At 54.4% G+C, this 111,754-nt stretch carries 123 protein-coding genes, 1 tRNA gene and 1 riboswitch (2 of these 125 only partly in view); of the genes, 59 read left to right on the forward strand and 65 right to left on the reverse strand.

Annotated elements, in window-relative coordinates; genetic code table 11:
• The 3 genes in view from sufB to iscR are tightly spaced (at most 60 nt apart) and all read right to left on the reverse strand, a layout consistent with a single transcriptional unit that may run on beyond the window.
• Positions 1-72, reverse strand: the 5' portion of a protein-coding gene (sufB, locus tag ACHUEV_RS00605) for a Fe-S cluster assembly protein SufB (protein ID WP_106354083.1). 1,452 nt of this gene lie to the left of the window's left edge; 72 of the gene's 1,524 nt are visible here — the first part of the coding sequence; it begins with the start codon at positions 70-72; the stop codon falls past the left edge of the window.
• Between the two features lie 12 nt (positions 73-84).
• The gene (locus ACHUEV_RS00610; RefSeq protein WP_394177142.1) at positions 85-1,116 is read right to left on the reverse strand and encodes a cysteine desulfurase family protein; all 1,032 of its coding nucleotides are present in this window, start codon (positions 1,114-1,116) and stop codon (positions 85-87) included.
• Positions 1,117-1,176: 60 nt separating this feature from the next.
• Positions 1,177-1,638: a Fe-S cluster assembly transcriptional regulator IscR gene (gene iscR, locus ACHUEV_RS00615; protein WP_394177143.1), complete on the reverse strand. Its 462-nt coding sequence runs from the start codon at positions 1,636-1,638 to the stop codon at positions 1,177-1,179.
• 163 nt (positions 1,639-1,801) lie between these two features.
• On the opposite strand from iscR, the gene ACHUEV_RS00620 reads away from it, so the two are divergent.
• From ACHUEV_RS00620 to ACHUEV_RS00645, 6 genes are all read left to right on the forward strand, one after another.
• Complete coding sequence (locus ACHUEV_RS00620) at positions 1,802-2,455, forward strand: alpha/beta hydrolase (RefSeq protein WP_394177144.1); 654 nt, start codon at positions 1,802-1,804, stop codon at positions 2,453-2,455.
• Between the two features lie 5 nt (positions 2,456-2,460).
• The gene (locus ACHUEV_RS00625; RefSeq protein ID WP_394177145.1) at positions 2,461-2,889 is read left to right on the forward strand and encodes a hypothetical protein; all 429 of its coding nucleotides are present in this window, start codon (positions 2,461-2,463) and stop codon (positions 2,887-2,889) included.
• Entirely contained in the window at positions 2,889-3,470 is a 582-nt protein-coding gene (locus tag ACHUEV_RS00630) for an HD domain-containing protein (RefSeq protein WP_394177146.1), read from the forward strand. Before ACHUEV_RS00625 ends, ACHUEV_RS00630 begins: the two co-directional genes overlap by 1 nt.
• Positions 3,471-3,567: 97 nt before the next feature.
• A complete protein-coding gene (locus ACHUEV_RS00635; RefSeq protein ID WP_394177147.1) occupies positions 3,568-5,703 on the forward strand; it encodes a DEAD/DEAH box helicase in 2,136 nt (711 codons plus the stop codon).
• A 239-nt stretch (positions 5,704-5,942) separates the two neighbouring features.
• Positions 5,943-6,275, forward strand: a complete 333-nt coding sequence (locus ACHUEV_RS00640; RefSeq protein ID WP_394177148.1) for a TfoX/Sxy family protein — start codon at positions 5,943-5,945, stop codon at positions 6,273-6,275.
• A 41-nt stretch (positions 6,276-6,316) separates the two neighbouring features.
• Positions 6,317-6,739, forward strand: coding sequence for a DUF4112 domain-containing protein (locus ACHUEV_RS00645; RefSeq protein WP_394177149.1), 423 nt, complete (start codon positions 6,317-6,319; stop codon positions 6,737-6,739).
• Here the strand turns inward: ACHUEV_RS00645 and ndk are convergent.
• Positions 6,736-7,158, reverse strand: coding sequence for a nucleoside-diphosphate kinase (gene ndk, locus ACHUEV_RS00650; protein ID WP_394177150.1), 423 nt, complete (start codon positions 7,156-7,158; stop codon positions 6,736-6,738). The genes ACHUEV_RS00645 and ndk overlap by 4 nt on opposite strands.
• A 165-nt stretch (positions 7,159-7,323) precedes the next feature.
• Positions 7,324-9,483, reverse strand: coding sequence for an esterase-like activity of phytase family protein (locus ACHUEV_RS00655; RefSeq protein WP_394177151.1), 2,160 nt, complete (start codon positions 9,481-9,483; stop codon positions 7,324-7,326).
• Between the two features lie 77 nt (positions 9,484-9,560).
• Between ACHUEV_RS00655 and ACHUEV_RS00660 the strand changes: the two genes are divergently transcribed.
• From ACHUEV_RS00660 to ACHUEV_RS00675, 4 genes are all read left to right on the forward strand, one after another.
• Positions 9,561-10,304, forward strand: a complete 744-nt coding sequence (locus tag ACHUEV_RS00660; protein WP_394177152.1) for a DUF4336 domain-containing protein — start codon at positions 9,561-9,563, stop codon at positions 10,302-10,304.
• 50 nt (positions 10,305-10,354) lie between these two features.
• Positions 10,355-12,208, forward strand: coding sequence for an ABC-F family ATP-binding cassette domain-containing protein (locus tag ACHUEV_RS00665; RefSeq protein WP_394177153.1), 1,854 nt, complete (start codon positions 10,355-10,357; stop codon positions 12,206-12,208).
• 129 nt (positions 12,209-12,337) lie between these two features.
• Complete coding sequence (locus tag ACHUEV_RS00670; protein WP_394177154.1) at positions 12,338-12,967, forward strand: MarC family protein; 630 nt, start codon at positions 12,338-12,340, stop codon at positions 12,965-12,967.
• Between the two features lie 9 nt (positions 12,968-12,976).
• Positions 12,977-13,555, forward strand: coding sequence for a retropepsin-like aspartic protease family protein (locus ACHUEV_RS00675; protein ID WP_394177155.1), 579 nt, complete (start codon positions 12,977-12,979; stop codon positions 13,553-13,555).
• A 100-nt stretch (positions 13,556-13,655) separates the two neighbouring features.
• Here the strand turns inward: ACHUEV_RS00675 and ACHUEV_RS00680 are convergent, their stop codons facing one another.
• Together ACHUEV_RS00680 and ACHUEV_RS00685 are read right to left on the reverse strand one after the other, a co-directional pair.
• Positions 13,656-14,111, reverse strand: a complete 456-nt coding sequence (locus ACHUEV_RS00680; protein ID WP_394177156.1) for a DNA polymerase III subunit chi — start codon at positions 14,109-14,111, stop codon at positions 13,656-13,658.
• Position 14,112: 1 nt separating this feature from the next.
• Positions 14,113-15,579: a leucyl aminopeptidase gene (locus tag ACHUEV_RS00685; RefSeq protein ID WP_394177157.1), complete on the reverse strand. Its 1,467-nt coding sequence runs from the start codon at positions 15,577-15,579 to the stop codon at positions 14,113-14,115.
• 139 nt (positions 15,580-15,718) lie between these two features.
• Between ACHUEV_RS00685 and lptF the strand changes: the two genes are divergently transcribed.
• Genes lptF through rsmA form a run of 6 tightly spaced genes read left to right on the forward strand, consistent with a single transcriptional unit; the run spans position 15,719 to position 23,141 of the window.
• A complete protein-coding gene (gene lptF, locus ACHUEV_RS00690) occupies positions 15,719-16,849 on the forward strand; it encodes an LPS export ABC transporter permease LptF (protein WP_394177158.1) in 1,131 nt (376 codons plus the stop codon).
• Positions 16,846-17,940 carry an LPS export ABC transporter permease LptG gene (gene lptG, locus ACHUEV_RS00695; protein WP_394177159.1) on the forward strand — a complete coding sequence of 365 codons (1,095 nt, stop codon included), beginning with the start codon at positions 16,846-16,848 and terminating at the stop codon, positions 17,938-17,940. The genes lptF and lptG overlap by 4 nt, the downstream gene beginning before the upstream one ends.
• The gene (locus ACHUEV_RS00700) at positions 17,940-20,039 is read left to right on the forward strand and encodes an LPS-assembly protein LptD (protein ID WP_394177160.1); all 2,100 of its coding nucleotides are present in this window, start codon (positions 17,940-17,942) and stop codon (positions 20,037-20,039) included. The genes lptG and ACHUEV_RS00700 overlap by 1 nt, the downstream gene beginning before the upstream one ends.
• A 20-nt stretch (positions 20,040-20,059) precedes the next feature.
• Entirely contained in the window at positions 20,060-21,277 is a 1,218-nt protein-coding gene (locus tag ACHUEV_RS00705; RefSeq protein WP_394177161.1) for a peptidylprolyl isomerase, read from the forward strand.
• Entirely contained in the window at positions 21,274-22,245 is a 972-nt protein-coding gene (pdxA, locus tag ACHUEV_RS00710) for a 4-hydroxythreonine-4-phosphate dehydrogenase PdxA (RefSeq protein WP_394177162.1), read from the forward strand. The genes ACHUEV_RS00705 and pdxA overlap by 4 nt, the downstream gene beginning before the upstream one ends.
• A gap of 47 nt (positions 22,246-22,292) precedes the next feature.
• On the forward strand, positions 22,293-23,141 hold the full coding sequence (gene rsmA, locus ACHUEV_RS00715; RefSeq protein ID WP_394177163.1) for a 16S rRNA (adenine(1518)-N(6)/adenine(1519)-N(6))-dimethyltransferase RsmA: 849 nt from the start codon (positions 22,293-22,295) through the stop codon (positions 23,139-23,141).
• A gap of 34 nt (positions 23,142-23,175) precedes the next feature.
• Here rsmA and ACHUEV_RS00720 read toward each other — a convergent pair whose 3' ends face one another.
• The 6 genes from ACHUEV_RS00720 to ACHUEV_RS00745 form a co-directional block, all read right to left on the reverse strand.
• The gene (locus ACHUEV_RS00720; RefSeq protein ID WP_394177164.1) at positions 23,176-23,736 is read right to left on the reverse strand and encodes a DUF4167 domain-containing protein; all 561 of its coding nucleotides are present in this window, start codon (positions 23,734-23,736) and stop codon (positions 23,176-23,178) included.
• Between the two features lie 223 nt (positions 23,737-23,959).
• On the reverse strand, positions 23,960-24,781 hold the full coding sequence (gene prmC / locus ACHUEV_RS00725; protein WP_394177165.1) for a peptide chain release factor N(5)-glutamine methyltransferase: 822 nt from the start codon (positions 24,779-24,781) through the stop codon (positions 23,960-23,962).
• The gene (gene prfA, locus ACHUEV_RS00730) at positions 24,778-25,833 is read right to left on the reverse strand and encodes a peptide chain release factor 1 (RefSeq protein ID WP_394177166.1); all 1,056 of its coding nucleotides are present in this window, start codon (positions 25,831-25,833) and stop codon (positions 24,778-24,780) included. Before prfA ends, prmC begins: the two co-directional genes overlap by 4 nt.
• A gap of 18 nt (positions 25,834-25,851) precedes the next feature.
• Entirely contained in the window at positions 25,852-26,289 is a 438-nt protein-coding gene (locus ACHUEV_RS00735; protein WP_394177167.1) for a DUF1499 domain-containing protein, read from the reverse strand.
• 15 nt (positions 26,290-26,304) lie between these two features.
• Positions 26,305-27,288 carry an agmatinase gene (gene speB, locus ACHUEV_RS00740; RefSeq protein WP_394177168.1) on the reverse strand — a complete coding sequence of 328 codons (984 nt, stop codon included), beginning with the start codon at positions 27,286-27,288 and terminating at the stop codon, positions 26,305-26,307.
• 29 nt (positions 27,289-27,317) lie between these two features.
• Positions 27,318-28,475 (reverse strand): M20 aminoacylase family protein, encoded by a 1,158-nt coding sequence (locus ACHUEV_RS00745; protein WP_394177169.1) that lies wholly within the window; start codon positions 28,473-28,475, stop codon positions 27,318-27,320.
• Between the two features lie 185 nt (positions 28,476-28,660).
• On the opposite strand from ACHUEV_RS00745, the gene mazG reads away from it, so the two are divergent.
• From mazG to ACHUEV_RS00760, 3 genes are all read left to right on the forward strand, one after another.
• Complete coding sequence (gene mazG, locus ACHUEV_RS00750) at positions 28,661-29,482, forward strand: nucleoside triphosphate pyrophosphohydrolase (protein WP_394177170.1); 822 nt, start codon at positions 28,661-28,663, stop codon at positions 29,480-29,482.
• A 67-nt stretch (positions 29,483-29,549) separates the two neighbouring features.
• Positions 29,550-30,554, forward strand: a complete 1,005-nt coding sequence (locus ACHUEV_RS00755; RefSeq protein ID WP_106354022.1) for a Fe(3+) ABC transporter substrate-binding protein — start codon at positions 29,550-29,552, stop codon at positions 30,552-30,554.
• 226 nt (positions 30,555-30,780) lie between these two features.
• Complete coding sequence (locus tag ACHUEV_RS00760; protein WP_394177171.1) at positions 30,781-31,506, forward strand: sterol desaturase family protein; 726 nt, start codon at positions 30,781-30,783, stop codon at positions 31,504-31,506.
• Between the two features lie 10 nt (positions 31,507-31,516).
• Here the strand turns inward: ACHUEV_RS00760 and ACHUEV_RS00765 are convergent, their stop codons facing one another.
• The gene (locus tag ACHUEV_RS00765) at positions 31,517-33,325 is read right to left on the reverse strand and encodes an ABC-F family ATP-binding cassette domain-containing protein (RefSeq protein ID WP_394177172.1); all 1,809 of its coding nucleotides are present in this window, start codon (positions 33,323-33,325) and stop codon (positions 31,517-31,519) included.
• A gap of 30 nt (positions 33,326-33,355) precedes the next feature.
• Entirely contained in the window at positions 33,356-34,069 is a 714-nt protein-coding gene (locus ACHUEV_RS00770) for a GNAT family N-acyltransferase (RefSeq protein WP_394177173.1), read from the reverse strand.
• Positions 34,070-34,142: 73 nt separating this feature from the next.
• Here ACHUEV_RS00770 and msrB point away from each other — a divergent pair, with 73 nt between their 5' ends.
• Positions 34,143-34,535, forward strand: a complete 393-nt coding sequence (gene msrB, locus ACHUEV_RS00775) for a peptide-methionine (R)-S-oxide reductase MsrB (protein ID WP_394177174.1) — start codon at positions 34,143-34,145, stop codon at positions 34,533-34,535.
• Positions 34,536-34,550: 15 nt separating this feature from the next.
• On the opposite strand, the gene ACHUEV_RS00780 is transcribed toward msrB, so the two are convergent.
• From ACHUEV_RS00780 to ACHUEV_RS00790, 3 genes are all read right to left on the reverse strand, one after another.
• Positions 34,551-35,423 (reverse strand): hypothetical protein, encoded by an 873-nt coding sequence (locus tag ACHUEV_RS00780; protein WP_394177175.1) that lies wholly within the window; start codon positions 35,421-35,423, stop codon positions 34,551-34,553.
• A gap of 62 nt (positions 35,424-35,485) precedes the next feature.
• The gene (locus ACHUEV_RS00785; protein ID WP_394177176.1) at positions 35,486-36,349 is read right to left on the reverse strand and encodes a DMT family transporter; all 864 of its coding nucleotides are present in this window, start codon (positions 36,347-36,349) and stop codon (positions 35,486-35,488) included.
• Positions 36,350-36,424: 75 nt separating this feature from the next.
• A riboswitch (FMN riboswitch) is annotated at positions 36,425-36,568 on the reverse strand.
• 71 nt (positions 36,569-36,639) lie between these two features.
• Positions 36,640-37,113 (reverse strand): outer membrane protein assembly factor BamE, encoded by a 474-nt coding sequence (locus ACHUEV_RS00790; RefSeq protein WP_394177177.1) that lies wholly within the window; start codon positions 37,111-37,113, stop codon positions 36,640-36,642.
• An 81-nt stretch (positions 37,114-37,194) separates the two neighbouring features.
• Between ACHUEV_RS00790 and ACHUEV_RS00795 the strand changes: the two genes are divergently transcribed.
• The 8 genes from ACHUEV_RS00795 to ACHUEV_RS00830 all read left to right on the forward strand — a co-directional run bounded on the left by ACHUEV_RS00795 (position 37,195) and on the right by ACHUEV_RS00830 (position 42,496).
• Positions 37,195-37,740: a YceD family protein gene (locus ACHUEV_RS00795; protein WP_394177178.1), complete on the forward strand. Its 546-nt coding sequence runs from the start codon at positions 37,195-37,197 to the stop codon at positions 37,738-37,740.
• A 161-nt stretch (positions 37,741-37,901) separates the two neighbouring features.
• Positions 37,902-38,108: a 50S ribosomal protein L32 gene (rpmF, locus tag ACHUEV_RS00800; protein ID WP_090198591.1), complete on the forward strand. Its 207-nt coding sequence runs from the start codon at positions 37,902-37,904 to the stop codon at positions 38,106-38,108.
• Positions 38,109-38,130: 22 nt separating this feature from the next.
• Positions 38,131-39,252, forward strand: a complete 1,122-nt coding sequence (plsX, locus tag ACHUEV_RS00805; protein WP_394177179.1) for a phosphate acyltransferase PlsX — start codon at positions 38,131-38,133, stop codon at positions 39,250-39,252.
• 6 nt (positions 39,253-39,258) lie between these two features.
• Positions 39,259-40,230, forward strand: coding sequence for a beta-ketoacyl-ACP synthase III (locus ACHUEV_RS00810; RefSeq protein WP_394177180.1), 972 nt, complete (start codon positions 39,259-39,261; stop codon positions 40,228-40,230).
• Positions 40,231-40,326: 96 nt separating this feature from the next.
• Positions 40,327-40,629 (forward strand): integration host factor subunit alpha, encoded by a 303-nt coding sequence (gene ihfA / locus ACHUEV_RS00815; RefSeq protein WP_106353995.1) that lies wholly within the window; start codon positions 40,327-40,329, stop codon positions 40,627-40,629.
• 4 nt (positions 40,630-40,633) lie between these two features.
• Entirely contained in the window at positions 40,634-41,212 is a 579-nt protein-coding gene (locus tag ACHUEV_RS00820) for a MerR family transcriptional regulator (protein ID WP_394177181.1), read from the forward strand.
• 59 nt (positions 41,213-41,271) lie between these two features.
• Positions 41,272-41,348 (forward strand) — tRNA-Pro (locus ACHUEV_RS00825).
• A 62-nt stretch (positions 41,349-41,410) separates the two neighbouring features.
• On the forward strand, positions 41,411-42,496 hold the full coding sequence (locus ACHUEV_RS00830; protein WP_394177182.1) for a 2'-deoxycytidine 5'-triphosphate deaminase: 1,086 nt from the start codon (positions 41,411-41,413) through the stop codon (positions 42,494-42,496).
• Here ACHUEV_RS00830 and ACHUEV_RS00835 read toward each other — a convergent pair.
• The 9 genes from ACHUEV_RS00835 to ACHUEV_RS00875 all read right to left on the reverse strand — a co-directional run bounded on the left by ACHUEV_RS00835 (position 42,486) and on the right by ACHUEV_RS00875 (position 51,561).
• The gene (locus ACHUEV_RS00835; RefSeq protein WP_394177183.1) at positions 42,486-42,686 is read right to left on the reverse strand and encodes a hypothetical protein; all 201 of its coding nucleotides are present in this window, start codon (positions 42,684-42,686) and stop codon (positions 42,486-42,488) included. The genes ACHUEV_RS00830 and ACHUEV_RS00835 overlap by 11 nt on opposite strands.
• 46 nt (positions 42,687-42,732) lie before the next feature.
• Positions 42,733-43,374 carry an SMC-Scp complex subunit ScpB gene (gene scpB, locus ACHUEV_RS00840; protein ID WP_394177184.1) on the reverse strand — a complete coding sequence of 214 codons (642 nt, stop codon included), beginning with the start codon at positions 43,372-43,374 and terminating at the stop codon, positions 42,733-42,735.
• Complete coding sequence (locus tag ACHUEV_RS00845; protein ID WP_106353983.1) at positions 43,367-44,164, reverse strand: segregation and condensation protein A; 798 nt, start codon at positions 44,162-44,164, stop codon at positions 43,367-43,369. Before ACHUEV_RS00845 ends, scpB begins: the two co-directional genes overlap by 8 nt.
• A gap of 6 nt (positions 44,165-44,170) precedes the next feature.
• The gene (locus ACHUEV_RS00850; protein WP_394177185.1) at positions 44,171-45,154 is read right to left on the reverse strand and encodes a glycoside hydrolase family 3 N-terminal domain-containing protein; all 984 of its coding nucleotides are present in this window, start codon (positions 45,152-45,154) and stop codon (positions 44,171-44,173) included.
• A gap of 6 nt (positions 45,155-45,160) precedes the next feature.
• Positions 45,161-46,084: an SPOR domain-containing protein gene (locus ACHUEV_RS00855; protein ID WP_394177186.1), complete on the reverse strand. Its 924-nt coding sequence runs from the start codon at positions 46,082-46,084 to the stop codon at positions 45,161-45,163.
• 70 nt (positions 46,085-46,154) lie between these two features.
• Positions 46,155-47,894: an arginine--tRNA ligase gene (argS, locus tag ACHUEV_RS00860; protein WP_394177187.1), complete on the reverse strand. Its 1,740-nt coding sequence runs from the start codon at positions 47,892-47,894 to the stop codon at positions 46,155-46,157.
• Between the two features lie 118 nt (positions 47,895-48,012).
• Positions 48,013-48,567, reverse strand: coding sequence for an MOSC domain-containing protein (locus tag ACHUEV_RS00865; protein ID WP_394177188.1), 555 nt, complete (start codon positions 48,565-48,567; stop codon positions 48,013-48,015).
• Complete coding sequence (locus ACHUEV_RS00870; RefSeq protein ID WP_394177189.1) at positions 48,564-50,399, reverse strand: cation:proton antiporter; 1,836 nt, start codon at positions 50,397-50,399, stop codon at positions 48,564-48,566. The genes ACHUEV_RS00865 and ACHUEV_RS00870 overlap by 4 nt, the downstream gene beginning before the upstream one ends.
• Complete coding sequence (locus tag ACHUEV_RS00875) at positions 50,389-51,561, reverse strand: deoxyguanosinetriphosphate triphosphohydrolase (protein ID WP_106353974.1); 1,173 nt, start codon at positions 51,559-51,561, stop codon at positions 50,389-50,391. Before ACHUEV_RS00875 ends, ACHUEV_RS00870 begins: the two co-directional genes overlap by 11 nt.
• A 73-nt stretch (positions 51,562-51,634) precedes the next feature.
• On the opposite strand from ACHUEV_RS00875, the gene ACHUEV_RS00880 reads away from it, so the two are divergent.
• The 5 genes from ACHUEV_RS00880 (at position 51,635) to ACHUEV_RS00900 (ending at position 53,951) form a co-directional block, all read left to right on the forward strand.
• Positions 51,635-51,961, forward strand: a complete 327-nt coding sequence (locus tag ACHUEV_RS00880; RefSeq protein WP_204353897.1) for a HesB/IscA family protein — start codon at positions 51,635-51,637, stop codon at positions 51,959-51,961.
• Positions 51,961-52,473, forward strand: a complete 513-nt coding sequence (locus tag ACHUEV_RS00885) for a hypothetical protein (protein WP_106353971.1) — start codon at positions 51,961-51,963, stop codon at positions 52,471-52,473. Before ACHUEV_RS00880 ends, ACHUEV_RS00885 begins: the two co-directional genes overlap by 1 nt.
• A 34-nt stretch (positions 52,474-52,507) precedes the next feature.
• Complete coding sequence (locus ACHUEV_RS00890; protein WP_394177190.1) at positions 52,508-52,705, forward strand: hypothetical protein; 198 nt, start codon at positions 52,508-52,510, stop codon at positions 52,703-52,705.
• A 54-nt stretch (positions 52,706-52,759) separates the two neighbouring features.
• Positions 52,760-53,560: an exodeoxyribonuclease III gene (gene xth / locus ACHUEV_RS00895; RefSeq protein ID WP_394177191.1), complete on the forward strand. Its 801-nt coding sequence runs from the start codon at positions 52,760-52,762 to the stop codon at positions 53,558-53,560.
• A gap of 64 nt (positions 53,561-53,624) precedes the next feature.
• Positions 53,625-53,951 carry a hypothetical protein gene (locus ACHUEV_RS00900; protein WP_394177192.1) on the forward strand — a complete coding sequence of 109 codons (327 nt, stop codon included), beginning with the start codon at positions 53,625-53,627 and terminating at the stop codon, positions 53,949-53,951.
• Here ACHUEV_RS00900 and ACHUEV_RS00905 read toward each other — a convergent pair.
• Together ACHUEV_RS00905 and dksA are read right to left on the reverse strand one after the other, a co-directional pair.
• Complete coding sequence (locus tag ACHUEV_RS00905) at positions 53,948-55,096, reverse strand: FAD-dependent monooxygenase (RefSeq protein ID WP_394177193.1); 1,149 nt, start codon at positions 55,094-55,096, stop codon at positions 53,948-53,950. The two genes, ACHUEV_RS00900 and ACHUEV_RS00905, sit on opposite strands and share 4 nt — an antisense overlap.
• A gap of 1 nt (position 55,097) precedes the next feature.
• Complete coding sequence (gene dksA / locus ACHUEV_RS00910) at positions 55,098-55,520, reverse strand: RNA polymerase-binding protein DksA (RefSeq protein ID WP_106353957.1); 423 nt, start codon at positions 55,518-55,520, stop codon at positions 55,098-55,100.
• Positions 55,521-55,709: 189 nt separating this feature from the next.
• Between dksA and ACHUEV_RS00915 the strand changes: the two genes are divergently transcribed.
• The 6 genes from ACHUEV_RS00915 (at position 55,710) to ACHUEV_RS00940 (ending at position 60,513) form a co-directional block, all read left to right on the forward strand.
• On the forward strand, positions 55,710-56,549 hold the full coding sequence (locus ACHUEV_RS00915; RefSeq protein WP_394177194.1) for an AAA family ATPase: 840 nt from the start codon (positions 55,710-55,712) through the stop codon (positions 56,547-56,549).
• A gap of 73 nt (positions 56,550-56,622) precedes the next feature.
• The gene (locus ACHUEV_RS00920; RefSeq protein WP_394177195.1) at positions 56,623-57,072 is read left to right on the forward strand and encodes a GNAT family N-acetyltransferase; all 450 of its coding nucleotides are present in this window, start codon (positions 56,623-56,625) and stop codon (positions 57,070-57,072) included.
• Positions 57,069-58,415 carry a DUF2927 domain-containing protein gene (locus ACHUEV_RS00925; protein ID WP_394177196.1) on the forward strand — a complete coding sequence of 449 codons (1,347 nt, stop codon included), beginning with the start codon at positions 57,069-57,071 and terminating at the stop codon, positions 58,413-58,415. The genes ACHUEV_RS00920 and ACHUEV_RS00925 overlap by 4 nt, the downstream gene beginning before the upstream one ends.
• Positions 58,416-58,429: 14 nt before the next feature.
• Complete coding sequence (locus ACHUEV_RS00930; RefSeq protein ID WP_165793286.1) at positions 58,430-58,600, forward strand: hypothetical protein; 171 nt, start codon at positions 58,430-58,432, stop codon at positions 58,598-58,600.
• 3 nt (positions 58,601-58,603) lie between these two features.
• Positions 58,604-59,791 (forward strand): vWA domain-containing protein, encoded by a 1,188-nt coding sequence (locus ACHUEV_RS00935; RefSeq protein WP_106744103.1) that lies wholly within the window; start codon positions 58,604-58,606, stop codon positions 59,789-59,791.
• Between the two features lie 41 nt (positions 59,792-59,832).
• Positions 59,833-60,513 (forward strand): M48 family metallopeptidase, encoded by a 681-nt coding sequence (locus ACHUEV_RS00940; RefSeq protein ID WP_394177197.1) that lies wholly within the window; start codon positions 59,833-59,835, stop codon positions 60,511-60,513.
• Here the strand turns inward: ACHUEV_RS00940 and ACHUEV_RS00945 are convergent.
• Genes ACHUEV_RS00945 through ACHUEV_RS00955 form a run of 3 tightly spaced genes read right to left on the reverse strand, consistent with a single transcriptional unit; the run spans position 60,510 to position 62,853 of the window.
• Positions 60,510-61,052 (reverse strand): RSP_2648 family PIN domain-containing protein, encoded by a 543-nt coding sequence (locus ACHUEV_RS00945; protein ID WP_394177198.1) that lies wholly within the window; start codon positions 61,050-61,052, stop codon positions 60,510-60,512. The two genes, ACHUEV_RS00940 and ACHUEV_RS00945, sit on opposite strands and share 4 nt — an antisense overlap.
• A complete protein-coding gene (locus ACHUEV_RS00950; RefSeq protein WP_394177199.1) occupies positions 61,049-62,257 on the reverse strand; it encodes an RSP_2647 family RNA methyltransferase in 1,209 nt (402 codons plus the stop codon). The genes ACHUEV_RS00945 and ACHUEV_RS00950 overlap by 4 nt, the downstream gene beginning before the upstream one ends.
• Before the next feature lie 44 nt (positions 62,258-62,301).
• Positions 62,302-62,853: a DUF6778 family protein gene (locus ACHUEV_RS00955; protein WP_394177200.1), complete on the reverse strand. Its 552-nt coding sequence runs from the start codon at positions 62,851-62,853 to the stop codon at positions 62,302-62,304.
• Positions 62,854-63,032: 179 nt separating this feature from the next.
• Here ACHUEV_RS00955 and edd point away from each other — a divergent pair, with 179 nt between their 5' ends.
• Both edd and eda read left to right on the forward strand, forming a co-directional pair.
• Positions 63,033-64,838 (forward strand): phosphogluconate dehydratase, encoded by a 1,806-nt coding sequence (edd, locus tag ACHUEV_RS00960; protein WP_394177201.1) that lies wholly within the window; start codon positions 63,033-63,035, stop codon positions 64,836-64,838.
• Positions 64,839-64,919: 81 nt separating this feature from the next.
• Positions 64,920-65,564: a bifunctional 4-hydroxy-2-oxoglutarate aldolase/2-dehydro-3-deoxy-phosphogluconate aldolase gene (gene eda, locus ACHUEV_RS00965; RefSeq protein WP_394177202.1), complete on the forward strand. Its 645-nt coding sequence runs from the start codon at positions 64,920-64,922 to the stop codon at positions 65,562-65,564.
• Here the strand turns inward: eda and ACHUEV_RS00970 are convergent, their stop codons facing one another.
• Entirely contained in the window at positions 65,565-65,834 is a 270-nt protein-coding gene (locus ACHUEV_RS00970) for a hypothetical protein (RefSeq protein ID WP_394177203.1), read from the reverse strand.
• Positions 65,824-68,592, reverse strand: a complete 2,769-nt coding sequence (locus ACHUEV_RS00975) for a [protein-PII] uridylyltransferase family protein (protein WP_394177204.1) — start codon at positions 68,590-68,592, stop codon at positions 65,824-65,826. The genes ACHUEV_RS00970 and ACHUEV_RS00975 overlap by 11 nt, the downstream gene beginning before the upstream one ends.
• 78 nt (positions 68,593-68,670) lie before the next feature.
• Here ACHUEV_RS00975 and ACHUEV_RS00980 point away from each other — a divergent pair, with 78 nt between their 5' ends.
• The 4 genes from ACHUEV_RS00980 (at position 68,671) to ACHUEV_RS00995 (ending at position 71,104) form a co-directional block, all read left to right on the forward strand.
• Positions 68,671-69,141, forward strand: coding sequence for a YbaK/EbsC family protein (locus ACHUEV_RS00980; RefSeq protein WP_394177205.1), 471 nt, complete (start codon positions 68,671-68,673; stop codon positions 69,139-69,141).
• Between the two features lie 116 nt (positions 69,142-69,257).
• Entirely contained in the window at positions 69,258-69,680 is a 423-nt protein-coding gene (locus ACHUEV_RS00985) for a DUF2852 domain-containing protein (RefSeq protein ID WP_394177206.1), read from the forward strand.
• Positions 69,681-69,749: 69 nt separating this feature from the next.
• A complete protein-coding gene (locus ACHUEV_RS00990) occupies positions 69,750-70,178 on the forward strand; it encodes an RDD family protein (RefSeq protein WP_394177207.1) in 429 nt (142 codons plus the stop codon).
• A gap of 119 nt (positions 70,179-70,297) precedes the next feature.
• On the forward strand, positions 70,298-71,104 hold the full coding sequence (locus tag ACHUEV_RS00995; RefSeq protein ID WP_394177208.1) for an arginyltransferase: 807 nt from the start codon (positions 70,298-70,300) through the stop codon (positions 71,102-71,104).
• 68 nt (positions 71,105-71,172) lie between these two features.
• On the opposite strand, the gene ACHUEV_RS01000 is transcribed toward ACHUEV_RS00995, so the two are convergent.
• The 3 genes from ACHUEV_RS01000 to ACHUEV_RS01010 all read right to left on the reverse strand — a co-directional run bounded on the left by ACHUEV_RS01000 (position 71,173) and on the right by ACHUEV_RS01010 (position 75,696).
• Positions 71,173-73,527 carry a TRAP transporter large permease gene (locus tag ACHUEV_RS01000; RefSeq protein ID WP_394177209.1) on the reverse strand — a complete coding sequence of 785 codons (2,355 nt, stop codon included), beginning with the start codon at positions 73,525-73,527 and terminating at the stop codon, positions 71,173-71,175.
• Positions 73,528-73,542: 15 nt separating this feature from the next.
• Positions 73,543-74,490, reverse strand: a complete 948-nt coding sequence (locus ACHUEV_RS01005; RefSeq protein ID WP_394177210.1) for a TRAP transporter small permease subunit — start codon at positions 74,488-74,490, stop codon at positions 73,543-73,545.
• A gap of 123 nt (positions 74,491-74,613) precedes the next feature.
• A complete protein-coding gene (locus ACHUEV_RS01010; RefSeq protein ID WP_394177211.1) occupies positions 74,614-75,696 on the reverse strand; it encodes a TRAP transporter substrate-binding protein in 1,083 nt (360 codons plus the stop codon).
• 282 nt (positions 75,697-75,978) lie between these two features.
• Here ACHUEV_RS01010 and ACHUEV_RS01015 point away from each other — a divergent pair, with 282 nt between their 5' ends.
• Both ACHUEV_RS01015 and ACHUEV_RS01020 read left to right on the forward strand, forming a co-directional pair.
• Complete coding sequence (locus tag ACHUEV_RS01015; protein WP_394177212.1) at positions 75,979-77,367, forward strand: cache domain-containing protein; 1,389 nt, start codon at positions 75,979-75,981, stop codon at positions 77,365-77,367.
• Positions 77,364-77,996, forward strand: coding sequence for a response regulator (locus ACHUEV_RS01020; RefSeq protein WP_394177213.1), 633 nt, complete (start codon positions 77,364-77,366; stop codon positions 77,994-77,996). Before ACHUEV_RS01015 ends, ACHUEV_RS01020 begins: the two co-directional genes overlap by 4 nt.
• Here ACHUEV_RS01020 and ACHUEV_RS01025 read toward each other — a convergent pair whose 3' ends face one another.
• Both ACHUEV_RS01025 and ACHUEV_RS01030 read right to left on the reverse strand, forming a co-directional pair.
• A complete protein-coding gene (locus ACHUEV_RS01025) occupies positions 77,997-78,311 on the reverse strand; it encodes a DUF1272 domain-containing protein (RefSeq protein WP_394177214.1) in 315 nt (104 codons plus the stop codon).
• Positions 78,312-78,389: 78 nt separating this feature from the next.
• On the reverse strand, positions 78,390-79,517 hold the full coding sequence (locus ACHUEV_RS01030; protein ID WP_394177215.1) for a LysM peptidoglycan-binding domain-containing protein: 1,128 nt from the start codon (positions 79,515-79,517) through the stop codon (positions 78,390-78,392).
• A gap of 229 nt (positions 79,518-79,746) precedes the next feature.
• Here ACHUEV_RS01030 and yghU point away from each other — a divergent pair, with 229 nt between their 5' ends.
• The 3 genes from yghU to ilvN all read left to right on the forward strand — a co-directional run bounded on the left by yghU (position 79,747) and on the right by ilvN (position 83,373).
• Positions 79,747-80,613, forward strand: coding sequence for a glutathione-dependent disulfide-bond oxidoreductase (gene yghU / locus ACHUEV_RS01035; protein WP_394177216.1), 867 nt, complete (start codon positions 79,747-79,749; stop codon positions 80,611-80,613).
• A 317-nt stretch (positions 80,614-80,930) separates the two neighbouring features.
• Positions 80,931-82,682, forward strand: a complete 1,752-nt coding sequence (locus tag ACHUEV_RS01040; RefSeq protein ID WP_394177217.1) for an acetolactate synthase 3 large subunit — start codon at positions 80,931-80,933, stop codon at positions 82,680-82,682.
• 127 nt (positions 82,683-82,809) lie between these two features.
• A complete protein-coding gene (ilvN, locus tag ACHUEV_RS01045; protein ID WP_106353902.1) occupies positions 82,810-83,373 on the forward strand; it encodes an acetolactate synthase small subunit in 564 nt (187 codons plus the stop codon).
• A 43-nt stretch (positions 83,374-83,416) separates the two neighbouring features.
• On the opposite strand, the gene ACHUEV_RS01050 is transcribed toward ilvN, so the two are convergent.
• The gene (locus ACHUEV_RS01050; protein ID WP_394177218.1) at positions 83,417-83,659 is read right to left on the reverse strand and encodes an EF-hand domain-containing protein; all 243 of its coding nucleotides are present in this window, start codon (positions 83,657-83,659) and stop codon (positions 83,417-83,419) included.
• Between the two features lie 342 nt (positions 83,660-84,001).
• On the opposite strand from ACHUEV_RS01050, the gene ACHUEV_RS01055 reads away from it, so the two are divergent.
• Positions 84,002-84,943 (forward strand): nucleoside hydrolase, encoded by a 942-nt coding sequence (locus ACHUEV_RS01055; RefSeq protein WP_394177219.1) that lies wholly within the window; start codon positions 84,002-84,004, stop codon positions 84,941-84,943.
• Positions 84,940-86,340: a protein adenylyltransferase SelO gene (locus tag ACHUEV_RS01060; protein WP_394177220.1), complete on the forward strand. Its 1,401-nt coding sequence runs from the start codon at positions 84,940-84,942 to the stop codon at positions 86,338-86,340. The genes ACHUEV_RS01055 and ACHUEV_RS01060 overlap by 4 nt, the downstream gene beginning before the upstream one ends.
• On the opposite strand, the gene ACHUEV_RS01065 is transcribed toward ACHUEV_RS01060, so the two are convergent.
• From ACHUEV_RS01065 to ACHUEV_RS01085, 5 genes are all read right to left on the reverse strand, one after another.
• On the reverse strand, positions 86,297-86,638 hold the full coding sequence (locus ACHUEV_RS01065; protein WP_394177221.1) for an EamA family transporter: 342 nt from the start codon (positions 86,636-86,638) through the stop codon (positions 86,297-86,299). The genes ACHUEV_RS01060 and ACHUEV_RS01065 overlap by 44 nt on opposite strands.
• A gap of 6 nt (positions 86,639-86,644) precedes the next feature.
• A complete protein-coding gene (locus tag ACHUEV_RS01070; protein WP_394177222.1) occupies positions 86,645-87,214 on the reverse strand; it encodes a DMT family transporter in 570 nt (189 codons plus the stop codon).
• 39 nt (positions 87,215-87,253) lie between these two features.
• Positions 87,254-88,222: a DUF3179 domain-containing protein gene (locus tag ACHUEV_RS01075; protein WP_394177223.1), complete on the reverse strand. Its 969-nt coding sequence runs from the start codon at positions 88,220-88,222 to the stop codon at positions 87,254-87,256.
• Between the two features lie 84 nt (positions 88,223-88,306).
• Positions 88,307-88,852, reverse strand: coding sequence for a peptidylprolyl isomerase (locus ACHUEV_RS01080; RefSeq protein WP_394177224.1), 546 nt, complete (start codon positions 88,850-88,852; stop codon positions 88,307-88,309).
• Complete coding sequence (locus ACHUEV_RS01085) at positions 88,845-89,351, reverse strand: peptidylprolyl isomerase (RefSeq protein ID WP_394177225.1); 507 nt, start codon at positions 89,349-89,351, stop codon at positions 88,845-88,847. Before ACHUEV_RS01085 ends, ACHUEV_RS01080 begins: the two co-directional genes overlap by 8 nt.
• Before the next feature lie 129 nt (positions 89,352-89,480).
• On the opposite strand from ACHUEV_RS01085, the gene ACHUEV_RS01090 reads away from it, so the two are divergent.
• The 4 genes from ACHUEV_RS01090 (at position 89,481) to ACHUEV_RS01105 (ending at position 93,034) form a co-directional block, all read left to right on the forward strand.
• Positions 89,481-90,656, forward strand: a complete 1,176-nt coding sequence (locus ACHUEV_RS01090) for a phosphoglycerate kinase (protein WP_394177226.1) — start codon at positions 89,481-89,483, stop codon at positions 90,654-90,656.
• A 60-nt stretch (positions 90,657-90,716) separates the two neighbouring features.
• Complete coding sequence (locus ACHUEV_RS01095; RefSeq protein ID WP_394177227.1) at positions 90,717-91,448, forward strand: alpha/beta fold hydrolase domain-containing protein; 732 nt, start codon at positions 90,717-90,719, stop codon at positions 91,446-91,448.
• A 239-nt stretch (positions 91,449-91,687) separates the two neighbouring features.
• Entirely contained in the window at positions 91,688-92,617 is a 930-nt protein-coding gene (locus ACHUEV_RS01100; RefSeq protein WP_394177228.1) for a class I fructose-bisphosphate aldolase, read from the forward strand.
• 117 nt (positions 92,618-92,734) lie between these two features.
• Positions 92,735-93,034: an FtsB family cell division protein gene (locus ACHUEV_RS01105; RefSeq protein WP_106353878.1), complete on the forward strand. Its 300-nt coding sequence runs from the start codon at positions 92,735-92,737 to the stop codon at positions 93,032-93,034.
• Between the two features lie 75 nt (positions 93,035-93,109).
• Here the strand turns inward: ACHUEV_RS01105 and ACHUEV_RS01110 are convergent, their stop codons facing one another.
• Positions 93,110-93,910, reverse strand: a complete 801-nt coding sequence (locus ACHUEV_RS01110) for an endonuclease/exonuclease/phosphatase family protein (RefSeq protein WP_394177229.1) — start codon at positions 93,908-93,910, stop codon at positions 93,110-93,112.
• 253 nt (positions 93,911-94,163) lie between these two features.
• On the opposite strand from ACHUEV_RS01110, the gene pdhA reads away from it, so the two are divergent.
• Genes pdhA through ACHUEV_RS01125 form a run of 3 tightly spaced genes read left to right on the forward strand, consistent with a single transcriptional unit; the run spans position 94,164 to position 97,847 of the window.
• Positions 94,164-95,165: a pyruvate dehydrogenase (acetyl-transferring) E1 component subunit alpha gene (pdhA, locus tag ACHUEV_RS01115; RefSeq protein ID WP_106353874.1), complete on the forward strand. Its 1,002-nt coding sequence runs from the start codon at positions 94,164-94,166 to the stop codon at positions 95,163-95,165.
• Between the two features lie 3 nt (positions 95,166-95,168).
• Positions 95,169-96,533 carry a pyruvate dehydrogenase complex E1 component subunit beta gene (locus ACHUEV_RS01120; RefSeq protein WP_394177230.1) on the forward strand — a complete coding sequence of 455 codons (1,365 nt, stop codon included), beginning with the start codon at positions 95,169-95,171 and terminating at the stop codon, positions 96,531-96,533.
• 12 nt (positions 96,534-96,545) lie between these two features.
• On the forward strand, positions 96,546-97,847 hold the full coding sequence (locus ACHUEV_RS01125) for a pyruvate dehydrogenase complex dihydrolipoamide acetyltransferase (protein WP_394177231.1): 1,302 nt from the start codon (positions 96,546-96,548) through the stop codon (positions 97,845-97,847).
• 62 nt (positions 97,848-97,909) lie between these two features.
• Here ACHUEV_RS01125 and ACHUEV_RS01130 read toward each other — a convergent pair whose 3' ends face one another.
• From ACHUEV_RS01130 to ACHUEV_RS01220, 19 genes are all read right to left on the reverse strand, one after another.
• Positions 97,910-98,794 (reverse strand): NAD(P)/FAD-dependent oxidoreductase, encoded by an 885-nt coding sequence (locus ACHUEV_RS01130; protein ID WP_394177232.1) that lies wholly within the window; start codon positions 98,792-98,794, stop codon positions 97,910-97,912.
• Between the two features lie 3 nt (positions 98,795-98,797).
• Complete coding sequence (locus tag ACHUEV_RS01135) at positions 98,798-99,241, reverse strand: Rrf2 family transcriptional regulator (RefSeq protein ID WP_394177233.1); 444 nt, start codon at positions 99,239-99,241, stop codon at positions 98,798-98,800.
• A gap of 105 nt (positions 99,242-99,346) precedes the next feature.
• The gene (gene cysE / locus ACHUEV_RS01140; protein WP_394177234.1) at positions 99,347-100,156 is read right to left on the reverse strand and encodes a serine O-acetyltransferase; all 810 of its coding nucleotides are present in this window, start codon (positions 100,154-100,156) and stop codon (positions 99,347-99,349) included.
• 81 nt (positions 100,157-100,237) lie between these two features.
• Positions 100,238-100,522 (reverse strand): DUF7742 family protein, encoded by a 285-nt coding sequence (locus ACHUEV_RS01145; RefSeq protein WP_394177235.1) that lies wholly within the window; start codon positions 100,520-100,522, stop codon positions 100,238-100,240.
• A 2-nt stretch (positions 100,523-100,524) separates the two neighbouring features.
• A complete protein-coding gene (locus ACHUEV_RS01150) occupies positions 100,525-104,415 on the reverse strand; it encodes a baseplate multidomain protein megatron (RefSeq protein WP_394177236.1) in 3,891 nt (1,296 codons plus the stop codon).
• A gap of 6 nt (positions 104,416-104,421) precedes the next feature.
• Positions 104,422-104,853 (reverse strand): C40 family peptidase, encoded by a 432-nt coding sequence (locus ACHUEV_RS01155; protein WP_394177237.1) that lies wholly within the window; start codon positions 104,851-104,853, stop codon positions 104,422-104,424.
• Positions 104,850-105,734, reverse strand: a complete 885-nt coding sequence (locus tag ACHUEV_RS01160) for a DUF2163 domain-containing protein (RefSeq protein ID WP_394177238.1) — start codon at positions 105,732-105,734, stop codon at positions 104,850-104,852. Before ACHUEV_RS01160 ends, ACHUEV_RS01155 begins: the two co-directional genes overlap by 4 nt.
• Positions 105,731-106,363, reverse strand: a complete 633-nt coding sequence (locus ACHUEV_RS01165) for a phage distal tail protein, Rcc01695 family (RefSeq protein ID WP_394177239.1) — start codon at positions 106,361-106,363, stop codon at positions 105,731-105,733. Before ACHUEV_RS01165 ends, ACHUEV_RS01160 begins: the two co-directional genes overlap by 4 nt.
• Before the next feature lie 11 nt (positions 106,364-106,374).
• Positions 106,375-107,034, reverse strand: coding sequence for a phage tail tape measure protein (locus ACHUEV_RS01170; protein WP_394177240.1), 660 nt, complete (start codon positions 107,032-107,034; stop codon positions 106,375-106,377).
• Positions 107,027-107,230 (reverse strand): rcc01693 family protein, encoded by a 204-nt coding sequence (locus tag ACHUEV_RS01175; protein WP_394177241.1) that lies wholly within the window; start codon positions 107,228-107,230, stop codon positions 107,027-107,029. Before ACHUEV_RS01175 ends, ACHUEV_RS01170 begins: the two co-directional genes overlap by 8 nt.
• Positions 107,227-107,541, reverse strand: a complete 315-nt coding sequence (locus ACHUEV_RS01180; RefSeq protein WP_394177242.1) for a gene transfer agent family protein — start codon at positions 107,539-107,541, stop codon at positions 107,227-107,229. Before ACHUEV_RS01180 ends, ACHUEV_RS01175 begins: the two co-directional genes overlap by 4 nt.
• The gene (locus ACHUEV_RS01185; protein WP_106353839.1) at positions 107,541-107,957 is read right to left on the reverse strand and encodes a phage major tail protein, TP901-1 family; all 417 of its coding nucleotides are present in this window, start codon (positions 107,955-107,957) and stop codon (positions 107,541-107,543) included. The genes ACHUEV_RS01180 and ACHUEV_RS01185 overlap by 1 nt, the downstream gene beginning before the upstream one ends.
• A gap of 21 nt (positions 107,958-107,978) precedes the next feature.
• Positions 107,979-108,392, reverse strand: coding sequence for a DUF3168 domain-containing protein (locus ACHUEV_RS01190; RefSeq protein WP_394177243.1), 414 nt, complete (start codon positions 108,390-108,392; stop codon positions 107,979-107,981).
• On the reverse strand, positions 108,389-108,727 hold the full coding sequence (locus ACHUEV_RS01195) for a head-tail adaptor protein (protein ID WP_394177244.1): 339 nt from the start codon (positions 108,725-108,727) through the stop codon (positions 108,389-108,391). Before ACHUEV_RS01195 ends, ACHUEV_RS01190 begins: the two co-directional genes overlap by 4 nt.
• The gene (locus tag ACHUEV_RS01200; protein ID WP_394177245.1) at positions 108,724-109,323 is read right to left on the reverse strand and encodes a head-tail connector protein; all 600 of its coding nucleotides are present in this window, start codon (positions 109,321-109,323) and stop codon (positions 108,724-108,726) included. Before ACHUEV_RS01200 ends, ACHUEV_RS01195 begins: the two co-directional genes overlap by 4 nt.
• Before the next feature lie 166 nt (positions 109,324-109,489).
• Entirely contained in the window at positions 109,490-110,671 is a 1,182-nt protein-coding gene (locus ACHUEV_RS01205) for a phage major capsid protein (RefSeq protein WP_394177246.1), read from the reverse strand.
• 31 nt (positions 110,672-110,702) lie between these two features.
• On the reverse strand, positions 110,703-111,233 hold the full coding sequence (locus tag ACHUEV_RS01210; RefSeq protein WP_394177247.1) for an HK97 family phage prohead protease: 531 nt from the start codon (positions 111,231-111,233) through the stop codon (positions 110,703-110,705).
• Positions 111,230-111,442, reverse strand: coding sequence for a hypothetical protein (locus ACHUEV_RS01215; RefSeq protein WP_394177248.1), 213 nt, complete (start codon positions 111,440-111,442; stop codon positions 111,230-111,232). Before ACHUEV_RS01215 ends, ACHUEV_RS01210 begins: the two co-directional genes overlap by 4 nt.
• Positions 111,432-111,754: the 3' end of a phage portal protein gene (locus tag ACHUEV_RS01220; protein WP_394177249.1), read on the reverse strand. 859 nt of this gene lie beyond the right edge of the window; 323 of the gene's 1,182 nt are visible here — the last part of the coding sequence; the start codon falls outside the window, past its right edge; the stop codon is at positions 111,432-111,434. Before ACHUEV_RS01220 ends, ACHUEV_RS01215 begins: the two co-directional genes overlap by 11 nt.

Raw genomic sequence — 111,754 nt, forward strand, 5'->3', positions numbered from 1 at the left:
CAGCTTCGAGACAGCATCGACAGTTTCCTGATCAACGCCTTCTTTGACCTCTACGTCTTTGATAGCAGACATATTACTTTCCTCTCATGCGGCCCGCAGCCGCGCCCGTTTCTTCGTCCAGGCCTGCACAAAGCGCATGACCTCGTCTTCTGTTGTTTCAACCCCAAGCGATACGCGTAGCGCACTTGCTGCGGCATCATCGTCAAGGCCAATCGCGCGCAACACGCGGCTCACTTTGACCTTGCCGGACGAACAAGCAGAGCCCGCCGACACGGCAAAGCCAGCTAAATCCATCGCCATAACTTGGGTCTCACCCTTCCAACCCGGCGTCGCAAAACAACTGGTGTTGGGTAATCTGTTCGCATCTTTCCCGACAAAAATAGTGTTCTTTTCGTCAGCCTCAATGGCCTTTTCTAGAATATTTCTAAGTTCCGCAACCCGTTCCCACTTTCCGGCCGCAAGGTCAGCCTGCGCGGCGGTCACTGCTGCGCCCATTCCAGCAATTGCAATGACGTTCTCAGTACCCGAACGACGGCCCATTTCTTGGCCGCCACCTTTTATTTGGGCAACCACATCGGTGCCCGCCGGAAAAATCAATGCGCCGACGCCGGTCGGGCCGCCGAACTTATGCGCCGATAGAAAAACCATCTGCACACCAGACCACGAAAAGGCAAATGGGACCTTGCCAAACCCTTGTGTAATGTCACTCACAGCAAGGCCCGAAGGAAGCGCCTGCACAATACCGGTTTCCGAATTCGCAAGCTGCAACACCGAATGGGCGGGATCATCCACCTGAACGATACCATCCTTAACTGACAACACCGGATCAATCCAAGCATGCACCGCATCATGCTCAATCGGCGCCGCCTTCAATCCACGCCCCGCCAACGCAAGTGCCGCCGCCTCTGTCGCGCCAGAGGTAAAGACAACATCAGCACCCGAAGCCCCAACAGCCTCGGCCACCTGCAGACGCGCTTTCTCGATCACAGCCTTGGCAGCACGCCCTTCAGCATGCACCGAAGACGGATTGCCGACGACATCCATCGCAGCAATCATCGCCGCGCGCGCTTCGGCCCGCAAAGGCGTTGTCGCGTTATGATCAAGATAGGTTCTCATCACATCATCTTGCCAAAACTACTCCGGGGGAGGCCGCAGGCCGGGGGCAGCGCCCCTTCTTCAATCTTCATCAACAACTTCGAATAGCGCAGGAACCGCCGGGCATGGAGCCAAGGCGTTACCAATAACGTCTGAAAGCCGCGCCTGATGCAAAAACACATAGACATGTGCGCTCAGCCCTTCCCACAAACGATTAGTCAGCGACTGCGCACGAGACCCCGAAGCACCGCCCGAAGCGCCCGCACCTTTGTGCATCGCCGAAACGGTTTCGTCGACAGCACCCAGAATATCTGACACGCGAATTTCTGATGACGGCTTCGCAAGCCGATAACCACCGCCAGGACCGCGCACTGATTCCACCAAACCGGCGCGACGCAACTTCACAAACAACTGCTCAAGATAGGGCAAAGAGATGTCTTGACGCTTTGAAATCTCGGTCAGGTTGATCAGCGTATCTGCTGGTTGTAGCGCCAGATCAGCCAGCGCAACCATCGCATAACGCCCTTTAGTACTTAATTTCATCACTCTCCCCCATACAAACGCGCAATTTTATTGACGGCACGGCGCTGCGTCATTACTTCACCGAGACCAGTCAATTTGGGACTTCACCCAGATTAGAATCTTTCTAAGGTGCCCGAGCATTTTCGTCAACAATGCTCATGCGCCGCAGCAGCGACGGATCAATATGCCCGAAGTCATCTTTCCCGGACCCGAAGGACGCCTAGAAGGGCGTTACCACCCGCAAAAAGACCGCGATGCACCGATTGCAATCGTTTTGCATCCGCATCCGCAATTTGGCGGCACAATGAACAACCGGGTTGTCTATAATCTGCACTATGCATTTTATAACATGGGTTTCACTGTTCTTCGGTTTAACTTCCGTGGCGTTGGCCGCTCTCAGGGTGAATATGACCAAGGTGTTGGTGAACTCTCTGATGCAGCATCTGCACTCGATTACCTCCAGTCGATGAACAACAACTCAAAGCACTGTTGGGTTGCTGGTTTCTCGTTCGGGGCATGGATCGGAATGCAGCTATTGATGCGTCGTCCTGAAATCACTGGGTTCATCTCAGTCAGCCCACCTGCGAACATGTATGACTTTAGCTTCCTTGCGCCCTGCCCGTCTTCGGGTTTGATCATCAACGGATCAAATGACCGTGTTGCGCCACCTGCCGATACCGTGAACCTCGTGAACAAACTGCACGAACAAAAGGGTATCACAGTCACGCACACGGAAATGGAAGGCGCGGGTCACTTCTTTGAAGATCCATACATGGACCCGATGATCGACAACGTAAAAACATACGTACGTCGTCGCCTCACTGAAAACACACGGTAAATCCAATGGCAGAATCCTACGTTCAACGCGTCGCTGACGAACTCGCTGATCTGGCACTGGCCGATCAAAAGGCATCTGGTGATATCGCAATCGTAGATGCCATTGGTGACATTCTTGGAGCGTCCTCGCAGACGCTTCAGGAAACTTATCTGACTTCGGTGCGGGTACGTCGCGCCGAGGAACGGGCACGTGCGATGTTGGATTCGCGTAAGGCCAACGGGTTTAAAGATGCCCCGAAGCCCAAAGCAGCACCTCTTCAAGGCTTGTCTGAAGAAGACAAAGAACGTGAAGAAGCCAAAATCGCAGAAGAGGCTGCCGCAAAGCAGGCAGAGCCTGCAGCAGCACCAGAACCCACAGCCGAAACCAAGGCTGAAGCCCCTGCCCCTGCAGCGCCAGAACCAAACGTGAGCATGCCACGCCGGATTAAACGCTAGTGACCGAACGCATCGACGCGCAGCTCGCGTTCTTGATCGAGGCCGATAAGCTGAAATCGACCCTGCGCGCGACCACACTTTGCTGTGGAACACGGCGTGAAAATTCCGGCGAACATAGCTGGCACATCGCGCTTTATGCGATGGTCATGGCCGAACACGCGACGCGCCCCGTCAATATCGACCGCGTTATCAAAATGCTGTTGATCCATGACATTGTTGAGATCGACGCAGGTGACAATCCTATTCACGGCGACCATGACCCCGCTGAAATGGAAGCTATCGAACAAGCCGCCGCTGAGCGCATCTTTGGTCTGCTGCCCAGCGATCAGGCTGCGGCGTTTCGCGCCCTTTGGGATGAATTCGAAGCGGCGCAAACAGACGATGCCATCTTTGCGAAATCCATTGACCGCGTACAGCCTGTCATTTCGAACCTCGAAACGGATGGCGGCACTTGGCCCGAGTATAATGTGACCCAAGCACAGCTGCATTCACGAGTTGGCATTAAGGTCCAGCGTGGTGCACCTGCAATCTGGAACGCCCTAAAGTCACGTATTGACGCGTGGTTTCTACAAAACCCCTGACGTAGGCTAAGAAAAGCAGCGTTTAATAGCGTCTTTCCCCTATACAAACGGCTTTCATCGGCGTAGTGCGCACGCTTACCCGCCAGAAAGCCCCCCGATGACCACGATGATCCAGACCCTTGCCGATGCACTAGCCAAACAGGGCTACACCGACCTGACCCCCGTTCAGGAGGCTGTGACCAACCCAGAACTTGAAAGCAAAGACCTGCTTGTCTCTGCACAGACAGGTTCTGGTAAAACAGTTGGCTTTGGTTTGGCGATTGGACCGACAATCCTTGCAGAGGACGGCACATTCGGTCCTGCCGGACGTCCGCACGCGTTGGTCATCGCACCGACACGCGAACTGGCGCTACAGGTGAAGCGCGAATTGCAGTGGCTTTATGCAGGGGCTGGCGCAACGCTGGCGTCATGTGTTGGCGGGATGGATTTCCGTGACGAACGCCGCAGCCTAGAACGCGGTGCACATATCGTCGTGGCAACGCCCGGCCGTCTGCGCGACCACATCATGCGCGGCACGATTGACCTTAGCGACATCAAGGCTGTCGTTTTGGACGAAGCCGACGAAATGCTTGATTTGGGTTTCCGCGAAGATCTGGAATTCATTCTCGAACAAGCGCCCGAAACACGCCGCACCCTGCTCTTCTCGGCAACAGTGCCCCCAATGATCGCAAAACTTGCGCAATCATATCAGCGTGACGCCGTTCGCGTTGCGACTGTTTCCAAAGAAAAGCAGCACAGCGACATCGAATACCGTGCGCTTCGCGTCGCAAACCACGACATCGACGCTGCGATCATCAACTGCCTTCGCTACTATGATGCGCCAAACGCAATCGTATTTGCGAACACACGTGCAATGGTAACGCGCCTAACGACACGTCTGTCGAACCGTGGCTTTGCGACTGTTGCCCTTTCCGGTGAGCTTTCTCAGAATGAACGTTCGCACGCGCTTCAGGCGATGCGCGATGGCCGCGCAAAGGTTTGTGTTGCGACAGACGTTGCTGCCCGCGGCATTGACCTGCCAAACCTAGAATTAGTCATCCACGCAGAGCTACCAACAAACGCAGAAACCCTGCTGCACCGTTCGGGCCGTACAGGTCGTGCCGGTCGCAAGGGTATTTCAGCACTTATCGTGCCTGCAAAGATGAAGCGTCGCGCGGAAAACCTGCTTAAGTGGGGTAAACTGACAGCTGAATGGGCAGAACCGCCCACCGCAGAAGAAGTAAACGCCAAAGACGAAGAACGACTGCTGACCGATCCGGTTTGGTCTGAAGAATTCACTGCAAGCGAACAAGACTTTGCCAAACGTCTGCTTGCCGAACACGACGCCGAAAAGATCGCGGCTGCTTATCTGCGGCTATACGCCGGTAAAAACTCAGCGCCAGAGGTCCTATCTGAATACAAAGACGGCCCGCAGCGTGGCGAACGTCCGGAACGCGCACCGCGCGAGCACAAATCATTTGGTCCGTCCAAGTGGTTTAGCGTCGATGTAGGCCGCGAAGGCAAAGCCGAAGCACGTTGGCTGCTGCCAATGATCTGCAAAGCCGGTGATATCACGAAAAACGAAATCGGCGCGATCCGGATTCAGCCGAATGAAACTTTCGTAGAGATTTCGGAACCCGCGGTCGCTGGCTTCCTTAAGGCTGTCGGCAGCGACATGAAACTAGAAAACCAAGCAACGCTTAAGGCACTTGATGGTGCACCGCAGCTTGGCGAACGCGGCCCACGCAAAACAAAACGTGACTACGACGATCGCCCAAAGCGTGATCGCGACACTAAACCTAAGCGCGAGTATGGTGACAAGCCAAAACGCACAGCGCCACGCGACCGCCCTGCTCCGCCACCGTCGTCACAGCATGACGTACCAGCGATCCAGCCGGTCCCGGGTGCCGCTGATGATTACAGTGCAAAGCGTAAACCACGCCATAAACCTGAACGCCGCGACCATGGCGAAGCGCTGGTCGAAAAGCGCGGCAAGCCTGCTTACAAGGGCAAGTCTGACGGCGGGAAATCTGGCTACAAAGGCAAGTCTGACGGCGGAAAGACCGGCTATAAGGGCAAATCCGACGGTGGAAAGCCCGGATACAAGGGTAAATCGGACGGCGGACCACGTGGCGGCAAACCAGCGGGCAAGCCCAAGGGCAACGCAAAAGACACGTCAAAGCGGTTCGTACCACCTGGTGGCAAAAGTAAAGCACGCAAAGGGGGTAATACCCCTCCCCGAAAGGATAGGTAATTGAACAGCTGTGACGGATATTAGAACTTTTTCCCCGGTACCGTAGCCGCAACGCGCTGCTAAGATACCACCATAAGGAGAAAGGATACCTATCATGGCTAATTCAGACCCTAAGAAAACAAAGGCGGAGCCCGCCAAAATTCCGGCTCCGCAACCTCAGGCACCACAGCGTCAGATCTTTTTCGATTTCGCCAGCATCTAGGCTAGGCATGTGCACAAGGCGCGCGTAAAATCGCGCCATGAGCGCATTGACCACGATTAAGAACATCGGCCCAGCGTTTGAAAAATCGCTGACAGCCGCAGGAATAACAACCGCAGAAGAGTTGCGCGCCCTTGGCGCCGATGCCGCCTATCAACGGCTGCTTGAAAACGGAGCCCGCCCCCATTTCATCGGTTACTATGTCCTGCACATGGCGCTTCAAGGGCGGCCATGGAACGACTGTAAGGGCGAAGAAAAGAAGACGCTTCGCAAGCAATTCGACAAGCTAAAATCCCAAAACTTTGACGAAGACCGGTCCGAATTGGAGCGGTTCTTGAACCAAATCGGTGTGGTTCCAGCGGACTCGAAGTAAACACCCTTCACATTTGATGCGGATTCGTTTATGTTAACAGCATGAACATAGAACAGGATATTGACCACGAACTTTCCCGCCTGCGTAAATTGGCTTGGCGGATGGACGCATTATTTTACATCCCGGGCACCAATATTTCGGTCGGGCTGGATAACATTTTAGGCTTAGTACCGGTTGTCGGTGACATTGCGGCGCTTGTACCGTCTACTTGGATGATTAAGCAGGCGCACCGACTTGGGGCCACCCCGGGCGCCTTGGTGTATATGGGTATGAATACACTGCTTGATTTCCTAATCGGCAGCATCCCATTGGTCGGCGACATCTTTGATGCGCTGTATAATGCGAACATCCGCAACTACCGCGCGCTTGAACGGAACCTAAATGAAAAGGCCGCCCGCGCCAAAACGGTGCGGACGGCCCAAAAAGATCTTGGCTGGGCGAACCCTAACCTACTGTCGGATTAACCAACCAGTTCAAGACCTGAGAAGAAGAATGCGATTTCTTCAGCAGCTGTTTCAGGTGCGTCAGAACCGTGAACAGAGTTTTCACCGATAGACAGTGCGAACTCTTTACGGATTGTGCCTTCTGCAGCGTCTGCTGGGTTAGTTGCGCCCATGACTTCGCGGTTTTTCGCGATTGCGTCTTCGCCTTCAAGAACTTGAACAACGATTGGCTCAGAGATCATGAATTCGCACAGTTCGCCAAAGAAAGGACGCTCAGAGTGCACACCGTAGAATGTCTGTGCTTGCGCCAGTGTCAGCTGAATACGCTTGGATGCGACGATGCGCAGGCCAGCTTCTTCGAACTTAGCGGCGATTTTACCAGTTAGGTTACGCTTTGTTGCGTCTGGTTTGATGATCGAGAATGTACGCTGAATAGCCATGTTTACAGGTCTTTCATGTCATAGGGTTTACTTTGTGGCGTCCCCTACCATGCGTCGGCCAGCGTGAAAAGAGGTAGGATCGCCTTGGCTCGTTTTCAGATAAATAAACGGCAACAGCCGCCCAACATTCTGGGCGGCTGTATCGCATTTTGGGAATGGGATTGTTTACCGATCTAGACCTTCCAGCGCAAAGAACATCGTCTCGCCGGAATGATCATCGACACCGTCATTATCTGTAACAACATAGGCAGTGCCATTTGGGGTAAATGTCAGCCCCTCAACCTTATCCAGCACATAACCACCAGTGGCCGTCAGATCAGGGATCAGGTCACGCACGACCTCTTTTGTGACCACGTGCAGATCCCCACCCAGTGCCGCTGGAACCATCTCGTCAAGCGACACGCGCGTAATCTGTTTCACCACCGCGTTGCCACCGATCTGATTGTCACGTTCGATCAGGTAGACATAGTCACCCTGCGCCACGATTTCGGACAGCCCGACCCAGCCTGTTTCCGGCGCTTCCAAAGGATAGTGAACAGCGCCCCATTCTTCTGTTTCCAGATTATAGGAAACTAGCTTTACCAGCCCCGCAGGATCATCTTCCCATTCACGCTGCACGGCCATCCAAAGCGTATCGCCCACAACGGTGATCCCCTCAAATCCAAATCGCTTTTGCACGCCCAACAGTTCGTTTGGCAGGCCGATCTCTGCGTCGATCACTCCATCGGCATCAATGTGATAGATCGCGTGGGGCACCATACGGTCAATACGGCCTTCTGAGGCGACCCAGAAACCATCGTCGCCGTCCGAAGCGATCCCTTCCATATCCAGATTTTGCGCAGGATAAACACCCCGTGTCACCGGCGTGGCCGATGTAATCTGCGCGGGTGTCACGCTCACGTCGATGGTAAAGATCGTTGGTTGATAGCTATAGAAGCTGTCATTCACAGCAACCAAAGTCGTGTCATCAACAGCCGCCAAGCCAGACAGCGCGCCCCAGCCGATCAAGCTGTCTGCACCGGCAGATGTGATCATTGGGTATGACGCCGCGGCATCAGAGTATTCATAGATCATCACATGACTGCGTACGCCGCCATCTTCGATCAAATCCACTTCGTTGGCTGAAACCAATAGGTTACGCGATGGAATTGAAACATAGCCTTCAGGCCCGATCCCTGATGGCAGCAGCTGGGTTAGCACCGGGTTTGCAAGGTCTGTCGCATCGTAGACTCCAACCATCGATGCGCGCTCCGCACCAACGAATACCATGGGTGTCCCGTTGAACGTTGCGGTTTCAATCGACTCTGGCTCTACGCCTTTGCTATCAGAGCGTTTATCGGGGTAATGTCCCGCCTGCACGACTGCATGTTCAAAGCTCGTACCACTGTCGTAAACCACGGTTCCGTCTCGGTGAAAGATGGTCCAGCCACGTGTTCCGCCATCCATGTCACCTTCGTTCGCCGTGGCAAAGTGGTCTTCGTCCACCCACTTCACAGCATCGGGTTCACGCGGCAAATCAGATTGGCTTTCAGTGAATAATAATGCCGCGCGTTCATCCGTCGCATCGATCCCGCTCAGATCAACGGTACCGGCGCTAAAGTGGCTTTTGATGGCACCATCGCGACCGACAACAACGATGTGGTTATTTTCTTGCATTGTAACAACAACATCACCTGCGTTATTGATGTCTACAAACTCTGGTTCCGGGTCTTCTGGGCTGATTTCGGCAAGGCCCGTCATGTCCACGTTGATCAGCGTATCGCAATCAGCAACCCCATCAGCGATCTGCACCAAGCTCAGCGCACCTGCTGGCAATTGCCCTGTACGGCCATCGCCCAAATCTTCGTCGCGTTCGTTTTCAATTGCCACAGCGACAAAGCTTCCGTCTTTGGCAATCGCAATGCTGTCTGGCTGTCCGGGGAGTTCGCAGCGCGCAAGCTCCTCGCCAGAGGCTATATCGATGACTGCTAAATTGCCCGACGGATCAGTATAGCTAACGGACGTATTCACACCCACGAACGCGGCATTCCCTAAGATACCAACCGATGTAGGCTCCCCGCCAACATTAACATTACCAAGCGGCGCAGGATTCGCGGGGTCAGTAATATCGATACGACCAATCACACCCAATGGGCTGTCGGTATAAACCAACGTCATACCATCGGCAGTTGCCGCGATGATCTCGGCCGAGGTTTCGACGGCTTGGTCGCCCTCGCCGATATTCAAATGGGTTGGAAAAGAAGAAATGCGATTAAAAGCATCGGCATGCGCCATGCCAGCGGTCAAAGCCAGAGCAGAAGTCAGGCAGCAAAGACGGTAAGTCATGATTGTCCTCAGGTTAGTTATTCAAAACCCCATGAACCTGATCCACGACGTTCAGGTAACGCGCCGATGACGTTTTCATGACAGGTGCTGTTGCGTTTGACCGATCAGACAAATTGGATCAACTTTGCTGTATGATCACGCCATTCGCCGATAACATCTGGATTACTAACGGCCCCACCGTTCATGTCGCGGGCTTTCATTATCCAACGCGGATGGCAGTTATTCGGTTAGCGACCGGAGGGCTGTTCATTTGGTCACCAGTCGCGCTGACAGACACATTAAGGGCCGAAATTGACGCGCGAGGCACCGTTGCGCACATCGTCGCCCCAAATACATTACATCACGTGTTTCTGTCAGATTGGTGCCGCGCATATCCACAAGCCAAGTGCCACGGCCCCGCAAAATTGCATAAAAAGCGTCGAGACATCTCCTTTGATACCGATCTAACCGAAGCCACTGAAGCCGAATGGCACGACGACATCGCGCAAATACCCCTGACCGGGAACCTCATCACAACAGAGGTGGTGTTTTTTCACCGCACAAGCGGAACCGTTCTATTCACTGATTTCTTACAGCAAATACCTTCCGAACTGCTGGCCGGCTGGCGCGCATACGTGGCGCGGATAGATAAGATGACCGGCGCGGAACCTCAGGTGCCGTTGAAATTCCGTCTTGCATGGTACAACAGACGTGCAGCACGCAACGCAGTTTCGACGATTTTAGATTGGCCCGTCGAACGGGTATTAATGGCGCATGGCACGCCCGTGACACAAGACGCCCCCGCGTTTATCCGCCGCGCGTTTCGCTGGCTGATCGCCTAAGCTGCATTACAGCAATTGACCCTGCCTCTTGGATCAAGCATAGCCGCTTTATGCTTAAAATATCTGATCTCACATACTCTGTCGAAGGCCGCACGCTGGTCGAACATGCCACTGTCACGATCCCCACGGGCCACAAGGTTGGCCTTGTCGGGCGCAACGGTTCTGGCAAAACGACGCTGTTCAAAATCATCCGCGGCGAAATGGTGCTGGACACGGGCAATGTGAACATCCCGCGCGGCTGGAAAATCGGCGGCGTGAGCCAAGAAGTCCCCGGCAACGAAGTGTCGCTAATCGACACCGTTCTGCGTGCCGATACTGAACGCGAAGCCCTCATGGCCGAAGCTGAAACAGCGACAGATCCAGAGCGCATTGCAGAGGTCCAAACCCGTCTGGCCGATATCGACGCCTGGTCCGCAGAGGCGCGCGCAGCAACAATTCTCAAAGGTCTGGGGTTTACCCATGACGAACAGCAAATGCCCTGCTCTGCCTTTTCAGGCGGCTGGCGCATGCGCGTCGCTTTGGCGGCAGTCCTGTTCTCTGAACCAGACCTGCTGCTTCTTGACGAACCTACCAACTATCTTGATCTCGAAGGCGCGCTCTGGCTCGAGGCCTATCTGGTCAAATACCCGCACACTGTCCTGATCGTCAGCCACGACCGCGAACTGTTGAACCGATCTGTTGGCGGCATTCTTCACCTCGAGGACAAGGGCCTGACCTATTACACTGGTACGTACGACATGTTTGCCAAACAGCGGGCGGCAAACCGTGCGGTTCAGGCAGCTGCGGCCAAAAAGCAGGACGCACAGCGTGCCCACCTGCAGGCCTTTGTTGATCGTTTCAAAGCGAAAGCCTCCAAAGCTAAACAAGCGCAGTCACGCGTGAAGGCACTGGAAAAGATGGAGACCATCCGCGCGCCCGAAGATGCTGCACGGACAGTGTTTACCTTCCCAGAACCCGAAGAGCTTTCGCCGCCAATCATCGCGACCGAAGGTGCGGCTGTCGGCTATGGCGAAACCATCATCTTACGCGATCTTGACCTCCGCATTGACCAAGACGACCGCATCGCGCTGCTTGGACGAAACGGCGAAGGAAAATCCACTCTTTCCAAAATGTTATCGGGCAGGCTTGAAGTCGCTAAAGGCAAGATGGTGACGTCAAACAAGCTGCGCATCGGCTTCTTCGCACAGCACCAAGTAGACGAGCTGCGGGTAGAAGAAACCCCGCTCGATCACCTGTTCCGCGAACGCGCCCACGAAGGGCAAGCTAAGCTGCGCGCGCGGCTTGCGGGCTTTGGCCTTGGCGCTGATCAAGCAGACACAGAGGTTGGGCGCCTATCCGGTGGCCAAAAGGCACGTCTATCGCTGCTACTTGCCACTCTGCCGGCACCACATCTGCTGATTCTCGATGAGCCGACGAACCACCTTGATATCGAAAGCCGCGAAGCACTTGTTGAAGCGCTGACCGCATACTCTGGCGCGGTCATCCTCGTCAGCCACGATATGCACCTTCTTTCGATGGTCGCTGACCGGCTTTGGCTGGTCAAAGACGGACACGTCAAACCATACGAGGAAGACCTCCAAGCCTATCGCAAACTGCTGCTCACACCTGAAAAGCAAATCGAAAAAGACAAACCCAAGCCAGTCAAAGCTGCCAAGCCATCGCGTGAAGCGATGCAAGCACTGCGCTCTGACGTCCGTAAAAACGAAGAACGCGTCAAGAAAATCAACGAGATGCGCGACAAACTTGCCAAGAAACTGGCCGATCCAGTGCTTTACGAAGAAGGCAAAGCAGGCGAACTGGCAACATGGAACAAGAAATACGCCGAAGTCATGGACGGATTAGAACGCGCCGAAGCCATGTGGATGGCGGCACTTGAAAAGCTTGAGAAGGCTGAAAAAGCTTAAGCGACAATAAGGAAGCGCTGCAAAACATTTATGATTAATGCAGCGCGCCATCATCATCTTGCCAACAATACTCCCGCCGGAGGCATCAAATTTCTAGAAATTTGATCACCCCTCGGCCATAAGGATCACATGACAGAACTTCACGCGTTGATCGCCGCTTTTACAACGATGTTTATCATCATCGACCCACCGGGCTTAGCGCCTGTGTTTATTGCTATGACCCAAGGTATGTCCTCGGTGCAGCGCCGTGCGATTGCTATACGTGCTTGCGTTGTCTCTGCCTGTTTAATGATGGTCTTTTTGCTCCTGGGCGAAGCTGTACTGGGCTTCATCGGTATCTCGATGGATGCTTTCCGGATCGCTGGTGGTATTCTGCTGTTCCTAACCGCGCTTGAGATGCTGTTTCAAAAACGCCAAGCGCGCCGCGAAGATAACGCAGCTGAAGGGCTTGATGAGCACCACGACGACCCTTCCGTGTTTCCGCTCGCATTACCACTGATCGTTGGTCCCGGCGCCATCACGACTGTCATCTTGCTTGCTGGCCAAGCGCAGGGTGCCACTGATTTTGCTGCGATTGCTGGCGTGATCCTTGCAGTTTTGTTGATCGTGTTCATGGCGTTTCTTGCATCAAACGCAATCGAACGCGCACTGGGCAAAACGGGGCTAAACATTCTGACACGTGTCTTGGGCATGCTACTTGCCGCGCTTGCAGTCCAGTTCATCCTCGACGGTTTACGTGGTTTCGGAATCGGCGGCTAAGGAGTTTTCATGACGACAGACCAGACAATGCGCGCCATTTACTTGGGCATTCTGGGCCTCGCCATTGCTGGGTCATTCATTGTTTCTGGTCGTGAAAACCTCAACAAAACCCTACAACAGGCGGCGATCTGGCTGTTTATCTTTCTAGGTGTGATCGGTGCATATGGCCTGTGGGAGGACATTAGCCGCGACACGACTGGTCGTCAGGGGTATCTTTCCGACGGGCGGATAGAAGTCCCGCTTAGTCGGGATGGTCACTACTATATCACGCTTGAAGTCAACAACGTGCCGCTTCGGTTTGTCGTTGATACGGGCGCAAGCCAGATTGTCCTGACCCAACAAGACGCACAGCGCATTGGCATTGACCCAAGCACGCTGAACTATTGGGGCCACGCCATGACCGCGAATGGTGAAGTCCGTACCGCACCTGTTGTGCTCGGCAGCATTACACTTGGTCAAGTCGAAGACACACATGTCGACGCCGTGGTAAATGGTGGCGAGATTGACATGTCATTGCTAGGCATGACCTATCTTAACCGCTTTGATCACATTGAAATTAGCAATAACCAATTGGTCCTAAGCCGATGAAATATGCCATCTTATTTGCGCTCGCACTCACGGCATGCACACCAGCGCCAACTGAGTTGCCCGAAGATTTCGATCCAAGCTTTGAATTCTAAGGGTTAGACTACGTCTTCTCGGCCTTTTTGGTCCAGCGACCGTCTTCTTGGGCCCAGTATTGTGCTTGGCAGCCAGCGTCAGTCAGTGACTTCCACTGACCGCGTGCATGTTGCAATGCGGCTTCGTCCCAGCCATCGAACAGAATGCAGGTACGTTCAGCCGTGTTGATTTCTGCGGCGGTGACCTCCGCGCCAGCGACGCTCATCAAGCAGCCAAATCCATTTGCCGGTGCTTCGCCTAAAAGAACTGGCTGGTCCTCATCGTGCGGGCCGCCCGCAATCCCGTGTGGCATAAAACCATCATCGGGCCCCTGCCAAAGCACTTCGTCCAACCGCCTGCACAGGCCATCGTTATTCGTTCGTACAAGCACCCGCCAACCCGCTTCACGCGCTTTGCCGATCAACATCGGCAAAGTCGCTTCAAGCGGGCTATCGGTTAAGTGATAGAAATAGGCAGCGCCCACATCAGCCCTCGAATTTATCTGCAATCAATCGGTTTAGCGCCATGACGCCCCATCCGGTCGCGCCCGCAGGGGCAAGCGCTGTTTCGGATTTCACGCTTGCCACCCCCGCGATATCGAGGTGACACCACGGTACGTCATCTTTGACGAACCGTTGTAGGAATTGCGCGGCAGTAATTGACCCGGCGACGCGACCGCCAATGTTCTTCATGTCCGCAATGCGGGATTTCAAAAGATCATCATAGGCTTTGCCCATCGGCATCCGCCATGCGCCCTCGCCCTCAAGGCTCGCCGCTTTGATGAAGGAGTCTGATAGCTCGTCCGAATTAGAGAACATCCCAGCATTTTCATGCCCAAGCGCAACAAGGATCGCACCTGTCAGCGTTGCAAGGTTGATCATGCCAACGGGTTTAAACCGTTCTTGCGCGTACCACATCACATCGGCGAGAACCAACCGGCCTTCGGCGTCCGTGTTAATGACTTCGATCGTGTCACCTTTCATAGATTTCACAACATCACCGGGACGTACTGCATTACCGGATGGCATGTTTTCAACCAGCCCAACAAGGCCCACAACGTTGGCTTTGGCCTTCCGCAGCGCCAGCGTACGCATGACGCCTGCGACAACGCCCGCGCCGCCCATGTCCATGGTCATATCTTCCATGCCAGCGGCGGTTTTCAGGCTGATCCCACCGGTATCAAATACAACGCCCTTCCCGACCAAGGCAAAGGGGGCTTCATCTCCACCACCGTTCCATGACATCACAACGATCTTGGACGGGCTATCAGACCCCTGCCCGACGCATAGCAAACTGCCCATGCCAAGCCGCTCAAGATCGTCTTCTTCCAGGATTTCGACCTCAAGCCCCAGTTCATGCATCGCAGCAAGGCGTGCTGCAAAATCATCTGTGGTCAGAACATTCGCAGGTTCGTTCGTCAGATCACGGGTAAAAAACACACCTTCGGCAATTGCTGCCATCGGGGCGGCGGATTTAGCGACTTCTTCAGGATTGGAAACCATGAATGTGACCGCTCCAGCAGGCGTTTTGTCACCCGTTTTATGCGTGTCGAATTTATAACCACGCAGCGCAAGGCCCAACGCGATCTCATCTGCGCGTGCGATATTACCGGCGAGTACCGTTAAGTCTTCGTCACCTTGTGCTTTGGCCAGTTTGGCACCCGCTTTGCGCGCCTTTTCGGTCGAAGGGCGGCGAGAAAGCTTTGCGACCAACACTGTTTCCGCGGCCAGTCCGACCGGAAAGTTGATAGCTGCCACATCGCCGGTGGACATTTTTTCAAACTTTTCGCTCTCTACAAATCGTGCCAGAGCTTTGCGTGTCAGCGTGTTTACCTTTCGCGCACCAGCGTCCAGTTTACCATTATCGCCAACAAAAACTGCGAGCTTGCCTGTGATGGTGGCAACCGCATCAAGATCGACGTCTTTGAACTGAATTTCCGCTGGCGTGGTCATGGTGACTCCTTGAGGTGATATTCATCTATGCAATAGGTAGCTGGTGCATAGCACAATGACCAGATAGCTGTTCAATCCTCCGCGCTGATAGGCTAGCGTGCCGGCAATTAAGCACATCGCCTGATAAAAGGATCCTCATTTGGCAAAGTTCGACAGATACCTACTGTCACAATTGATGGTTCTGTTTGGCTTTTTTAGCCTTGTGTTGGTGCTCATCTATTGGATTAACCGGGCTGTTGTGCTGTTTGATCAACTGATCGCAGACGGCCAATCAGCTGGTGTTTTTCTTGAATTTACAGCCTTGTCGCTGCCATCCGTGATACGGTTGGCGCTGCCCTTGGCTGCATTTGCTGCCTCGGTCTATGTCACGAACCGCATGACAACAGAATCCGAACTGATTGTTGTCCAAGCGACTGGGTATTCCGCATTTCGTCTGGCGCGCCCGGTTTTATACTTTGGCATCGTTGTCGCCCTTTTGATGTCCATCTTAATGCATTTTCTTGTGCCGCTCAGCTCTGCGCGGCTTGCCGAGCGTCAGGTTGAGATTTCTCAGAACCTCACTGCGCGGCTTTTGACCGAAGGAAAATTCATCGAACCCGTTAACGGTGTGACCTTCTATATTCGAAACATCACGCCAGTTGGCGAATTACAGGATATCTTTTTGTCGGACACAAGAAGCCCGGTGAGGCATGTCACTTACACTGCTACACGCGCTTTTTTGGTGAATGATGCTGACGATACGCAGTTGGTAATGATGGATGGCTTGGTACAAACGCTGCAAATCGACAGCCAACGCCTTTCGACTACTTCATTTGACGACTTTGCCTATAATATCGGAAGCCTGATCGGGACTGCGAAAGAACGCGGAAGACGCGATTCACATTTGTCGACTTGGGAACTACTGAATCCAACTCCGGCCATAATGGCTGAAACACGTCGCTCAGAGGCGCAACTGATCTCGCGCGGGCATGACCGGTTTAGCCAGTCATTACTGGGAACTGTAGCAGCCCTGCTCGGGTTTTCGACATTGTTGGTCGGCGGGTTTAGTCGTTTCGGCGTGTGGCGGCAGATCATCGCAGCAATATTCTTGATCGTTGCGGTGAAAGCCGTAGAAACAGCAGGACTAAACATGGCCCGCAGTGACGAAAACCTTTGGTTTGCGACATACCTTCCGTCGTTGTTCGGTTTCGCAATCATCTGGTTCTTACTGTTTTGGGCGACCAAGCCATACTTGTTCAAACGTCGCCCACGTGACGAGGCGGCGACATGATCCTTCACCGATACTTTGCACGCCGTTTCTTAACGACCTTCCTGGGCGTTCTTGCAGTGTTTTTCATCATAATGATGTTTCTCGATATTGTAGAACAACTGCGCCGTTATGCATCAGCTGACGCCGGGTTTGGCGCGATCTTCACGCTGACGCTGCTCAACATCCCGCAAGGTGTTTACAGAATCCTTCCTCTGATCATGATCCTCTCTGCGATTGCGCTGTTTTTGAACCTATCACGATCGTCCGAGATGGTCGTGACCCGTGCCGCTGGCCGATCCGCGTTAAGGGCGCTTAATGCGCCCCTTCTTGTGGCGCTTATGATCGGCCTCTTGGCGGTCGGAATTATCAATCCAATCGTCGCGAGCACTTCGAAAGAATACGAGGCCCGCTCTGGCGCACTACGTGGAAATGATTCCGTATTGGCGATCGGTTCGTCCGGACTATGGTTGCGGCAAGGTGGTGATACCGGGCAGACTGTGATCCAAGCCCAAAGTGCAAATTTGGATGGTACGGCACTCAGTGAGGTTACCTTTATCAGCTTTGACACCGACGGCAGGCCAACACGCCGTATCAATGCTGTCACCGCAAAGCTGCGACCTGGTTTTTGGGCGTTGAGTGATGCGAAGATCTGGTTGTTTGAAGATGAAGCAACACCCGAGGCCGCAGCGCAGCTCTTAGCGGCAGTTGATATCCCCTCGACGCTTACACCAGATCAAATCCGCGACAGCTTTGGTACGCCCTCTTCGATCCCTATTTGGGAGCTACCAGCATTTATCGAACGCCTACGCAAAGCAGGATTTTCGGCACAACGCCATCTTGTATGGTTTCATTCTGAAATCGCCCTGCCATTCTTTCTGGTGGCAATGGTTATGATTGGCGCGGCCTTTACCTTGCGCCATCAGCGTGGCGGACGGACTGGCCTGATGGTCATGTTCGCGATCTTGCTCGCGTTTGTAATCTACTTTATCCGCAATTTTGCGCAGCTACTTGGTGAAAACGGGCAGCTGCCTGCTGTACTTGCTGCTTGGGCGCCCCCGCTCGCTGCAATTGGACTAAGCTGGGGCATATTGCTCCACAATGAGGACGGCTGATGCGCCTGTTTGCGATTATATTGTTCCTATTGTTGCCACAGCTCGCGCGTGCCCAAGGTGCCGCAACTTTGGTCGCGGATAACGTGCGCGTGACCGACGATGAGCAGCTCATCGCGAGCGGGAATATCGAGGTTTTATATCAAGACACCCGACTGACGGCGGCGCAAATAATCTATGATCGTTCAACAGATCAGCTGAGCGTCACTGGCCCCATTGTAATCCACTTGGACGACGGGACAATTATCACAGCAAGTTCCGGCGCAATGGATCCTAAGCTGGAAAATGCAATCTTGCAGGGTGCACGCATTGTATTAAACCAACAACTGCAATTAGCGGCCAACCAGATAGATCGGCGTGATGGTCGCTATTCGCAGCTTTATAAAACGGTCGCGACCTCATGTCAGGTCTGCGGTGACAAGCCCCCGCTTTGGTCCATCCGGGCGGAACGAGTTGTGCATGACAGCGTTGAACAGCAGCTTTATTTTGAGAACGCGACATTGCGTATCCTTGATACACCGGTGCTTTGGCTTCCGCGTATGCGCCTGCCCGATCCGAACTTGGATCGTGCAACAGGCTTTCTGGTGCCAGAACAGCGGAATACAACGCAGCTTGGAACCGGTATTAAGATCCCGTACTTTGTCACACTGGGTAATCACCGCGATGTCACACTTACCCCCTATCTGTCGCCAGAAACACGCACGCTAGAACTGGTCTTGCGGCAGGCATTCCATAACGGAGACCTACGGATTGTCGGGGCAGCCAGCGATGATACTCTCGAGGACGAAGATCGGTCCTATGTCTTCGCCAATGGTGACTTTGATCTGGCCGACGACTACAAGCTGTCGTTTGATATCGAGGCTGTCAGCGATCCGGCCTATCTGTTGGATTACGGATATTCGGACAAAGACCGTTTGGATAGCGCGATATCTCTTGTCCGCGTCACTGACACGACCCTGACCCAGGGCAGATTGACCTACTATCAAACACTGCGCGACGATGAATCAAATGCATCCTTGCCACCGATCATCGCAGATGCCGGTTTTGAAAGCCGTCATTACCCCCGTCTTGGCGGCACCTTAACCTTAGGCAGCAGTGTCGATACCGCACATCGGTATAGCAACACCGATGGCGACGCCGGCCGCGATGTCACCCGCATCGGAGGATTTGGAACATGGGAGAATAGCTGGCAATTGAACGGTGGCATGCTCGTCACTGCAAGCAGTGGGCTGCGTGCCGACCTGTATCATGTGACCGACGATAGCAGCTACCCGAATGAAGACTCACGAGTCGTACCATCTGTCCAGACAAGCCTAAGTTGGCCGTTAGTGGCCTATTCTGCAACTGGCGCCTCCCATTTGTTAGAACCAACCCTAAGCTTGTCGTGGTCCGACACCTATGGCGCGACGGCCCCCAATGAAGACAGCACGCGCAATGAACTGGACCAAGGAAACCTATTCGATGTTTCGCGCTTCGTCGGGGATGACGCAGTGGAAACCGGTGGGCAAGCCGCCGCTGGCTTAAATTATACGCGCCTTGGTCAATCGGGTATTGAGACGACCTTGGCATTTGGGCGGGTCATCCGCGATACAGCACAGACCGATTTCACAAAATCATCTGGCTTGGACGGTCTGCAATCTGACTGGCTGGTCGGTGCTCAAATCAGTACGCCCGGCGGCTTCTTACTCGATGCACGCGGGTTGTTTGACGACAATGCCGGGATCACCGTCACCGATAGCCGGATCGCATGGCAAAACGATGAGGTTTCATTGGCTGCTGCATATATCTGGCAGGCGAAAGACACTGTCGAAAACCGCACTGGAACAGTTTCAGAATGGACTTTGGACGCAGGGTTTGTGCTTAGCGAGGCGTGGACGCTTGATCTTGATGGGCGCTACGATGTCGCTGCAGACCGACCGGTGCGGGCTGGGATCGGGCTTGGCTGGAAGAACGAATGTGTGAACATTAACGTTTCGGCCTCGCGTCGTTATACTTCTTCCAGTACGGTTGCTCCGACAACGACTTATGGGATAAGCGGCTCTTTGACAGGTTTTTCTGCCGGGCGATCGGCGGCGGGCCCTGCGGCAGGTTGCCGTAACTGAATTTGATAACGAGGAACCCAATGCGCGCACTTACCTATTTGGCCGCTATTCTTGCTTGGGCGCTGACATCCAGCACTGCTGCATTCGCACAAGGGCAACTGGCCCCAGTGATTACGGTGAATGATCAAGTCATCACACGTTACGAGCTGAACCAGCGTATGCGGTTGCTTGAATTGTTCCGGACACCCGGCGATCTAAACAAAGTCGCACGCAACGGCTTGATCGAAGACCGGCTGAAACAACAAGAGATGGCACGCGTAGGCCTAACGTTGAACGACGCCACACTGCAAACGGCAATGGAAGAGTTCGCCGGTCGCGCGAATATGTCTCTGCCGCAGTTCACTAACCTTTTGGCTCAGAACAATGTGGACCTTGTGACACTGCGCGATTTCGTAAAAGTCGGCGTCGCATGGCGTGATTACATCCGTGCACGATACAGCCGTGAAGTCACCGTGACTGATGCAGACGTTGAGCGCGCGCAGCAACGCCAAGGCAACCGCCCAACGCAAATCGAAGTCCTGCTGTCCGAGATCATCATCGCCCCACCACCAGAGCGGCGCGCGCAAGCGGCCCAAGCCGCTCTTGAGATTTCGCGGATGCGGTCCTATGCGGACTTTGAAGCAGCCGCCCGTCAAGTTTCGGCACTGCCCTCACGTGAAAATGGTGGTCGTTTGGGGTGGCTTCCGATCAGCAACTACCCGCCCCAACTTCAGCAAATCTTGCTTGATCTTGAACCCGGCCAAGTCACTGAACCTATCGAAATCCCTAACGCTATCGCGTTGTTCCAAAAACGTGGCACCCGCGAAGCCGCGCGCCCTGTTCAGGCACCGGCAAGCATCGACTACGCCGCCTACTATATCCCGGGCGGCAAATCTGATGACGCGCTGCGCACTGCAATTGGCGTCAAGAATAGCATCGATACCTGTGATGACCTTTATGGTGTAGCGCGCAACCAACCTGCTGAACGGCTTGATCGCTTTGACGTGGCGCCTTCGGAAATATCCAGTGATGTCGCGCTTGAATTGGCGCGGCTTGATCCGGGTGAGGTTTCTTACAATTTGACACGTGATAACGGCCAAACGCTCGTGCTCTTGATGATGTGCGCTCGGAACCAAGCCGAAAACGGCGACGCAAACCCCGATGCAATTCGCAACCAGATCACTAGCCAGCGCTTGGCTGGGCTGGCGGATGCGTTGCTTGAAGACCTACGCGCATCGGCAGTGATCATCTCGCGATGAAACCAATCGCAATCAGTTGCGGGGAACCGGCGGGGATCGGTCCGGAAATTGCTGTCGCCGCTTGGCAGGCATTACGCGGTGACATTCCCGTGGTCTGGATCGGTGATCCGCGCCACCTACCCGAAAACACGCCATTCCAGACGGTAACTGACGCCACTGATACGGCAGGTATCTGCAAAGACGCCCTGCCTGTCTTAGCTCGCGACTTTGGTCCAGCAGTTCAGCCGGGTGTCGCTAATCCCGCCCATGCACAAGGGGTCATCGATGCGATTGCGGATGGCGTGCAGTTGGTACGCAATGGCGCAGCGCGTGCGCTATGTACCGCCCCGATCCACAAGGCTGCGCTCATCGACGGGGCTTCATTTCCTTACCCGGGGCATACCGAATATCTTGCCGCGCTTGCGGACACCGATCGCGTTGTAATGATGCTGGCATGCGACGCGCTTCGCGTTGTGCCCACAACCATTCATATTCCACTGGCTGAGGTTCGGACCCAACTAACAGCATCCTTACTGACCGATACGCTGTTAATCACACATGCTGCACTACGCCGCGACTTTGGTATCGCTGCACCCCGAATCGCGGTGGCTGGGCTGAACCCGCACGCAGGTGAGAACGGCAAGATGGGTCTTGAAGAAATTGACATGATTTCACCCGTCCTGACCGCGTTGCGTGCACAGGGCATGGATGTGACAGGGCCATGGCCCGCCGATACGATGTTCCATGCGGGTGCGCGGGCAAAATACGACGTTGCCGTCTGTATGTACCACGATCAGGCTCTGATCCCGATCAAAACGATTGATTTCTCTGGCGGTGTGAATGTGACGCTTGGCTTGCCATTCATCCGCACGTCGCCCGATCATGGCACAGCATTTGATATCGCTGGCAAAGGCGTTGCTGATCCGTCCTCGATGATCGCCGCGATCAAAATGGCAGCAACAATGGCGGACAGCCGCGATCAAATTTAGCTAAATTTGATCTACCCCATCGTATAACGCAACGGTAAGAACAGAACATGAGCACGATTGATAACCTTCCCCCGTTGCGAGACGTCATTGCGACCCACGAGCTGGCAGCAAAAAAGTCGCTTGGTCAGAACTTTCTGTTGGACCTCAATCTTACCGCAAAGATTGCGCGTCTCGCTGGTGACTTGACTGGCGCTGATGTGCTCGAAATCGGACCGGGACCGGGAGGTTTGACACGTGGCCTATTGGCCGAGGGTGCGCGCCGTGTCCTCGCCATTGAAAAGGATCCGCGTTGTATGCCTGCCTTGGCTGAGATCGCCGATGCCTATCCGGGCCGATTGAAGACCATCAATGGCGACGCACTGGATGTGAACCCACTTGAGCACCTGACAGCACCGATCAAGATTGCAGCGAACCTGCCCTATAATGTTGGTACGGAATTGCTGGTACGCTGGCTGACCCCGCCTGAATGGCCACCATTTTGGGAAAGCCTGACGCTGATGTTTCAACGCGAGGTCGCGCAGCGCATTGTCGCGGAACCGGGCAGCAAGGCCTACGGACGGCTCGCGCTACTCGCCCAGTGGCGTACCGATCCACGTATCGTGCTTGAATTACCACCAGAGGCATTCAGCCCGCCGCCCAAAGTCAACTCTGCCGTTGTCCACCTTACCGCCCTGCCCACGCCGAGGTTCCCAGCAGACCCCGGCGTTCTAAACAAGGTCGTTGCAGCGGCGTTTAATCAGCGGCGTAAAATGCTGCGCTCTGCGCTCAAATCCGTCAGCCCTGATATTGAAGACCACTTAAACGCCGTCGGTATCAAACCAACCGAACGGGCCGAACAAGTGGGACTAGAGGCGTTCTGCGCACTGGCACGCAGTTTGGAAAACAACCCGGCGTAAACAAAAAGCCCCCCGAAATCGGAGGGCTTTTTAATTATTCGGCGGCCTCTGGCGCGCTATCACCATTTGGCGTCTCGGTCGGTGTTTCGACCTTGGGCTTGCGCGGTGCGCGCGGTTTGCGGGCACGTGGTTTTGGCTTTTCTTCTGGCGTTTCGACCAACCCGTTATCTTGGCTGTCGTCATCGTCCATTACCGGCTGATCAAATCCACTAGTTTGTGGCTGTTCCGCCTTTGCAGGATCATTTGATGCCGCTTCTTGGGCTTTCACCCGCTCTTGGCGTTCACGATCACGTTCAGCTTGACGTTCGCGGTTCTGGGCTTCTTGCTCCTCACGGCGCTGATCAACTTCGCGCTGCGCTTCGGCAAGCATACGTGTGTAGTGCTCTGCGTGTTGCGCAAAGTTTTCCGCGTTTACACGGTCACCTGACAACTGCGCGTCACGATGCAATTGGTTGTATTTCTCGATGATCTGTTGCGGGGTGCCGCGCACCTTGCCATCAGGACCAGAGCTGTCAAAAACTCGGTTAATGATGTTCCCGCCCGAGGGCCGGTTATTACGGTTCTTGTTCCGTGACCGTGACTTCGATGATCTCATTGATTTGCTTTCAAGCCCTTGGCTGTCGTTGCGCTAGACCTATGTCGCGCCTTTTGCGCGTTTCAATTTTTTGGCCTTGCGATGTTTTGGCGACTGATCGGGGGGAGATCCAAACTGGCCCTCTTACCGTCCGATGCATTTGAATAAACATGTGGGGGGCATCAAGACAAGTATAAATTATCGATCACGCGCAATTTTACGCCATAATACTGGTTTTCTATCGTTACTTGGGCATTTCACTGGCCACAACCCGGTCGCGGCCGTCAAGATCCGGCACGACGCGAATGTTGACTAGCCCCGCATCTGACATCAGCTTTGACACGGCCGCTGCTTGGGTTGGACCGATTTCAACGATCAAACGCCCGCCCGGCGTCAAATACGCTGGCGCATCGCGGCAAATGATCCGATAGGCGGTCAGCCCGTCTGCCTCGTCAGTCAGCGCCATACGAGGTTCGTGCAGGCGTACTTCGGGCTGCAAGTCATCCATTTCGTCAAGCGCGATATAGGGCGGATTACTAACGATCAGATCAAATTGCCCTGTGATTTCATCAAACCAATCGGACTGAATGAATGACGCACGTGTTTCCAACTCCAGATTTACACAATTTTTCTGAGCGACGGAGAGAGCCTCGACGGACACATCGGCACCGATGCCTTTTGCGCCCGGACGTGCCACGATAAGTGATAGCAAAATACATCCCGAACCTGTCCCAAGGTCGAGCACATTGCTGAACTGATCTTCCAACGCCGTAACAATAAGAGTTTCGGTATCTGGTCGTGGATCAAGAACATCGGCACTCACCAAAAACCGGTGTGCGTAAAAATCGCGATACCCAACCAGATGCGATAATGGCTCGCGCGCGACCCGGCGACGAACAAGGTCGATGTATTTTACAGCTGTTGTTCCGTCTGTCAGTTCGTCGTAGTCAATGTAACGCTTTGGGAACGCGGCTTGCCACAGCAGCCGTGCCTCGCGGCGCGGATTTAGAATGCCCGCCTCGCTCAGCATGGTTGCAGCCTCGGCCGTTAGCTGTTCGGGTGTCATGCGCCCATTTCCGCTAGCAGAGTCGCCTGCGCGTCGGCTTGTAGCGCAGAAATAGTCTCGTCTAGATCGCCCTGCATGATTTGGCCAAGTGAGTAGAGCGTCAGGTTGATCCGGTGATCCGTCATGCGACCCTGTGGGAAGTTATAGGTACGGATGCGTTCAGATCGGTCACCCGACCCAACTTGCGCCTTACGATCTGCAGACCGTTCACCTTCAACGCGCTGGCGTTCCAGATCAAACAGCCGCGTCTTTAGCACCTGCATCGCGATTTCTCGGTTCCGGTGCTGGGACTTCTCGGCACTTACGACAATGATACCTGTCGGGATGTGAAGGATACGTACCGCAGAATCAGTTGTGTTCACGTGCTGACCACCAGACCCAGACGCGCGCATCGTATCAATCCGAAGATCACCGGGATTGATTTGAACATCGACATCCTCGGCCTCGGGTAAAACCGCGACCGTCGCAGCAGAGGTATGGATACGCCCCCCACTTTCGGTTTCTGGGACACGCTGCACGCGGTGCACGCCGCTTTCATATTTGAGCTTTGCGAACACACCGTCGCCAGCGACACGTGCGACAACTTCTTTGATGCCGCCAAGTTCGGTCTCGGACATTTCAAGGATTTCAAACTTCCATCCCTGACCTTCAGAGTAGCGTTGGTACATGCGCAGCAGGTCGCCCGCGAATAGCGACGCCTCATCCCCGCCAGTACCTGGGCGGATTTCGATAAGCGCAGGACGCGCATCAGCTGCGTCTTTGGGAAGCAACGCCAGCTGAACATCATGTTCTGATGCCTCAAGCGCAGCCTTAAGGTCGGGCAACTCAGCCTCGGCCAGTTCCTTCATCTCAGGGTCGGACAACATCGCCTCGGCGTCGGCGATTTGTGCAACCAGATCTTTGTAAGCGGTGACAGTTTCGACCACGGGGCGCAATTCAGCGTATTCACGCCCAAGAGCTGCAATTTCGTTTCCCGCAGCGCCATCGGCCATCTTGGCCTCTAGGAACTGAAAGCGGTCAATGATCTGTTCAATTTTATCGGATGCTATCATGGGAACCCGATTGGCCGATCAGAGCGGCTCGGTCAAGGGGGCAAGCGTTTCTAGCCACCCAACAATGCGTGCTTTGTTCACACCCATGTCGGCTTTGCCAAAACGTAGGTGGCCAGAAATCACCAATGTATCGCCCTGCACAGCGACATTTGTATAATCAGGAAAGCCCATCACCAGCGACCGTGTCTCAAACGTCAGCAATCCTTCCTCAACGCTGCCAGCGATCAAACGTGTACGCGGTGTGGCCAGCGCGCGTTGTTCGGCAGCGCGCAGGGCTTCTTCTGCAGGCGCTATCAATTTCCGTTCCGCGCGGAAACCTCCCGAGCTTTGATAATCACCCGGCTCAGAAAATGTCGGCATCTTGTGCCAGTCTTGGCTACGCGTCGGCGCAAAACGCACGTAAAGCATCAGACCAGCAACGACGACCAGAACGAAAGTCATTATACGTATCAGCATGTTAGACCTAACACCTTATCTATTATCAGAAGAGACTTCGCGTTTATTCCATAGGGCAAGGCAGCATAACTCTGTCGCAACATGCGCCCCTGCAACTGCTGTCGCACCGGTCGTGTCATAAGGTGGTGACACTTCGACAACATCGCCGCCAACCATATTAATGCCCGCCAAATCACGCAGTATTGCTGCCGCCTGCCAGCTAGCAAGTCCGCCCCAAACCGGCGTTCCTGTTCCCGGCGCAAATGCAGGGTCAAGCGCGTCGATATCAAAGGTAATGTAGGCTGGATGGGCTCCCACGATGTCTTTGACCCGCGCAGCAACCTTTGCTGCCCCCTGTTCATGGCAGGTCCGGGCATCGATGTATTGCATCCCTAGATAATCTTCGCATTCGGTGCGAATGCCGATCTGCACAGATCGTTCTACATCGACCAAACCCAGTTTTACTGCCTTATACATGAATGTACCGTGGTCGATCCGGTTCATATCATCATCGGCCCAAAGGTCAGAATGCGCATCAAACTGGATCACCGAAAGCGGACCGTATTTCGCAGCATATGCCCGCAAGATTGGCAATGTCATGAAATGATCACCGCCAAGCGCGACTGTCCCCGGCCCCGCATGCAAAATGTGGGCGAAATGCGCCGCTATTAGTGCTGGCACCTCTGCAACGTTGGCATAGTCAAACGGCATGTCGCCGTAATCTACGATAGAAAACTCGGACAGCGGATCAAAGCCATTCCAGCCATAAGGCCGATCAAATGGTTGAAGGCATGACGCCTCGCGGATCGCTCGCGGCCCAAACCGGGTTCCAGGGCGGTGCGTCACCGCCTGATCAAATGGAATACCGGTGACCGCTAGGTCAACGCCATCCAGATCTTTGGTATAGCTACGTCGCAGGAACGAAACGGCACCACCAAATGCGTTTTCATATGCCAGACCTTTGCGATCAGCACGTGTAAAGGCCAGATCCGCTTGCCCTTTTGCATCCTCTAATGCCATCACTCACTCCTCTTGCGGCACTGCGTCGGTCAACTAATTGGCAAAGCCCGCTCAACCAGTCGTGCGAAATATGACGCACCAACGGGCGCGACGCTATCATCAAAATCATAGTTCGGGTGATGCAGCCCTGCAGTATCGCCATTGCCAATGAACAAATAGGCACCGGGGCGCTTTTCCAACATATAGGCAAAGTCTTCGGCACCCATTTCGCGGCCACCGTCATCGACCACGTCAGCGGAAATCTCACGCGCGACTTCAACGGCAAATGCCGTCTTGTCGGGATCGTTGAGGGTGGCGGGATATCCAACCTCGTAACGTAGATCTGCCTTAACTCCGTATGCGGCCGCCTGACCGGCAACGATTTCTTCTAGGCGTTTCATCACCATCGCCTGCACGTCGCGGTTAAAGGTGCGTACCGTGCCGCTAACTAAGGCTGTTTCAGGGATCACGTTGTCAGCGGACCCAGCGTGAAACTGCGTCACCGAAATAACGAGGTCATCCTGAGCAAAGTGATTCCTGCTTACGATTGTTTGCACCGCATTATAAATCGCGACACCTGCAACGATTGGGTCAATTGTTTCATGGGGTTGGGCAGCATGACCGCCCTTCCCGGCAATCCGCACCCGAAATTCGTCCACCGCGGCCAAGATAGGTCCGGGTGTCGTGTAAAAGGCACCCACGGGCGTACCCGGCGCATTATGCAGCGCGTAAACTTGGTCAATATCAAAACGGTCCATAATCCCTTCGCGCACCATTACGTCCGCGCCACCACCGTCTTCTTCGGCGGGCTGAAAAATAAGCGCAACGCGTCCGGCAAAATTGCGAGTCTCGGCCAGATATTTGGCCGCCCCCAAAAGCATCGTCGTGTGACCATCATGACCGCAGGCATGCATCTTCCCCTTCACAGTCGATGCATGGTCGAGCCCAGTCAATTCGTCCATCGGCAAGGCATCCATGTCCGCGCGCAACGCAATCGTCGGCCCCTGCCCGTTGCCATTGATAATCGCGACGACCCCGGACTGTGCGATCCCTTCGTGAATTTCATCAACACCAAACTCACGCAGGCGTTCAACCACGAACGCAGCCGTCTCATGGCAGTCAAACGCAAGCTCTGGATGGGCATGCAAATGACGACGCCAACCCTGCATATCGTCGGTAAAGTCAGCGATACGATTGATAACAGGCATGCGATGTTTCCTTTGGCTAAAGCTAATCGCAACAGCGCTGAAACGTAAAAGGAAGTCAATCTGAATTACTCAACATTTTGATCCGTCAGCCACTTCCAATTAGACCATTCTTAACAATACGCGCTGCGCCTCTTGGCGCGGCGTTGGCGTTTAGTTAGCCTTCGCGCAATTAACGCGAGGCGCACATGACTGACGACACCCTAATTCACGATCCAAACGGCGGCCTTCCGCGATTGCTTGAAATCATGCGTCGCTTGCGTGATCCAGAAACGGGGTGTCCCTGGGATATTGAACAAGACTTCGACAGTATCGCCCCCTACACGATCGAAGAATCTTATGAAGTCGCGGATGCTATCGCGCGCAAGGATTGGCCTGACCTCGAAGGCGAGTTGGGCGACCTGTTGCTTCAGACAGTTTACCATACCCAAATGGGGTCCGAGGCAGGATTGTTCACCTTTGACAGCGTCGTAAAATCGGTCGCTGACAAAATGGTATCACGCCATCCGCATGTATTTGGCGACGAATCGCGTGATAAATCTGCTGAACAGCAAACTGCAGACTGGGAAAAGATCAAAGCCGCCGAACGCGCGGACAAGAAGCAAGGGCGCACGCTGGACGGGGTCGCCGCCGGGCTACCGGCGCTGACACGGGCAATGAAACTACAAAAACGAGCAGCAAGGGTTGGGTTCGACTGGCCCGACACCACCCAAGTGATCGACAAAATCAAAGAGGAAGCCGCCGAACTGGTCGAGGCGCGCGACACGCTTACGCAGACTGAGGTCGAAGAAGAATATGGCGACCTTTTGTTCGTCGTTGCTAACCTTGGGCGGCACCTTGGCGTTGATCCAGAGGCCGCTTTGCGTGGTACGAACGCAAAATTCACCAGAAGATTTGAAGCCATCGAAGACGCGCTCTCGGCCAAAGGAAAATCACCATCTGAAAGTGACTTAGCTGAAATGGATGCGTTGTGGGATGCCGCAAAATTGAGCGAGTTGAAGCCTAATTAGGCAAAAATGCGTTGACCCAAGTAAAATAGTCAGATTTATAGGCGCCGATTAAACATGGAGCCTCTTTATGACCCTACGTACTTGTCTACTTGCAAGCGCATGCGCCGCAGTTGCAGCCCCCGCCATTGCAGATGTGAACATCTACACAACACGCCAACCAGAGCTGATCCAACCGGTTATGGACGCGTTCACAGAATCCACAGGAATCGCCGTAAACTTGGCATTCGTTGATGGCGGTATCGTTGAGCGCCTGAAGGCCGAGGGCGATCGTTCACCAGCTGATTTGGTGATGACAGTGGATATCGCCAACTTGCAGCAAATCGTTGATGGTGGCGTAATTCAGCCCGTCGAAAGCGACGTTTTGACAGCAGCAGTACCAGCGTCACTACGCGCTGAAGACAACAGCTGGTTTGGTCTGACCAAACGTGCACGGATCGTTTATGCATCACGTGAACGCGTTGCTGACGGCGAAGTCACAACTTACGAAGATCTGGCGTCCGACAAATGGGAAGGCCGCATCTGCACACGTTCCGGCGTTCACAACTACAACCTTGCTCTGACCTCTGCTGTTGTGGCGCACCACGGCGAAGAAGGTGCAGCTGAATGGGCCGCTGGCGTTCGTGAAAACCTTGCACGCAAACCAGAAGGCAACGACCGCGCACAGGTCAAAGCGATCTGGGCTGGCGAATGCGACATTAGCCTTGGTAACACATACTACATGGGCAAAATGCTGCAGGACGCAGAGCAAACCGAATGGGCAAACTCTGTCCGTATCGTGTTCCCAACATTTGAGAACGGCGGCACACACGTAAACATCTCTGGTGTTGCGATGACCAAAGCGGCACCAAACCGGGAAGAAGCCCTGCAACTAATGGAATACCTCGTATCTCCAGAAGCTCAGAGCATCTACGCAGAGCTGAACTACGAATACCCAGTGCTTGAAAGCGCAGAGCTGTCTGAGCTGGTTTCTGGTTGGGGCGAGTTCACTGCCGACGACGTAAAACTAGAAGAACTGGCTTCGCACCGCCCTGTTTCCTTGCGGATCATGGAAGAAGTCAACTTCGACGGCTAAGCCGAACGAAAAAGAACTGGGTGGGGCATTCGTCCCATCCAACACAAGATAGACCACTTCGTTTATTACCCCTACGACGTTTGATGTCCGATGCGGCACTGGCGCCGGAGGGCATAAAGTATAGTGCAGCTCGCATTCTTAGCTTCATCTTACGGTGCCGCTACGTTTGATTTGATTTTTTTTCAAACCGTCCGATCCAATTCCAAGTAGGGGATCGGAGGCAAGAATGACACGGCTTAAATTGATGTTCTCTCACACTGGCGTGTTGGCGATGGCGTTTGCTGCGATTGTCGGCGTCGGCTTATTGATTGCACAAGCTCCATCGTGGGTCTGGCTTTTTATCCCATTGGGGTTGGTCGCGCAGATGCTGAATGAATACAATCTGCATAGGTTTGTCTTTCACCTGCCGCCGCCAAACAGACAGTGGGCCTTCAACCTGCTTTATCGGGCACATTATGGCCATCATGATTTCCCAACCAACCATGGTCTATTTTTTGTTCCTATTTGGGTGGCTTGGCCCGTGCTCGCCTTTAACTTTTGTCTGGTTTGGGCAGTCGCTGCTCTGCTGGGTTTGCCTGCGGCCTTTGATATCGCTGTCGCTATTGTTCTGGTTGGCGGGGTCTTAATGTTCATGGTGTATGAATGGTTTCACATGACCTCGCATTTGAACATTCCGAAAACCAAAGTAGAGCGCTATGTCACGACACTCCACAATCAGCATCATTTTCGTGATTTCTCAAAATGGTTTCACGTCTCCCCCGGCGGTGAAGTAATCGATCGCGCCATGGGTACTGCGATTGATCGGGACGCGCTCAAGAAACAACAGCGGATCGAATTCATCCGCACATTAGGCTTGCGTCCAGACGACCCCCGCCTTGTAAGAGCACGCATCAAATTTGCAGCCAAATACGGATTGTCGCAAGACGAGATCGCACGCGCAGCCACTACTTAGAAGCAGGCAGCTAGCCAGCCGCCTTCTCTTCTAGTGTCAGCCATTCCTCTTCTGCATCTGACAGTGCCGTTTGCCGCGCGACGAGCGCGTCAGTGGCCTTCTGGAACTTTACCGGTTGCTTGGTGAATAGCTCTGGATCAGCCAGCAGCTCTTCGAGCTTGCCAATTTCTGCTGTCAGTTGATCAATCACGTTCGGTAGTTCTTCAAGACGGTGTTTTTCTGTGAATGACAGTCCAGACGCGGCCTTCTTCTCGGCCTGCTTTTCTTTCTTCGCTAACGGCTTTGAGGCTTCTTTTGCTTCGGTAAAATCACCGCCCCGCTGGTCACGATAGTCGGTCCAGCCGCCAGCGTAGACGACCGCCTGCCCGTTCCCTTCCATCGCGATGGTCGTTGTTGCGACCCGGTCAAGGAAATCACGGTCGTGGCTCACTAACAGAACAGTGCCGTCATAATCGCCCAAGATATCCTGCAACAGATCCAGCGTTTCAATATCGAGATCGTTAGTCGGTTCATCCAAGATCAACAGGTTGCTTTCACGCGCCATCAGTCGTGCAAGCAGCAAACGCGCCTTTTCACCACCTGACAGCGCGCGCACTGGCGCACGTGCCTGTGCTTCGTCGAACAAGAATTCTTTTAGGTAACCGACAACATGTTTTGGCTGGCCGCGTACCATGATCTGGTCGGACTTACCGCTGACCCCAAGTTCAGGATCATTTGCAAGGTTTTCCCATAGTGTCATCTCAGGGTTCAGTGCGGCACGCGTTTGATCAAAGACCGCGATATCTAGGTTCGTGCCAAGCTTAACAGTGCCTTCGTAAGGTTCAACTTGACCCAATAACATCTTGATAAGTGTCGTTTTTCCGACGCCATTCGGACCAACAAATGCAATGCGATCACCGCGCTGCACGGTTAGATCAAAGCCCTTAACAATCTGTTTTCCGTCAAAGGATTTGGTCAGCCCTACGGCCTCCACCACCTTTTTGCCGGAGGTGCTGCCACCATCAAAGGCCATCGCGGCAGTGCCTTGGCGTTTGATCTGCCCTGCCCGCTGCGCCCGCAATTCCTGTAAGGCCCTAACGCGGCCTTGGTTGCGTTTGCGGCGTGCGGAAATGCCTTCGACAGCCCAACGGGCCTCGGCTTTGATCTTGCGGTTCAGTTTGTGGCGCTGCTGGTCTTCTTCTTCCCAGATTTTATCGCGCCACGCTTCGAAATTCTCGAAACCTTCTTCGGCGCGACGTACCTGCCCGCGATCAATCCAAAGCGTCGCCCGCGTCAGCGCACGCAAAAACGCCCTATCGTGGCTGATCAACACAAATGCAGCGCGTGTCGATTTCAATTCTTGTTCGAGCCAGGCAATCGCTTCGATATCCAAGTGGTTTGTCGGCTCGTCCAAAAGCATCAGTTCAGGCGCTTCGGCCATTAGTTTTGCAAGTGCGGCGCGGCGGCGTTCCCCCCCTGATGCAGTCGCAACCTTGCCAGCAGGATCGAATTTCAGCCCCTCAGCCACCATGTCGACCTTGTAGGCCTCGTCTGGGTCCAGCCCGCTGGCAGCGTATTCACCCAGCGTCTCGAACCCTTCCATGGTCGGGTCCTGCTCCATATAGCCGACCTGTACGCCGGGCGATGCGACACGAGTGCCGCTGTCGACCTCGACCAAACCGGCCATGACCTTCATCAAGGTGGATTTACCCGAACCGTTGCGCCCAACAAGGGCCACACGGTCACCGGGTTGAACCACCAACGACAGGTCTTCGAATACAGGATCGCCGCCGAATGTCAGCGCGATGTCGGAAATTTGGAGTAAGGGTGCTCTAGCCATATTGCCTGCTACGGCGCGGCGTGGGCGTCGTCAACTGGCAACCGCACGCAGACGCGCTACGCGGGCGGCAGACATGGCATTTACCTCTAAGCAAGTGAACACATGAAGCGTATTCATATCGTGATCAATCACCACGTGATCGCCGACCCAACCGCCAAGCGACAGATATGATTTCAATAGTGCTGGCATCGGGGCAATCCCACTGGCTGCGATATTTGCAAATGGGACGGCGTTTGGATCGCTTAGGACCGGGCGCAAAGCGGCCGGCCCCTGGTGGTTACGCGCAAGCCGGTGGAACACTGCGCCATATCGGCTTGGGTCCGTTCCTTCAAAACTTGTGCAACCAAAAAGCATTGTGATTCCATGCGAATCCACAACGCGCGTTAGCGCCCCCCAAAGCATCCGCAGCAAATCAGCATCTAAATCGCCCGGCACGGTGCAGAAACGGCCGATCTCAAGAAATGGTCCCGGGACATCCCTCCATCGCCGCAGGTCATAGTGTCTTGCAACATAGCCTTGGTTCAGATCATGCCCTGTACGCGACACACGAAACCGCAGCGTCCCACGCAGCTGCCCACCCTCGTCAAGGATCATCAAATGCTGGAACAAGGGGTCCAGCGGCGCCACATCGACCCCCGCACGTCCGAAAAAACTCTGGTGCCGTAATCTTTGGCAAGCGCGCAGGTCTTCATCCCCAGCAGCAAGCCGAGCCCTTAAACGCCCCTTTTCGAACGGAAATGTCATCATTGACCACCTTGGCGAACCTCTCGCATCAGCTTAGGTTAGAAGGTGAGAATGCAAAAGGATTATGAACCCGATGGACAAAATTGTGAAATCCGACGCCGAATGGCGCGCAGAGCTCTCTGATCTTGCCTATAAGGTGACACGCAAACATGGGACCGAACGGTCTGGCACGCATGACAATTTCCCCAAAGACCCAGGCACCTTCAACTGCGTCTGCTGTGGTGCCCCCCTATTTGATCAATCCGCCAAATTCGAAAGCGGCACAGGGTGGCCATCCTTTTACCAACCCATCAGCCCAGAGGCCGTCGGCGAAAGCGTCGACCGCAAGTTTTTCATGAAACGCACCGAAGTCCACTGCGCTCGCTGCGAAGCACACCTCGGCCACGTCTTCCCCGACGGCCCACAGCCCACAGGCCTACGGTATTGCATGAACGGGGTTGCGATGACGTTTGAGGCGGATGGGTAATCAAAGGGCGATTATTTAACTTCGGCCACACGACAAAACATTCGCTGTTCGTGCTACACGGTTGGGGAGCGATGGTGCGTCACATTCGCTGCCAAGGCAAATTTTGTCTTCACCCACAGGGACAAATGCCAAGATGGCATCGGTGAAAACTCGTCTGCCTTCACGCTGAACTGTGGGAACAGGCAAGCACCGCAATCGCAAATGTAACAGCGACGTCTCTGCAATAAACAAGTGTGCATCCCAAGGATCAGCGCGCGCGATCATGCTATAGAGAGGCATTCCGTAAGATAAAGTGCGCCCTTGAGGGGTATAGGAAATGCTGGCCTGCATGTTGTTAGACAACATAGCATCTCTATCCTCTACGACGACTAAACCTTCGTACTTAAAGCTCTGTCCACCGAACATATATTCGGCTTCCCAGCTACCATCTAATACTTGAAAGTTTTCGATGGAAAGGCACGTCGTTACCTGAGCACTTACTTTCAGTTGAGGCGTTGCACCGCCGAACAGTTCTTCAATGCGCCCGAGCTCTCGGCCAGAAGAACCACCGTCGCATGGAACACGAATTTGGATGCGCTCCATCCCACGCCGTTCATAGCGATAACAAACCCTAGGTACGGTCGTCGGTGCTGATATTACTTGATTATTAGCCACCAACGCATCAGCTGTTCCAGCTGGAAATACGACATTATCAGCATCCAACTTCAGACGATAGGCGGTCTCGCCAGCGTTGCTACATTCAGGATGGTCTCCAATTATCTCAAACGGAGCAAAAAAAGCATTCTGGGGTATAGAATCGATAGTTCCATCAGCGTCTTGGGCATGCAGTATCGTTCCAAATGCTAGGCTACAGCCAATCGCCACAGCATACGAAAGGTAGTTCTTCATAATTATTTTGTCCTTATAACAACGCCACTAATATAGGTAAGCATCACTGACATTTCAAGATTTCAGCCCGCCTCATCACGCATCACCCACGCGCTGGCCCCGATAATTACGCCAGCTCCGATCCACATCATTCCCGGTGGTTCGAATCCAAAAAATACGATCCCCAGCGCTACGTTGAGTGGCAGTTTCAGGTGATCAAACGGCTGTAGGTACGCAGCATCAGCCACCATATAAGCGCGCGCCAGCAGGTATTGCGCCCCTGCGACGAGCAATCCCGCGAGCGCGACGAGCCATAGCGCCTCGGATGTGACTGTGAAACCGCTACCCATTGCGGCAAGCCCATTCACAGGCACCAGCAATACCAGCAACGCGAGCGTGAGCGTTCCGGCGTTCTCGGTCTTGGTTAGCTCTTTGGTAACAAGCGATGACCCCGCCCAGAATGCCGCAGCAGCTACGGGCATGAGTGCGGCCCACTGAAACGCATCCCTCCATGGCGCGAGGATGATTGCCCCACCAACGGCCCCAACCAACACAGCGATAACACGCGACAACGATAAGTGTTCTTTCAAGAACAACCCTGCCCCGAGTGTGACAAACAATGGCGAGGTCAGGATCAGCGCCACCGCCTGCCAAATTGGCACAACCGCCAGTCCGGCGACCCAGAACTGCACTCCGATCGCGGCCAAGACCACTCTAAGAAGATGCATCAATGGCCGATCACTGCGCCATGATGCGGTCAACACTATTGGCAGCACAGCGATACTGGCCAGCGCATATTGCCAAAATGCAATTGTTGCAGAGGGAACGCCATAGACCATCCCTGCCCCTTGCACCGCAGTATTGGAACCCGCGAATAGCGCCCCCGCGATGACAAAATATAGCGGGCCAACAATGGCACCGCGGTTCATGGTTTTTATCTGGATCATCGCGTCGGTCCTTTCGTTTTGCGATTGACCCAAGGCAAAACAGGACAGATCGGGCGCGAAAACGCACCCGATTTGCTCCATTCTCTTTCATCCGGACTATGACCGTCGGCTCAGGCATCGCACCTGATCTGCTGACCAAGGGGAAACCCCTTGCGCTCGCGGGCTCGCCCATATGGACATACCGCCGGTGGGGAATTTCGCCCCGCCCTGAGAACGTGCCGCCCAAAACAGGACGACCCCTGCGAGATAGGCAGAGGTCGTTTAAAGATCAAGAGAATGATTTTAAGGGATTATTCGTCACCCAAGAAGGCACCTGCATCAACCCGTCCAAGTGCACCAAGCAGCTGACCAAGGACAGTCACATCGTTGATGCCATCTTCAGTCACACGGCGGTCAAGCGCGACAACCTTGCCATCCTGTAAAGTGTAGCGCGCGACGTCCCGCGTCACGTTATTGGCGTCAAAGCGGATCGCGACAATTTGGCGGTCCACTTCCTCTGGTGCAAAAGCCCCATAGTGAACGAACTGACTGGATGCATAATACACAGCGTTGTTGGCAAGTGCGCCTTCGGACATCGGCGGACCAAAACGGGAAATGACTTCGTCTTTGGTCGTCTGACCAATCATCACCTCTGTCAGGTCTTCGTTGGTTGGCGCATAGCCATGGAATTTATCGATTTTAGTGCAGGCAGATACGCCAGCCAAAAACAGTGCGACCCCTGCGACTCGTGCAGCGATATAGAGTTTACCAGTAGTCCTGCTCATGACAGCCCTCTTGCTTTGGCGTCTTATGCCTTTTATCCCCACTATATCACACCCCGCCACTGTTCAAGAATGGAAGCTGCTTTGGCCCAATTGCCTACATCACACCTGCGTTTGGCAGACCTGACCACCCGCCGCGCAACGCAGTTTGACCTAAATCCGACTGCTGATGAACGCAAAGCCGTTGCCGATGCGCTGGGAATCATTGCGATCAAGAAACTACGCTTTGAAGGTGAACTGACCCCTCTGGGTAAGTCCGACTGGTCCCTGACTGCAAAAATCGGCGCGACTGTGGTACAAGAGTGCGTCGTCACATTGGACCCGGTCAGCACCCGCATCGATGAAGAAGTGACGCGTCGCTATATGGCTGACCTGCCGGACATTGATGCCGCCGAGGTGGAAATGCCCGAAGATGATACCATCGACCCACTGCCCGAGTCGGTTGATGTGGCGCAGGTCATGATTGAGGCCCTGTCGCTTGCGCTGCCAGCCTATCCGCGCAGTAAAGATGCCGATTTGGACCAAACTGTATTTACAGAGCCCGGCACAAAACCAATGACTGACGAAGATGCAAAGCCCTTTGCCGGTTTAGGGGCGCTAAAAGAAGCCCTTGAAAACAAGGACAAATAATCGTCTAAGCTGCCACTAGGAAAAAAGGTTGCGCTAATACGAAATCGCAGTATGTTCGCGACCTCTTTTATATCTCTCTCGACAGGGCTGCCAGTTTGGCGTAGGACCCGGCGAGAATGCACTAAAACAGGGCCATGGGCCCACAATCATAGGGTTGAGACATGGCTGTCCAGCAGAATAAAGTATCCAAATCCCGCCGCAACAACCGGCGTGCGCACGACTCATTGGTCGCTGCGAATCCAAACGAATGTGACAACTGTGGTGAGCTGAAGCGCCCACACCACGTGTGCCCATCTTGCGGCCACTATGCGACACGCGAAGTGATCGCAGACACAACAGAAATCGACCTGGACGAAGACGCAGCATAAGCTGCGTCGAAGGCACATTGATATGACACAGAGCCTGACGGACTCCGCTCCTGTGACGGCTGCTGACGCATCGCATGTGCTGTCGGTTGACGCCATGGGTGGCGACAAAGGGCCTGCAACAGTAGTTGCTGGCCTTTCCAAATTTCTAAGCAAGAACGCTAATGCGCGCGCAATGCTGCATGGGCCGCTCGAAACGCTCGAACCACTCGTTCAAAAACACAAGATCGCTGACCGGGTGACTATCTGCCCTGCCGAAGATGCTGTGAATATGACCGACAAACCAAGCCAAGCACTGCGTCACGGCAAAGCAACGTCGATGTGGTCAGCTATTGAGGCCGTTCGTGACCGTAAGGCTGCTGTTTGCGTAAGCTGTGGGAACACAGGCGCGTTGATGGCAATGTCTATGCTGCGCCTTCGCAAGGCCGAGGGTGTTAACCGCCCCGCTATCGCCTGCCTTTGGCCGTCACGTAATCCCGCCGGCTTTAATGTGATGTTGGATGCTGGCGCTGATATTCGCGCTGACCAAGACGATTTGCTGACTTACGCGCTCATGGGGGCATCTTATGCGCGCAATGGTCTTCAAATTGCACGCCCGCGCGTTGGGTTGCTTAACGTCGGCACCGAAGAACACAAAGGTCGCGCTGAGCTAAAAGTCGCGCATGAGATCATCGGCGAAGCCGCCGAAGCTGGTGAATATGACTACGTTGGTTTCATCGAAGGCGGAGACCTGCCATCCGACAAGGTCGACGTTATCGTGACCGATGGGTTCACCGGAAACGTTGCTCTGAAAACAGGCGAAGGTACCGCGACGCTGATTTCTGAATTGCTCCGCGAAAGCCTTATGAAAACGCCTTTGTCCATAATAGGCGCGTTATTTGCACGTGGATCGCTAAAGCGATTGCGTAAACGCATTGACCCCCGCCGGGTCAATGGCGGTGTGTTTTTGGGCCTGAACCAGACAGTGATTAAAAGCCACGGATCTGCCGATGCGACGGGTGTCGCAGCTGCACTTCACCTTGCTTATCAACTGGCGCAAAGCGGCTTCTCTGATAAGCTGGCTGCTCGGGTTGCATCTGCCGCATCACTTGCGCAAGATACCCCCCAAGAAGCTGGTTCAGACAAACCAGGCACCAAGACAGGCTGAACATCTATGACACGTCGCGCAGTCGTTAAGGGAATCGGGCATTACCTACCGGAACGCATCGTCCCCAACGCAGAATTCGAAAAGACGCTTGATACATCTGACGAGTGGATCAAAACCCGCTCTGGTATTGAGCGCCGTCACTTTGCTGCTCCAGGTCAAACGACATCCGAAATGGCCACTGCAGCTGCGAATGCGGCGCTTGAAATGGCCCAAATGGAAGCCGAGGATTTGGACGCAATTATCGTTGCGACTTCGACCGCCGACATGACGTTCCCGTCCGCGGCGACAATGGTGCAAAGCGCAATTGGTAATACCACTGGGTTTGCCTTTGATGTGCAGGCCGTTTGCGCAGGCTTTATCTATGCGCTGAGCAACGCAAATGCCCTGATTACTTCAGGCCAAGCCAACCGCGTTATGGTGATCGGTGCCGAAACCTTTAGCCGGATCATGGATTGGACCGATCGTTCAACATGTGTGCTGTTTGGTGACGGTGCAGGTGCGTTAATCGTTGAGGCTGAAGAAGGCAAAGGAACCACTGATGACCGTGGCATCCTATCTGTCGATCTAAACTCAGACGGGCGCTACAAAGATCTTCTTTACGTCGATGGTGGTGTCGCGACACAAAACACTGGTGTCGTGCGCATGGAAGGACCAGAGCTTTTTCGCCACGCAGTCGAAAAGCTGGCTCAAACAGCTGACACAGCATTAGAAAAAGTTGGGCTAACAGCTGATGATGTCGATTGGGTTGTCCCCCATCAGGCGAATATTCGTATCATCCAGTCGACTGCCAAAAAGCTAGGCGTCGGCATGGACCGAGTCGTTGTGACGGTTCAGGATCATGGCAACACCTCTGCTGCATCGATTCCTTTGGCGCTGTCCGTTGGGGTCAAAAATGGCCAAATCAAACCCGGAGACCTTGTCGTAACCGAAGCAATCGGTGGCGGATTGGCTTGGGGATCGGTCGTATTGCGCTGGTAAGCCGCAAATTAAGGGTTAATACCCTTTGCCAAGCCCTTGTTATTGACTCTGAAAATGACGCGCGCTTATGCTGATTGAATATTTAGGGGGAGTGTAATGGTAGATAAGACTTTGACACGTATGGATTTGGCAGATGCTGTCCATTCGCAAGTGGGCCTGTCCCGCAATGATAGCGCCGATCTGGTCGAAAGCGTCCTGACGCATGTTTCAGATTCGCTGGTGTCCGGTGAAACGGTGAAGATTTCTTCTTTCGGAACGTTTTCCGTTCGCGAGAAAGCCGCGCGCGTCGGTCGTAACCCTAAAACAGGTGAGGAAGTTCCAATTCATCCCCGCCGTGTTCTAACCTTCCGTCCATCGCATCTTATGAAGGATCGCGTTGCAGCAGGAAACAAGTCCTAAAGCTATGGCCAAAGCCAAAGACGCCTTCCGTACGATCAGCGAAGTCGCTGAATGGCTTGATACCCCAACCCATGTGTTGCGATTCTGGGAGAGTAAATTCTCCCAGATCAAACCCGTGAAAGGTGCCGGTAGCCGACGTTACTATCGCCCAAGCGATATGGAACTGCTTGGTGGTATCAAACAGCTACTGCACGAAGATGGGATGACCATTAAGGGCGCGCAAAAACTGCTGCGCGAACAAGGCGTGAAGCACGTTGCGACGCTGGGCAAAAGCCTTGTACAGGAAGCCGTCGTTGGACCAGTAGAAGCCACACCAGCACCTACACAACAGATTGAAGAACCTGCATTCGTCGAGGTCGAAGCCGCACCACAGCAAGATGCCCTGCCCTTTGAAGATGCAGCACCTGAACAACCCGCATTCGACATCGACATTCCAGCACTGCCTGCGGATTTCCCTTCTGTCCCGGCGCGTCTGGTCGGAATGCAATTTGCTGATCCCGCAACGCTTCAGGCCCGCGCCGAACAGATTGTGCCGCTTCTGGCGCGTCTTGAACAGCTGCGCGACCAGATGCACAAACAGTAGTCATGTCGTCGCTTTTCGGGCTTGCCCCCACAAACATATCGGGTATGAAAGCGCCTAGTCGGGCTATAGCGCAGCCTGGTAGCGCGTCCGTCTGGGGGACGGAAGGTCGCAGGTTCGAGTCCTGCTAGCCCGACCAATCATAACCGCCCGCTCGCGTTTTGGCGCAGCGGGCGTTTTGCTATCCTAACGGGGGCCACGATGAAAACACCCGGCGTTCTTGCTGATCACCAAATTCGTTCGCTAATCGCGGAGGGCCATATTGGTGCAACCGCCCCAATTACAGATGCGCAAATCCAACCTGCATCACTCGATCTTCGGCTCGGCAGCACCGCTTACCGCGTGCGTGCATCTTTTCTTGCTGGGCGTTCACGCAAGGTAAAAGATCGGCTCGCTGATTTTAAAATGCACGAGATCGACCTAACGGGCGGTGCCGTTCTGGAAAAAGGCTGCGTTTATGTCGTCCCCTTGATGGAAAGCCTGTCCCTGCCCCAGGGTATGACTGCTGCAGCCAGTGCGAAATCATCCATTGGTCGTCTGGATTTGCTCACACGGATCATTACAGATCATGGCGTCGAATTTGATCGCGTCCCCGAAGGCTATGACGGTCCACTTTACGTCGAAATCTGTCCGCGTTCATTTTCAGTGGTGGCGCAGCCCGGTCAAATGTTGAACCAAATTATCTTTCGGCAAGGCAAAACGCTGATGTCCGATGATGATCTGCGTCGGCTTCATGCCCAGTCTCCGATCGTATCAGATGAGCCTGTGATCTCTGATGGTTTGGGTTTCTCTGTCGATTTACGCCCCGAGCACGGAAACCTTGTTGGCTATCGCGCGAAGCCCCACACGGGTGTGGTCGATCTGTCAAAGCTTGATCACTATGATCCTGCTGATTTCTGGGAACCCGTGCACACGGATGATGGATGGATCATCCTAGATCCGGGCGCATTCTATATCCTTGTCAGCCGCGAATCGATTGTCATTCCGCCAATGCAAGCGGCTGAAATGGCACCCTATCTGGCCATGGTTGGCGAATTTCGTGTCCACTACGCCGGATTCTTTGATCCGGGGTTTGGTTATGCGGACGCAGGCGGTGCCGGTTCACGCGGCGTGCTAGAGGTCCGCTGTCACGAAGCCCCGTTCGTGCTTGAACACGGTCAGGTCGTTGGCCGCTTGGTCTATGAACATATGGCAGCGATGCCGGACGCCCTATATGGGCGCGAGATCAAATCAAACTATCAAGGCCAAGGTCTAAAGCTGTCTAAGCACTTTAAATCTAACGCATAAAGCGTCGCATGATACGCATACCTCTGCGCGCTTTTTGCATAGTCTGATTTGCAGATTGCGCGGATTGGCGTTCTTCGCCACTCATGTCTTCGTGACGCTTGCCACGATTGGCAGCCATGTTGATCCCTTTATTTATGCCTTTATTCATCAGCATACGGACGCCCATATTGATCAAACGTTCGATGTTCATTTCAGCACCCCTTTCGGTGATCGCGCCTTAATATAAACGAAGTTGATCATTCTTCAAACAGCTCTGTTTGATCCTCGTCCCGTTCTTCGTCCTCTGCCTCGGTGAGTTGGGTTGTACCCGGCGGCGGACGGTTTTCGAGCAGACCAGCGGCACGTAGGTCTTTGAGGCCCGGCAGGTCACGAGCCGTTTCAAGGCCAAAGTGATCTAGGAATGTCGGGGTCACAACAAAGGTGACTGGTCGCCCCGGCGTCATACGACGGCGCCCAAACCGAATCCATTCCATCTCGATCAACTGATCAATCGTACCCCTGCTGACACCGACACCGCGAATTTCTTCGATCTCGGCACGGGTGACGGGCTGGTGATAGGCAACGATCGCCAGTGTTTCGATGGCAGCACGCGATAGTTTGCGCGTCTCAACCGTTTCCTTTTGCATTAGGAACCCAAGGTCCGGCGCGGTCCGAATTGCCCAAGCATTGTCGATCTTCACTAGATTGACACCGCGGCCTTCGTATCGTTTGCGCAGATGCGCAATCGCCTCTGCCGGATCACAGCCGTGTGGCATCCGCCCGATCAATTCCTGCACAGTCACAGGGTCAGCCGTCGCAAACATGATCGCCTCTACCATACGTTCTTGTTCGCCCATTGGCGGCGCCTCAAACAGGCTGTCGTTCTCGGGCTTACTCATCACGTGGGGCCTTTTTACGAATTTGAATTGGGGCAAAGGTATCGCCTTGCCGAATTTCGATCTTACCCTCTTTGGCAAGCTCAAGGCTGGCGGCAAATGTTGCTGCGGTCGTGGACCGGCGCCGCTGGGGATCAGCATCCCAGCCATCTGGCAAGTAGCTAGATATTTCGGTCCAATCACCCGCAAAGCCAATGAGATGGCGCATACGTTCCAACGCTTGTTCCATCGTCATAACGTGCTGACGATCCATCACAAACGGCCGGAAATCATCGCGTGTCCGGATACGCGCGTAGCCCTGCATCAGATCCAACAACGTCGCGGTATAGCTCACGCGCCGCACGCGTTGGACGTCTTCTGTAATCCCGCGCGCAAAGAAATCGCGACCCAGCTGGTCGCGCGCCATTAGCTTGGCCGCGGATTCCCGCATGGCCTGCAATCGCTCGAGCTGGAACGCGAGGTGCGCAGCAAGCTCTTCACCTGACGGCCCCTCTTCTTTGGGGTCAGGCGGCAACAGCAGGCGCGATTTTAGAAACGCAAGCCAAGCCGCCATCACCAGATAATCGGCAGCTAATTCCAACCGCAACTGCTTAGCCTTTTCAACAAAGGCCAAATACTGTCGCGCCAGTGCAAGAATGGAAATCTGTCTTAGGTCGACCTTTTGGGTGCGTGACAGCGTCAGCAGCAAATCAAGCGGGCCTTCAAACGCGCCAACGTCAACGATCAACGCCTCAGCGGCGACCCGTTCGCTAACGCTCAGCTTATCGTCTTGAAGGTCTAAATCTTGCTGCATCTCTACTCACGCTAAAAGCGCTTCAAGTTCGGCCTCCAGCGCCGCGATGTCAACAATTTCGGGCGGCTTGCGTAACGAAAGGGCGAAATCCGCGCGTTTTTGCGCGGCCTTTGTCATGTTGCCAGCGGCTGCGGCCACCAACTGCATCTCTGCAGCGTCGCCATTGCAGTGCAAAACAACGTCACAGCCCGCTGCAATCGACGCAGAAGCACGGTCAGCAACCGTTCCCGACAATGCCTCCATCGACAAATCATCTGTCATCAAAAGCCCATCGAATCCAATATCGTTACGAATGACCTTGATCATAGCGGGTGACGTGGTTGCCGGGCCATTTGGATCAATCGCGGTAAAGACAATATGTGCGCTCATCCCCATGGGCAGGTCATTCAACGCTTTGAATGGCGCAAAATCTTTGGCGTTCAGCTCTTCTTGCGTCGCGGTGACAGTCGGTAGGTTGAGATGGCTATCCACCGCCGCCCGCCCGTGCCCCGGAATGTGTTTCAGAACGGGCAAAACGCCCCCATGAATATGCGCATCAGCACAAACGCGTGCGGCAGCCACGACAGTTTCAACGTCACGCCCATACAGGCGATTTTGCAAAAACGGATGCGTGCTGTCTTCGGCAATGTCAGCCAAGGGCGCGCAGTTCACGTCTATCCCAACACGATGTAGATCATCTGCAATCAGGCGATTCCGTATCCAATGGGCACGCAGCGGATCACTTGCGCGTTCCATCTGATCCAAGGCTGGTAGAAATTCACGCCAATACGGGCTGCGCATTCGTTGAACGCGTCCCCCTTCTTGGTCGATCAGGATCGGCGCCTCGCGCCCTACGGCATCACGCAGATCACAAGTCAAACGACGCAACTGTTCTGGATTTTCGATGTTTCGCGCGAATAGAATAAAGCCGAGCGGCTGAACTTCACGAAAAAAGTCGCGTTCAAAGGCGGTGATTTTGGGCACTTCTGGCCCAAAAATCGAAGCATTCATGACCACTTAGTTAACCACGACCGCGATGCAGTCAGCGCCTTCAGCTTCTAGAGCCGCGCAAAAACGACGGGCTTCAGCACGATCTGCGAAACCGCTAGCGCGAAGGCGGTACCATGTGCCACTGGATTGATCGCTTACTTGGATAACGCGGTCTTTGCCGTCGATCAGCGTGTCAAAGCGCCCCTCGATCAACGCCCACTGGGTCGCAGCCAGTTCAGGCGACGGGAAGGCGCCAAGCTGCACAAGGTTCGTGCCTGCTGCAAAGTTTGTTGTGCTAACAGCCACCTCGTCCGAATTCGTCGCGGCTGGCGCAGCGGGAACCGGTGCCGATGCTGCCACCACGCGCAGGCTTGCTGGACGAATGATTGGACGCAAGGAACGAGATACCCCGGGAACAGAGGCGGAAATCGTATCCGCTGTTGTCGTTTCTTCATCGATAATTGGGTCGGCTCCAGCTGCGATTTGATCAGCCAGCGCGAGAATTTCGTCGACTTCCATTGTCGCCAGTTCAGGTACGTCGGCGCTCGCCAATGTAGCGGATGGATCGGCAACAGCTGCAGTTGCACGCATTTCGCCTGCTTCTGCAACGGGCTGCGCATCCAAATCCTCTTGGGCTAGGCCAGATGTCGTTGGGGCAAGAACCAGACGGTCTTCTGGGCCACCTACTTCGCCCAATGCGGCAACTTCGTTCACTGAAAGACCCGTATGCGACGCAACAGCGCCCCCCGGATTGTCAGGCAGCACGCGCATCTCGCCTTCCATGGCGCGCACAACGGGGATCCCGCTGACGTCGCGCATAATCAGCTTATAGCCCCAGAAACTAACCCCAAGGATCAATGCCAAGGACAGGCCAGCGCCTGCAAAATTCATGATGTTATTGGTGCGCGATACGTCACCCGATGGGGCGAACCCCTCGTTATAAACTGCCATCTCTGCCTCACTGCCCGCGCCTTTTTGGCTTATGGGTCCGTTAAATCAGCTCAATCCGGCAGTCTGTGCGTTAGCGCATCTCTTCCGCCGGAGTGACCCCAAGAATACCCAATCCGTGCGAAATAACAATCGCTACGGACCTGATAAGGGCGATTTTCGCCTGTGTTGTGTCTGAGTCACTCTCTTGCACAAAGCGTAGCGCTGTTTCGTCGTTGCCACGGTTGTACAAGGCGTGGAAATCAGACGCCAAGTCATAGAGGTAAAATGCGATCCGGTGAGGTTCGTGCCCTTTGGCCGCGATTTCAACCAAACGCGGCCATTCAGCAAGCTTCTTGATCACGTTCAATTCTGCATCGTGGGTCAGCCCGGACAGGTCCACGCCTGCCAATGTTGCATCGTCGACCTTTGCAAATGCGCTTGCCTTGATCACTGCAGAATTCACCCGCGCATATGCATAGTTCACATAGAACACTGGGTTATCTTTGGATTGCTCAAGAACTTTGTCGAAATCGAAATCAAGCGGCGCGTCGTTTTTCCGCGTCAGCATGTGGAACCGGGTCACGTCTGGACCAACCTGATCAACAACATCGCGCAGGGTCACAAAGGTCCCTGCCCGTTTTGACATTTTGAACGGCTCGCCATTTTTATACAGCTTCACCAATTGGGTCAGCTTAATATCAAGCGGCACCTTACCGTCGGACAGCGCGGAAACTGCCGCTTTCATCCGTTTGACGTAGCCGCCGTGGTCAGCACCAAAGACATCGATCAGCTGATCAAAGCCGCGCTGCACCTTGTCATAGTGGTAGGCAATATCAGGCGCAAAGTAGGTCCAGGAACCATCAGATTTTTGTACAGGCCGGTCCACGTCATCGCCATGCTCGGTCGATTTGAACAGCGTCTGTTCGCGTGGTTCCCAATCTTCGGGCATTTTGCCTTTTGGTGGTTCAAGCACACCGCGATAAATCAGGCCCTTTGCGTCCAATTCGGCAATCGCCTTTTCAATCAAGCCAGTGCCATAAAGCGACTTTTCGGAAAAGAAGTTATCCATTGTGACGTTCAGCTGGGCCAGATCTTCGCGGATCAGCTCCATCATCGCGGCGGTCGCAAATTCACGGATTTCTTCAAGCCAGAACTGTTCGCCTTTGTCGATGAACTTGTCACCGACTTTTTCTTTCAGCGCTTCACCCACTGGAATCAGATAGTCGCCAGGGTATGTGCCATCGGGGAATTCAACATCCTGACCGTGGGCTTGCAAATACCGCAGGTACACCGACCGCGCGAGAACGTCGACCTGCGCGCCGCCATCGTTGATGTAGTATTCTTTGGTAACGTCATAGCCCGCGTAATCCAGCAACCGCGCCAGCGCATCGCCAAATACAGCGCCCCGTGTGTGACCAACGTGCAGTGGGCCTGTTGGGTTGGCGGATACGTATTCGACCATCATCTTTTGGCCCTGCCCCAAAGACGATTGACCATAAGTTGGATCGGTCAGCGCTGTTTTCACAACACCCTGCCAAACGCTCGGGTCCAGACGCATGTTCAAGAAACCCGGACCAGCGACCTCGGCCACGGTGATCATCGGATCAGTCAGCAATTTCGCTGCCAATGCGTCTGCGATTGCGCGCGGGTTCATTTTTGCTGGCTTTGCCAAAACCATCGCCGAATTGGTTGCCATATCACCATGTGCCGGATCGCGAGGAGGCTCGACCGCGACAGCAGCAGTGGACAGACCTTCGGGCAACGTGCCCTCGGTCACCATCTGATCAAGGCAAGCAATCACACGGGTACGGATATCAGCAAACAGGTTCATAGCGGTCCTTTGGTCCCATTTGGGACGGAAACAGAGTTTCTGCGGGTTTAACATCGTAACCAGCAGCGTCAATGCAAGCAAAACCTGTCACGGGCTGGCTCGCTTACAAAATAGTGGCCTATGCCTTTAAAAGTCGGTCACCGACACGAACAACACCGTCCTGCACGATCGAACATAAGATGCCACGTAAACGATACGGGCGGTTGGCGCGTCGATTGATCCAACGGACACTCTCGGCGCCGTAGTTGTTGCGCCATTTCACACAGCCAGTGTTGAACTGGACGCTGACTTCGATCACCGCACTGCCAACGTTTAGGCGTGTCCCCACCGGTAGGTTTTCCATGCCGAGGTCCATATCGACAACCAGTGGATCACCGGGGTGTCGATCTTTGTTGTCCTGATCGCGCCAACATAAATCCATGACCCGCTTTGACAGGACAGAAACCTGAATTTTCGGATCGGGTGCTCCGTCGGGCAGCCGAAGCCACGGTGACGTTTTCCAACGATCACCGATAATGCCGTTTTCGACCGTTAGCTCTAGACTGTCTGGAAATGCGCGCGCCCCAACATCGGGACGCAGGCATAGTTCATTTATGATGGCACCATCTTTTGGCGCATCAATGACGTGGCTAAGCGCGGCTTCGCACTCGGCCAGTGTAACCTGCGCTGTCATGCGTCAGCGGGCGGTTGCTCGCCTTCTTCTTCGCCCGGCGGGCGCAGCGCGATGATGCGCACGCCCGGCGCACCTTTGACCTCTTCGTCTTTGCGCACCAAACGGATCGCACCGTTTGGACCAATACGCGCGAATAGATGTGCACCCGGGCGCTTTGTCCGCCAGTCTTCGAGCGTATATTCTTCGGTTAGGCGAGTAATCCGGAAGGTCCAGCCTTCTGCTATCATCCGGTTTAGGCCAGCATGCGTTTCCTCTGGTCCAAAGTTACGCCCGCCCAAGGTACGCGGCAGTTGGTGGCGTGCGCTATCGCTTTTTGCACGCATCACTTGGAACACGGAATCGCGACCAAATTCGGGTGCAAGGTCGGTCGCCACCAGCGTGTTATAAGCATCGTTATCAGTGGCCGCGACCAGTGTCGCGTAGCTGATCAGTTCCAATCGCTGCTCGGCCGCCTCGGACAGAATATCACCCGAGAAAGTCGGAATTCCCGCAGCCCGTGCGCCGCGCAGATTACCAAAGTTGGGATCCGTCATCAGCACTGGGACCTCGGCCTTTTTCAAGGCTTCGGCAAATGCGGTTGTCCAAGATGAACCACCAATCACAACAACACCCGGCACGTCTGCCCCCGTCAGCCCAAGCCAACGCGCAAACGGCGCGAGCGTGAAGCCGTGCAGCACAACGGTAAATGCCACAAGAACGAATGCGAGCGGTCCGATCAGGGTGGCATCCTCGAAACCCAGACCGATCAATCGATCACCAAACAAGCCGGCAACAGCGACCAAAACAACGCCACGTGGCCCTGTAAACGCGACAAGGATTTGTTCTTTGAAAGGGACACCTGACCCCATCAAGGACAACATCACCGTAAGCGGACGCGCAACCAAGACGACCGCCAAAACAAACGCGATTGCCCGCATATCAAGCTGCCGCAAAGCGCCGAAATCAAGGCTAGCAGCGAGCAAGATAAACACGCCCGAAACCAGCAGAACGGTCGCGTGTTCCTTAAAGCGGCGTAGTTCTTCGTAGCTGGGCAGGTTCGCGTTCGCGATTACGATGCCCATGATCGTCACAGCCAAAAGGCCACTTTCATGAAGCACGTAGTCGGACACGCCAAAGATTGCCAGCAACAGCGCAAACAACACTGGCACCTTCATATACTCTGGCACCCAGCCACGCTTGAATGAACGCGCAAGGCCGTAGCCCGCCGCAACACCAAGGATTGTTGCAAAGCCGATCCCGATTACCAAATCCATAACGGCCGCTTGGACGGTCGTAGCGGTGTTCAAAACCAAAACGACTTCATACGCGAAAACAGCCGCCAACGCACCGATTGGGTCATTGATGATTGCTTCCCACTGCAAAAGCGCCGCAGGACGTTTGGAAAGCCGTGCAGTGCGTAGCAGCGGTGCGATCACCGTGGGGCCCGTGACGATCATGATGCCACCAAAGACAGCAGCACTTTCCCATGACAGCCCTGCGCCATAGCGCAACGCCAATGTCGAAGTCAGCCATCCCAATGGGGCACCAACAAACACCAATCGCCGCACGCCTTTGGCAGCGTCACTTAGCGAATGAAAGTTTAGTGTCAGACCGCCCTCGAACAGGATGATCGCAACAGCAATCGAGATAATCGGCCCCATCAGCGGCCCAATATCACGCGCCGGGTCAAACACCCCCGCCACTGGACCAACCAGAACGCCTGCCACCAACATCAGCACGATTGCTGGCATGCGCAACCGCCACGCAAGCCACTGTGATCCAACGCCAAGTGCGCCAACCAGCGCGAACGCCATTACTGGCGCCATTGCGCCTGCTTCAACTTCAATTGCCATCAATTACCCCCGCCGGAATGACTTCACCGCCGATTAACCGTTTATGTTCTTGGATCGCGAACCGATCCGTCATGCCTGCAATATAGTCAGCAACGATGCGTGCCAATGTTATTTGATCAGGTGCATCGGCCACATCCTTGCGCCATTGCTTTGGCAACTCGTCCGAATTTTCCATAAAGAATGGAAACAGGTCGTTGATCATTTGTGTCACAACCACGCGCATTTCCACAACCGCCGGGGCGCGATACATACGATCAAACAGGAATTTTCGTATGACTTTTAGGTCCGTCCAGAGCTCTGGCGAAAACTGAACCATCATGCGTCCTGCATGGCGAATGTCATGCACTGTCGCCGGATTTAGGTCCGACAAATTACGTTGCGTGACCGTGATCACGTCTTCGACCAACACTCCAAAGAACCGACGCAGCGCTTCGTGGCGGCGGCGGTAATAGTTCAGTCCGGGATACTTTGCATCGACCCGAGCAAAGCAATCAGACAAGATCGGCAGCTCTGCAAGATCATCCGTGCTGAAAAGTTCCGCACGAAGACCATCGTGTAAGTCATGGTTATTATAGGCAATATCATCAGCCAATGCCGCAACCTGTGCCTCTGCACTTGCGTGCGTATGCAATTCAAGATCATGCCGCGCGTTATACGCAGCCAATGCATAAGGAATGTCGCCCGTTACCGGGCCATTGTGTTTGGCGATGCCTTCCAGCGTCTCCCACGTCAGGTTCAAGCCGTCCCATTCAGCATAGTGTCGTTCAAGGCTGGTCACGATCCGCAGCGCCTGCGCATTGTGATCAAAACCACCGTAGGGCTGCATCAATTCATCAAGCGCTTCTTCCCCGGTGTGACCAAAGGGCGTGTGACCTAGATCATGGGCCAGCGCGACAGCTTCGGTCAATTCCACGTTCAAACCAAGCGTGCCAGCAATCGTACGGGCAACCTGTGCGACTTCGATCGAATGTGTCAGACGGGTGCGGAAATAATCGCCTTCATGCTCAATAAACACTTGCGTCTTATGTTTGAGCCGCCGAAAGGCCGATGCGTGGATAATCCGGTCACGATCCCGTTGAAAAGGTGAACGAAAATAGCTTTCTTCTTCGGGGTAAAGCCGCCCACGCGCATTTTCCGGGTCGGTTGCATATGACGCTGTCATGAGATTTGCCTGCCTTGTCCGTCTTGCCTGTGATCCCTATATTGCAAATGAACACAAACGAATAGGTCGCAAAATGCTGACGATTCCCCCCAAAGTGACCCCACGCGCCTTTGAAAGGCTTGCAGAAATCGGGGCTGCGTCCCAAGGAAAGGCGCTTCGCATCGCAGTTGAAGGCGGCGGATGCTCGGGCTTTCAGTATGAAATCGACTTGGACGAACCAAAAGAAGATGATCTGGTTCTGTCTGACAATGGCGAAACCGTTGTGATTGATGCGGTGTCCCTGCCCTTTTTAGCTGACGCCGTCATCGATTTTTCTGAAGAGCTGATTGGCGCACGCTTTGTTATCGAAAACCCGAATGCTGCTTCGTCTTGTGGCTGCGGCACTTCGTTTTCGATGTAATGCAAAACAATCCAAGGCTGGCTCGGCTGATCTTGGATCAGGCGCAACGCGATGAACGAGATGATGATTGGAGCGGCCGCGAGATCGAGATCGCAGATCTGTTGGATCAGGCGGTCACGACTGGCCAATCTCGTATCGATCTGCGCAATAGGCTTGTTACCGGCACACGCGCAACGAATTCGATGATCTACCGTGACTTGGCCGAGGCGATTTCCGAATCCCTGACCGATCAAATCCGGGATTTGGATAGCGACATCGCCAAGCTTGAAAATGACTTAATCCCAAGCCGTTTGGTCATGGGAACGATTATCGGCCTGATGCTGGGTGCTTTTGGGGCGGTGGTCTATGGATCTGCCGATGTTTTGACCGCTGCCAGTATTACAATTGCGATGGTCACCGCATTTTTCGGGGTGCAGGCCTACCGAAAGCGTGCGTTCGCCATTATATCAACACTGAAAGGACGCCGAACCAATTATGACGCTTTCCGCAATCTTTTGCGCAGCGACCCATAATATGCTAAGCGTCTGGTGACAGAGGAGTCTCACAATGCTCGACCAACTGATGAAGATCACCCCGACAGAGATCGCCTTGGCGATTTTCGCTGTTGCGATGCTTGTGCAGCTTGCGGTTTTTCGTGCCCATGTGAATAGCGCAGAAGCCAAAGGGAAAACTGTACGTTTTCCGGGGCTGATGACATCCCTGGCACGCATCCCGGTACGTACTGACGACAAACCCAAAAGCTAAACGCTTGTGCATTGCCGCCTACTGCGGCAAAACTGCCCCAAACGAGGGGCAGCCATGAAAATTGCGACATTCAACATCAACGGCGTGAAAGCACGCATCAACGCGTTGACTGACTGGTTGGACGATGCCAACCCCGATGTCGCGATCTTGCAAGAGATCAAATCCATCGACGAAAACTTTCCGCGCGAAATCCTAGAAGACAAAGGGTACAACGTCGAAACCCATGGTCAAAAGGGTTTTAACGGCGTCGCGATCCTGTCCAAGCTCCCGCTAGAAGACGTGACACGCGGCTTGCCGGGCGCCGCTGGCGCTGGACGTGAAGGTGTCGATGACGAAGAAGCCCGCTATATCGAAGCAACCGTCGTGGGCGATGTCGCAATCCGCATTTGCGGGCTTTACTTGCCAAACGGCAACCCCGCCCCCGGCCCGAAATACGACTACAAATTGCGCTGGATGGAACGGCTATACAACCGCGCGCAAGAGTTGATGGCAGCGGAAACCCCTGCCCTGATGGCTGGCGACTACAACATCATCCCCCAAGCCGAAGACGCCGCCCGTCCAGACACGTGGCGCGATGACGCATTGTTCCGCCTAGAAAGCCGTGAGGCATTCCGCCAGATCGTGAACCTTGGCTTTACCGAAGCCTTCCGCGCGCGCGAATCTGGTGCAGGCCATTATTCGTTCTGGGATTACCAAGCGGGCGCTTGGGAAAAGAACAACGGCATCCGCATCGACCACTTTTTGCTGACGCCACAATGTGCCGATTTGCTGAACAATTGCTGGATCGAATCCGAGGTGCGCGGCAAGGAAAAGCCGTCAGACCACGTGCCCGTATGGGTTGACCTAGCCGCTTAAGCGACTAAGTAGACAAAAAACAATAATCGAGCAGATTTGGTTAACTGTAAGGAGCGCGTTGAAAATGCTCGGAAAAACCTTGTTTGCAGCCACATTAGTGGCCTGCCTGACCCCATCAATGTCTATTGCACAGTGCCGTATTGCTGTTGCCGGGACCAATTGCGTGTCAGTTCCCAAATCCACCGCACCGCGCCCTAGCCCTGTTGAAGTCGGCAGTTACTTAGAACGTGGCAAACATTCCGTGCTGATGAACGCGCGCTATTATGGCCTGCCGCCTGTCAGTGATGGTTGGGTCTATATGCGCGTTGAAAACGATGTATTCCGCGTTGATTTTGGCAGCTTCGAAGTGCTTGAGCGCGTCACCTACATGACCAACAATCACTGGCGCTAAGCCGTCACATCCAAATCATAGAGCCAGCTCATCCGGTTGAGGAACGCGTTTGGCGCGACCTTTCCCATCGTGCGCAGCCCAGCGTGGGCAACAAGGCGTTGGATGCCGCCAAGATGATAGTTTCGCGCATTCGCGTTCGCGCCCTTGACGGCTTTGACCACACGATCGCGCCGCGCTGCTTGATAGGCTTGCAACCCTTGTGACAGATCGGCGTGTTCATCACAGCAACGCGCAAACACATAGGCGTCTTCGATGGCAAGGTTGGCACCCTGCGCAAGGAATGGCAGCGTCGGGTGCGCTGCATCACCAAGTATTGCCACTGATCCTGCATGCCAGCGTTGGGCAACCGGATGGCGGAACAGCCCCCACAGGTTCACCTTTTCAACATCGCTCAGAATGGATTTCAGGCTCCAGTGACAGTCTGCAAAAACTTGGCGCAGATTGCCCGGGTCATCTTGGTGATGCCAGCCTTCTTCGGCCCACTGGCTGCGTTGCTGAACTGCGACGATGTTCAGCCGCCCGCCGGACAACGGATAAGTCACCATATGCCGCCCTGGCGCCATCCAGATGCGAGCGACCGGGTCAGCATCTTCGACCTTGACCAATGCGCGCCATGCCACCTGCCCTGTAAAGAAAGGCTCTGTCGGTTTGTTGATCAAACCGCGTATGTTCGACCGTACACCGTCAGCACCAATCGTCAGGTCTGGCGTTACTCGAATACCATCGACTTCAAACGATCCATCGGGCCGTACATCCGTGATCCGCGCATTGAGCTGCACGGTCACGCCATTCGCGGCGCACCCCCGTGCAAGTAGATCAATTAGCGCCGCGCGGTGAAAGAAACGGTATGGAGGAGATTGAGAAGTCAGATCAAAACGCGCAATTTCGCGGCCTGACAAAGCATCCGTCGGAATCACAGCCTTGGCTTTGACCCCACTCATATCAAGCGCGGCTTCAAGACCAAGCGCATAAAGCGCCCGCATTCCATTTGGCGTAATTTGCAGCCCTGCGCCAACCTCGGTTAGTTCGGGCGCTTGTTCGTAAACGTTGACCGCAGCGCCCTGCCGCGCAAACGCCAAGGCTGCAGTAAGGCCACCGATGCCGCCACCGATGATGGCGACATTGCGTTTTGCGTTATGTTGCACCTTAGTCGTCGCGGTGCACCTTCTCGCGGCGCTCGTGACGTTCTTGTGCTTCAAGGCTCATTGTAGCGATTGGACGTGCATCTAGGCGCTTAAGCGAAATCGGCTCACCTGTCATTTCGCAGTAGCCGTATTCACCTTCGTCGATGCGGCGCAGCGCAGCGTCAATCTTGGTGACCAGTTTGCGCTGGCGGTCGCGTGTGCGTAGCTCTAGCGAACGGTCAGTTTCTTCGGATGCGCGGTCTGCAACATCGGGAATATTGCGTGTCTGATCTTTCATCCCTGCGACAGTGTCGCGGGTGTCTTCGAGAAGTTCAGCTTTCCAGTTAAGTAGCTTGCGGCGGAAGTATTCCGTCTGGCGTTCGTTCATGAACGGTTCATTATCGGCTGGAATATAGTCTTCTGGCAGAAACGTTTCGGCTTTCATCGTCATACCCTATCAATTCTCCGGCGTGGCAGAGGATTGGGGCCGTAATTGCATTCCCTCTGCCCTATTTTATGCGGGGTTTACTCTCTTGGACGTCCACTGTCACCCCCTGAAATTATCCTTTGGCGGGATGTTGATGATCGCTGGCGACCTGCTAGGTTGACCACACAAATCAAAGGGTTCGCGAAGATGCAGTTTACCGGTACCGACACTTACGTTGCCACAGATGACCTAAATATGGCGGTAAATGCTGCCATGACATTGCAGAGACCCCTTTTAGTTAAGGGCGAACCCGGCACAGGTAAAACAGAACTGGCCCGGCAAGTCAGCGCTGCGCTAAACATGCCTATGATTGAGTGGAATATTAAGTCCACAACCAAGGCACAACAAGGCCTGTACGAATATGACGCAGTCAGCCGTTTGCGTGACAGCCAATTGGGCGACGAGCGTGTGAACGATGTCGCAAATTATATCAAAAAAGGAAAACTTTGGCAGGCCTTCGCAGCCCCCGAACGGACCGTTCTACTGATTGATGAGATCGACAAAGCCGACATCGAATTCCCGAACGACCTTTTGCAGGAACTCGATCGGATGGAATTCCACGTCTACGAAACCGGCGAAACCATTCGCGCCAATCATCGGCCGATTATCATCATTACATCTAACAACGAAAAGGAACTGCCGGACGCGTTTTTGCGCCGCTGCTTTTTCCATTACATCCGTTTTCCAGACATGGACACGCTGCGCCAAATCGTCGAGGTCCACCACCCTGGAATCAAAGAGGCACTTCTTACAACTGCGCTGACTCAGTTTTACGAAATCCGCGAAACAGCTGGCCTCAAGAAAAAGCCATCGACGTCAGAAGTGCTGGATTGGCTCAAGCTGTTATTGGCCGAAGATTTAACATCTGATGACCTAAAGCGTGATGGCGCAAATGCGCTTCCCAAGCTGCACGGTGCGCTTTTGAAGAATGAACAAGACGTGCATTTGTTTGAACGACTTGCGTTTATGGCCCGCTCTGGGCGTTAGTCGCGCACGGCTATTTTACTGGTACCGCCCATAAACACAGCTATGGTCGCATTTAGGTTATAAGCAGGTAAAGATGACAGAAACGGTAATCAGACCGCTCCACTCTAAGGATCGACCCGCTTGGGACAATCTATGGGAAAGCTACCTAGCTTTCTACAAAACCTCTTTACCAACAGATGTTTATGACACGACATTCGCGCGGCTGTTGAGCAACGACAGCCATGATTTCAATTGCCTGATCGCCGAGCAAAACGGTGAACCCGTCGGATTGGTGCATTACCTGTTTCACCGCCATTGCTGGCGCGTCGAAAACGTATGCTATTTGCAGGATCTGTTCGCGGCCCCATCAGTGCGTGGCACCGGCGTGGGGCGCAAATTGATCGAGGCTGTCTATGCAGCCGCTGATAATGCTGGCGCCCCGAATGTCTACTGGATGACCCAAGATGACAATCAGACGGGTCGCCAGCTTTATGACCGGGTTGGAACGCTCACCAATTTCATCAAATACCAAAGGCCTGCATGAAACGTTTTGCCGCTTTTGCACTGGCCTTGTTGTCAGCTTGTACTCAAGTCCCCGAGGGACCGCCACCGACCCTGCTTGAGTTTCCGGCGATGCGCAGCTTTGCCACGGCCACACCCACCCCACCACAACGTCCAAATTCAGAAATTGCGCAAGATTTCCTTGATCTGGCGTTTCGGATGGAAAGCGGTCAGCCGCTTCCTGCACTTACCCGCTTTGAAGAGCCCATAACCGTGCGAACCGTCGGGCAGTTCCCCACACAGATGTCGCGCGATTTGGACCTATTACTTGCACGGCTACGGTCAGAGGCGCGGATCGACATTCGTCGCACAGACGATCCGAACGCAAGCATTGTCATCGAAACGGTATCACAGCGTCAAATGCAGCGCGCAGCACCAAACGCAGCATGTTTTGTCGTTCCGCGCGTACAAAGCTGGTCAGAGCTTCAACGCTCTGGTCGCAATGGCGCGCTAAATTGGGGAACGCTGACCAAACGCGAACATGCGGCCATTTTCATCCCGACAGGCATCCCCCCGCAAGAAGCGCGCGATTGCCTGCACGAAGAATTAGCCCAAGGGCTTGGGCCACTTAACGATCTGTATCGCCTGCCAGATTCCGTTTACAATGACGATAATATCCATGCGGTCCTTACTGGCTTCGACATGCTCATTTTGCGTGTATTCTATGACCGCGAGTTGCGCAGCGGCATGTCACGATCTGCTGTCGCGGCCCGCCTACCCGGCATATTGGCCCGCCTAAACCCACGCGGCCAACGCGGCGGTGGCGAGATCGCGAAATTGACGCCGCGATCATGGATCAACGCGATGGAAACTGCGCTTAGCGGACAAGGTACCGAAGCGTACCGTCGTGCAGCCGCTGCGCGTGCGATCGACATTGGCAACCAGATCGGCTGGCGTGGACCGCGTGAAGGGTTTGCATATTACGCCTATGGACGGTTACAAATCGGCAATGACGCGTCACAGGCGCTGAATTCATTCAACACAGCAAACCGCGCCTACACCCAAAGCCGAACAACCGAAATTCATGCGGCCCATGTAGCGGTCCAAATGGCCGCGTTCACGCTGATATCAGGCGACGCCGAAACCACCATACGCATCACCGATCAGGCGATCCCCGTCGCCCGTCGCCACGAAAACCCAGCACTCATGGCGCTATTGATGATGTTTAAAGCCGAAGCACTCGACATACAGGGTAACACTGACGCAGGCATGGCCCTGCGGCTGGACAGTCTGGCATGGGGGCGTTACGGGTTCGGAAGCCGTGACGAGGTCATTGATCGGCTTAATGAAATCGCGGCACTACGACCACAAGAACCACCAAGCTAACAAAGGGCTAACCCATGATTTACCCGCTGATCGGAATTCTATTCGGGGCTGTTTTGGGTGCCTTGCGCGCCAAGTTGCGCGGTGGCGCTGGCAAAGACATTGCGCAATGGTCGATTGTCTTTGCGATCATCTTTGGTCTTATCGGGCTGTTTATACTGATCTTTATCGAACGCAGCTACGTTTAACCGATGTTTTTGCCCTTCTTCGACAATTTGCGCAATCAAGGGGTCCCAGTATCCTTGCGCGAATTCCTGTCGTTTCTTGAGGGTATGAAAGCAGGCCTTGCGACCTATGATATCGAGGCGTTTTATTTCCTCGCCCGGACCATCATGGTCAAAGACGAACGCAACCTTGATAAATTCGACCGCGCCTTTGCTGCGACCTTTCAAGGCTTGGACGCGATCCCACCAGAGGCCGTGATGAACGCCGTCGACATTCCTGCGGATTGGCTGGAAAAACTGGCTGAAAAGCACCTGACCGAGGCTGAGAAGGCTGAAATCGACGCGATGGGTGGCTTTGACAAGCTGATGGAGACGCTCAAAAAGCGGCTTGAGGAACAAAAGGAACGTCATCAGGGCGGCAACAAATGGGTCGGCACAGCCGGCACCTCGCCATTTGGCGCATATGGCTACAATCCCGAAGGCGTACGCATCGGCCAAAAAGAAAGCCGCCATCAACGTGCCGTTAAGGTCTGGGATAAACGTGAATTTCGTAATTTGGATGATACTGTTGAACTGGGCACCCGCAATATTAAGGTCGCGCTGAAACGGCTGCGTCGGTGGGCGCGTGATGGCGCACATGATGAGCTGGACCTTAACGGGACGATCCGCGCCACTGCTGAACACGGCTATCTAGATGTGCAGACCCAACCGGAACGCCGGAATGCGGTAAAGGTCCTGCTTTTCCTAGATATCGGTGGCTCCATGGACCCACATATCAAGCTTGTCGAAGAACTGTTCAGCGCGGCCAAATCCGAATTCAAGCATTTCGAGCATTTCTACTTTCACAACTGCCTGTACGAAGGTGTGTGGCGTGACAACGCCCGCCGCTGGGATGACCAGACGCCAACTTGGGACGTATTGCGCACCTACGGTCCTGACTACAAATGCATTTTTGTGGGTGACGCGAGCATGTCGCCCTATGAGATCGCGTTCAAAGGTGGCGCAAACGAACATTGGAACGCCGAAACCGGGGAAACATGGCTGACCCGCGCACGCGACCAATGGCCAAGCCATCTTTGGATCAACCCGCTGGATGAACGCTATTGGGGCTACACCCAATCCGTTCAAATGATCCAAGATATCTTTGGCGCAGACCGCATGGTGCCGATGACATTGTCAGGTATCGAAGCAGGTATGAAGTCATTGGGGCGCTGATCCCCATTGCTATTCTGCAACCCGCCCCCAATATCTAAGATATGATCAAATTTACCCCTATTCTGCTGGCGGTCCTTTACGGGCTCGCGATGTATCGGTTCTCCGTCTGGCGCACCGCGCGTGAACTGGACGCAAAGTCGATCGAAATGGACGATCCGGTTCTCAACCAATTGACTGCACGCATGGCCAAAGCCTTGGATATCGCACGCATTCGCGTGCACATCTATGAGATCGAACCCGTGAACGGTTTGGCTGTCGCGGATGGACGGATTTTCATCACGCGTGGTTTTTTTGACAAATACCGCGAGGGTAAAGTCAGCGCCGAAGAAATGGCATCCGTCATTGCCCATGAATTGGGGCATGTGGCCTTAGGGCACGCCAAGCGTCGGATGATCGACTTTTCTGGACAAAACGCAATGCGCACGGCGCTTGCGATGGTCCTTGGGCGGTTTATTCCGGGTATCGGCCCATGGCTGGCGACGATGGCGATGCGGCTGGTCGCTGCGGGAATGTCGCGTTCGGATGAATTTGAGGCAGACGCCTATGCATCGGCACTGCTGACAAAATCTGGCATCGGCACGGCACCGCAAAAATCTCTCTTTGCTAAACTTGAAGGGCTGACTGGCGCACGTGGAGCAGCCACGCCTGCATGGTTGATGAGCCACCCAAAAACACCGCTCCGCATCGCCGCAATTGAAGCAAACGAGGCAAAGTGGCGCTAAGCTACTAATGCCTTGCCAAAGCGTGGAAGCCGCGCCTTTTTCATCAGCGCGCGCATCTCCCATGGTCGATCTGACAGTCGGTTTGCTTCCGCCAATACGCCATCGGCAACGTTACGGACCTTATCCGGGGCTATCTCGAACATCTGGCGCATGAACCCATCTGGGTCTCGGCGAGTCAGGTCTTCTTCTGCAAGAATATTGCCAGGAAAGTCCTTGGCATTCATCGTTAAAATCGCATCACATGATCCAACAACTGCTGCTGTAAGCACGTGAATATCGCCGGGGTCTGGTAGCCAAAACCGCGCCTCAATTGCAGCGTCATAGCTGACACTCGCCTTTGGGAACTTTGCATTGAGTGTCGCAATTTCACCCCGCGCCCAGACTTCTTGTTCTGGGCCGAGTTTGATCGTCGCCCGCGCCCATTCTTCTAAGATGCGCGGGCTCCACCGTGGCTCAAAAAGCCCTTGTGCCGCACAGCCAAGCACGACCTCGCGCATGACTGTTGGATAAAGAACGCAGGCGTCTATCATGACCCTCATAGGCGGTAGACAACCACCTTTAGGTATCCGCTTTCGGCCAAATGTGGCAATTGCGGGTGATCTGGGCCGGCAAAGCCCGTGTAGATAATCTGCCCACGCCGACCAGCACGGCCAATCCCACGCGAGCATGAATTGCGGAATTTGGTGATGTCAGCCGCGTGTGAACACGAGCACAGCACCAAGTATCCGCCGTCCGCCACCAATGGCGCGGCCAAACGCGCGACACGTTCATAGGCGCGCAGCCCTGCTTCGGCGGCATTGCGGGTTGGCGCAAATGCGGGCGGGTCGCAGATGACAACGTCGAACTCTGCGCTTTCTTCGGCCAATGCAGTCAACACATCGAATGCATCGCCCTTACGGGTTTCAAACCGATCAGATGCGCCCATAGCGGCAGCGCCCTGCTCTGCGAGTTCAAGTGCTGGGGCTGAACCGTCAACTGACAATGCTGATTTTGCACCGCCAGCCAAAGCAGCCAAACCGAACCCACCAACATGCGAGAAGACATCAAGGACGCGTGCATCCTTTGCAAGCCCGGCCGCAAACGCGTGGTTCGGTCGTTGGTCAAAGAACAACCCCGTTTTCTGCCCGCCCATAACTTCGGCCATGTAGGTTGCACCATTCATCGGCACGGAGATCGGTCCTGATGGGGCTTCCCCGACAAGCACTTCGGTCTTTTCTTCCAGACCTTCCAATGTGCGGGCACGGCCCGTGCCGTTCATGATTACTGTGGTGACGCCTGTGACCTCTTGCAGCGCAGCAACCAGCGGCGTGATCAGTGTATCGGCCCAAGCGGCGTTCGGCTGCACGACGGCAACATCACCAAAACGGTCGATGACGACGCCCGGAAGCCCGTCTGCCTCGGCGTGGATAAGACGATAGAATGGCGCATCATACAAGCGTTCACGGTGGGATAGCGCGCGCGTCAGGCGAGCTGCAAACCATGTCTGATCAATAACTGCATCCGGATCTTGGTCCAGCATACGGCAAATGATTTTAGATTCTGGGGTGACGGCCACAATGCCCATGGGCGTGCGGTTTGCATCTTCGAGCCGCGCAATGGTGCCAGCAGCCAGTTTACGGGTGCGTCGGTCGGTGACCAATTCATTTGAATAAACCCAAGGGAAGCCATGACGGATAGCGCGGGCTTCGGCCTTGGGGATCAAGCGGACGACGGGCAAATCGGGGGAGGTGTCAGTTGTGTTCATAACTGACCTCCTACTCCTATTTACCCCCGCTTGGGAAGATGTCTTTAGATCAGTTGATTTCGTAGCGTCGCTGTCAAAAAGTCAGTGACTTCGACTTTTTGTGTACGACCATTCCGATCCATCTCAAACGCGCGACGACCACCGGGTGCACGCAAGTCAGCCTCGATCCGGCGCGCGGGTTCGATCACCGCGCCTGTCCGTGCATCACGCACAGTCATCATAAAGATAATGTTATAGACCCCGCCAACCGTCGCGCGGGTCTGCTCAGTAACGCCGTGAAAACGGATCAATTGAATGTCAACAACGATCGGTGTTTGGCCACGAAGAACGGATTCGTTGCGCTGCGCCGCAGTTTCAAACATAGCAGCAATTTGCGGGATACGCGGACCGGGCGCATCACCACGCCAAACGATATCTGCCTTGGGATAATATCCGCTATCCTCAGATACGGTCAGCCCCTCCTTCACCGAAAAATTCAACGCTGTCAGGTCGTAAGACCGTGCCATAACAGGGCGCGGGTCCGGACCTGAACCAGCTAGCGAACATGCAGCCATTGTTGCGATCAACATGACGGCACTGATTATTCGTTTAAACATTTTGCGCTCCTGAACTTTCAAAGCATTAGAATTGTCCGCCGCCTAGCATGCTGAATCAGAATTGATAACTGTTTTGATAACGGTAACTAACTTTTAGCAAACATCCGCGACACGCCCGCCCTTGTTAGCGCTAACGGATTATGGTAGACTTCGACCAAGTGAAAGTCATGAGGAAGCCAATGCCACTTCATCCCAAAATCGCCGCGGTCACCGACCGCATTCGCGCCCGTTCTGAAGATACGCGTCAAGCCTACCTCGAAAATATGGCACGCGCTGCATCCGAAGGCCCACGCCGCGCCCATATGGCCTGTGGCAACCTTGCCCACGCCTACGCCGCGATGGGCGAAGACAAGGCCACATTAGCCGAGGGTCGCGCACCAAACATCGGAATCATCACCGCCTACAACGACATGTTGTCGGCGCACCAACCCTTTGAACTGTATCCGAATCTGATCCGCGCAGCTGCGCGTGCGGCCGGTGGCACGGCGCAGGTTGCAGGCGGCGTTCCTGCTATGTGTGACGGCGTGACGCAGGGCCAGACCGGTATGGAACTATCGCTGTTTTCGCGTGACGTGATTGCGCTGGCTGCAGGTGTTGGTCTTTCGCATAACGTCTTTGACGCTGCGATCTATCTTGGCGTCTGCGATAAAATCGTTCCTGGTCTTGTCATGGCCGCGGCAACGTTTGGCTATATCCCCAGTGTGTTCCTACCCGCTGGTCCGATGACATCCGGTTTGCCGAACGACGAAAAAGCCAAAGTCCGCCAGAAATTCGCTGTCGGCGAAATTGGGCGCGACGAATTAATGGCCTCTGAAATGGCGTCGTATCACGGGCCGGGTACATGTACCTTCTACGGCACGGCCAACACGAACCAGATGCTAATGGAGTTCATGGGTCTACACCTACCCGGCGCATCCTTTGTGAACCCGAACACGCCTATGCGCGATGCGCTGACAACAGCCGGCACGGAACGCGCGCTGGAAATCACTGCATTGGGCAACCAATACACTCCTGTTTGCGATGTCTTGGATGAAAAGGCATTTGTGAACGGCCTTGTCGGCCTTATGGCCACCGGTGGTTCAACGAACCTTGTGTTGCACCTGCCAGCGATGGCACGTGCGGCTGGCATCATCCTTGATCTGCAGGACTTTAGTGACTTGTCAGATGTAACCCCGCTCATGGCGAAGGTTTATCCAAACGGGCTGGCAGATGTGAACCACTTCCATGCTGCTGGCGGTCTTGGGTTTATGATTGGTGAGCTGCTGAACGCTGGCTTGTTGCATGATGACGTGAAAACAGTCGCGGGTGACGGGCTGCATTTGTATACGCAAGAACCCAAATTGACAGATGGTAGGATCACCTACTCCGCTGGTGCCGGCAAATCGCTGAACGAAAAAATTCTGCGCCCCGCAAGCGACCCATTCCAGCCCGAAGGTGGGTTGAAGCAACTTGTCGGCAACCTAGGCCGTGGTGTGATCAAAGCCTCTGCCGTCGCAAAAGAGCGCCACATCGTCGAAGCCCCTGCCCGTGTGTTCCACACCCAAGAGGCCGTTAAAGACGCGTTCAAAGCTGGCGAGTTTACCGAAGACACAATCATCGTGGTTCGGTTCCAAGGGCCAAAATCGAACGGCATGCCTGAATTGCATGGCCTGACACCAACGCTTGCCGTGTTGCAAGACCGCGGATTGAAGGTGGCGCTGGTCACTGACGGTCGTATGTCTGGCGCGTCCGGCAAGGTGCCGTCAGCAATTCACCTATCGCCCGAGGCCGCCGATAACGGCCCAATCAGCCTGATACAAGATGGCGACATCGTGCGCCTAGACGCCACAAAAGGCACCATTGATGTCTTGGGCGTGGATCTGACCACGCGCAGCCCCGCAATTGCTGACCTGACTGGCAACGGCAATGGCGTCGGACGTGAATTGTTCGAAGTGTTCCGCCGCAACGTGGGTCTTTCATCTGAAGGCGCCGCAGTGGTTGTCTAGCTGACACATATTTCCCATAAGCATCCCGACGCGGCGTCAACGACGCCGCGCTGCACCAAATAACCGATGAAAGTCTGGAACATGACCCCACAAGAAGCCTCTGCCGCCGCCGCCAAAGTCTGCCTGCTTGCCCCTGTTGTACCTGTCTTGGTAATTGATGACGCCAGCACAGCAGCCGATTTGGCGCGGGCGCTTGTCGCTGGCGGCCTACCTGCCCTTGAAGTCACATTGCGCACACCTGCCGCTTTGGACGCGATCCGCGAGATGGCGTCAGTGCCCGGCGGTGTTGTTGGCGCTGGCACATTGCTGACGCCAAAAGACGTTGAAGCGGCCAAAGAAGCCGGTGCAACATTCGGCGTATCACCCGGCGCAACCGACCGACTGCTAGACGCTTGCGAAGCCAATGACCTGCCGTTGTTGCCCGGTATTGCGACTGCGTCCGAGGCGATGCGCCTACTGGAACGCGGCTATAGCGTGCAAAAATTCTTTCCCGCCGAAGCAAACGGCGGCGCGCCTGCACTTAAGGCGATCGGTGCTCCGATCCCACAAGTCAAGTTCTGCCCGACTGGCGGCGTGAGCCTGAAAAATGCGAACGATTACCTAAGCCTAAGCAACACTCTTTGTGTTGGTGGATCTTGGGTTGCGCCCAAAGATATGGTCCAAGCGGGCGATTGGGCTGGCATCACAGCGCTTGCCCGCGAAGCATCACAGCTCCAAGCCAGCTGATTATTCAGGAACGCGCGCTCGCCTACCGCCACGGCGTTTGGGCGGGCGCACATCGGCCAATGCTGCAGATAGTGTAACGATCATCGGATGGTCCTGCGGCATATCGCTATAAGTCACGAGATGCGATCTGATCGCCGCCTTCGCGTCAACATCAGCCCCAATTCCCATCGCCCATTCTAAAAAGATTGTCCGGCACTCTTCGGTGGAAATGCCATCAATCCGGAAAGATTCACGGATCAGGCCAGTCGGGTCGATTGGATCACGCGTCATCTGCTGCCCCCAACATCCGGCTAATCACGGCATCCGCCGCTGCGGCCTGCGCGTGCAACTGGTCAGACAGCTCTGCCAGATCACTGCAATCTGTTTCACGCAAAATCAAACGCTTGGCCCCTTCACCAACTTCATCAGGGCGCAGTGGCCCACCCGTTAACAAACGAGCAACCGCTTGTAAGCGCCACATAAGCCGCGCCGCGTCGTTTACCGCCTGCGCGTCAGCGGCACTCACCCAGCCGTCTGCGACACCGGCCTCTAATTGCGCGTCCAATTCACGTGCCGACGACCCAGCACGCAAACATGCCGTCTGTGCGAACAGTTCGATATCCTGCAAGCGACCGGGGCCAATCTTGGCATCCCAATCACCTTGCGAAGGTTTTGCAGCCGCAATCCGGCGGCGCATGTCTGCGACATCGGTAAGTACGGTTTCACCTTTGCCCTTTTCGGCCAAGACGGCAATGCGGACGTTTTCTATCTCGTCCGCCAGCTCTGGATTACCAGCCATCACGCGCGCGCGCGTCAGCGCCAGATGTTCCCACGTCCAGGCTTGGTTGCGCTGATAATCTGTAAACGCCTCAAACGAGGTTGCGACCGGCCCCTGCCTGCCAGACGGGCGCAACCGCATATCCACCTCGTACAAACGCCCCTCTGACATGGGCGCCGAAAGCGCGGTTACCAATGCTTGGGTCAATCGCGCGTAATATGGACGGGTCGCAAGCGGACGACGCCCATCCGATGCCTCAATCCCTTGGGCATCATAAACCATAATCAAGTCGAGATCCGATTCCGCGTTCAACCGCCCAGCCCCAAGCGACCCCATGCCAAGAACCACGCCTCCGCGCCCCGGCATCGCCCCGTGTTTTTTGGTAAATTCGTCAACGATGACTGGCCATAGCCCCGCAACAACCGCACCAGCCAGATCAGCATATTGGCTACCCGCCACCTCTGCGCTGATCAAACCGCGCAGCAAATGTACACCAACGCGGAAATGCCATTCCTTTGCCCAACGGCGCGCAGCGATAAGTTGGGTTTCGTAATCGTCGAGAGCATCCAAAGTGGCGGTCAGGTCAGCCTGCAAACCATCCTTGCCCGGCCAAGGGTCAAAGAACGCGCCGCCGATCACGGCGTCAAATACGCCAGAGTTACGCGATAGGTATTGCGACAGTTCTGGCGCGGTCGCAGCGATATCCACGATCAATTGGGTTAGTTGAGGATTTGCCTCGAACAGTGAAAACAACTGCACACCAGCAGGAAGCCCAGACAAGAAACCATCGAACTGGACCAAAGCCTCGTCCGGCTTTGCGGCCTCTTGCAATCGGGCCAAAATTTCAGGCTTGAGCCGTTCAAAAATCTCGTTGGCGCGGGATGACCGGAAAGCCGGGTAATTGCGCCAACGCGCAACAATATCCGCTCCCCAATCGCTGACCTGGCTTGGCGCTGCATCGGGTGCAAAGAAGCCTTCGGTTAATGCGTGGACCTCTTCGATACGATCTGAAATTTCGGACCGTAGCGCATCTACTTCCGTTCCCATGAATGCAGCAAGGCGTTCGAAACCTTCAGCATCATTTGGCAAGTGATGGGTCTGCGCGTCATTGATCATCTGCAATCGATGCTCAACTTCGCGATGATATTTATAATGATCGTATAGTGTTACAGCATCATCTTCAGGCAGCCAATTAGCTGCCGACAGCCTATTCAGCCCGTCCCGTGTTCCGCGCACGCGCAGTGACGGGTCACGCCCACCTGCAATCAGTTGGCGCGTTTGCGTAAAGAACTCGATCTCGCGGATACCGCCGCGCCCTAACTTCATATTGTGCCCTTCAAGCACAAGTTTTCCGTGCAGTCCTTTGTGGTCACGGATCTTTAGACGCATATCATGGGCGTCTTGGATCGCGGCGAAATCCAAATGCTTGCGCCAGACAAATGGGCGCAGTGTATCTAAGAATCTACCACCGGCGTCGACATCGCCCGCGCAAGCGCGCGCCTTGATATAGGCGGCACGCTCCCATGTCCGGCCCACACTTTCATAGTAACGTTCGGCGGCTTCCATCGATAGACAAACCGGGGTCGCTGACGCATCGGGCCGCAAGCGCAGATCGGTCCGAAACACATACCCGCCCCCACGAACATCTGACAGCATCGCAGCCATTCGTCGTGTCACCCGGATAAAGCTGGCACGGATTTCGTGATAGTCGTCGGGATCAAATCGGGTTTCATCGAACAGGCAAATCAGATCAATATCGGACGAATAGTTCAATTCGCCCGCGCCCATTTTTCCCATGGCCAATGCGAACATCCCACCAGCTTGCGCCGGATCACCGTCACTAGGGAGCTTACCGCGCGTGACTTCGGCCTCGACCAATCGGACCAAAGCCGCTTGCACTGCAGCATCCGCGAAATCGGTTAATACTTGCGTCACCACCTCAAGCGGCCAGACACCGCCAAGGTCAGCCAAAGCTGTGATCAGCGCGATGCGCCGTTTGCATTGACGTAGATGCGCGGGCAGCGCGTCCAAACTTACATCAGGAAGCTCTACCAGAATTGCATCAACGGCACCTTCCGGTTCATGCAACGCGGGAACGATCCATTCCGCCTCGGCCTGTAACAGCCCCGCCAAATAAGGGCTGCACCCTGCCGTACCTTCAATCAAAGGCACCAAAGCCGGCGGCAAATCCGACAAATAAGTAAGCGCATCTTGCCCCCGATCAACATCATAGGGGCGCGGACAACGGGTGAGACGATCAACAAAAGACATATGTCACAGTTACCTTGCGCAGCGGTCTGGTCAATCAGAACCCGCACGCTAGAGTGACCCAAAAAGGACATGAAGATCATGAGCAAAAGCCTGAAACGCGTCATTCGTGCGCTGCATGACTCCGGTTTGGATATTACCCCGCTTGAAATGGGAACTGAGACACGTACCGCGCAACAAGCCGCTGATGCTGCTGACTGCCACGTCGATCAAATCGCCAAATCTGTGATTTTTGCTGGGGAAACCTCGGGACAGGCAATTTTGTTTATCACAGCAGGCAGCAACAAGGTGGACGCGGCAAAGGCGAGCGTCGTTGCGGGCGAGGCCTTGGGCAAGGCAGACGCTGCGATGATCCGGGCGCAAACTGGCTTTGCCATCGGTGGCGTTGCACCTGTTGGGCATCTGAACCAGATCCGCGCGTTTATGGACCCAAGACTATCTGAATTTGGCGAAATCTGGGGGGCTGCCGGGACGCCTCGTCATATTTTTCCGATCGCGCCAGAGCGTTTATTAGAAATTTCCAACGCGCAGGTAGCTGATTTTACGATGTAAAATGCATTAATGTAAAAAACATTTACATAAACTCTTGAAGTTCACACTTCGGGTTCCGATATCAAGTCATGTGAAAGGCATTCACATAACCTAACTGATACTCAAAGGAGCCCACTATGAACACCGCCACAACCCAGTCGCCGATGGGACAAACCCATCACCTTGGGTTTTTCGCCCGTGCCGAAGCCTGGCTAGATGAGCGTGGCAAAGGCGCCTGGATCGCTGCAATGGTTCTGGGCTTCATCTTTGTCTGGCCGATTGGCCTCGCCCTTCTTGCCTATATGATCTGGAGCAAACGCATGTTTAACAAATCTTGCAGTCACAAATCCCACCGTCGCCACATGCGCAATTCCAGCGGCAACAGCGCATTTGACGCCTATAAATATGAAACGCTGCGTCGGCTTGAAGAAGAACAAGACAATTTCGAAGCCTTCTTGAAACGTCTGCGCGAAGCCAAAGACAAGGCCGAGTTTGATCAGTTCATGAACGAACGCGCCAAGGCGACCGACGACGACGCACTACCCGAGCCAGCCAACTAATTTGTTGGCAAACAGGCGACCCTAACATTTAGGGTCGCCTGCCCCTTCATTAAAACCCAGAGCATTCCCATGACAGATTCTCCTTATTATCCCACCTCAGACGCGTTTTCTGGCGTCACGTTAAAGCGCGGCATCGCGTGGCTATTTGATATGGTCATCATCGGCGTGATTTGCGTGCTTGTGCTTCCCTTTACCGCTTTTACTGGCGTCTTCTTCTTTCCAGCCCTGATGTTGCTGATCGGATTTCTTTATCGTTGGTTCACAATCGCAAACGGGTCGGCGACGTGGGGCATGCGCATGGTCGGTATCACGCTACGCGATCACTATGGTCGCCCGCTGTCATCCGGCACGGCATTTGCACATACATTCGGCTATTCGGTCAGCGTTTGTATTGCGCCACTTCAGCTTATTTCAGTGATCCTGATGTTGGTTTCGCGCGAATCCAGAGGGTTGACTGACTATCTGCTCGGCACGTATGCAATGAACCGTTACGCTTAGCGTCGTCCGCTATAATCGTTTTCGCCTGCCCAAAAGTGTTGTTGCCAAATAGGAAACAAGGGCTTGGCCTATCGAAAATGGATTGTTAAGCTTTCTTGACATATTACCCGGATGACCTCATGCGCCACACGCTTCCCATTGCACCGCAGTTCTATGTGACTGCACCGCAGCCCTGCCCTTACCTTGAGGGCCGGATGGAAAGGAAGCTGTTCACTGCATTGCAAGGCGATACCGCGACAAAGCTAAACGATTCCCTTTCAAAACAAGGGTTTCGTCGATCACAGAACGTGCTTTACCGTCCGTCTTGCGCGGAATGTTCGGCCTGTATGTCTGCGCGGATTGACGTGTCAAAGTTCAACCCAACACGGAGTCAACGTCGCGTCAGCAAACGCGGCGCACATCTGGACCGTCGCGCAACGTCGCCTTGGGCAACCGAAGAACAATACGATCTGTTTCGTGAGTACCTAGATGGTCGTCACGCAACCGGTGGCATGGCGGACATGGATATGTTCGAATTTGCCGCCATGGTCGAAGAAACGCCGATCCGATCACGCCTTATCGAATATTCGCATGACCGCAAGCTACAGGCTGTGTGTCTAACCGATATTTTGGATGACGGGTTATCAATGGTTTATTCCTTCTTCGACCCTGCGCTCGAGAAGCTATCGCTTGGCACCTACATCATCCTTGATCACATCGATATCGCCCGCGAACTTGAATTGCCCTATGTCTATTTGGGCTATTGGGTGCCCGGTAGTCGCAAGATGGATTACAAAGCCAAGTTCGAAGGGCTAGAGATTTACAAGGGCGGCGAATGGACACCATTGGGCGACCCAGAACGTTACAGTTCAGATGTGCATCCGCTGTCAAATGATCCTATCGCGGAACAGGTTGCACAGATTAAGCTACCTGACGGACGCATCTAAAATTCAACCAGACAACGAAAAAGGCGCGCGCAGTTTCCTGCACGCGCCCTTCTTTTGTTTGTTCTCGATTACTTCAGCAGGTTTGGCACGATTGTCACAACGCTTGGCACCAATGCCAGTAGGACCAGCGCACCGACCTGAATAGCGATGAATGGCATCACACCACGGTAGATTTGGCCCGTTGTAATCGACTTGGGTGCAACACCACGCAGATAGAACAGTGCAAACCCAAACGGTGGCGTCAAGAACGATGTCTGCAGGTTCACCGCAATCATGATCGTGACCCATTTTGGATCAAATGTACCGCCATAGATGACTGGCCCAACGATTGGGATCACGATGTAGATGATCTCAAGGAAGTCCAAGACGAACCCCAAGATGAACAGAACGAACATGACCAGCAGAAACACCTGCCATTCGTTATCAAACGACCGCAAGAACTGCTGGATATAGTGTTCGCCACCGAATGAGATCAGTACGAGGTTCAACAGTTGCGACCCGATCAGGATCGTAAACACCATCGACGTGACCTTGGCGGTTTCGCGCACGACCGGCGATAGAACCCCACCCGAAAGCAGAACCCAGCAAGACCACCCCAGACCAAACATGGCGTAAAGGAATGAAACGAACGCCACGAGATAAGCAATGCGATTTTCGAACAGCACGACCTCTTGGCCCATACGCATGTCAAAGTTCACACCAACCAGCAACATCAGCGCAATAGCACCGGTAGTCTGCAGAACGATCCGGCCAGACAGACCTTGATCTTGACGCTTACGATACGCGGCAAGCAATAGCGCACCGCCTGCCCCCAAGGCCGCAGCCGGGGTCGGGTTCGTGATCCCACCAAGGATGGAGCCGAGAACCGCCACGATCAGAACCAGCGGTGGGAAGACCACGCGCAGGATCTCATTCGCAGAAAGATACTTGATCGCGACACGCATCCCAAAGAAGGCGACCAAGAGCGGCAATGCGATAATCACCGTCGTGACGCCAGGTGAGGTCAGCGGCGAAATGAACGCAAGGTCAGCAAGCAACAACAGCACGACCCCAGCGACGCCAATCAGCAATGGACGTGCGTCCTTGCTTGGTGCGACACCACGCGCAATGGCGAGCGTCAGAGCAAGGAACATCGTGGTGATCCCAATGCCTGTACCAATTGGTGCAGCATTTGCAACGCGCTCTGCTGTGATCGTTGCGCGCTCTTCGTCGCTCAGCGCGCGCGCCTCGGCAACGCCCCCAGCTTCGTCAATTGCAGCTTGTTCAGATAGCGCGGTATTCCATGCCTCTTCACCATGCAGATCAAGCATCGCTGCTGCACAGTCATCGCTGACATTTGTGCGCAAGGATGCTGTTTGCCCGGCATCGGTAAAGCTATCAACGATAATCGTTTGATTGCCTAGCAAACCAGTTTGGCCAAGCCCGATGGTCAAACCAATGATCCCAACAGGCACAGCGAGGAACCAAGTAAAGGCCTCATTACGGGTGACAGTTTCACCTGTGCCGCCAGTTTCGAATTGAACAGCAGGCGCTTTGGATGGGTTCAGCAACGCAAAGACAAAAGCGTATCCTGCATAAAGCACCGCCAGCATGATCCCCGGAAGCATCGCCGCTTGGAACAATGTGCCGACGGATACAACAGCGGGTTCGCCCAGATATGTCAGCGCATCAGAACAACCCGCAAGCTGCGCACGTTCTTCTTGGGCGGCTGAATAAAGGTCACCAGCAAGCGTGCCCAACAGAACGATAACAATGGACGGTGGAATGATCTGCCCCAGCGTACCGGACGCCGCAATCACACCTGTCGATAGTTCGGGCGAATACCCGTTCTTCAACATGGTCGGCAGCGCCAGCAAGCCCATGGTTACAACTGTTGCGCCCACAATACCGGTGGAAGCAGCAAGGAATGCGCCAACGATCACGATGGACACAGCCAAACCGCCGGGCAACGGGCCGAATACTTTGGCCATTGTTGTCAGCAGTTCGTCCGCGATCCGCGACCGCTCTAGCACGATCCCCATCATGACGAACATCACAACAGCAAGCAGTGTTTCGATCGACTGACCAGCCAGAACACGTTCGTTCATGCGGTTCACAAGGAAACCAACGTTACGATCAAGAGCTTGTTCCCAACCGTTGGGGAACAACACATGTTCATATCGCGGCAATTCGGGGTATCGGAACACTGATACCGCGTCCGGCCGCACACCTTCGGCGATCAGAGCGGCGTATTCCGCAGAGTTTGTATCAATCGCGGCATGGATCAACAGACCAGAGCTATCAAGAGCGGCGATAATTCCGAATGAAATAACGGCAGAACCACTAATCGCAAAAGCGACAGGAAAGCCCGACAAAATCCCAGCAAACAACGTCAAAAAGACGATGATGATGCCGATTTCTACGCCATCTAAACCTAAAAGCATATCTCGCGCCCTACCTTAGTGAATTTCTGCGACAAGTTCAGCGGTCGCATCGCCGATGACATCACGGTCAAGATATTTACCTTCGCTTTGCGGGCCTTCCTTCAGCTCTAGGTAAGAGCGATAGAAGAACGCAACCGCCTGCAACATCACCATGAATGTGAAGGTAACCAGCAGGATTTTGAACAAGTAATAGTAGTCGAAACCGTTTGGTGAGAAGCCGGTAAACTCCACGTTCCAGCGCAGCGCACGCGCCTTGTTCACCAAACGATCAAGGCTATCGGACGCCGAGGGGTTTGGTACCACTAGATGCCGCCATAAGAAGAACCAGCCGTAAAGCCACGTTAGGATGGCCGCTGGGATCATAAACAGTAGAGAGCCCACCATATCGATAATCCGCTTGGTGCGGAAACTGACCGCAGAATACACAAGATCAACGCGGACGTGGCCGCCTTGGACGAATGTATAGCTCGCGCACATGCAGACGATCATCGCGTTATATAGCTTGAGCTCTTCTGACCACCAGCTGACGTCCTTGGCAAAGTTCACGCCAAAGCCGATGCCGATTTCCGACACCGCAAAGATGCGCTGCATAAAGATGATGACGATCTGCTGCAGGACCATCAGCAACCCTGCCCAAGCAAAAAAGCGGCCGACCTTGTTTGCGATGCCTTCTAGCACGCGCACGCAGCCCCACATGAATTGGTTGTTCATAAAGCCAAAGATGCTGACGATCATGAAAATGACAAATACGACAAAGAACAATTCGACCGAGGCGCCGTAGTAGATAAAGCGCATGAGCGCCTGTTTGACCTCAAGATCGTCCATTGCTGCATTGGTAAAGGGAACCCACGACAACCACTGGCCGGGATGCGTCACTGCGTAGCCAAAATTGTAAAATGCTTCGATTAGGTTGGCAAAGAACCAACCAATGGGGTTACCCCCCCATGCTTCGACCAGGCCCATGTCCCAATCCCCCTGTCGCGATAATTTTTTGATAGGTGCTTCCCTTGCACCCTTATGCATGAGGGCCCCTATGCAAAACGCATCGGGCCCTCACGTTAGATAGTCACGTTAAGTGAATGGGCCTTAGCCCATTACACGGTCACGCTGGGCGCGATAAGCACCTTCAGATTTCTGGATCCAGCCAGAAGACGCAGCCATAGATGCGTTGTAGCTTGCACGCAGACGGTCATAGATGTCGTCGCCAGCATACTGGTCCAGTGTTTCTTTCGCAGCTGAACCCATAGCATCCCAAACTGTGTCAGGGAATTCCAGAACCTTAACACCGCCAGCTTGTAGACGCTGAAGTGCTGCACCGTTGTTGTTCATGAACTGTGCAAGGTTCCACTGGTGAGCTTCGCCAGAAGCGATTTCGATGATCTTCTGGTGCTCTGGGCTTAGGCTTTCGAACACGTCAAGGTTCGTCGCAAGCGACAGACCAGCGCCCGGCTCGTGCATACCAGCGGTGTAGTAGAACTTGGTGATTTCTTGGAAACCAGCTTTTTCATCTGCCCATGGGCCGATCCACTCTGTTCCGTCGATCGCGCCGGAAGCCAGTGCTTGGTACACTTCTGCGCCTGGCAGGTTTTGTACGGATGCACCCATTTTACCGAGAGCCTGACCACCCAGACCTGGCATGCGGAACTTCAGACCTTGGAAATCCTCTGGACCAGTGATCTCTTTTGAGAACCAACCACCAGCCTGTGGGCCAGTGTTACCAGCAAGGAAGGATTTCAGACCAAAGATCTGGCCGAGTTCGTCGTGGAAGCCCTGACCTTCGCCTTGGTAGTACCAGTTCGCCAGTTCTTGTGGCGTCATGCCGAAAGGTACGGATGTGAAGTATGCATAACCAGGGTGCTGGTTAACAAAGTAGTAGTCCGCGCCGTGGTACATGTCTGCCTGACCTGAAGTCACAGCATCAAATACTTCAAACGCACCAACGAGTTCGCCAGCGGCCTTAAGGTCGATTGTCAGCGAACCGCCAGACATTGCAGTGATCGTATCAGCAGCACGTTGTGCAGCATCGTGCACACCTGCCAGACCACGTCCCCACGTCGTCACAAGCGTCAGCGTGCGGTTGCCCTGCGCATATGCTGGTGCAGCAAGCGCTGTCGCAGCAGCGGCCGTACCGCCAAGTGCAGAGTTCTTTAGAAATGAACGGCGATCCATGAAATTTCCTCCCAGATATTATTCTTCCACCCCAAACACAGGCAAAAGCAGATCGTTTTTCGTTCAGGCAGGTTATCGTGTGATTTGGTCAGCGAAAATACGTAGTTCTACGTAGAAAGAACATTTTTGTTACATTTCTTGACCAATATCGCACGATTATTAGGCGAAAACGCAAAGTTAAGCACACCAACTGCGACAGTCTAGGGGTTTGATTCGGCGCGATTCCCAGCTAACGATCCAGTTATGACGGGATGGTTTTCGCAACTTCGCGATAGGGTAAGTATGAGCTACGGCCAAAAGATCTTTCTTTTGGCGACGGTCCCGCTTGTGCTTGCTGTTTTTCTGATTTCATTGGTGGTCGCCACTCAGTCACGCCAGCTTGCTGAACGCGAAATTCAGGCACTTGAGGAACAGTTGATCGCAACAAAGCGTGCAGAACTTCAGAACTACCTGTCAATTGCGCGTACCGCCGTAGTGAACACCTATGGCCGTGCCGCCCCTGATGATGAGGCCGCCAAACTGGCCGTCACCCAAGAACTGTCTTCGATGCTTTATGGGCAAGACGGTTATTTCTTTGTGTTTGATTATGACGGGAACAACCTTGTCGCGCCGCGCCAAACGGATTTAATCGGACGGAATTGGCTGGGACTTACGGATCCGAACGGCACAGAGATCACAGATGCGCTGATCCGGATCGCGCGTACGGGTGGCGGATACCACAGCTTTATCTGGACCAAACCGTCAACCGGTGAACAGGCGCGCATGATCACCTATGTAAATGGCTTTCAGGATTGGCGTTGGGTAATCGGCACGGGCATATTTATCGACGATGTACTTGAGAACGTTGCGGCCTCTCGTGCCGAAGTTCAGGCACGCATTACGCGCACTTCATTCTATATCGTCGCGATTGCGATCGTCGCACTAATAGGCGTGTTTCTAACGGGGATGTTCTTGAACTTGCGCGAAAGGCGGCTGGCGGATGCTAAGCTAAAGGAACTGACCCAGCGCATTATCGACACCCAAGAAGAAGAACGCGGCCGCGTTGCCCGCGAATTACACGATGGGATCAGTCAGATGTTGGTCGGGGTGCGCTATGCACTGGAACTGACCCGCCGCAAGTTAGGTGAAAACAGCAGCGACAGCCTGAACAAAGGTATAGACGGGCTTGGCCAAACGATCCAAGAGGTGCGCCGCATCAGCCGTGACCTGCGCCCGGGGGTTTTGGATGACCTTGGGCTTGGTCCTGCCCTTCAGGCGCTGACCGATGATTTTCGAACCCGGACCGGGATTGAAACCGAATTTGAGACTGTCGTCTTCCGCAATCGCTTAGACCAAGAAGCACGGATCGCGCTTTATAGGATCGCCCAAGAGGCGCTGACAAATATCGAACGACACGCACATGCCACCCATGTGCACATGACACTCAAGGGACATCGATCTGGCGCTATGCTGCGTGTGTCTGATAATGGTGTCGGCATGACGTGGCCGCAACCAGGACGGCGTGGAACGCATGGCCTTGGGCTGCGCAATATGCAAGAACGCATCGAACAGATCGGTGGCACACTGCGCATTACTGCATCGCGCAGCGCTCCGACCGGAACCACCATCGAGGCGCAGGTACCGCTGACCCACCTGCTGAGCCCAACAAAGACGCCAAAGGAACACGCATGACGATCCGCATTCTGATCGTGGATGATCACCCAATGGTCACCGAAGGCATTCAGGCCATTCTAGAAAGCTATGACGACATCGAAGTCGTCGGAGCGTTGAACAACGGCCAAGACGCCGTCGATCAGGTCGTGGATTTGGCACCGGATGTGATCTTGCTTGATCTGAATATGCCGGGTCTTTCGGGCTTAAACGCGACCGAATTCATCCTTGAAAAACGACCAGACACGCGGATCGTGATTCTGTCCATGCACGACAGCCCAGAATACATTTCGACAGCACTAAGCCACGGCGCGCGCGGTTATATCCTGAAAGATGTGCCAACCGATGCGATCCGAACCGCAATTGATACCGTGATGTCAGGTGAACAGTATCTTTGCACCGGTGCCAAAGGATCGCTGCAGCCAAAAATCAGCGACGGCCGCGAGACGCTAACCAGCCGCGAACAAACGATCCTGCTTGAACTGGCCCAAGGCAAGTCCAACAAAGAAGTCGCAAACACGCTGAATATCTCTGTGCGTACCGTCGAAACACACCGTAACAACATCAAATGCAAACTCGGCATCAGTTCCACCGCTGGGTTAACGCGCTATGCGATGGAGCACGGCGTCTTACAGGGGACTGGCATTTAACTACCGGTCGCGCGACGCAACTTTACGCAGCTTTTCAGTCATTTCCGCGACCTCGGCCTCTGTGAACTTGCTGTGTACCCTGTCAGTGCTGGCCGGATTGTTCACCAGACCAAGCTTAGGGCGGTCACGGTAGGCATTCTTCGGGCGGATCGGTCGCGGTGCAAAACCGCCCCCACAGGTTGGGCATACATTATGCAAAACTGTCTCGACACAATGTGCGCAATAGGTGCATTCATAAGTGCAAATTCTTGCGTCCCCTGCATTCGGAGGCAGATCTTTATCACACCACTCGCAGTTTGGTCTTAGTTCTAGCATCTAATGTCTCAGCGACTAAAAATTACGAAATCCAGATAATTTGCCGCGCCTCTTAAGAGCAAGGCGCGGCTTTTTTGGTTAGTTCTCAACTGTCGCTTTGATACCCTCGCGAACGATCTCGAACCATTCCCCGGACAAGCGCAACTCTTCCAAGCCAGCGTTGATGATCTCCATATAGGCGTCACCGTTCGGATTGTTCTTCGAAACGAACACATGCAGCGTCTGCTTAGATGTCAGCGCCGGGATATCGACAATCATGTCTGTCATACCTGCGTTGGTCGAATCTTCCTCTGCCGGCAAAGCGTCATAAGTCACGACATCAACGGCACCGTCACGAAGCAATTCCCAACATGCGGCCTGCGTCGGTGGTTGGGTCAGCTCGATATTAGGCGAAACTAATGCCTCGCCCTCTAGGTCGAACGTGAACCATGCATCAGGCCGGCAAAGGCGCGCGCCGAACAGATCCGAATAGCTGGTTGCAGCGGCATAAGGGCTTCCCGCGAGCGTGTAATAGCCAACAAGCGCGTCATAAAACGGCTCTGAGTGGTTGAAATCCGTGCAGCGATAGGCATTTGGCGCAGACAGATTTGCGACCTTCGTGCAGTCGGGCTTGAACCACGGAAATGCCATGTCGATCGCACCGGATGGTAGCAAAACACCAAGATGCGAGTTCCAGTCGTTCACGAACAGAATATTAAATTCTTGATCTGGGTTTCCCAACTCCATTGACCGGCGCACCATCTGTGTAAATAGGCCCCCGCCCGGTAGTGCTTCGTCGGTAAACGGCGCATACCCACTTGACGTCACGAACCGCAGGGCGCGATCCAAGCTTTCGGGTTGTAGGGTCGGTGCAGCCGTTGCGGCCGGAGCAGCGGCGGTCGTGGTCGTGCTTGGCAATGAACCATCTGCGCAAGGAATCTTGAGCACCTGCCCAACCTCAAGCACATTTGGGCTGCTCAGCACATCAGTATTGGCATTAAACAGCACCTGATAGCCGCCACGGACATCTGCGCGCCCAGCAACCTGACTAAGAGTATCGCCCTTCACAACCGTATAAGTTGAACATTGTTCTTGTGCCTGAACCTGTCCGGCTGCGGCCATCATTATTCCGACACTTGTTGCAAACACAGCAGCAAGGCTCGTAGAGGAAAACAACTTTACTCGTGATAAGGCCAACTTAGTGGCTTGGGTTCTAGCATTCGACATCTGTCGTCCCTTTCGCTTATCATTTCGTCGTGAAGCCACTATTTCACAGAACCTGAAAATGTCTTACGAAAAAATACCTATCTGAAATGCAATCCGAAGCTGTGCGTCAAATCAAATTGCTACGCATTTGAAACGCACTAATAATTTATCATTACCGGCTTGCGCATCGGGCCGATCCCAGACCACTTTGTAGCTGACATAGAATTCAAATCAGAAATCGGAGCCAACCATGACCGACACAGCTAGTTATGTTCCCCCCAAAGTATGGACATGGGACGCAAAGAACGGTGGTGAATTTGCAAGCATCAACCGACCCATCGCAGGATCCACACACGAAAAAGAATTGCCGGTCGGCGATCATCCGCTTCAGCTTTACTCTCTCGCGACCCCAAATGGCGTCAAAGTCACCGTCATGCTTGAAGAACTGCTGGCTGCCGGACATGACGCCGAATATGACGCGTGGCTGATCAAGATTGGCGATGGCGACCAATTTGGCAGTGGGTTTGTCGAAGTGAACCCAAACTCGAAAATTCCGGCCCTGATGGATCACGGCACCGGAAGCCGGGTTTTTGAAAGCGGCGCGATCCTTTTGTATCTCGCCGAAAAATTCGGGGCCTTCTTGCCTACTGATCCAGCTGCGCGGACCGAAGCAATGAACTGGCTCTTTTGGTTACAAGGCTCGGCCCCCTACTTGGGCGGCGGATTTGGTCACTTCTATGCCTACGCACCTGAAAAGTTCGAATACCCCATCAACCGCTTCGCGATGGAAGCAAAGCGCCAACTTGATGTGTTGGACCGTCAGCTGGCTGATAACCGCTACCTGTCTGGGGATGATTATACGATTGCCGATATGGCGACTGCGCCATGGTATGGCCGAATGGTCAAAGGTGATGCCTATGATGCGGGCGAATTCCTTGATGTCGGTATTTATAAAAACGTTATCCGTTGGGCAGATGAAGTCATGTCGCGCCCCGCATTTATACGTGGCGCAAAAGTGAACCGCACTTTTGGCGCGCCGGAAGACCAGCTTCATGAACGTCATGATGCCAGCGATTTCGACACCAAAACACAAGATAAAATCGGTGGCGAAAGCTAACCTACCGACATGCAGTCAGCGCTATGCCGTGGCGCTGATTGCTTCACTAAAACGCAGCGCGATTGGCAGGACTTGAAAGAAAGTTCCAAAATCACGCGCTCAAACGACATTTTCTCCAAACGGACGGTTGACCCTCAGAATTGCCAACACTATTGTCACCGCACACGAGAGGAACCCCGATGAACAACGTCGTACTCATTCTAAGATACACGCGCATGGGCCGGTAACGGTAAGACCATAACGATCCCATGCGCCCCCGACACAATCGGGGGTTTTTTTGTGACAAATGATACACTAGCGGATAGGACGCGAGAACAATGACAAAAGCCATGACGGGCGCAAAAATGGTAGTACAGGCTCTGATCGATCAGGGTGTGGAAGTCGTCTTTGGATATCCCGGTGGCGCCGTCCTACCGATCTATGACGAGATTTTTCAGCAAAACAGCATCACGCATGTTTTGGTACGCCACGAACAAGGCGCGGTTCACGCAGCCGAAGGTTACGCACGTTCCACAGGCAAACCCGGCGTTGCACTAGTAACATCTGGTCCCGGCGCCACGAACGCGGTGACCGGTCTGACAGATGCCCTGTTGGACAGCATTCCATTGATCGTTCTGACGGGTCAGGTTCCGACATTCATGATCGGGTCAGATGCGTTCCAAGAGGCCGACACCGTTGGCATCACCCGCCCCTGCACCAAACATAACTGGCTGGTGAAAGAAACCGACAAGCTGGCCGCGACCCTGCACGAGGCGTTCCACGTTGCCACATCTGGTCGTCCCGGCCCGGTTCTGATCGACATCCCCAAAGATGTTCAGTTCGCAACAGGCGCCTATACGCAGGCCAAACAGGTCGAGACCCACTATAACCCGCAGGTTAAGGGCGATCTGGATGCGATTACTGAACTGGCGAAAGCCATGGAAACAGCGAAACGCCCCGTGTTCTACACAGGTGGCGGCGTTATCAACTCTGGTCCGGCTGCATCGCAGTTGCTGCGTGAACTGGTTGCTGCGACTGGTTTCCCAATCACATCCACGCTGATGGGTTTAGGTGCATATCCTGCATCTGGCGACAGCTGGATCGGTATGCTGGGCATGCACGGTCTTTATGAGGCCAACATGGCCATGCACGATTGCGACCTGATGATTAACATCGGCGCGCGTTTTGATGACCGGATTACCGGGCGTCTGGATGCATTCAGCCCCAACTCAAAAAAGGCGCATATCGATATCGATGCGTCTTCGATCAACAAGGTTATTCACGTTGATATCCCAATTCTGGGCGACGTTGCCCATGTGCTTGAGGATCTGCTGAACGTCTGGAAAGCCCGCGGTCGCAAAACCAACAAAGAAGGCCTGTCCAAGTGGTGGGATCAGATCAACGAATGGCGCAACGTGAAATGCTTGGACTTCAAGCAAGACGGCAAGATCATCAAGCCGCAGTACGCCCTGCAACGTCTTGAAGAATTGACCAAAAAGCACGATCGCTACATCACGACAGAAGTGGGTCAGCACCAGATGTGGGCCGCACAATACCTTGGCTTTGAAGACCCCAACCGTTGGATGACTTCGGGTGGTCTGGGCACAATGGGTTATGGTTTCCCCGCCTCTATCGGCGTGCAAATGGCGCACCCAGATGCCTTGGTCATCAACGTCGCGGGTGAGGCATCATGGCTGATGAACATGCAAGAACTGGGTACTGCAATGCAGTACAAGCTGCCCGTCAAACAGTTCATCTTGAACAACGAACGTCTGGGCATGGTGCGTCAATGGCAAGAGCTGCTGCATGGCGAGCGGTATTCATCCAGCTGGTCAGAGTCCCTGCCCGATTTCGTGAAATTGGCCGAAGCCTTTGGCGCGAAAGGCATTCAATGTCACGATCCTGATGCGCTGGATGACGCGATCATGGAAATGATCACGTATGACGGCCCTGTCCTATTCGATTGTTTGGTCGAAAAACACGAAAACTGCTTCCCGATGATCCCATCGGGTAAGGCACATAACGAAATGCTGTTGGGGGATGACTCGACCGAGGGCGCCATCCAAGGTGCTGGCGAGGCTTTGGTCTAAATCTCACTGGCCCGGCCAATAGGCCGGGCAGCCCCCGACCCTCCCCGCGGGAGGGGGCTTCACCCCCACCCAAGGTCAGGGGCCGCACTTTGCCCTGACCGTCAAAGATCAAAACAAGGCACATCACATGTCCGCACTAAAAATCAAAAAAGGCGCTACAAGCCACTCTGCTTATAACCTACGCCCCAACTATTCTGACACGATTGAACAGCATACGTTGGCTGTTCTCGTTGAAAACGAACCCGGTGTTCTCGCACGGGTGATCGGGTTGTTTTCGGGACGGGGTTACAACATTGACAGTTTGACCGTGGCCGAGGTCGATCATTTGGGTCACCGGTCACGCATTACGATTGTTACATCCGGCACGCCACAGATCATCGAACAGATCAAAGCCCAGTTGGGTCGCATCGTTGATGTTCACAAAGTAAATGACCTGACCGTCGAAGGCCCATCTGTCGAACGCGAGTTGGCGCTATTCAAGGTATCTGGCAAAGGCGAGAACCGGATCGAAGCCGTTCGTCTTGCTGACATCTTCCGCGCAAACGTGGTCGATAGCACGCTAGAATCATTTATCTTTGAAATCACCGGCACGCCGGAGAAGATCGATGCGTTTGCGGAATTGATGCAGCCTTTGGGCTTGCAGGAAATCGCCCGGACAGGTGTCGCAGCGCTTTCGCGTGGGGCTGTATAAATAGAACGCGCCGGATCAGCCCCCTGATCCGGCGCAATTTCTTTTAGCTTGGCAGAAGACCAGCTTCTTGCCCTGTGGCAATCTCGTCGGCGTCCAGAAGGCCGTCACCAGATGCATCCATTGCTTCAAAATCAGCTTCTGTCAGGTCAGGCAGAACAGCTGTCAGCTCTGGGTAGCTGTACATTCCATCACCATTGATATCGATTGCTGCGTCCTGCGCGAAAGCAGGAACAGCAAGCGTCATCACGATAGCAGCTGGTGCCAGAAGTGTTTTAACATGGGTCATTTTCGTTCTCCATTAAGGACATTACGAAGGTCTTGTTGCCTTCGCCATAACACATGGTCGTCCTTTGCATCGCTTACCATGCCCATTAGAAAAGCAAAGCGAAAACGGCGAAGCCCCGCCAAAACCGGAAACAAAGAATGCAATAATGCGCTTATGTTTCCGCATTCGGCACAATTTAGCCGAAAAGCACTCTCATTTCAGATATAGATGGCAATGCTTGGCCGACCCAGCCCAATGCCGCGATTGTGATCGAAGAACCACTTGAGAAAGTTGACGTTTACCCCCTTGCCCCGAACACGTGCAAGGGACACTCTGGGGCGGAAACACGACAGGAAAACCGACATGGCACCGCGCAAAATCATCATCGACACTGACCCCGGCCAAGACGACGCGGTTGCGATCCTTTTGGCGCTCGCGTCGCCTGAAGAAATAGACGTTTTGGGGATCACCGCGGTGGCGGGCAATGTCCCCTTGGCACTGACTGAAAAGAACACACGGATCGTGTGTGAACTGGCAGGCAAGCCTGACACGTTGGTTTTCGCTGGCTGCACAGCACCGATGCACCGCAAATTGGTAACTGCTGAACATGTCCATGGCAAAACCGGGCTGGATGGTCCACAGCTGGACGACCCCAAGATGCCGCTCCAAGCACAGCATGGCGTTGACTTCATTATTGAAACGCTACGCGCTGAACCCGAAGGCACCGTTACGCTGTGTCCGATTGGTCCGCTTACCAATATCGCGACGGCCTTTGAAAAAGCGCCAGACATCATTCCACGGATCCAAGACATCGTGCTGATGGGGGGTGCTTATTTCGAAGTGGGCAATATTACCCCAGCGGCCGAATTCAACATCTACGTCGATCCAGAAGCCGCCAAAATCGTCTTTGATTCTGGTGTGCCATTGGTAGTCATGCCCCTTGATGTGACCCATAAGGCGCTCACGACAAAGGCTCATATCGAAGCCTTCCGTACGATGGGCACAAGGGTTGGCGATATGGTCGCCGCTTGGACTGATTTCTTTGAACGGTTTGATATGGAAAAATACGGGTCCGAAGGCGCACCACTACATGACCCCTGCACGATCGCCTATCTTATTGATCCGACACTCTTTACAGGCCGCAAAATCAACGTCGAAATTGAAACAGAATCCGAACTTACCCTTGGCATGACCGTCGCCGATTGGTGGGGCGTGACAGATCGCGAACCAAATGCGCTGTTCATCGGCGATTTGGATAGTGATAGGTTCTACGCCCTACTGGCTGATAGATTGGCGCGGCTGTGAAAATCCCGTTCGACAATAGTTATGTAAAGCTACCTGCGCAGATGTATGCGGCGCAGCGTCCGACGCCTGTGCAATCCCCCACATTGATCTCATTTAACCAGCCTCTGGCCGAGCTGTTGGGATTGTCGGGTGATCCTGACGTCGCTGTCTTTGCCGGCAATGAAATACCCGAAGGCGCATCCCCTATTGCGCAGGCCTATTCGGGTCATCAGTTTGGCAACTGGAACCCCCAGCTGGGCGATGGCCGCGCTGTCCTTTTGGGTGAGGTTGTGGACAAAGATGGCATACGCCGCGACATCCAACTTAAGGGATCGGGTCAAACACCGTTCTCGCGGCGCGGTGATGGGCGTGCTTGGCTTGGGCCAGTGTTGCGCGAGTACCTAGTGTCAGAGGCAATGCATGCGATGGGTGTTCCGACGACCCGCGCGCTGGCCGCCGTGACGACAGGCGAAGACGTATACCGCGAAGAAGTCCTTCCTGGCGCGGTGTTAACACGCGTCGCCCAAAGCCATATTCGCGTCGGCACGTTTCAATACTTTGCCGCACGTCAGGATATCCAAGCGCTGGAAGCTCTGACAGACCACGTTATCGCGCGCCACTACCCAACGGCGACTGGACCTGCTGAACTGCTGGATCAGGTCATAGAACGCTACGCGCATCTGATTGCAAAATGGATGGGGCTTGGGTTTATCCACGGCGTGATGAACACAGACAACGTGTCCATCGCGGGTGAGACGATTGATTATGGCCCTTGCGCCTTTATCGACGGTTTTCATCCTGATCAGGTCTTTAGCGCGATCGACCAACAGGGTCGCTATGCCTATTCAAACCAGCCGGGTATTGGCGCGTGGAATATGGCGCAATTTGCTACTGCACTGATCCCGCTGATGCCAGATCAAGACGAGGCGATTGAACAATTCAGCGCAGCAGTGAACGGCTTTCCCGATATATATATCAAGGCTTGGAAGGGCGTGTTTGCAGCAAAACTGGGCATTGATGAACTGCACGAAGACGACACCGCGCTTATCAAAGACCTATTAAACACGATGGCGACTGATGGCGCTGATTTCACCAATGTCTTTGCTAACTTAGCCGAGCAAAACGTCCGCGATCAGTTTTTAGACAGAGATGCCTTTGACGCATGGAAAATACGCTGGGAGGCCCGCAAATCGCCTAACGCCGCTGAGATCATGGCGGCCGCGAACCCTCAAGTCATTCCGCGCAACCATCAAGTCGAGGCCGTGATCCAAGCCGGACGCGAAGGTGACTTTGCGCTGTTTCACGACATGTTGGCCGCGGTGACACAGCCCTACGCCGCGCTGACTGATACGACCGAAAAATTCGCACGCGCGCCTACGCTGAATGAACGGGTGACGCGGACGTTTTGCGGGACCTAGTGGGTCGGTTGATCAGGACAATTCCGATTGCGACCAAAACCAAAGCGCCGATCAGATTTGGCCCCACGGTTTCACCCAACAGCAACCAACCCAGCCCAACGCTCAACACTGGCGAAAGAAAGCTAAACGATGCCACGCCAGAGGCCGGATAGATCGACGGAAGCCAGAGCCAAAGAATAAATCCGGCGCTGACCACGACGACAATCTGGAAGGCCAATCCTGCAAGATGAATGGGCCCCAATTCACGGACAAACGGCCCAAAGAAGAACGCCGCAATCAGAAGGATTGGGGCTGACACCCCTACTTACCAAAACAACTGTATTTCGGGGCGCACCCGTGACAGCGGTGACGCCTTTGCAAGCATGGCGCAAATTGCCCAGCCTAAAGCGCCACCAAGGGCGGCAAGATCACCCCAAATGCTTCCTGCGCCTGAATTCCTGCTGAGCATCGCCCACGCAACCCCTGACATCGCAAAGGCCAACCCGACCGCTTTGACGGGCGTGATTTTGTCATTTGGCATGACCCAATGTGCAATAATCGCAAGCCACACTGGCATCGAATAAAAGATGACTGCTGAACGCCCAACAGTTGTGAGATCAAGTGCCACAAATAGGCATAAAAACTGGAAACCAAAGAATACGCCCGCGGCAAACCCAGCCAAACGCGTTCCCGGTTCAAATCGCAATGGGATGCCGCGCCAACGCAGGTACATCCAAATGCAAACAACTGCACCGGCTGAACGTAGCCCCGCGAAAAACACGGGCTGCAACCCACCGTTGGTGACCTTGATGACGACCTGATTGAAAGCCAAGAAAAAGGCAAAGCCTGTCAACGCAACTGCGCCGAACGTATCGATCTGAGATTTGCGTTCCATAGGCGCGGCTGATTCCGATACCAGCGCTAAGTCAAGACGTTAGCTAGGTCCAAGCATCCAATTCCCGTCGGGCCAGAACGCGTGGAATACAAAGGCGAACATGACGTCATGGGCAACATCTTCGCCTAGGTTGTTTCGAACACGAATATTCCCAACATCCCGCCCCTGCCCCAAAGAGCCTGCATCCAAGGCAGATGCTTGCCCTGCCTCCCAACTGATGGTGATATCGGATTCTTGAACTACCCCTTCAGTGGCGATCCTGCTAAGCGGCCAAGCGCTATCGCCGACGCGGACGACCCGTGCAAGTGCGGGAATGTCATGAGGAGGAAATTCACCAGAGTATAAGAACGGCCGATAAGAACTGTCATAGCTGACATATGGGTTACTCCCATAGGCGCGGGAATAGTCAGGCTGCGCCACTACCAGTCCGTCAGGATTACGAGCGGTGAACTTTTCCCAACTTTCCATCCAGCTTGGCAAGCTCTGAAGCTCTGTCCCGGTCAGTTCACCGACGATAGCCTCGCCGATTGCTTGCTGCCACCAGCTTTCAGTTTCGCGGTCGTACATGATCATGTCTGAGTTGCGCAGTTTTCCTGATACTCCAAAGCTCAGAACGCCCTCAGCCGTACGTCGATCGAAAACAATCCCAGAATTGCATAGCGGGCAAAAGGTCACCGCAATCGGGATGTCGCCGACTTGGTCATTTACGATTTCGTGCCATATCAAATAGCGGATCGGATAGGCGCGCGGCGTTTCACCCGGAATTTCAACGGTGATAACTGGTTCGAGAGAGCTAAAATTATTGCCTTCATTCGCGAGAACAAAGCTGGGGGCATCTATCGCGGGAATACCGTCTTTGGACGGGCCACCAGACAGCACCTCGACCCAACTATTCACACTTGTGTTGTTGAAATCAGTATTCGGCCATTCGTTCGCCCAGAATTCAGGACCGGCAGCGGAACTATGCCCTGCGAATAATAATACTGCGATTAGTCGAAAAAAGTGCATTCTGGTCCTCCCGTTTCAAGGGTGACCGAAGCGGCGTTGTGGAACTAGCCCCCTCGCGTAGATGTGAGGGGGCCAGAGATTTGATTATTCGGTCACGCGTACCGCAGTCATGACATCAGGTTTGCCAATAACCGCACCATTTTGTCCTGCGCCACGTTTGATCGCGTCGACAATCTCCATGCCCTCAGTCACTTCACCCACAACGGTGTACTGACCGTTCAAAAAATACCCGGGTTCAAACATGATGAAGAACTGGCTGCTAGCGGAGTCAGGGTTTTGCGCACGTGCCATTCCCACGATGCCGCGCTCGAAAGGAAGATCCGAGAACTCAGATTTTAGCGAACCCAACTCGGAACCGCCAGTACCGGCCAGCGACAGATCGCTACCCAGTAAACCGTTTTGCACGTCGCCGGTCTGCGCCATGAAACCATCGATAACGCGATGGAATACCACCCCATCATACTCTCCGGCTTCAGCGATCGCCGTGATTTGGGCCGTGTGCAGTGGCGCAACATCTTCGAAAAGGTCGATGACGATTGTACCGTTGGCTTCGCCTTCGACATCAATCTCCAGACCCGCGCTGAATGCAGGCGTGGCCATCACGGCTAATAGGGCTGCGACCTTATACATCGGCAGCAACTTTTACACTGATCATGCGATCTGGGTTCATTGGCGGCTCGCCTTTGACGATCGCATCAACGTGTTCCATGCCGGAAACAACCTGACCGTAAACAGTATACTGGCCGTTCAGGAAGTCGTTGTCTTTAAAGTTGATAAAGAACTGGCTGTTAGCCGAGTTCGGGTTTGCAGAACGCGCAGCGCCCAAAGAACCACGTGCGTGCGGGATTTTTGAGAACTCAGCAGGTAGGTCAGGCAAGTCAGAGCCGCCAGTACCCGCGCGATTGAGGTTAAAGTTGTTTTCCATGTTCCCGTTCGCCACGTCGCCAGTCTGCGCCATGAAGCCGTCGATCACACGGTGGAATGCAACGTTGTCGTAAGAACCTGCGCGCGCCAGTTCTTTCATACGCGCCGTGTGGGCCGGAGCCACATCAGGCAGCAGTTCGATAACAACGTCACCACCTTTGAGAGTCATGATGATAGTGTTTTCTGGATCTTTAATATCGGCCATTTTGGGCTCCTCTTTTCTGTATTGGGCAAAGACATATGTGCCCAAGCGCAAAATGCCAAGCACGTCTAGTTGACGCGGGCGCGTGATTACCGCAACAAAGCGCTGAACCCCGCCCTAAAGGAACAGCAAATGACTTGGAAAACTCTGGACGATATGGATTTTGCCGGTAAGCGCGCATTGGTGCGTGTGGATATCAACGTGCCTGTCGAAAACGGCGTGGTCACGGATACAAGCCGGATCGAACGCATCGCAGCAACCGTCGATGACATCCAAGCCAAGGGCGGCAAAGTAATCCTAATGGCGCACTTTGGGCGCCCACAGGGCCAAGTCGTCCCTGAAATGTCGCTTGAGATCATTGCCCCAACGGTGTCCGATGTTTTGGGCCTGCCCGTGACATTTGTGAATGGCGACTATGCGGATGCCGTCGCAGAGATGGAAGAAGGCGACGTGTTGTTGCTTGAAAACCTGCGTTTCAATCCGGGCGAAGAAAAGAACGACGAAGGTTTCGCAAAACGTCTTGCCAGCCTCGCTGACATCTACGTGAACGATGCGTTTTCAGCCGCGCACCGCGCACATGCCAGCACCGAAGCAATCGCGCGCCTCCTGCCCGCTTGCGCCGGTCGTTTGATGGCCGAAGAATTGGGCGCGCTGGAAAAGGCGCTTGGTTCCCCAGAACGCCCGGTTGTTGCTGTTGTTGGCGGCGCAAAAGTTTCAACCAAGCTCGACCTGCTAGGCAATCTAGTTGGTAAAGTTGATCACCTTGTGATTGGTGGAGGCATGGCGAACACATTCCTTGCTGCGCAAGGCATCAACGTAGGCAAATCACTGTGTGAACATGATTTGGCCGACACCGCGCGCGAAATTTTGTCAAAGGCCGAATCTGCCGGATGCGAAATCATTCTGCCACGTGACATCGTGATTGCACGCGAATTCAAAGCCAACGCTGCAAACGAAACAATTCCCGCGACCGAATGCCCTGACGACGCGATGATCTTTGACGCTGGCCCCGAAACCGTTGCCTATATCAACGGCGTTGTCGATGGCGCCAAAACGCTCATCATGAACGGACCGCTAGGTGTGTTCGAACTCGAGCCATTCCATGCTGGCACTTTTGCAATTCTGAATGAGATCGCCGCCCAAACCAAAGCAGGCAAATTGGTATCGGTCGGCGGCGGCGGCGACACAGTCGCAGCGATCAACGCATCGGGCCACGGCGATGACTTCACCTATATCTCCACCGCCGGCGGAGCCTTCCTAGAATGGATGGAAGGCAAAGAACTGCCCGGCGTTGCTGCTTTAGGTTAGCATATCGAAAGAGGCCACCTCAATGGTGGCCTCAATTAACTATTTATTTGGTGAAGTGGTATGATTGAGCTCACACAGATCGCATGTTCAGATCCGCTCAAGATGCAATTTTTCAAAGGAATATCGGACAACCTTGTTGTCGTTTTTAGTGGTGTCGGGGGCAACCACCGAGAACACCCGCCCATTGAATTTTTTACTGCGGCAACACAAGATCGCAGGAACAATGTTTTGTTCATCAGTGATCGGAGCCGCAGTTGGTTAAACTATCCTGGCTTGGATGCCGAGATCGTAGGCAAAATACGTTCAGCCATAGCTGAAAATGGCATTTCGAACCTTTCGATGCTTGGCAATTCGATGGGTGCGTCAATGGCACTGCTGTTGGCACCAAAATTACCAACCAACACTGTCATCGCCCTCACCCCACAATATTCTGTCCACCCCGATATCGTACCAGAAGAGACACGCTGGTTACGTTTTCGAAATAGGATAAAAGATTACAAATACCCCGAAATCAAAATACAGCCAAAGCAGAATGAGAACATCTATATTGTGCATGGAAGCTCATTCGGCGAACTGATCCATGCCCGCAAGTTTTCTGAAATCGCAGGTATAAGACATTTTATTCTTCCCGGCGAAGGCCACAGCTTTGCGTCTGCACTAAAGCAGCGCAATGTTCTTTCTCCGTTAGTATCTGCCGCAATCACTGGTCGCCCATTCTTGTTCCGCAAGATCATTGAAAAGTCTGGCGGAATGTGGAGCACTAAATACTGGTCTATCGACGATCGAGAGTAGCGACAAACAACTCTGTAATTTTCTTGAAATCAAACAGACTGATCTCAAACGTTTGGGCCGCCTAGCTAGAATAACTTGGACCTATGAATTCCTGCAAAATTGGTGTTCATTCCAGGCATTCTTTTGCAAACTTGAGATTGTTAACGCAAACATCCTGAGTGTTAGCGCAACCGTTATTGTGCTGTGTTTTCTTGCTGTTAAAGCCGCTAATAGCGAACTGCATAAAAGGATGCCACGTCATGAAAACCACGAAAGCCGTCCAACGAATTCTCGCCAATTACGAAGGTGAAACACCCGGTGTCAAAGCCAACCTTGCGCGTATTATGATGGCAGGGAAACTGGGCGGAACAGGTAAGATGATCATCCTTCCAGTTGATCAGGGTTTTGAACACGGGCCCGCCCGTTCATTTGCCCCGAACCCGGCGGCTTACGATCCACACTACCACTATCAGTTGGCGATTGATGCGGGGCTAAACGCCTATGCCGCGCCGCTTGGTATGCTAGAGGCAGGTGCTGACACCTTTGCTGGGCAAATCCCAACTATTCTCAAAGTGAACTCAGCCAATTCACTTATCCCTGCTGCCGCTCCAAAGACACAAGCAATCACCGCTTCGGTTGACGATGCACTGCGCCTTGGCGCGTCGGCGATCGGATTTACAGTTTATCCTGGGTCGTCTGCAGCTTTGGACATGTTCGGTGATATTGCAGAAATGCGCCGCGAAGCAGCAGCCAAGGGCATCGCAACTGTGATCTGGTCCTACCCACGTGGTGAGGCGCTGGATAAAGACGGCGAAACCGCGATTGATATTGCTGCCTACGCCGCGCAAATCGCGGCGCTATTGGGTGCGCATATCATCAAGATAAAACTCTCGACTGATCATCTGTCCCTGCCCGAAGCCAAGAAAGTCTACGAGGCCGAAGGAATCGACATTGCCACCCAAGCGGCACGCGTGAAGCATTGTGTCGAAAGCGCCTTGGGCGGTCGCCGCCTGATGGTCTTTTCTGGCGGTGCGGCCAAAGGTGCTGATGCGGTCTATGACGACGCCCGCGCAATTCGTGATGGTGGCGGCAATGGTTCGATCATCGGGCGCAACTCGTTCCAGCGCGATCGCGACGATGCGCTCGCCATGCTTGGCAAGCTGATGGATATCTACCGCGGCAAGGCGTAAAGCCGCTAAAAATATGTGATTATCCCCTATTTATGGAAAATAGGGGATTCACATTCCGAATCATCTGTGCGATTCTAGCTTCAGTTACCCGCAAGAGGTGACATTTGAGGCAAGCACATGTTCCGACGTAACCGCCCCCCGATGGGCACCCTTTTGTATTTCCTAGGCGCGTTAATGCTTGGGCTGTATTTCACCTTTGCCGCTGTGCAAGGGGATTACGGTCTATTCAAACGTATTGAGATCCAAGCGGAGGGCGTCGCGCTGGAACAGGAACTGGCAATCCTTCAGGCGGAGGTGGGGCGCATGGAAAACCTCACCTCGCGCCTGTCGGACAACTACCTTGATCTTGACCTACTCGACCAACAAGCCCGTGACGTACTGGGGCTAATTCGGGCGGATGAAGTCGTTATTCGGTAGTATTTGCATCATCCCAAAAGCCCGCTGTGCGGGACATTGCTGAAGTTAGCTAGAAAAGTTGAACGGCTGCTTCTGTTAAATGCTCAGAACAAGCGGGCAGTGATCTGAAACCTCTGGATCGTAAACCACATCAAACTTCCGCACGACGTCGGCATCACTGATCATCATATAATCGGCGAAGCTGCCCGGCTTTTTGTAATGAGAGTTTCGGGTGCTGGTGAACCCGCGTCCTGTCACCAGTTCAGAAAAACCTGCGTCGGCTAAAATCCGAAGCGTTTCGCTATCTGGCTCGACGTTGAAATCACCACAAATCACTCGCACGTCTTCTACCGTCGATACTTGCCGGGAAATATCAAGCAAGCTCTGCGCCTGCTCCGCACGTTCGGGTGTATCCATTTTTCCATTTAGATCGCGCAAGCCATGCATATGAGTAACGCTAACGGAACGATTGGAATTGTAGTCGTAAACGCACACGCCATGCGCGCTACGGGATCGAGGGTGCTCACCATAGCCAACTGGAGAGAAAGTCTTGTGGACGAAACCCTGAACCTGACCAATGACCGGAACGGATTTTTGGACGAATGTAGCCAACCCCCACTGCGACGGGATGGATAGATCATCATCCCACAAAACGCCTTGCGCGGCTGGACAAAAAATAGCGACATGATCTGGCAACGCTCGGGATACATCGCGGAAGAAATTTGCACGTTGCGGTAAGATATGGTCGCCATCACGATACGTCAGCCAGTCTTTGTCGGAGGCTGGGGTATGTACGACCTCTTGCAAGCATAGGATTTCAGGAGCTGCCGTTTGGATGTAGGTCAGCAGGTTTTCGTAAAGTTTTCCTCCCCAACCGTTTAAACACATAATGTCCATAGAACTCACCTATCACTATCCAAACCTCACATTCGCTGCATTACAGAAATACTGCAAGATGGGCTCTTAGTCGCCGTTCGCTGCAGTTCGGCCAAACGATATATAGCAGTGCAGCCTACGCAAAACTTCGTAATATCGAAACTTCACATCCCCTATCGCACCCCCTTCACTTTACCCCTCGTAATCCGCGCACACTTCCTTTATAATATAGTTTAACATTAAACTATATTGCAAAAACGCTGGAGGAGCACCCATGCCGCCCAAAAAGGCCGCCGCGAAACCAAACGTCTCAGCCGAGGAATTGCTGGGTCATTACCGTGAAATGTTGCTGATCCGTCGATTTGAGGAAAAAGCAGGCCAACTGTACGGCATGGGCCTGATTGGCGGTTTCTGCCACCTTTATATCGGACAAGAAGCCGTTGTTGTTGGCCTAGAGGCTGCAGCGGAAGAAGGCGACAAACGCGTCACATCTTACCGCGACCACGGCCACATGTTGGCTTGCGGCATGGACCCCAAGGGCATCATGGCTGAGCTGACCGGCCGCGAAGGCGGGTTTTCCAAAGGTAAGGGCGGCTCTATGCATATGTTCTCGAAAGAGAAGCATTTCTATGGCGGCCACGGCATTGTTGGCGCGCAGGTGCCTCTGGGTGCTGGTCTTGCGTTTTCTGACAAATACAAAGGCAATGACCGCGTGACCTTTACCTATTTTGGTGATGGCGCTGCGAACCAAGGTCAGGTTTATGAAACATACAACATGGCTGAACTTTGGGATCTCCCTGTTGTGTTCGTGATCGAAAATAACGGTTACGCGATGGGTACATCTGTTGTGCGCTCAACCAAGTCCCCATCGCTTTGGGAACGCGGCGCGGCCTACGGTATCGAAGGCGAAGAAGTTGACGGTATGGATGTTCTGGCTGTGAAAGCCGCCGGTGAACGTGCTGTTGCGCACTGCCGTGCCGGGAAAGGCCCATATATCCTAGAGGTCAAAACATATCGCTACCGTGGTCACTCTATGTCCGACCCAGCGAAATACCGGACCCGTGAAGAAGTCCAGAAAATGCGTGATGAGCGTGACCCGATTGAACAGGTCCGTGACATGCTGCTGACAGGCAAACACGCAACCGAAGATGACCTGAAGGCCATCGACAAAGAGATCAAAGCGATCGTCAACGACGCTGCTGAGTTCTCAAAAGAAAGCCCAGAGCCAGCATTGGAAGAGCTTTGGACAGACATTTACGCAGAAGTGGAGGCGTAAGCCATGGCAACCGAAATTCTCATGCCCGCCCTTTCCCCAACAATGGAAGAAGGCACGCTTGCCAAGTGGCTCGTCAAAGAGGGTGACACTGTTTCATCCGGCGACATCATGGCCGAAATCGAAACCGACAAAGCCACGATGGAATTCGAGGCCGTTGACGAAGGTATCGTTGGCAAGATCGTCGTCGCTGAAGGCACCGAAGGTGTCAAAGTGAACGACGTCATCGCGATCTTGGTTGAAGAAGGCGAAGCCGTTCCAGAAGCAGGTGCCGCACCTGCCCCCGCTGCGGCACCCGCTGCTGCTACACCACAGGCCGCACCAGCCGTTGCTGCGGCACCAGCGGCCCCGGTTGCAGATGCGACCCCTGATTGGCCTGCTGATGTTGAAGTCAAATCCACCACCGTTCGCGAAGCCCTTCGTGATGCGATGGCCGAAGAAATGCGTCGCGACGAAGACGTGTTCTTGATGGGTGAAGAGGTTGCCGAATACCAAGGTGCCTATAAAATTTCCCAAGGTCTGCTGGATGAATTTGGCGCGAAACGTGTGATTGATACGCCGATCACCGAACACGGTTTTGCTGGTATCGCAACTGGTGCGGCCTTTGGTGGACTAAAGCCAATCGTCGAGTTCATGACGTTTAACTTTGCTATGCAAGCCATTGACCACATTATCAACTCTGCAGCCAAGACGCTGTATATGTCTGGCGGTCAAATGGGTGCGCCGATGGTGTTCCGTGGTCCAAACGGTGCAGCGGCACGCGTGGGTGCACAGCACAGCCAAGACTACGCAGCTTGGTACATGCAGATTCCAGGTCTTAAGGTCGTGATGCCTTACTCTGCGGCGGATGCTAAAGGTCTGATGAAGACTGCGATCCGTGACCCCAACCCGGTGATCTTCCTTGAGAACGAAATCATGTACGGCAAGTCATTCGATGTTCCTGTCATGGATGATTTCACCATTCCATTCGGCAAGGCCAAGATCGAACGCGCTGGTGACGATGTAACCATCGTGTCCTTCGGCATTGGCATGACCTACGCTTTGGCAGCAGCAGAAAAGCTGGCCGAAGAAGGCATCAACGCCGAGGTCATCAACCTTCGTACATTACGCCCGATGGACACCGAAACCATCCTTGCATCAGTCCGCAAGACCAACCGCTGCGTCACCGTCGAAGAAGGCTGGCCGCAGGGTTCAGTCGGCGGCTATATCAGCGGCGTTATCATGCAAGAGGCGTTCGATTATCTTGATGCCCCTGTCATCACTTGCACAGGCAAGGACGTTCCAATGCCATATGCAGCTAACCTTGAAAAACACGCTTTGCTGACCGCCGACGAAGTCGTCGACGCCTGCAAAAAAGTGACCTACCGCTAAGGAGACAACGCGATGCCTACAGAAATCCTGATGCCCGCCCTGTCCCCCACGATGGAGGAAGGCACATTGGCCAAATGGCACGTCAAAGAGGGCGACACTGTCTCCTCTGGTGACATCATGGCCGAGATCGAAACTGACAAAGCCACGATGGAATTCGAAGCCGTCGACGAAGGTGTGATGGGCAAAATCCTGATCGCCGAAGGTACCGAAGGTGTGAAGGTCAACGATGTGATTGCAATTTTGCTGGAAGACGGCGAAAGCGCAGATGACATTTCCGCGACGCCTACGGCAGCACCGACTGAGCAGCCTGCCGCGACTGCAGAGGCGGCCCCCGCTGGGGGCTCCGATAAGGTCGCCGCACCTGCCCCAGCTGCACCAGTCAAAGATGGTAACCGCGTGTTTGCCACGCCTTTGGCCCGTCGCATCGCTGCGGACAAAGGTCTTGATCTGGCTGCAATCACCGGTTCCGGCCCACATGGTCGTATCGTGAAAGCAGATGTTGAAAACGCGACCGCTGCACCGAAAGCTGCTGCTGCGCCCGCAGCTGCCAAGGCTGACGCGCCTGCTGCTACATTGGCGGCGGGTCCGTCAACGGGTGCGGTTCTAAAAACATATGCGGATCGTCCATTCGAAGAAGTCAAACTGGACGGTATGCGTAAAACCATTGCTGCCCGCCTGACCGAAGCGAAACAGTCGGTGCCGCATTTCTATCTGCGCCGTGACATCAACCTTGATGCCCTGCTGAAATTCCGTAGCCAGTTGAACAAACAGCTTGAACCACGTGGCGTGAAGCTGTCGGTCAACGACTTTATCATCAAAGCCTGCGCGCTTGCACTACAGCAAGTCCCCGAGGCTAACGCTGTTTGGGCTGGTGACCGCACGCTGAAGTTCGAAAAGTCAGACGTCGCCGTTGCTGTGGCTATTGATGGAGGTTTGTTCACCCCTGTCTTGAAGGACTCTGACAGCAAATCCCTGTCTGCCCTTTCAAGCGAGATGAAAGATCTGGCCAACCGGGCGCGCGATCGCAAGCTTGCGCCGCATGAATATCAAGGCGGTTCGTTCGCGATTTCCAACCTTGGTATGTTCGGCATCGACAACTTTGACGCAATCATCAACCCGCCACACTCGGCCATTCTGGCGGTTGGCGCGGGCGTCAAGAAACCGATCGTCGGAGCGGATGGCGAGCTGACAGTTGGTACCATCATGTCCAGCACTTTGTCAGTCGATCACCGTGTGATTGACGGCGTTCTGGGTGCAAACCTTCTGAACGCGATCAAGGACAACCTTGAGAACCCAATGACAATGCTTGCTTAAGCACATAAGAATTACCGAACGGCCGGCCCTTGAAAATTGGGCCGGCCGTTTTTGTTTCACGATTAGCCTAACACTAGCGACGCATGGACTTGGGCCCCGGCCCATGCTCCGTCACCGACAGCCAGCGATACAGAATGCGGAACGCGTGCCACGTCGCCACATGCGTATGCCCCCGGAATGCTCGTGGCCTTGCCACTGTCAGTTTCGATCATAGTACCAAAGCCCGTTTCAACAATTGCACAGCCAAGGCTTTGCGCAATCGGCGATGCAGGCGCATTAGTCGAGGCCGTGAATAGGCCCGCAAATGATAGGGTTCGCCCGTTCTGTAAAACCACGTCGGCCGCACCCGCCAATCGCGTGATTGGAACGGTTTCGATCTCGACTCCACGCGCGATTAGCTGGTCGCTTGTTTCTTGATCCAATGTCAGCGCATCGTTCAACAGGAATGTGACATCGCCCCATTCAGGGATCAACCGCGCCTGATGCACCGACATTGGCCCGGTTGCAATCACGCCGATCCGGCCTTTGTTCAGCTCATATCCATGGCAATACGGGCAGTGGAACACGTGGCGTCCCCACCGTTCGGGCAAGCCTTCTATTTCGGGTAGTTTATCTGAAACGCCCGTTGCAAAGATGATGCGGCGACCTTCGTGGGTATCGCCAGCATCAGTTGTCACGGAAAAGTTGTCCTTTTTACCTGTCGCGCGCAATGCCTTGCCCGTTACCCAAGTCAGCGTTGGGTATTTTTCGAGCTGAGCCTTAGAGGTCGCCGCAATTTCAGCCGGGTCGATACCGTCTTGGCTGACAAAGCCATGTGCATGTGTCGCGAAACGGTTGCGCCGTTCGCCTGCATCGATGATTAGCACTTTGCGATGGGCGCGCAAAAGCTGCAGGGCTGCTGCCATTCCGGCGTAGCTGCCCCCGATGACGATCACGTCATGGGTCATGATTTAATCCTTTTGTTGTCGGTATTCCGCGTGTCGCTGCGCAAAGTCAGCGGCAAGACTGGCCAAGGTAACTGTCTTAAACCGTTCGATTAAAAGCGCCTCTGCCTCGGCAAAGGCACCGTCGAGCGCACTGTTCACAGCTTGTTCGACCAAACAATCGGGGCTTTCATGCCGATTGCCGATCGCGAACACTGTCGGCTCGCCCAATGCTTCGTATAGATCGAAAAACGTTATTTTATTTAGATCTGCGGTAATACGCCAGCCGCCTGCGTGACCGCGTTCTGACGTGACAAGCCCCGCATTGCGCAAAAGCCCCATTGTGCGCCGGACAACAACGGGGTTGGTTTTCATACACATCGCAAGGATGTCGGACGTGACGGGTTTGTTTTGTTCGGCCATGTGAAGCAAAGCATGAAGGACCGAGGAAAGGCGACTATCTTTTTTCATGTAACTATCAATGTTACGACTCGTTCGAAATTGCAAGACACCTGCAAAAAAGAAAACGCCCGCCAGATGGCGAGCGTTCTATTCAGCAATCCCGGTGAACTAGGTTTAGTTCACACCGTCAAAGCGTTGGTCCATCGACATCGACGGCTGAGAGCACCCTGCCTCGCCCACGATCCGCGCAGGTACGCCAGCAACAGTTTTCATCGGTGGCACGTCTTCAAGAACCACGGAACCAGCGGCAACACGGCTGCAATGCCCGACCGTGATATTGCCCAACACTTTGGCGCCAGCACCAATGAGAACACCGTTTCCAATCTTAGGGTGGCGGTCGTCATCTTCCTTGCCGGTTCCACCAAGCGTAACGGAATGTAGCATAGAGACGTTATCCCCCACGACAGCCGTTTCACCGACGACTATGGAATGGGCGTGGTCAATCATGATCCCCTGCCCGATCTTCGCTGCGGGATGAATATCGACGCCGAAAAGTTCGCTCACCCGCATCTGTACGAAGTAAGCCAGATCGCGGCGACCTTGCAGCCAGAGCCAATGACCTAGGCGGTATGCCTGTACGGCCTGAAAGCCCTTAAAGAACATGAGCGGCTGCAAGAAACGGTGACACGCTGGGTCACGATCAAAGATTGCCACGATATCGGCGCGCGCGGCAGCCGTTAGCGAAGCGTCATCATCGTACGCTGCGTCGGCAATTTCGCGAATGATTTGCTCGGACATCTCAGGCGATGCGAGCTTCATCGACAGCCGATAAGCCAAAGCATCGTCAAAGCTGTTGTGATGCAGGATACAGGCATGAATCATCCCACCGATCAAAGGCTCTGCTTTGATAGCTTCTTCTGCCTCAGAACAAATGCGCTGCCAAACTGGATCAAGTTCGCGCAGTGAGGGTTTCAGATGTGCCATAGGGGTATCCTTTGCGTTTCAGACCCTTTGTGTAGATCATATAGGGTACTGTCGCCAAGAACAAAGCTGTGATTTTATGTATCACCGATCGCGATCGACCGACAATTCGGTCGCAAGAATTGCCATGCACCGCAAGTAATCTGGATCGCAAAAGGCATTTCGAGGCATCATTGCGTGTTTCTGTGCTGCCGACATGAGCGTCCCGTTTCCATACAGAGGATGCAGTTTTCCTGTCGTTTTTCGGTACTGTTCAGCAATTGACGCCTCTTGGTATAATTGAATGACCATCTGGTGCCGTGCGTGCACTGGCACGGCCAATAGCACCCGCACGGCGACTTCAAGGTCGGCCAGTTGGACCGGGCGCATGGTTACACCTGCATATCCACCCCCATGAATGGCCCAGCGCCGTATCGTGTTGATACCTGTGCCACCTCTATCCGGTAGGGCAATAGCCCGACCTCTGCGGCGCGAATACTGTCGCTATAGGACCAGACTGGCGTATCAACGGTTTCCTGACGCCGCACGATGCCGTCTTGCATCACGCGTATTTGGTAGGTCTCGTTTTCTTCGCCAAGCGGGATATCACCTTCGCCCCAAATATCCCCGTCGATCCGAGAGCTTCGAAACCATGAAAGCTCAATAGCGTCTGCCCCAAGTTTAGACCGTAGATGTGCCACCGGATAGGGTCGAAGCCCATTTCCTTTGAACGTGTGCAGCTCATAGCGATAGCTGGCGTCGGTCATTGGGCGCTTTGCAGGGCCGTAGCGGAAATGCCGAGGAAGACCGCGCAGCGCAGATGGAATGGTGATTTGCTTTGACGTGCCATCCATCACAACGACACGCGACCCGACAGGCCATTCGTCTGGCATCAGTCCACGACTACCCGCCTGCCCACGCAGCAAACCAGTCAGACGATATGTGCGCTCAGCGATAGGCACGGCTTGGCGGAACTGGATGATCTCCCATTTGTCGGGTGTCCCGTCACCAATCGCGATTGTATTCGCACCTGATAAAACGGCGGCATCGCTGGAAGAACTGAGTTCCCCGTTGATCAATGTCACCTCAAGCCCAGCTTGCCGATCCCAAATACCAATAGGCCCCTGCCTGACCACACCTGCTGTAAGACCAATCGTGGCCGAGCGATCCATCACGGTCTGCAAAGTGTAACCGCTATCCTCGGATGAGCCATAAAGGGCGATGCTACCCGGCCAAGGACGTCCTGCCGTGGCGACATAGGGCGCAGTGGGTTGTTCGTCGCCAGTCAGCATCGGCAAATCCATGAAGAGCGCCTCAACAGGGACTGGGCCAACATATGGCTGTAAAACGGGTCCGTCACCGTCAAATGTCTGGCCACGATAGGCTTCGGCGTCAATACGCGTGGCCTCGACCAATCGCAAACCGGCTTCTTCAACCCGGTCGACACGATAGCGACCACGATGATCTGCTGTATCCAGCGCAACCACATCACCTGCCCCAACCTGCATTTGCGACGGCGGCAAGGCAAAGCTGGCCTGATCTCGCGCAACCCGCGCCTCTTGAAGCCAGCGGGTTACCGTGTTGCGCCCCTCTGTCCGGGTCAGCGCAAGCGGGACTTCGGTCTTGTTTACCCCATAGGTTTGGGTATCTGGGTGTACTGCCTCTGCGGCAATGGCCTCGTAGTCGCCATCATTGTCGAGGTGAACCAGCTGAATACGCGCTGCAACTTCGGCGGCTGGACTGCGCGTCAGCGCTATTGATTGATCCTTTTCGGTATCAATGGCCAGATCATCATGTGAAAGCACGTGATCCGCGTGCCCAGCGCGGTTTTCAAAGACCAGAACACCATCGCGTTCCATCGCATCAAACCCATAGGCCATCATCAACGGCTGTAGCGCAGAGCGGCCAGAGCCGATGTTAGCGACGGCAAAACCCCGCACCACACCGTATAGCCGTGACACGTCATAGCGTGTCACCCCTGAGCGCTCACATATCTCGGCAACCACAGATGCCAATGCGCGGTTGCTCACCCGTCCATTCAACCAATGCCCACGCGCATAGTTATCTCCATCAGACCAGAGCGTCCGGTTGCCGGGAAAGAACGGATATGGTCGCGCATCCCATGCCCATACGTGCATACGGTTCGTATCGACCATAGGCGCCCCGTATGCCGTTGAGACTGGGTTGTTCGCATTGTCGCCGAAATACCCGTACACGGCACGCAAGTATTGCATCTGCATAAAGTCATCACGGTTCCCATTAGAGTAATGGGGCAATCGGGACTCTGATGATTTGGGATCAATGAACTTATTGGGTTGGTTCGCGCCCTTATCAATGGCCGCACAGCCGAATTCAGTGAACCAAATCGGTTTGCTTTCAGGGATCCACTCAGTTGGATTCTCCTCTCGGACCCCATCTATTCGGTTATGGTGCGGGTTAGACCACCAGCCTTGGAAATCCTTGTTGCGCCACACCCACGGCTCGCCTTCTCCATCAGTGATCGGCGTACGACGCTGGGCCTCGCGTGCCTCCGGTGTCGTGTAGTACCAATCGTACCCCTCTCCACCAGCCACGTTGGAACGCAAGTAACCCAAGTTATAAATAGATTGGGCTTCTATATCAGCGTGATCGTCCCCATCCCGCCAATCGGATAATGGCATGTAGTTATCGACCCCAATGAAATCGATATTAGGATCAGCCCACAGCGGGTCGAGATGGAATAGTTTGTCAGCAGTCCCTGCAGGTTGGTACCCATGGTATTCTGACCAATCCGCCGCATAGCTAATCTTACAGTCTGGCCCAAGGATCGCACGGACGTCAGCTGCCAGCTGGCGCAGAGCATCTACAGCAGGAAAACTGTTCCCGGCCCCACGGATTTGGGTCAGCGCACGCATCTCGGACCCGATACAGAATGCAGACACCCCTCCGGCTGCTGCACATAGGTGGGCATAATGAAGGATGAACCGGCGATATCCCCAATCAGCAGGGCCAATATAGCTAACGGTCGTTCCATCAACGCTGAAATCAGACGCAGTCGCATGCCCCATAAATGCCGACACCTCGGACACTGCCCCTGCGGTGCCATCAGTAGTGCCATCCATATATGGGGCAAGCGCAGTCGTGATGCGTCCACGCCATGGCAATGCAGGTTGCCCCGTGGTCCCCGTCCACGGATCGGTCAGAGTATTATCGCTTAGCTGCTCCATCAAAATGAACGGATAGAACACTGGCGAAAGTCCGCGAGATTTCATATCGCGCAGTGCCTCAACGACAGAAGCATCGGTTGGCGTCCCTCCATAAACCGGCGCACCATCTAGTTCGGGGACTTCCTCGGCTGTGGCACGAGTGACACCTGACACCGCCCAAGGCATCGCGTCCGCGTCGACTTGGCGCTGTTCTACCTTCGGCATGATCTGGCATTCACCACAGCGCAGGTCATCGCCAAACCAAGAGACCACCATAACGACGGACTGACAGGCCGGGACTTCGCCCTGCAACGCATCCATAGAGGCGCTAAAGTCGCTTTGCCCTAAGGGTGAATTCGTATTAACCGCGACCTGTTCACCGTATGACGGCGACATATAGACCTGCGACGTAGCCAGCCCGTATTCCCCCGTACCTGGGATCAGTGCGACACCCGTCACCAGATCACCCAGTTCTTCTTCACCGGCGCGCATGACTTCGAACGTCAGTTGCGGGATCCGGTTACCAAATTGCGCAAGGGGCATGTCTTCGAATACAACATAGGCTGTGCCTCGGTAGGCAGGAGTATTCTCAACCCCTTCGACTGCGGCGATCTTGGGATCGGGCTGTTGGTCCATCGCGCCTGTGTAGACGCGCATGTTCTGATCATCTTGCGGGACCTCGGTGCCATCGGCCCAAATCCGGCCTACGCGGCTAATCTCACCTTCACAAAGCGCAATCGCAATGCTGACGGTGTACGAGAACGATTTGACCTCTGGCGTCGGCGGCGCACCTTTCCCGCCGCCAGATGTCTTACTGCTTTCTTCGAACTCCGACGCCCAAATTACCTGCCCGGGAACGCGCATACGGCCATAGATTTGCTGCAGGTCAGCGCCTTCATTCGCGCCCGTCAAACGCAGACGATCAACACGCCCCGTTTCGACAGGCTCGCTACCTGCGCCCATAATCTTTTGATCAATATGACGGCCAATCGCAGCGCCTGCCGCACGACCAATGGTCGCCATAGACAGCCCCATGACAGTGCCACCGATTGAACCGCCAATAGCCATACCAGCTGCAGAAAGAACGATTGTCGCCATGACCAGTTATCCTTTTGAAATATCAAATTGCGCGGCGATGCGTCGACGCCAAGGGGTCGAAAGCGGGCTTTCGACCACGCCATGCCCGGAATACGAATGAATAAATGCCGGGGCGCTACAGGTGTTGGAGAGAATACCAATATGCTTTGCGACAGACCCAGCCCGCATACGAAACAACAAAACCTGACCGGCCGATAAAGGCGTTCCCGTCACATCATCCATATGACGTAACCCCGCCTGATAAAGCGCCTCTTGCCCCTGCGGTTCGGACCAATCCGCCGTGTAGGCTGGCACAAGCTCAGGCTCAGCACCATAAAGGGTCCGCCACACACCGCGCAGCAATCCCAAACAATCGCACCCGACACCCCGAACAGACGCCTGGTGTAGATAAGGCGTGCCAATCCAATCCCGAGCCACCTCTACGATAGGAGGCGTCATCGGCTGCGGCTCCCACCGGAATTCACGCCGCTACTCCGCGGTACGCTTACCAGCCAATCGTCACCGGGAATGTCAGGAAAACCCTGAAAGTTAATGAAATTGCTAAACTTGTCACGACACGACGCCGCACGCTTATCGCAACCTGCGATCAGGCGAACACGATCACCAATGTCCATTGCGGCGCGGATCGGTTCCCACAAGGTGATCTTGCGGATTCCTTCAACCACAACATCCGACTTTATCACGCCGCGCAGCGTGGCCGCCTTACCGGTCTCAACGATAAGCTGACCACCTTCGAACCAGCGGTCATTGAACGGAGACAGATTAGCGAACGAAAGCACCTGACCATCGGTTGTGGAGGTCAGTTCAGTCGTCACCGCAAACGCCGGATCATCCAAATCGACGCCACATCGCCGATCACCCAGAACCGAACTACACGTCTTTAGATAAGATCGGCCCTGCGGTTGGTTCAGGGCCTCGGTCAATCCACGCAGCTCTGCCTGAAAACCACCCTGCGCCCGCGTGATCTCACCTATTGTGCCAAAGAAACGCACCTGCCGGGCCGCTGGGTTATCCCATTGCACCAACCAAGTCGTCACTTCCGCCCCATCATAGCGCCCCGCATCAATGTCCGCTTCGGTAATAGCCGACGCAGACAGCACACCAATCGCTTCGGTATTGTTGACAGACAGGCCTGTGGTACTGGCCAGCGCACGCGCGCTTAGCCCGCTTTCAGGGGTAAAGGTGATACCGTCAAAGGCGATAGCCGCGTCGTGGTCTGTGAACCCTAGGGTCACGCCATCGGCACGCTTTAGCGCCCAACAATGGCAGACATGTGTTGCCCCAGTCGCCAAATGCTCGTGCAATGCTGCAGCGGTCATACGCGGACCTCCACGATTGGAACATTGGGAACTTCACCAGCCTGAAAGTTTGAAACCGACGTCATGATCGCATCAGTGTCGAACCTTACTGGCACGTCGAATTCAAACCCCGCACGAATATCTGAACCAACATCTGGCGGATGACCAAAAGTCAGCACACCCGTGTTGTTGTCGATGCTAAAATCAACGTCTTCTTGCTGCAGCACCCCGCCAATCGACACACGAACTGAGCCAGGAACAGGCTTGGAAATCGGACGTGCGTATGTTGTGTCACCAGACCGATAAGTCTTGGTCAGTTGGAACTGGGCTGTGACTTCATCCCCAATCGCGATCAACTGGTCCTCGGCATCAATCTCTTTTGATGGAGAGCAGGATTTGAAATCGCTCCAATCTTTCCAACGGAACCCAATAAGCTGGCCTTGGCGGGCCTCAAAAAACGCGATCAAGGTTTCGACGTCATCAAGTGACCGTAACCCCATACCCGCGTCATAACGACGACGGGCGTGCGCCCAAGGCGTGTTGCGTTCTTCAAACCCATTCGCAAGCGTCACAATATCGGTACGGCGTTCCGGGCCGCCCACCGAACCGAAACTCAGCGAGGCGGGAAATCTTATGTCATGAAATGCCATCAGCTCTTCTCCTATCGGTTACGTTGGCCACGGCCCAAGGCACGCGCCATCTGCGACGCAACCTGCCCTTGCGACCGTTGAAAGCTCTGGGCGTCTGGCGTTGTGATGTTCATATTCACAGTCACAGCACCGCCCCCCTGGGTACGCACACCCAAACGACCATCAGCGCCACGCGACAGCGGCATGATTGCCTCTGGCCCGGCCTCACCCATCAACCCGGTGCCACCGCGCATCGGAAAGGTCACTGGGCTGCTGACAACACCACCTTTGGCAAACGGCATCACGCGGCCTTGGGTAAACGCACCACCGTCGGCAAATGGCATCATGCTCGACACGGCCGAGTTCAGACCATCAGCTAAAACACCACCCATGTGGTTCATCACCGGATTAACAGCGGCCGAATAGGCGGTGTTGATCATGGATTGCGCGAGACCACTCAGCGCGTCAGACAACTTCATCCCATCCAGAACCAGGCCATCAAACGCACGGCGAAGCCCTCCAGAAAACCCGCGTTCAAGATTACCTAAATCACGTGTCGTATCGGCCAGCGCTCCTTGGACGCCGCGCAACTGGCTATCAAAGGCAGCGGTGACTTGCGACGCCTCACCAATTGTCTGCTCCAGCGCACTGACATCACTCTCTAACTGATCAATCTTATCCAAATCATCCATCCAAATTCTCCTTATCCACATCAGGAAATGCGGTCTGCAATTCGGCCAATCGGTCTCGTCGCATTGGGGGCGACGTTTGGGTAAGGCCCAGCATGATTTGCAGTTCAGCTGGGGTAAGCGCCCAAAACTGATCCGGTCTTAACCGCAATCCATGCAGCCCAGCCTCCATCAAACCGCGCCAATCCAGCCCGATCATGTGGGCGTGGCAAAGGCACGCGCGAGCAAAGTGGCCGCCACCTGTGCCGCGCCGATGGGGCCACCCTCAATTTCGGCGGTCATCAAATCATCAGACGTCCCACGCCATCCGCCGCCGCGTAGCCCCGCGACAACGACCGCCATCACATCGCGGCTTGAAAACGCGCCGCCCTCGAACCGGCGGATCAAGTCAAGCAATGACCCTTCACCCAAACGCGTCTCAAGCTCGGCCAATGCGCCCAAAGTCAGTTTGCAAATGTGTGAAACGCCATCAATGCGCACCTCGGCTTCGCCGGTCCAAGGGTTCGTCATCAGATCAACGCCGTAAAGGTCAGCGCACCAGCCGATGCGAGCGACAGCTCATAGGTTGCCTCGCCGTTATGCGAACCAGCGTATTCAATCGACGTGATCTGGAATGGGCCTTCAACGGTGCCAAAATCAGGAATGATCACCTGAAAATTTGGCGTCTCACCATCAAAGAAAATTTGGCGTGCACGTTCATCCGTCGCGTCATCTTTAAACACACCTGACCCCGAAATCGATGCAGTCTTAACACCTGCGCCACCCAGCAATTCACGCCATCCGCCAGTGCTTTCAAGGCTCGTAACATCCACGCTCTCAGCGTTAAAACTGATCCGGGTCGCACGCAGGCCCGCGGCCGTCTCAAACAAACCGCCGCCTGTCATGTCAATTTTGACCAGCAGGTCTTTACCGTTCTGGGCTACCATAGCCAGTACTCCTTTTAGGGATTAAGCGTCATCCGCGACACGCGCGCGGAAAATCAGGTTGATCTGGCGGACGTCACCCGTGCCAACACGGGCGGCCTTCGCCTTGTAAAAATTCAGGGACACCAGTGCGCCGCGGGTTAGCATCAGGTCAGCATCGACCAAAGCGTCAGACACGGCGGCGGCGGCGGTTTTAGCAGTCGAAAACCCCGCGCTCTCGGTCACGACAGTCACCGTGAATTCATGCAACGCGCCGCCACCGGTTTTGTCCGATGCATCGCGTACATCTTCGGCCCCCAACACCACATACAACGGCGGTAGCGCGCCACTAGGCAACGCGTCATAGATTGCTGTACCAACAAGACCGGTAAGATCGGGATCATTCGACAATTGGCCATAGACGGCGGCCTGCAGCGCTGAAGCAACTCCGTAGCTCATGATGCTGTCTCCTCAAGCGCGTGACAGGTCAGAAACCGGCCATCACTGCCCTGCTCCGCCACTGCCGTAATGCTGAAAATGCGGTTACCTTCGCGAAAACGCTGACCTGCAACGGGACGCGAGTGTGCACCTTGGGGCGACGCGCGCACCGTGATCCGGTAAGGAACACGTGAAACAGTCGCAGCAAACGCAGCCGCCTCGCGGCCGGACCCGGCCTTGACCGCTGCCCAATGTATGCCCAGCGGCTGCCATTCACGAACATAGCCACCAGCACCGTCGCTCACCTGCAAAGGGGCCTCTAACACAAACGCGCGGTTCAAATGCGGCGCTTTCATACCGGGTTCCCCATAAACAGACGCACGGTGCGGTACTGTTCGATCAAGGCAGACACGCCAAACGGCATCGACGCAGTGCCGTGCGAAACCTCATGACGGAACTCGTAATAATGCGCAGCCAACATCAATACGGCGTGCGCCAAATCAGCGGGTAAGTCTGACCATTCGGGACCGAAGCCAGCCATCAACCCAATGCGCACAGTACCATTTGTCGGGATAGACGGCAGCGCAGCAGCGCTCGCCTTTATGCTGGGGCGCTGCATATCTGGTTCAAGATACCAAGCCCCCGCATCAGGAGTAACCTCGTCACCACTCATCGCGATCAGGGCCATGGACGAAATCGCGCTCACAGGGGCAACAGGCAGCGGCTGACGGCGGGCATCGCGCCACGCGGTCAACGTCCAGCTAAACTCGCGCTCAATAAGTATCTTACCAGTGCGAGCTTCAATCGCGGCCATAGCAGCGCGCAGATAACTTTCCAGCACACCATCTTGTAACCCATCATCCGAGAAACCCGAACCAAGGCGCATATGGTCTTTGAATTGTGCGACCGGTAGCGCCGATTGCGGCACGGTGGTCTCTTCGACTAACATCATGGATTATCTCCGAAATCTTCTGATCTTGGGACCGTTTTAAGGTCAAGAACCCCGGACGCAGGCCACCCTGCATCACTCGGACGGAAGGAAGCTGCTAGACGACACAGGATCGCCTTGGATGCGTCCGGGGACCGGGGGCGATCACGCCCCCGCTTTCACGCCAGCCTTAGCTGGTCGCGAACTTCAAAAGCTTGATTGCACCAAAATCGCTGACGGCACCGCCAACACGTTTCGTGGCATAAAACAGCACGTGAGGCTTGGCCGAGAACGGATCGCGCAGGACGCGTAGATCAGGACGTTCAGCAACGGTGTAACCCGCACCAAAATCACCAAAGGCAATCGCCATCGCGTCCGCCGCGATATCAGGCATGTCTTCGGCAATCAGCACTGGGTAACCCATCAGACGCGCAGGTTCGCCCGCAGCCAGACCATCAGACCAAAGGAATCGACCATCATTGTCTTTCAGCTTGCGAATTGTGCCTGCCGTCTTGGAATTCATCACGAATGTGCCGTTCGCGCGATATTCAGCACCCAGCGAATAGACAAGGTCCACAATCGCGTCGCCGCCATCAATCCCACCGGCTGTACCTGTCGGCACATAGCCAATGTTACCCCAAGCCCAAACATCGTTGTCGACAGTTGGATACGTCATCAGACCCGTAGGTTTGTCGATGCCATCACCATTGATAAACGCTCCAGCCTCTGAGCGTGCGAATTTATCAGCGATACGACCGGCCAGCCAACCTTCGATGTCGAACGCGCTGTCATCCAGCAAACGCTGGGACGCTTTTGGAAGCGCAGACAGCTCATGCAGTGGGATCGTAATACGATCGATCTGCGGTGTGTCTGTCTCAGTCACGGAACCCGCTTCAGTCGCCCAGCCCGCACCCATTTCGGTATGATCAACCAGCACATCATACGACGTGGCATCGACGTTCACGACATTCGCAATCGCACGGATCGACGCCGTCGAAGAAAGCGTACCTTTCACGGTGTCCGACGTCTGTGGGTCAACCAAATAACCGCCGTCAGCCGCAATTGACGTATTCAGCGACTTGCCGTCCAGTTCCAGACCACGCAGCGCGTCATCATCGCCGGAACGCAAATAAGCTGCGAACGCCTTTTGGTGCGGCGCATCCTCGGCAGCATTTGTCGCCAACGCTGTGCGGGCATTCATCATTGTCTTACGGTCCAGCTTGTTCATCCGGTCATCCTGTTTTTGAAGTTTGGCATTAATGCCGTTAGAAAAGTCTTTGAATTCGCTCATGAACCCGGCAACGGCCACATTCAGCTCGCGGGCAGGAGACACATCTTCCCCGACCCGAGAATCGCTCTCAGTCTTGCTCATCAATCTTCCTTTGATTGTGGTGCGGCGAGGGTTAGTCCCGCGCCATCAAACGGCGGGCATCTTCAAACACCGCTGCCAATTCACGCATTGCACCGGCGCTAGGATCATCCCCCTTGGCCGCTACACGCGCATCGGGAAGCATGGGGAATGTGACCAAAGACACCTCCCACAGCTCCAACTGAGACAAAAGGCGTCCGCCCTTGTCGTTCTTTCGGACCTTCACAGTGCGATAACCAATGGACAACCCATCAATCGCACCCGCGCTGACCAATGAGGCAGCTTCGCGGCCCTTAGCAACATCAGTCAGCAATCGGCCCTTAACCCATAGGCCATTGGCGTCTTCACGAACCTCGTCCCAAACGCCAATCGGCTGGGCGGGGTCGTGCTGCCATAACATCTTGATCTGGCGACCCTGCGCCAGTGACGCGGCATAGGCCCCCGGCACCACAGTATCACCGCCCTGATCCGCCTTTCCAAACAAGGATGCATAGCCACTAATCACCGATCCATCAGTAACAGTGACATCAGCACCCAACTGGCAAAATTTATGTTCCAAACTCATAGCGCTCTCCCGCTCAGTGCTTTCACAATTTCGAAAACCAACAGGCCAAAACAGCCGCAGACCACGGCGCAAATTTGGCGCTCTAACCGAGTGACCATGAATTCGATCCGACCAAGACGCACATCGACTTGGGCAAACCAGAAATCAGAAACCGGAGGTTTCACTTCACGGTGTGGCTTACCCTTCAGATCAACGACCTTACCGGGCATCGCCAACCTCAATCGCAGGAAGACCAAGCAACGCACGCTTTTCGGGATCGGTCAAAAACGCGGCCTCTCCCACACGACGCCATTGGGCATCTCGTTCAGCTGAAAGCGCTGGTATCTGGTCCAAATCCGGGCGCAGCTCGATCCGCTCGCCAGTGAAATCGGACAACCAATCTGCAATCGTACTGGTGACACGTGTCACCAGTGGCAATACCGTCAAACGGTAAAACGCGCGGTTTGCCTCTTGGTAATTGGCATAGGTCGCATCACCCGGAATCCCCAACAGCATCGGCGGGACACCAAAGGCAATCGCGA

Source organism: Yoonia maritima, from assembly GCF_043641945.1.
GTDB classification, from domain to species: Bacteria; Pseudomonadota; Alphaproteobacteria; order Rhodobacterales; family Rhodobacteraceae; genus Yoonia; species Yoonia maritima_B.

Coding starts and splice junctions, on each gene's coding strand:
- ACHUEV_RS00610 (WP_394177142.1), bottom strand. CDS start 1,116: ATGAGAACCTATCTTGATCATAACGCGACAACGCCTTTGCGGGCCGAA.
- iscR (WP_394177143.1), bottom strand. CDS start 1,638: ATGAAATTAAGTACTAAAGGGCGTTATGCGATGGTTGCGCTGGCTGAT.
- ACHUEV_RS00620 (WP_394177144.1), top strand. CDS start 1,802: ATGCCCGAAGTCATCTTTCCCGGACCCGAAGGACGCCTAGAAGGGCGT.
- ACHUEV_RS00625 (WP_394177145.1), top strand. CDS start 2,461: ATGGCAGAATCCTACGTTCAACGCGTCGCTGACGAACTCGCTGATCTG.
- ACHUEV_RS00635 (WP_394177147.1), top strand. CDS start 3,568: ATGACCACGATGATCCAGACCCTTGCCGATGCACTAGCCAAACAGGGC.
- ACHUEV_RS00640 (WP_394177148.1), top strand. CDS start 5,943: ATGAGCGCATTGACCACGATTAAGAACATCGGCCCAGCGTTTGAAAAA.
- ACHUEV_RS00645 (WP_394177149.1), top strand. CDS start 6,317: ATGAACATAGAACAGGATATTGACCACGAACTTTCCCGCCTGCGTAAA.
- ndk (WP_394177150.1), bottom strand. CDS start 7,158: ATGGCTATTCAGCGTACATTCTCGATCATCAAACCAGACGCAACAAAG.
- ACHUEV_RS00655 (WP_394177151.1), bottom strand. CDS start 9,483: ATGACTTACCGTCTTTGCTGCCTGACTTCTGCTCTGGCTTTGACCGCT.
- ACHUEV_RS00660 (WP_394177152.1), top strand. CDS start 9,561: ATGACAGGTGCTGTTGCGTTTGACCGATCAGACAAATTGGATCAACTT.
- ACHUEV_RS00665 (WP_394177153.1), top strand. CDS start 10,355: ATGCTTAAAATATCTGATCTCACATACTCTGTCGAAGGCCGCACGCTG.
- ACHUEV_RS00670 (WP_394177154.1), top strand. CDS start 12,338: ATGACAGAACTTCACGCGTTGATCGCCGCTTTTACAACGATGTTTATC.
- ACHUEV_RS00675 (WP_394177155.1), top strand. CDS start 12,977: ATGACGACAGACCAGACAATGCGCGCCATTTACTTGGGCATTCTGGGC.
- ACHUEV_RS00685 (WP_394177157.1), bottom strand. CDS start 15,579: ATGACCACGCCAGCGGAAATTCAGTTCAAAGACGTCGATCTTGATGCG.
- lptG (WP_394177159.1), top strand. CDS start 16,846: ATGATCCTTCACCGATACTTTGCACGCCGTTTCTTAACGACCTTCCTG.
- ACHUEV_RS00700 (WP_394177160.1), top strand. CDS start 17,940: ATGCGCCTGTTTGCGATTATATTGTTCCTATTGTTGCCACAGCTCGCG.
- ACHUEV_RS00705 (WP_394177161.1), top strand. CDS start 20,060: ATGCGCGCACTTACCTATTTGGCCGCTATTCTTGCTTGGGCGCTGACA.
- pdxA (WP_394177162.1), top strand. CDS start 21,274: ATGAAACCAATCGCAATCAGTTGCGGGGAACCGGCGGGGATCGGTCCG.
- rsmA (WP_394177163.1), top strand. CDS start 22,293: ATGAGCACGATTGATAACCTTCCCCCGTTGCGAGACGTCATTGCGACC.
- ACHUEV_RS00720 (WP_394177164.1), bottom strand. CDS start 23,736: ATGAGATCATCGAAGTCACGGTCACGGAACAAGAACCGTAATAACCGG.
- prmC (WP_394177165.1), bottom strand. CDS start 24,781: ATGACACCCGAACAGCTAACGGCCGAGGCTGCAACCATGCTGAGCGAG.
- prfA (WP_394177166.1), bottom strand. CDS start 25,833: ATGATAGCATCCGATAAAATTGAACAGATCATTGACCGCTTTCAGTTC.
- ACHUEV_RS00735 (WP_394177167.1), bottom strand. CDS start 26,289: ATGCTGATACGTATAATGACTTTCGTTCTGGTCGTCGTTGCTGGTCTG.
- speB (WP_394177168.1), bottom strand. CDS start 27,288: ATGGCATTAGAGGATGCAAAAGGGCAAGCGGATCTGGCCTTTACACGT.
- ACHUEV_RS00745 (WP_394177169.1), bottom strand. CDS start 28,475: ATGCCTGTTATCAATCGTATCGCTGACTTTACCGACGATATGCAGGGT.
- mazG (WP_394177170.1), top strand. CDS start 28,661: ATGACTGACGACACCCTAATTCACGATCCAAACGGCGGCCTTCCGCGA.
- ACHUEV_RS00755 (WP_106354022.1), top strand. CDS start 29,550: ATGACCCTACGTACTTGTCTACTTGCAAGCGCATGCGCCGCAGTTGCA.
- ACHUEV_RS00760 (WP_394177171.1), top strand. CDS start 30,781: ATGACACGGCTTAAATTGATGTTCTCTCACACTGGCGTGTTGGCGATG.
- ACHUEV_RS00765 (WP_394177172.1), bottom strand. CDS start 33,325: ATGGCTAGAGCACCCTTACTCCAAATTTCCGACATCGCGCTGACATTC.
- ACHUEV_RS00770 (WP_394177173.1), bottom strand. CDS start 34,069: ATGACATTTCCGTTCGAAAAGGGGCGTTTAAGGGCTCGGCTTGCTGCT.
- msrB (WP_394177174.1), top strand. CDS start 34,143: ATGGACAAAATTGTGAAATCCGACGCCGAATGGCGCGCAGAGCTCTCT.
- ACHUEV_RS00780 (WP_394177175.1), bottom strand. CDS start 35,423: ATGAAGAACTACCTTTCGTATGCTGTGGCGATTGGCTGTAGCCTAGCA.
- ACHUEV_RS00785 (WP_394177176.1), bottom strand. CDS start 36,349: ATGATCCAGATAAAAACCATGAACCGCGGTGCCATTGTTGGCCCGCTA.
- ACHUEV_RS00790 (WP_394177177.1), bottom strand. CDS start 37,113: ATGAGCAGGACTACTGGTAAACTCTATATCGCTGCACGAGTCGCAGGG.
- rpmF (WP_090198591.1), top strand. CDS start 37,902: ATGGCTGTCCAGCAGAATAAAGTATCCAAATCCCGCCGCAACAACCGG.
- plsX (WP_394177179.1), top strand. CDS start 38,131: ATGACACAGAGCCTGACGGACTCCGCTCCTGTGACGGCTGCTGACGCA.
- ACHUEV_RS00810 (WP_394177180.1), top strand. CDS start 39,259: ATGACACGTCGCGCAGTCGTTAAGGGAATCGGGCATTACCTACCGGAA.
- ihfA (WP_106353995.1), top strand. CDS start 40,327: ATGGTAGATAAGACTTTGACACGTATGGATTTGGCAGATGCTGTCCAT.
- ACHUEV_RS00820 (WP_394177181.1), top strand. CDS start 40,634: ATGGCCAAAGCCAAAGACGCCTTCCGTACGATCAGCGAAGTCGCTGAA.
- ACHUEV_RS00830 (WP_394177182.1), top strand. CDS start 41,411: ATGAAAACACCCGGCGTTCTTGCTGATCACCAAATTCGTTCGCTAATC.
- ACHUEV_RS00835 (WP_394177183.1), bottom strand. CDS start 42,686: ATGAACATCGAACGTTTGATCAATATGGGCGTCCGTATGCTGATGAAT.
- scpB (WP_394177184.1), bottom strand. CDS start 43,374: ATGAGTAAGCCCGAGAACGACAGCCTGTTTGAGGCGCCGCCAATGGGC.
- ACHUEV_RS00845 (WP_106353983.1), bottom strand. CDS start 44,164: ATGCAGCAAGATTTAGACCTTCAAGACGATAAGCTGAGCGTTAGCGAA.
- ACHUEV_RS00850 (WP_394177185.1), bottom strand. CDS start 45,154: ATGAATGCTTCGATTTTTGGGCCAGAAGTGCCCAAAATCACCGCCTTT.
- ACHUEV_RS00855 (WP_394177186.1), bottom strand. CDS start 46,084: ATGGCAGTTTATAACGAGGGGTTCGCCCCATCGGGTGACGTATCGCGC.
- argS (WP_394177187.1), bottom strand. CDS start 47,894: ATGAACCTGTTTGCTGATATCCGTACCCGTGTGATTGCTTGCCTTGAT.
- ACHUEV_RS00865 (WP_394177188.1), bottom strand. CDS start 48,567: ATGACAGCGCAGGTTACACTGGCCGAGTGCGAAGCCGCGCTTAGCCAC.
- ACHUEV_RS00870 (WP_394177189.1), bottom strand. CDS start 50,399: ATGGCAATTGAAGTTGAAGCAGGCGCAATGGCGCCAGTAATGGCGTTC.
- ACHUEV_RS00875 (WP_106353974.1), bottom strand. CDS start 51,561: ATGACAGCGTCATATGCAACCGACCCGGAAAATGCGCGTGGGCGGCTT.
- ACHUEV_RS00880 (WP_204353897.1), top strand. CDS start 51,635: ATGCTGACGATTCCCCCCAAAGTGACCCCACGCGCCTTTGAAAGGCTT.
- ACHUEV_RS00885 (WP_106353971.1), top strand. CDS start 51,961: ATGCAAAACAATCCAAGGCTGGCTCGGCTGATCTTGGATCAGGCGCAA.
- ACHUEV_RS00890 (WP_394177190.1), top strand. CDS start 52,508: ATGCTCGACCAACTGATGAAGATCACCCCGACAGAGATCGCCTTGGCG.
- xth (WP_394177191.1), top strand. CDS start 52,760: ATGAAAATTGCGACATTCAACATCAACGGCGTGAAAGCACGCATCAAC.
- ACHUEV_RS00900 (WP_394177192.1), top strand. CDS start 53,625: ATGCTCGGAAAAACCTTGTTTGCAGCCACATTAGTGGCCTGCCTGACC.
- dksA (WP_106353957.1), bottom strand. CDS start 55,520: ATGAAAGCCGAAACGTTTCTGCCAGAAGACTATATTCCAGCCGATAAT.
- ACHUEV_RS00915 (WP_394177194.1), top strand. CDS start 55,710: ATGCAGTTTACCGGTACCGACACTTACGTTGCCACAGATGACCTAAAT.
- ACHUEV_RS00920 (WP_394177195.1), top strand. CDS start 56,623: ATGACAGAAACGGTAATCAGACCGCTCCACTCTAAGGATCGACCCGCT.
- ACHUEV_RS00925 (WP_394177196.1), top strand. CDS start 57,069: ATGAAACGTTTTGCCGCTTTTGCACTGGCCTTGTTGTCAGCTTGTACT.
- ACHUEV_RS00930 (WP_165793286.1), top strand. CDS start 58,430: ATGATTTACCCGCTGATCGGAATTCTATTCGGGGCTGTTTTGGGTGCC.
- ACHUEV_RS00935 (WP_106744103.1), top strand. CDS start 58,604: ATGTTTTTGCCCTTCTTCGACAATTTGCGCAATCAAGGGGTCCCAGTA.
- ACHUEV_RS00940 (WP_394177197.1), top strand. CDS start 59,833: ATGATCAAATTTACCCCTATTCTGCTGGCGGTCCTTTACGGGCTCGCG.
- ACHUEV_RS00945 (WP_394177198.1), bottom strand. CDS start 61,052: ATGAGGGTCATGATAGACGCCTGCGTTCTTTATCCAACAGTCATGCGC.
- ACHUEV_RS00950 (WP_394177199.1), bottom strand. CDS start 62,257: ATGAACACAACTGACACCTCCCCCGATTTGCCCGTCGTCCGCTTGATC.
- ACHUEV_RS00955 (WP_394177200.1), bottom strand. CDS start 62,853: ATGTTTAAACGAATAATCAGTGCCGTCATGTTGATCGCAACAATGGCT.
- edd (WP_394177201.1), top strand. CDS start 63,033: ATGCCACTTCATCCCAAAATCGCCGCGGTCACCGACCGCATTCGCGCC.
- eda (WP_394177202.1), top strand. CDS start 64,920: ATGACCCCACAAGAAGCCTCTGCCGCCGCCGCCAAAGTCTGCCTGCTT.
- ACHUEV_RS00970 (WP_394177203.1), bottom strand. CDS start 65,834: ATGACGCGTGATCCAATCGACCCGACTGGCCTGATCCGTGAATCTTTC.
- ACHUEV_RS00975 (WP_394177204.1), bottom strand. CDS start 68,592: ATGTCTTTTGTTGATCGTCTCACCCGTTGTCCGCGCCCCTATGATGTT.
- ACHUEV_RS00980 (WP_394177205.1), top strand. CDS start 68,671: ATGAGCAAAAGCCTGAAACGCGTCATTCGTGCGCTGCATGACTCCGGT.
- ACHUEV_RS00985 (WP_394177206.1), top strand. CDS start 69,258: ATGAACACCGCCACAACCCAGTCGCCGATGGGACAAACCCATCACCTT.
- ACHUEV_RS00990 (WP_394177207.1), top strand. CDS start 69,750: ATGACAGATTCTCCTTATTATCCCACCTCAGACGCGTTTTCTGGCGTC.
- ACHUEV_RS00995 (WP_394177208.1), top strand. CDS start 70,298: ATGCGCCACACGCTTCCCATTGCACCGCAGTTCTATGTGACTGCACCG.
- ACHUEV_RS01000 (WP_394177209.1), bottom strand. CDS start 73,527: ATGCTTTTAGGTTTAGATGGCGTAGAAATCGGCATCATCATCGTCTTT.
- ACHUEV_RS01005 (WP_394177210.1), bottom strand. CDS start 74,490: ATGGGCCTGGTCGAAGCATGGGGGGGTAACCCCATTGGTTGGTTCTTT.
- ACHUEV_RS01010 (WP_394177211.1), bottom strand. CDS start 75,696: ATGGATCGCCGTTCATTTCTAAAGAACTCTGCACTTGGCGGTACGGCC.
- ACHUEV_RS01015 (WP_394177212.1), top strand. CDS start 75,979: ATGAGCTACGGCCAAAAGATCTTTCTTTTGGCGACGGTCCCGCTTGTG.
- ACHUEV_RS01020 (WP_394177213.1), top strand. CDS start 77,364: ATGACGATCCGCATTCTGATCGTGGATGATCACCCAATGGTCACCGAA.
- ACHUEV_RS01025 (WP_394177214.1), bottom strand. CDS start 78,311: ATGCTAGAACTAAGACCAAACTGCGAGTGGTGTGATAAAGATCTGCCT.
- ACHUEV_RS01030 (WP_394177215.1), bottom strand. CDS start 79,517: ATGTCGAATGCTAGAACCCAAGCCACTAAGTTGGCCTTATCACGAGTA.
- yghU (WP_394177216.1), top strand. CDS start 79,747: ATGACCGACACAGCTAGTTATGTTCCCCCCAAAGTATGGACATGGGAC.
- ACHUEV_RS01040 (WP_394177217.1), top strand. CDS start 80,931: ATGACAAAAGCCATGACGGGCGCAAAAATGGTAGTACAGGCTCTGATC.
- ilvN (WP_106353902.1), top strand. CDS start 82,810: ATGTCCGCACTAAAAATCAAAAAAGGCGCTACAAGCCACTCTGCTTAT.
- ACHUEV_RS01050 (WP_394177218.1), bottom strand. CDS start 83,659: ATGACCCATGTTAAAACACTTCTGGCACCAGCTGCTATCGTGATGACG.
- ACHUEV_RS01055 (WP_394177219.1), top strand. CDS start 84,002: ATGGCACCGCGCAAAATCATCATCGACACTGACCCCGGCCAAGACGAC.
- ACHUEV_RS01070 (WP_394177222.1), bottom strand. CDS start 87,214: ATGGAACGCAAATCTCAGATCGATACGTTCGGCGCAGTTGCGTTGACA.
- ACHUEV_RS01075 (WP_394177223.1), bottom strand. CDS start 88,222: ATGCACTTTTTTCGACTAATCGCAGTATTATTATTCGCAGGGCATAGT.
- ACHUEV_RS01080 (WP_394177224.1), bottom strand. CDS start 88,852: ATGTATAAGGTCGCAGCCCTATTAGCCGTGATGGCCACGCCTGCATTC.
- ACHUEV_RS01085 (WP_394177225.1), bottom strand. CDS start 89,351: ATGGCCGATATTAAAGATCCAGAAAACACTATCATCATGACTCTCAAA.
- ACHUEV_RS01090 (WP_394177226.1), top strand. CDS start 89,481: ATGACTTGGAAAACTCTGGACGATATGGATTTTGCCGGTAAGCGCGCA.
- ACHUEV_RS01095 (WP_394177227.1), top strand. CDS start 90,717: ATGATTGAGCTCACACAGATCGCATGTTCAGATCCGCTCAAGATGCAA.
- ACHUEV_RS01100 (WP_394177228.1), top strand. CDS start 91,688: ATGAAAACCACGAAAGCCGTCCAACGAATTCTCGCCAATTACGAAGGT.
- ACHUEV_RS01105 (WP_106353878.1), top strand. CDS start 92,735: ATGTTCCGACGTAACCGCCCCCCGATGGGCACCCTTTTGTATTTCCTA.
- ACHUEV_RS01110 (WP_394177229.1), bottom strand. CDS start 93,910: ATGGACATTATGTGTTTAAACGGTTGGGGAGGAAAACTTTACGAAAAC.
- pdhA (WP_106353874.1), top strand. CDS start 94,164: ATGCCGCCCAAAAAGGCCGCCGCGAAACCAAACGTCTCAGCCGAGGAA.
- ACHUEV_RS01120 (WP_394177230.1), top strand. CDS start 95,169: ATGGCAACCGAAATTCTCATGCCCGCCCTTTCCCCAACAATGGAAGAA.
- ACHUEV_RS01125 (WP_394177231.1), top strand. CDS start 96,546: ATGCCTACAGAAATCCTGATGCCCGCCCTGTCCCCCACGATGGAGGAA.
- ACHUEV_RS01130 (WP_394177232.1), bottom strand. CDS start 98,794: ATGACCCATGACGTGATCGTCATCGGGGGCAGCTACGCCGGAATGGCA.
- ACHUEV_RS01135 (WP_394177233.1), bottom strand. CDS start 99,241: ATGAAAAAAGATAGTCGCCTTTCCTCGGTCCTTCATGCTTTGCTTCAC.
- cysE (WP_394177234.1), bottom strand. CDS start 100,156: ATGGCACATCTGAAACCCTCACTGCGCGAACTTGATCCAGTTTGGCAG.
- ACHUEV_RS01145 (WP_394177235.1), bottom strand. CDS start 100,522: ATGCGCCCGGTCCAACTGGCCGACCTTGAAGTCGCCGTGCGGGTGCTA.
- ACHUEV_RS01150 (WP_394177236.1), bottom strand. CDS start 104,415: ATGGCGACAATCGTTCTTTCTGCAGCTGGTATGGCTATTGGCGGTTCA.
- ACHUEV_RS01155 (WP_394177237.1), bottom strand. CDS start 104,853: ATGACGCCTCCTATCGTAGAGGTGGCTCGGGATTGGATTGGCACGCCT.
- ACHUEV_RS01160 (WP_394177238.1), bottom strand. CDS start 105,734: ATGACCGCTGCAGCATTGCACGAGCATTTGGCGACTGGGGCAACACAT.
- ACHUEV_RS01165 (WP_394177239.1), bottom strand. CDS start 106,363: ATGGCATTTCATGACATAAGATTTCCCGCCTCGCTGAGTTTCGGTTCG.
- ACHUEV_RS01170 (WP_394177240.1), bottom strand. CDS start 107,034: ATGGATGATTTGGATAAGATTGATCAGTTAGAGAGTGATGTCAGTGCG.
- ACHUEV_RS01175 (WP_394177241.1), bottom strand. CDS start 107,230: ATGATCGGGCTGGATTGGCGCGGTTTGATGGAGGCTGGGCTGCATGGA.
- ACHUEV_RS01180 (WP_394177242.1), bottom strand. CDS start 107,541: ATGACGAACCCTTGGACCGGCGAAGCCGAGGTGCGCATTGATGGCGTT.
- ACHUEV_RS01185 (WP_106353839.1), bottom strand. CDS start 107,957: ATGGTAGCCCAGAACGGTAAAGACCTGCTGGTCAAAATTGACATGACA.
- ACHUEV_RS01190 (WP_394177243.1), bottom strand. CDS start 108,392: ATGAGCTACGGAGTTGCTTCAGCGCTGCAGGCCGCCGTCTATGGCCAA.
- ACHUEV_RS01195 (WP_394177244.1), bottom strand. CDS start 108,727: ATGAAAGCGCCGCATTTGAACCGCGCGTTTGTGTTAGAGGCCCCTTTG.
- ACHUEV_RS01200 (WP_394177245.1), bottom strand. CDS start 109,323: ATGATGTTAGTCGAAGAGACCACCGTGCCGCAATCGGCGCTACCGGTC.
- ACHUEV_RS01205 (WP_394177246.1), bottom strand. CDS start 110,671: ATGAGCAAGACTGAGAGCGATTCTCGGGTCGGGGAAGATGTGTCTCCT.
- ACHUEV_RS01210 (WP_394177247.1), bottom strand. CDS start 111,233: ATGAGTTTGGAACATAAATTTTGCCAGTTGGGTGCTGATGTCACTGTT.
- ACHUEV_RS01215 (WP_394177248.1), bottom strand. CDS start 111,442: ATGCCCGGTAAGGTCGTTGATCTGAAGGGTAAGCCACACCGTGAAGTG.